This is a genomic window from Allobosea sp. BK604 (assembly GCF_004341515.1).
Classification (GTDB): Bacteria; Pseudomonadota; Alphaproteobacteria; order Rhizobiales; family Beijerinckiaceae; genus Allobosea.
Window position 1 is genome coordinate 1 of the sequence record NZ_SLZF01000007.1, and the last position, 110,948, is coordinate 110,948.

108 protein-coding genes and 1 tRNA gene (1 of these 109 running past the window's edge) are annotated in these 110,948 nt (G+C 66.6%); 53 read left to right on the top strand and 56 right to left on the bottom strand.

The genetic code is table 11. From position 1 onward, the window contains the following. Positions 1-677: 677 nt before the first annotated feature. Positions 678-1,856: a fumarylacetoacetate hydrolase family protein gene (locus EV560_RS21105; protein WP_131857793.1), complete on the top strand. Its 1,179-nt coding sequence runs from the start codon at positions 678-680 to the stop codon at positions 1,854-1,856. Positions 1,857-1,915: 59 nt separating this feature from the next. Next, entirely contained in the window at positions 1,916-2,935 is a 1,020-nt protein-coding gene (locus EV560_RS21110) for a proline racemase family protein (protein WP_131857794.1), read from the top strand. Between the two features lie 4 nt (positions 2,936-2,939). Here EV560_RS21110 and EV560_RS21115 read toward each other — a convergent pair whose 3' ends face one another. Further along, complete coding sequence (locus EV560_RS21115) at positions 2,940-3,350, bottom strand: hypothetical protein (protein WP_131857795.1); 411 nt, start codon at positions 3,348-3,350, stop codon at positions 2,940-2,942. 156 nt (positions 3,351-3,506) lie between these two features. Between EV560_RS21115 and EV560_RS21120 the strand changes: the two genes are divergently transcribed. Continuing rightward, entirely contained in the window at positions 3,507-5,210 is a 1,704-nt protein-coding gene (locus tag EV560_RS21120) for a hypothetical protein (RefSeq protein ID WP_131857796.1), read from the top strand. A gap of 123 nt (positions 5,211-5,333) precedes the next feature. On the opposite strand, the gene EV560_RS21125 is transcribed toward EV560_RS21120, so the two are convergent. Further along, positions 5,334-6,008, bottom strand: a complete 675-nt coding sequence (locus EV560_RS21125; RefSeq protein ID WP_131857797.1) for a GntR family transcriptional regulator — start codon at positions 6,006-6,008, stop codon at positions 5,334-5,336. A gap of 248 nt (positions 6,009-6,256) precedes the next feature. On the opposite strand from EV560_RS21125, the gene EV560_RS21130 reads away from it, so the two are divergent. Together EV560_RS21130 and EV560_RS21135 are read left to right on the top strand one after the other, a co-directional pair. Beyond that, positions 6,257-7,132, top strand: a complete 876-nt coding sequence (locus EV560_RS21130) for an SMP-30/gluconolactonase/LRE family protein (protein ID WP_131857798.1) — start codon at positions 6,257-6,259, stop codon at positions 7,130-7,132. Between the two features lie 180 nt (positions 7,133-7,312). Beyond that, complete coding sequence (locus EV560_RS21135; protein ID WP_131857799.1) at positions 7,313-8,491, top strand: Gfo/Idh/MocA family protein; 1,179 nt, start codon at positions 7,313-7,315, stop codon at positions 8,489-8,491. 54 nt (positions 8,492-8,545) lie between these two features. Here EV560_RS21135 and EV560_RS21140 read toward each other — a convergent pair whose 3' ends face one another. From EV560_RS21140 to EV560_RS21195, 12 genes are all read right to left on the bottom strand, one after another. Then, positions 8,546-8,905, bottom strand: a complete 360-nt coding sequence (locus tag EV560_RS21140) for an SPW repeat protein (protein WP_248312151.1) — start codon at positions 8,903-8,905, stop codon at positions 8,546-8,548. A 191-nt stretch (positions 8,906-9,096) separates the two neighbouring features. Then, on the bottom strand, positions 9,097-10,452 hold the full coding sequence (locus EV560_RS21145) for an esterase-like activity of phytase family protein (RefSeq protein ID WP_131857801.1): 1,356 nt from the start codon (positions 10,450-10,452) through the stop codon (positions 9,097-9,099). A 105-nt stretch (positions 10,453-10,557) separates the two neighbouring features. Then, positions 10,558-11,502, bottom strand: coding sequence for a 2-hydroxyacid dehydrogenase (locus tag EV560_RS21150; protein ID WP_131857802.1), 945 nt, complete (start codon positions 11,500-11,502; stop codon positions 10,558-10,560). Beyond that, entirely contained in the window at positions 11,499-12,827 is a 1,329-nt protein-coding gene (gene deoA, locus EV560_RS21155) for a thymidine phosphorylase (protein ID WP_131857803.1), read from the bottom strand. The genes EV560_RS21150 and deoA overlap by 4 nt, the downstream gene beginning before the upstream one ends. After that, the gene (deoC, locus tag EV560_RS21160) at positions 12,827-13,588 is read right to left on the bottom strand and encodes a deoxyribose-phosphate aldolase (RefSeq protein WP_131857804.1); all 762 of its coding nucleotides are present in this window, start codon (positions 13,586-13,588) and stop codon (positions 12,827-12,829) included. The genes deoA and deoC overlap by 1 nt, the downstream gene beginning before the upstream one ends. 4 nt (positions 13,589-13,592) lie before the next feature. Further along, a complete protein-coding gene (locus EV560_RS21165) occupies positions 13,593-14,405 on the bottom strand; it encodes a purine-nucleoside phosphorylase (RefSeq protein ID WP_131857805.1) in 813 nt (270 codons plus the stop codon). Between the two features lie 59 nt (positions 14,406-14,464). Further along, positions 14,465-14,869 carry a cytidine deaminase gene (locus EV560_RS21170; protein ID WP_207908083.1) on the bottom strand — a complete coding sequence of 135 codons (405 nt, stop codon included), beginning with the start codon at positions 14,867-14,869 and terminating at the stop codon, positions 14,465-14,467. A gap of 1 nt (position 14,870) precedes the next feature. After that, complete coding sequence (locus EV560_RS21175) at positions 14,871-15,842, bottom strand: ABC transporter permease (RefSeq protein ID WP_131857806.1); 972 nt, start codon at positions 15,840-15,842, stop codon at positions 14,871-14,873. A 2-nt stretch (positions 15,843-15,844) separates the two neighbouring features. Further along, positions 15,845-16,945 (bottom strand): ABC transporter permease, encoded by a 1,101-nt coding sequence (locus tag EV560_RS21180; RefSeq protein WP_131857807.1) that lies wholly within the window; start codon positions 16,943-16,945, stop codon positions 15,845-15,847. Between the two features lie 112 nt (positions 16,946-17,057). Then, on the bottom strand, positions 17,058-18,590 hold the full coding sequence (locus EV560_RS21185; protein ID WP_131857808.1) for an ABC transporter ATP-binding protein: 1,533 nt from the start codon (positions 18,588-18,590) through the stop codon (positions 17,058-17,060). Continuing rightward, a complete protein-coding gene (locus EV560_RS21190; protein ID WP_131857809.1) occupies positions 18,587-19,324 on the bottom strand; it encodes an MBL fold metallo-hydrolase in 738 nt (245 codons plus the stop codon). Before EV560_RS21190 ends, EV560_RS21185 begins: the two co-directional genes overlap by 4 nt. 21 nt (positions 19,325-19,345) lie before the next feature. After that, a complete protein-coding gene (locus EV560_RS21195) occupies positions 19,346-20,344 on the bottom strand; it encodes a BMP family lipoprotein (RefSeq protein ID WP_131857810.1) in 999 nt (332 codons plus the stop codon). 196 nt (positions 20,345-20,540) lie between these two features. Between EV560_RS21195 and EV560_RS21200 the strand changes: the two genes are divergently transcribed. Together EV560_RS21200 and EV560_RS21205 are read left to right on the top strand one after the other, a co-directional pair. Next, on the top strand, positions 20,541-21,332 hold the full coding sequence (locus EV560_RS21200; protein WP_131857811.1) for a HesA/MoeB/ThiF family protein: 792 nt from the start codon (positions 20,541-20,543) through the stop codon (positions 21,330-21,332). Positions 21,333-21,391: 59 nt separating this feature from the next. Beyond that, a complete protein-coding gene (locus EV560_RS21205; protein ID WP_131857812.1) occupies positions 21,392-23,155 on the top strand; it encodes a hypothetical protein in 1,764 nt (587 codons plus the stop codon). A 19-nt stretch (positions 23,156-23,174) separates the two neighbouring features. Here EV560_RS21205 and gshB read toward each other — a convergent pair whose 3' ends face one another. From gshB to rsmI, 3 genes are all read right to left on the bottom strand, one after another. After that, complete coding sequence (gshB, locus tag EV560_RS21210; RefSeq protein ID WP_131857813.1) at positions 23,175-24,119, bottom strand: glutathione synthase; 945 nt, start codon at positions 24,117-24,119, stop codon at positions 23,175-23,177. Positions 24,120-24,189: 70 nt separating this feature from the next. Next, complete coding sequence (locus tag EV560_RS21215) at positions 24,190-24,564, bottom strand: YraN family protein (protein WP_465247031.1); 375 nt, start codon at positions 24,562-24,564, stop codon at positions 24,190-24,192. Between the two features lie 2 nt (positions 24,565-24,566). Next, the gene (rsmI, locus tag EV560_RS21220; protein ID WP_131857815.1) at positions 24,567-25,478 is read right to left on the bottom strand and encodes a 16S rRNA (cytidine(1402)-2'-O)-methyltransferase; all 912 of its coding nucleotides are present in this window, start codon (positions 25,476-25,478) and stop codon (positions 24,567-24,569) included. Positions 25,479-25,671: 193 nt separating this feature from the next. Here rsmI and EV560_RS21225 point away from each other — a divergent pair, with 193 nt between their 5' ends. Continuing rightward, positions 25,672-26,886: a penicillin-binding protein activator gene (locus EV560_RS21225; RefSeq protein ID WP_131857816.1), complete on the top strand. Its 1,215-nt coding sequence runs from the start codon at positions 25,672-25,674 to the stop codon at positions 26,884-26,886. Between the two features lie 118 nt (positions 26,887-27,004). Here EV560_RS21225 and hemW read toward each other — a convergent pair whose 3' ends face one another. From hemW to rph, 3 genes are read right to left on the bottom strand one after another with little or no spacing between them, the layout of a single operon-like run. Further along, a complete protein-coding gene (gene hemW / locus EV560_RS21230) occupies positions 27,005-28,192 on the bottom strand; it encodes a radical SAM family heme chaperone HemW (RefSeq protein WP_131858186.1) in 1,188 nt (395 codons plus the stop codon). Between the two features lie 14 nt (positions 28,193-28,206). Then, positions 28,207-28,857: an RdgB/HAM1 family non-canonical purine NTP pyrophosphatase gene (gene rdgB / locus EV560_RS21235; protein ID WP_131857817.1), complete on the bottom strand. Its 651-nt coding sequence runs from the start codon at positions 28,855-28,857 to the stop codon at positions 28,207-28,209. A 1-nt stretch (position 28,858) separates the two neighbouring features. Then, positions 28,859-29,575, bottom strand: coding sequence for a ribonuclease PH (gene rph / locus EV560_RS21240; RefSeq protein ID WP_131857818.1), 717 nt, complete (start codon positions 29,573-29,575; stop codon positions 28,859-28,861). A 158-nt stretch (positions 29,576-29,733) separates the two neighbouring features. On the opposite strand from rph, the gene hrcA reads away from it, so the two are divergent. From hrcA to EV560_RS21255, 3 genes are all read left to right on the top strand, one after another. Beyond that, positions 29,734-30,816: a heat-inducible transcriptional repressor HrcA gene (gene hrcA, locus EV560_RS21245; RefSeq protein WP_131857819.1), complete on the top strand. Its 1,083-nt coding sequence runs from the start codon at positions 29,734-29,736 to the stop codon at positions 30,814-30,816. Positions 30,817-30,863: 47 nt separating this feature from the next. Beyond that, the gene (locus EV560_RS21250) at positions 30,864-31,475 is read left to right on the top strand and encodes an ankyrin repeat domain-containing protein (RefSeq protein ID WP_207908084.1); all 612 of its coding nucleotides are present in this window, start codon (positions 30,864-30,866) and stop codon (positions 31,473-31,475) included. Between the two features lie 92 nt (positions 31,476-31,567). Next, complete coding sequence (locus tag EV560_RS21255; RefSeq protein WP_131857820.1) at positions 31,568-31,810, top strand: DUF3297 family protein; 243 nt, start codon at positions 31,568-31,570, stop codon at positions 31,808-31,810. On the opposite strand, the gene EV560_RS21260 is transcribed toward EV560_RS21255, so the two are convergent. Next, complete coding sequence (locus tag EV560_RS21260; RefSeq protein WP_131857821.1) at positions 31,789-32,448, bottom strand: TetR/AcrR family transcriptional regulator; 660 nt, start codon at positions 32,446-32,448, stop codon at positions 31,789-31,791. The two genes, EV560_RS21255 and EV560_RS21260, sit on opposite strands and share 22 nt — an antisense overlap. 128 nt (positions 32,449-32,576) lie before the next feature. On the opposite strand from EV560_RS21260, the gene EV560_RS21265 reads away from it, so the two are divergent. Beyond that, complete coding sequence (locus EV560_RS21265) at positions 32,577-33,413, top strand: oxidoreductase (protein WP_131858188.1); 837 nt, start codon at positions 32,577-32,579, stop codon at positions 33,411-33,413. Between the two features lie 81 nt (positions 33,414-33,494). On the opposite strand, the gene EV560_RS21270 is transcribed toward EV560_RS21265, so the two are convergent. Together EV560_RS21270 and EV560_RS21275 are read right to left on the bottom strand one after the other, a co-directional pair. Continuing rightward, entirely contained in the window at positions 33,495-34,034 is a 540-nt protein-coding gene (locus tag EV560_RS21270) for a GNAT family N-acetyltransferase (RefSeq protein ID WP_131857822.1), read from the bottom strand. A 14-nt stretch (positions 34,035-34,048) separates the two neighbouring features. After that, positions 34,049-34,627, bottom strand: coding sequence for a helix-turn-helix domain-containing protein (locus EV560_RS21275; RefSeq protein WP_131857823.1), 579 nt, complete (start codon positions 34,625-34,627; stop codon positions 34,049-34,051). A gap of 103 nt (positions 34,628-34,730) precedes the next feature. Between EV560_RS21275 and lepA the strand changes: the two genes are divergently transcribed. Together lepA and EV560_RS21285 are read left to right on the top strand one after the other, a co-directional pair. Next, on the top strand, positions 34,731-36,536 hold the full coding sequence (gene lepA, locus EV560_RS21280) for a translation elongation factor 4 (RefSeq protein ID WP_131857824.1): 1,806 nt from the start codon (positions 34,731-34,733) through the stop codon (positions 36,534-36,536). A 75-nt stretch (positions 36,537-36,611) separates the two neighbouring features. After that, a complete protein-coding gene (locus EV560_RS21285) occupies positions 36,612-37,766 on the top strand; it encodes a GGDEF domain-containing protein (protein ID WP_131857825.1) in 1,155 nt (384 codons plus the stop codon). A 2-nt stretch (positions 37,767-37,768) separates the two neighbouring features. Here EV560_RS21285 and EV560_RS21290 read toward each other — a convergent pair whose 3' ends face one another. Both EV560_RS21290 and EV560_RS21295 read right to left on the bottom strand, forming a co-directional pair. Beyond that, positions 37,769-39,079: an MFS transporter gene (locus EV560_RS21290; RefSeq protein ID WP_131857826.1), complete on the bottom strand. Its 1,311-nt coding sequence runs from the start codon at positions 39,077-39,079 to the stop codon at positions 37,769-37,771. A 38-nt stretch (positions 39,080-39,117) separates the two neighbouring features. After that, the gene (locus tag EV560_RS21295) at positions 39,118-39,732 is read right to left on the bottom strand and encodes an HAD family hydrolase (RefSeq protein WP_131857827.1); all 615 of its coding nucleotides are present in this window, start codon (positions 39,730-39,732) and stop codon (positions 39,118-39,120) included. 176 nt (positions 39,733-39,908) lie between these two features. Between EV560_RS21295 and EV560_RS21300 the strand changes: the two genes are divergently transcribed. Together EV560_RS21300 and EV560_RS21305 are read left to right on the top strand one after the other, a co-directional pair. Then, positions 39,909-40,796 (top strand): protein-methionine-sulfoxide reductase heme-binding subunit MsrQ, encoded by an 888-nt coding sequence (locus EV560_RS21300; protein ID WP_131857828.1) that lies wholly within the window; start codon positions 39,909-39,911, stop codon positions 40,794-40,796. 82 nt (positions 40,797-40,878) lie between these two features. After that, a complete protein-coding gene (locus EV560_RS21305; protein WP_131857829.1) occupies positions 40,879-42,609 on the top strand; it encodes an MFS transporter in 1,731 nt (576 codons plus the stop codon). Between the two features lie 109 nt (positions 42,610-42,718). On the opposite strand, the gene EV560_RS21310 is transcribed toward EV560_RS21305, so the two are convergent. The 5 genes from EV560_RS21310 to EV560_RS21330 are packed head-to-tail and all read right to left on the bottom strand — an operon-like array spanning position 42,719 to position 46,775. Continuing rightward, positions 42,719-43,054 carry a hypothetical protein gene (locus EV560_RS21310; protein ID WP_131857830.1) on the bottom strand — a complete coding sequence of 112 codons (336 nt, stop codon included), beginning with the start codon at positions 43,052-43,054 and terminating at the stop codon, positions 42,719-42,721. Then, positions 43,054-43,941 (bottom strand): DUF6772 family protein, encoded by an 888-nt coding sequence (locus tag EV560_RS21315; RefSeq protein WP_348982255.1) that lies wholly within the window; start codon positions 43,939-43,941, stop codon positions 43,054-43,056. Before EV560_RS21315 ends, EV560_RS21310 begins: the two co-directional genes overlap by 1 nt. A gap of 3 nt (positions 43,942-43,944) precedes the next feature. Continuing rightward, entirely contained in the window at positions 43,945-44,778 is an 834-nt protein-coding gene (locus tag EV560_RS21320; RefSeq protein ID WP_131857831.1) for a carbohydrate ABC transporter permease, read from the bottom strand. After that, complete coding sequence (locus EV560_RS21325; protein ID WP_131857832.1) at positions 44,771-45,646, bottom strand: carbohydrate ABC transporter permease; 876 nt, start codon at positions 45,644-45,646, stop codon at positions 44,771-44,773. Before EV560_RS21325 ends, EV560_RS21320 begins: the two co-directional genes overlap by 8 nt. Before the next feature lie 4 nt (positions 45,647-45,650). Further along, positions 45,651-46,775 (bottom strand): mandelate racemase/muconate lactonizing enzyme family protein, encoded by a 1,125-nt coding sequence (locus EV560_RS21330; RefSeq protein WP_131857833.1) that lies wholly within the window; start codon positions 46,773-46,775, stop codon positions 45,651-45,653. Positions 46,776-46,871: 96 nt separating this feature from the next. On the opposite strand from EV560_RS21330, the gene EV560_RS21335 reads away from it, so the two are divergent. The 6 genes from EV560_RS21335 to EV560_RS21360 all read left to right on the top strand — a co-directional run bounded on the left by EV560_RS21335 (position 46,872) and on the right by EV560_RS21360 (position 53,405). Continuing rightward, positions 46,872-47,663: a FadR/GntR family transcriptional regulator gene (locus tag EV560_RS21335; protein WP_131857834.1), complete on the top strand. Its 792-nt coding sequence runs from the start codon at positions 46,872-46,874 to the stop codon at positions 47,661-47,663. Then, on the top strand, positions 47,635-48,933 hold the full coding sequence (locus EV560_RS21340; protein WP_131857835.1) for an ABC transporter substrate-binding protein: 1,299 nt from the start codon (positions 47,635-47,637) through the stop codon (positions 48,931-48,933). Before EV560_RS21335 ends, EV560_RS21340 begins: the two co-directional genes overlap by 29 nt. A gap of 10 nt (positions 48,934-48,943) precedes the next feature. Beyond that, positions 48,944-50,245, top strand: coding sequence for an extracellular solute-binding protein (locus EV560_RS21345; RefSeq protein WP_131857836.1), 1,302 nt, complete (start codon positions 48,944-48,946; stop codon positions 50,243-50,245). Then, positions 50,245-51,174, top strand: a complete 930-nt coding sequence (locus tag EV560_RS21350; RefSeq protein WP_131857837.1) for an NAD(P)-dependent oxidoreductase — start codon at positions 50,245-50,247, stop codon at positions 51,172-51,174. Before EV560_RS21345 ends, EV560_RS21350 begins: the two co-directional genes overlap by 1 nt. Positions 51,175-51,199: 25 nt before the next feature. Continuing rightward, positions 51,200-52,477, top strand: a complete 1,278-nt coding sequence (locus tag EV560_RS21355) for an ABC transporter substrate-binding protein (protein ID WP_131857838.1) — start codon at positions 51,200-51,202, stop codon at positions 52,475-52,477. 178 nt (positions 52,478-52,655) lie between these two features. Beyond that, the gene (locus tag EV560_RS21360) at positions 52,656-53,405 is read left to right on the top strand and encodes an SDR family NAD(P)-dependent oxidoreductase (protein WP_131857839.1); all 750 of its coding nucleotides are present in this window, start codon (positions 52,656-52,658) and stop codon (positions 53,403-53,405) included. Positions 53,406-53,539: 134 nt separating this feature from the next. Here EV560_RS21360 and EV560_RS21365 read toward each other — a convergent pair whose 3' ends face one another. Continuing rightward, a complete protein-coding gene (locus EV560_RS21365; protein ID WP_131857840.1) occupies positions 53,540-54,337 on the bottom strand; it encodes an undecaprenyl-diphosphate phosphatase in 798 nt (265 codons plus the stop codon). 246 nt (positions 54,338-54,583) lie between these two features. On the opposite strand from EV560_RS21365, the gene EV560_RS21370 reads away from it, so the two are divergent. The 3 genes from EV560_RS21370 (at position 54,584) to EV560_RS21380 (ending at position 57,413) form a co-directional block, all read left to right on the top strand. Then, positions 54,584-55,276, top strand: a complete 693-nt coding sequence (locus EV560_RS21370; RefSeq protein ID WP_131857841.1) for a glutathione S-transferase family protein — start codon at positions 54,584-54,586, stop codon at positions 55,274-55,276. A gap of 134 nt (positions 55,277-55,410) precedes the next feature. Then, the gene (queG, locus tag EV560_RS21375) at positions 55,411-56,550 is read left to right on the top strand and encodes a tRNA epoxyqueuosine(34) reductase QueG (protein ID WP_348982256.1); all 1,140 of its coding nucleotides are present in this window, start codon (positions 55,411-55,413) and stop codon (positions 56,548-56,550) included. After that, positions 56,547-57,413: an SDR family oxidoreductase gene (locus EV560_RS21380; RefSeq protein WP_131857843.1), complete on the top strand. Its 867-nt coding sequence runs from the start codon at positions 56,547-56,549 to the stop codon at positions 57,411-57,413. Before queG ends, EV560_RS21380 begins: the two co-directional genes overlap by 4 nt. Positions 57,414-57,522: 109 nt before the next feature. Here the strand turns inward: EV560_RS21380 and olsB are convergent, their stop codons facing one another. The 3 genes from olsB to EV560_RS21395 form a co-directional block, all read right to left on the bottom strand. Continuing rightward, a complete protein-coding gene (olsB, locus tag EV560_RS21385) occupies positions 57,523-58,464 on the bottom strand; it encodes a l-ornithine N(alpha)-acyltransferase (protein ID WP_207908085.1) in 942 nt (313 codons plus the stop codon). A 103-nt stretch (positions 58,465-58,567) separates the two neighbouring features. After that, positions 58,568-60,673: an ATP-binding protein gene (locus EV560_RS21390; protein WP_131857845.1), complete on the bottom strand. Its 2,106-nt coding sequence runs from the start codon at positions 60,671-60,673 to the stop codon at positions 58,568-58,570. A gap of 104 nt (positions 60,674-60,777) precedes the next feature. After that, entirely contained in the window at positions 60,778-62,316 is a 1,539-nt protein-coding gene (locus EV560_RS21395) for a YifB family Mg chelatase-like AAA ATPase (protein ID WP_131857846.1), read from the bottom strand. A gap of 494 nt (positions 62,317-62,810) precedes the next feature. Here EV560_RS21395 and EV560_RS21400 point away from each other — a divergent pair, with 494 nt between their 5' ends. Next, the gene (locus tag EV560_RS21400; protein ID WP_248312152.1) at positions 62,811-64,406 is read left to right on the top strand and encodes a peroxidase family protein; all 1,596 of its coding nucleotides are present in this window, start codon (positions 62,811-62,813) and stop codon (positions 64,404-64,406) included. Positions 64,407-64,501: 95 nt separating this feature from the next. Here the strand turns inward: EV560_RS21400 and EV560_RS21405 are convergent, their stop codons facing one another. Continuing rightward, the gene (locus EV560_RS21405; RefSeq protein WP_131857847.1) at positions 64,502-64,825 is read right to left on the bottom strand and encodes a hypothetical protein; all 324 of its coding nucleotides are present in this window, start codon (positions 64,823-64,825) and stop codon (positions 64,502-64,504) included. Between the two features lie 320 nt (positions 64,826-65,145). Here EV560_RS21405 and EV560_RS21410 point away from each other — a divergent pair. From EV560_RS21410 to EV560_RS21425, 4 genes are all read left to right on the top strand, one after another. Next, positions 65,146-65,235, top strand: a tRNA-Ser gene (locus EV560_RS21410). Between the two features lie 492 nt (positions 65,236-65,727). After that, positions 65,728-66,486, top strand: a complete 759-nt coding sequence (locus EV560_RS21415; protein WP_131857848.1) for an acetoacetate decarboxylase — start codon at positions 65,728-65,730, stop codon at positions 66,484-66,486. A 30-nt stretch (positions 66,487-66,516) separates the two neighbouring features. Continuing rightward, on the top strand, positions 66,517-67,590 hold the full coding sequence (locus EV560_RS21420; protein ID WP_207908086.1) for a class I SAM-dependent methyltransferase: 1,074 nt from the start codon (positions 66,517-66,519) through the stop codon (positions 67,588-67,590). Positions 67,591-67,645: 55 nt separating this feature from the next. Then, on the top strand, positions 67,646-68,170 hold the full coding sequence (locus EV560_RS21425) for a DedA family protein (RefSeq protein WP_131857849.1): 525 nt from the start codon (positions 67,646-67,648) through the stop codon (positions 68,168-68,170). 165 nt (positions 68,171-68,335) lie between these two features. Here the strand turns inward: EV560_RS21425 and EV560_RS21430 are convergent, their stop codons facing one another. Further along, positions 68,336-68,575, bottom strand: a complete 240-nt coding sequence (locus EV560_RS21430) for a tautomerase family protein (protein ID WP_131857850.1) — start codon at positions 68,573-68,575, stop codon at positions 68,336-68,338. A gap of 59 nt (positions 68,576-68,634) precedes the next feature. Continuing rightward, positions 68,635-69,345, bottom strand: a complete 711-nt coding sequence (locus tag EV560_RS21435; protein ID WP_131857851.1) for an SDR family NAD(P)-dependent oxidoreductase — start codon at positions 69,343-69,345, stop codon at positions 68,635-68,637. 130 nt (positions 69,346-69,475) lie between these two features. Between EV560_RS21435 and EV560_RS21440 the strand changes: the two genes are divergently transcribed. The 11 genes from EV560_RS21440 (at position 69,476) to EV560_RS21490 (ending at position 79,905) form a co-directional block, all read left to right on the top strand. After that, positions 69,476-70,372 (top strand): LysR family transcriptional regulator, encoded by an 897-nt coding sequence (locus tag EV560_RS21440; RefSeq protein ID WP_131857852.1) that lies wholly within the window; start codon positions 69,476-69,478, stop codon positions 70,370-70,372. Positions 70,373-70,890: 518 nt separating this feature from the next. Further along, entirely contained in the window at positions 70,891-71,682 is a 792-nt protein-coding gene (locus EV560_RS21445) for an ABC transporter ATP-binding protein (protein ID WP_248312153.1), read from the top strand. Next, positions 71,679-72,389, top strand: a complete 711-nt coding sequence (locus tag EV560_RS21450) for an ABC transporter ATP-binding protein (RefSeq protein ID WP_248312154.1) — start codon at positions 71,679-71,681, stop codon at positions 72,387-72,389. Before EV560_RS21445 ends, EV560_RS21450 begins: the two co-directional genes overlap by 4 nt. 37 nt (positions 72,390-72,426) lie before the next feature. Continuing rightward, on the top strand, positions 72,427-73,638 hold the full coding sequence (locus tag EV560_RS21455; protein WP_131857853.1) for an ABC transporter substrate-binding protein: 1,212 nt from the start codon (positions 72,427-72,429) through the stop codon (positions 73,636-73,638). Between the two features lie 135 nt (positions 73,639-73,773). After that, complete coding sequence (locus EV560_RS21460) at positions 73,774-74,640, top strand: branched-chain amino acid ABC transporter permease (RefSeq protein WP_131857854.1); 867 nt, start codon at positions 73,774-73,776, stop codon at positions 74,638-74,640. 10 nt (positions 74,641-74,650) lie between these two features. Then, positions 74,651-75,589, top strand: coding sequence for a branched-chain amino acid ABC transporter permease (locus EV560_RS21465; RefSeq protein ID WP_131857855.1), 939 nt, complete (start codon positions 74,651-74,653; stop codon positions 75,587-75,589). Between the two features lie 55 nt (positions 75,590-75,644). After that, on the top strand, positions 75,645-76,424 hold the full coding sequence (locus EV560_RS21470) for an alpha/beta fold hydrolase (RefSeq protein WP_131857856.1): 780 nt from the start codon (positions 75,645-75,647) through the stop codon (positions 76,422-76,424). Positions 76,425-76,440: 16 nt separating this feature from the next. Continuing rightward, positions 76,441-77,019, top strand: coding sequence for a DUF4286 family protein (locus EV560_RS21475; RefSeq protein WP_131857857.1), 579 nt, complete (start codon positions 76,441-76,443; stop codon positions 77,017-77,019). 212 nt (positions 77,020-77,231) lie between these two features. Continuing rightward, complete coding sequence (locus EV560_RS21480; RefSeq protein ID WP_165923561.1) at positions 77,232-78,293, top strand: aminopeptidase; 1,062 nt, start codon at positions 77,232-77,234, stop codon at positions 78,291-78,293. A 13-nt stretch (positions 78,294-78,306) separates the two neighbouring features. Then, positions 78,307-79,089 (top strand): alpha/beta fold hydrolase, encoded by a 783-nt coding sequence (locus EV560_RS21485; protein WP_131857859.1) that lies wholly within the window; start codon positions 78,307-78,309, stop codon positions 79,087-79,089. Between the two features lie 87 nt (positions 79,090-79,176). Continuing rightward, positions 79,177-79,905, top strand: coding sequence for a GntR family transcriptional regulator (locus EV560_RS21490; protein ID WP_131857860.1), 729 nt, complete (start codon positions 79,177-79,179; stop codon positions 79,903-79,905). Positions 79,906-79,916: 11 nt separating this feature from the next. Here the strand turns inward: EV560_RS21490 and EV560_RS21495 are convergent, their stop codons facing one another. The 4 genes from EV560_RS21495 to EV560_RS21510 form a co-directional block, all read right to left on the bottom strand. Continuing rightward, entirely contained in the window at positions 79,917-80,342 is a 426-nt protein-coding gene (locus tag EV560_RS21495) for a nuclear transport factor 2 family protein (RefSeq protein ID WP_165923562.1), read from the bottom strand. Between the two features lie 90 nt (positions 80,343-80,432). Then, positions 80,433-81,479, bottom strand: coding sequence for a TRAP transporter substrate-binding protein (locus tag EV560_RS21500; protein WP_165923563.1), 1,047 nt, complete (start codon positions 81,477-81,479; stop codon positions 80,433-80,435). 95 nt (positions 81,480-81,574) lie between these two features. Beyond that, entirely contained in the window at positions 81,575-82,861 is a 1,287-nt protein-coding gene (locus EV560_RS21505; protein ID WP_131857863.1) for a TRAP transporter large permease, read from the bottom strand. Further along, positions 82,858-83,448, bottom strand: coding sequence for a TRAP transporter small permease (locus EV560_RS21510; protein ID WP_165923564.1), 591 nt, complete (start codon positions 83,446-83,448; stop codon positions 82,858-82,860). The genes EV560_RS21505 and EV560_RS21510 overlap by 4 nt, the downstream gene beginning before the upstream one ends. Before the next feature lie 646 nt (positions 83,449-84,094). On the opposite strand from EV560_RS21510, the gene EV560_RS21515 reads away from it, so the two are divergent. The 5 genes from EV560_RS21515 to EV560_RS21535 all read left to right on the top strand — a co-directional run bounded on the left by EV560_RS21515 (position 84,095) and on the right by EV560_RS21535 (position 87,595). Further along, entirely contained in the window at positions 84,095-84,886 is a 792-nt protein-coding gene (locus tag EV560_RS21515; RefSeq protein ID WP_131857865.1) for an HpcH/HpaI aldolase family protein, read from the top strand. 21 nt (positions 84,887-84,907) lie between these two features. Then, complete coding sequence (locus tag EV560_RS21520) at positions 84,908-85,297, top strand: nuclear transport factor 2 family protein (protein ID WP_131857866.1); 390 nt, start codon at positions 84,908-84,910, stop codon at positions 85,295-85,297. 205 nt (positions 85,298-85,502) lie between these two features. Further along, positions 85,503-85,841 (top strand): DUF4286 family protein, encoded by a 339-nt coding sequence (locus EV560_RS21525; RefSeq protein ID WP_131857867.1) that lies wholly within the window; start codon positions 85,503-85,505, stop codon positions 85,839-85,841. Between the two features lie 51 nt (positions 85,842-85,892). Continuing rightward, the gene (locus EV560_RS21530) at positions 85,893-86,759 is read left to right on the top strand and encodes an amidohydrolase family protein (RefSeq protein WP_131857868.1); all 867 of its coding nucleotides are present in this window, start codon (positions 85,893-85,895) and stop codon (positions 86,757-86,759) included. Positions 86,760-86,875: 116 nt separating this feature from the next. Beyond that, on the top strand, positions 86,876-87,595 hold the full coding sequence (locus tag EV560_RS21535; protein WP_165923565.1) for a TetR/AcrR family transcriptional regulator: 720 nt from the start codon (positions 86,876-86,878) through the stop codon (positions 87,593-87,595). Between the two features lie 47 nt (positions 87,596-87,642). Here EV560_RS21535 and EV560_RS21540 read toward each other — a convergent pair whose 3' ends face one another. Next, positions 87,643-88,314 carry a class I SAM-dependent methyltransferase gene (locus EV560_RS21540; RefSeq protein WP_131857870.1) on the bottom strand — a complete coding sequence of 224 codons (672 nt, stop codon included), beginning with the start codon at positions 88,312-88,314 and terminating at the stop codon, positions 87,643-87,645. A 108-nt stretch (positions 88,315-88,422) separates the two neighbouring features. After that, positions 88,423-89,727 (bottom strand): ABC transporter substrate-binding protein, encoded by a 1,305-nt coding sequence (locus tag EV560_RS21545; RefSeq protein WP_165923566.1) that lies wholly within the window; start codon positions 89,725-89,727, stop codon positions 88,423-88,425. A gap of 137 nt (positions 89,728-89,864) precedes the next feature. On the opposite strand from EV560_RS21545, the gene EV560_RS21550 reads away from it, so the two are divergent. After that, on the top strand, positions 89,865-90,899 hold the full coding sequence (locus EV560_RS21550; protein WP_131857872.1) for a LacI family DNA-binding transcriptional regulator: 1,035 nt from the start codon (positions 89,865-89,867) through the stop codon (positions 90,897-90,899). A 99-nt stretch (positions 90,900-90,998) separates the two neighbouring features. On the opposite strand, the gene EV560_RS21555 is transcribed toward EV560_RS21550, so the two are convergent. The 8 genes from EV560_RS21555 to EV560_RS21590 form a co-directional block, all read right to left on the bottom strand. Continuing rightward, entirely contained in the window at positions 90,999-92,024 is a 1,026-nt protein-coding gene (locus EV560_RS21555) for an Ldh family oxidoreductase (RefSeq protein WP_131857873.1), read from the bottom strand. Then, positions 92,024-92,776, bottom strand: a complete 753-nt coding sequence (locus tag EV560_RS21560) for an MBL fold metallo-hydrolase (protein ID WP_131857874.1) — start codon at positions 92,774-92,776, stop codon at positions 92,024-92,026. The genes EV560_RS21555 and EV560_RS21560 overlap by 1 nt, the downstream gene beginning before the upstream one ends. A 13-nt stretch (positions 92,777-92,789) precedes the next feature. Beyond that, on the bottom strand, positions 92,790-93,767 hold the full coding sequence (locus EV560_RS21565; RefSeq protein WP_131857875.1) for a Bug family tripartite tricarboxylate transporter substrate binding protein: 978 nt from the start codon (positions 93,765-93,767) through the stop codon (positions 92,790-92,792). A gap of 145 nt (positions 93,768-93,912) precedes the next feature. Then, entirely contained in the window at positions 93,913-94,839 is a 927-nt protein-coding gene (locus tag EV560_RS21570) for a GntR family transcriptional regulator (protein WP_131857876.1), read from the bottom strand. A gap of 243 nt (positions 94,840-95,082) precedes the next feature. Further along, the gene (locus tag EV560_RS21575) at positions 95,083-96,369 is read right to left on the bottom strand and encodes an ABC transporter substrate-binding protein (protein ID WP_131857877.1); all 1,287 of its coding nucleotides are present in this window, start codon (positions 96,367-96,369) and stop codon (positions 95,083-95,085) included. A 55-nt stretch (positions 96,370-96,424) separates the two neighbouring features. Beyond that, positions 96,425-97,258 carry a carbohydrate ABC transporter permease gene (locus EV560_RS21580; protein WP_248312155.1) on the bottom strand — a complete coding sequence of 278 codons (834 nt, stop codon included), beginning with the start codon at positions 97,256-97,258 and terminating at the stop codon, positions 96,425-96,427. Continuing rightward, positions 97,255-98,151: a carbohydrate ABC transporter permease gene (locus EV560_RS21585; RefSeq protein WP_131857878.1), complete on the bottom strand. Its 897-nt coding sequence runs from the start codon at positions 98,149-98,151 to the stop codon at positions 97,255-97,257. The genes EV560_RS21580 and EV560_RS21585 overlap by 4 nt, the downstream gene beginning before the upstream one ends. After that, entirely contained in the window at positions 98,148-99,173 is a 1,026-nt protein-coding gene (locus EV560_RS21590) for an aldo/keto reductase (protein WP_131857879.1), read from the bottom strand. The genes EV560_RS21585 and EV560_RS21590 overlap by 4 nt, the downstream gene beginning before the upstream one ends. Before the next feature lie 501 nt (positions 99,174-99,674). Between EV560_RS21590 and EV560_RS21595 the strand changes: the two genes are divergently transcribed. Further along, positions 99,675-100,817, top strand: a complete 1,143-nt coding sequence (locus tag EV560_RS21595) for an MFS transporter (RefSeq protein WP_131857880.1) — start codon at positions 99,675-99,677, stop codon at positions 100,815-100,817. 329 nt (positions 100,818-101,146) lie between these two features. Here EV560_RS21595 and EV560_RS21600 read toward each other — a convergent pair whose 3' ends face one another. Both EV560_RS21600 and EV560_RS21605 read right to left on the bottom strand, forming a co-directional pair. Further along, positions 101,147-101,692, bottom strand: coding sequence for a carboxymuconolactone decarboxylase family protein (locus tag EV560_RS21600; RefSeq protein WP_131857881.1), 546 nt, complete (start codon positions 101,690-101,692; stop codon positions 101,147-101,149). Positions 101,693-101,732: 40 nt separating this feature from the next. Then, a complete protein-coding gene (locus tag EV560_RS21605; RefSeq protein WP_131857882.1) occupies positions 101,733-102,350 on the bottom strand; it encodes a nitroreductase family protein in 618 nt (205 codons plus the stop codon). Positions 102,351-102,570: 220 nt separating this feature from the next. Here EV560_RS21605 and EV560_RS21610 point away from each other — a divergent pair, with 220 nt between their 5' ends. Then, complete coding sequence (locus EV560_RS21610; protein WP_131857883.1) at positions 102,571-103,155, top strand: TetR/AcrR family transcriptional regulator; 585 nt, start codon at positions 102,571-102,573, stop codon at positions 103,153-103,155. Between the two features lie 78 nt (positions 103,156-103,233). Here EV560_RS21610 and ggt read toward each other — a convergent pair whose 3' ends face one another. Further along, the gene (gene ggt / locus EV560_RS21615; protein ID WP_131857884.1) at positions 103,234-104,841 is read right to left on the bottom strand and encodes a gamma-glutamyltransferase; all 1,608 of its coding nucleotides are present in this window, start codon (positions 104,839-104,841) and stop codon (positions 103,234-103,236) included. Between the two features lie 371 nt (positions 104,842-105,212). On the opposite strand from ggt, the gene EV560_RS21620 reads away from it, so the two are divergent. The 4 genes from EV560_RS21620 to EV560_RS21635 all read left to right on the top strand — a co-directional run bounded on the left by EV560_RS21620 (position 105,213) and on the right by EV560_RS21635 (position 110,250). Further along, positions 105,213-105,914 carry a GntR family transcriptional regulator gene (locus tag EV560_RS21620; RefSeq protein WP_131857885.1) on the top strand — a complete coding sequence of 234 codons (702 nt, stop codon included), beginning with the start codon at positions 105,213-105,215 and terminating at the stop codon, positions 105,912-105,914. Positions 105,915-105,951: 37 nt separating this feature from the next. After that, the gene (locus EV560_RS21625; protein WP_131857886.1) at positions 105,952-107,163 is read left to right on the top strand and encodes a M24 family metallopeptidase; all 1,212 of its coding nucleotides are present in this window, start codon (positions 105,952-105,954) and stop codon (positions 107,161-107,163) included. A gap of 164 nt (positions 107,164-107,327) precedes the next feature. Then, positions 107,328-108,260: a dihydrodipicolinate synthase family protein gene (locus EV560_RS21630; protein ID WP_131857887.1), complete on the top strand. Its 933-nt coding sequence runs from the start codon at positions 107,328-107,330 to the stop codon at positions 108,258-108,260. A 262-nt stretch (positions 108,261-108,522) separates the two neighbouring features. Then, positions 108,523-110,250 (top strand): glycosyltransferase family 2 protein, encoded by a 1,728-nt coding sequence (locus tag EV560_RS21635; protein ID WP_207908087.1) that lies wholly within the window; start codon positions 108,523-108,525, stop codon positions 110,248-110,250. A gap of 20 nt (positions 110,251-110,270) precedes the next feature. On the opposite strand, the gene EV560_RS21640 is transcribed toward EV560_RS21635, so the two are convergent. Both EV560_RS21640 and EV560_RS21645 read right to left on the bottom strand, forming a co-directional pair. After that, a complete protein-coding gene (locus tag EV560_RS21640) occupies positions 110,271-110,636 on the bottom strand; it encodes an excinuclease ABC subunit A (protein WP_131857889.1) in 366 nt (121 codons plus the stop codon). 97 nt (positions 110,637-110,733) lie between these two features. Further along, positions 110,734-110,948, bottom strand: partial view of a beta-ketoacyl-ACP synthase gene (locus EV560_RS21645; RefSeq protein WP_165923567.1) — the 3' portion only. It continues 1,009 nt past the right edge of the window; only the last 215 of its 1,224 coding nucleotides appear in the window; the start codon falls outside the window, past its right edge — the gene reads right to left on this strand; the stop codon is at positions 110,734-110,736.

Genomic DNA, 110,948 nt, shown 5'->3' on the forward strand with positions numbered 1-110,948 from the left:
AGTCTCTACTCGACTTAGCCCTAAGACCAAGTCCGCAAGAACTCCGCCGTCCACGTTTCTCTTTCTGTCTTCAGTTGTCAAACAGCAAGGCTTCAACCATTCAAGACAGCTAGCCGGCCCGGATGAACTCTCCGGACCAAACGCCCTGCCAGTCAGTGAAGCGCGTCGGCGGCCCCGCTCAGCGGCGGCGCCGTCTCGATGGGTGGCTTATAGGACCCCTCCATAAGCCGTGTCAACAGGCCGATTCGAAAATTTTGATGACGATGTTCAAAACGCCTGTAAGGCCCCTGCGAGGGGCAGGGGCCGCCAGCCGACTCACTATGGGGAATGAATAGCAGATATCGGCCGTGCGGGCGCGGAAAACGCGTGTCCACCGACACGCATCGCGGCCGGCCCGCGCCGATCTCGAACGCATCGGCGTGCCTGGATTGCTGCTCGCGACGGTGAGACCGACCGAAGCCGGGCGCTGCCCTTGCATCCGGCAGGACGCGCGGACGCTACAGGGACAATCGAGATCAAGGCCGGAGCCGCGACCGCGCTCCGACGATACGGTTGCAAGATGCTCGCGAGTGCCTACTGATTTCAGCGATCTGAATGTCTTTCCCATTGAGTTGCCGACCAAAAGCGGCTGTTCTCCTCGCCCACGCCCGAAGCTCTCCAGACAACGGATGCCGATGATGCCGCAGTTTGCCCTGACGCCTGAGAACACCTTGCCGGTCGATGCCGCGACGGCGACGCTTGCCGGGCGCGTCTGGCTGCCCGCGGTCGGCGGTCCGGCCGTGGTCACCCTGCGCGGTGCCGAGCTCATCGATGTCACCGCCAGCTTCGCCACGATGCGCGACCTCTGCGAGCAGGCCGATCCGGCCGCCGCCCTGCATGCGGCCAAGGGCGAGACGCTTGGCTCGCTTGCGCAGATCCTGGCGAACACGCCTGTGGATAAGCGCGACCCCAACAAGCCCTGGCTGCTCTCGCCGCTCGACCTTCAGGCCGTGAAAGCCGCCGGCGTCACCTTCGCGATCTCCATGCTGGAGCGCGTCATCGAGGAGAAGGCGCGTGGCAATCCGGGCGCTGCAGCCGCGATCCGCGAGGAGATCGGCAAGCTCATCGGCGATGACCTCTCCAAGCTCAAGCCCGGCTCGCCCGAGGCGATGAAGCTCAAGGAGGTGCTGATCGCGCAGGGGGCCTGGAGCCAGTATCTCGAGGTCGGCATCGGCCCCGATGCCGAGATCTTCACCAAGGCCCCGCCAATGTCCTCGGTCGGTACCGGCTTCGATGCCGGCCTGCATCCGATCTCGACCTGGAACAATCCCGAGCCTGAAGTCGTCATCATCGTCGCCTCCTCGGGCGCGGTGGTCGGTGCGACGCTCGGGAACGACGTCAACCTGCGCGATGTCGAGGGCCGCTCGGCCCTGCTGCTCGCCAAGGCCAAGGACAACAATGCCGCCGCGACGGTCGGCCCGTTCATCCGCCTGTTCGACGGCAAGTTCAGCCTTGACCATATCCGCAAGGCCACGGTGACGCTGACAGTCGAGGGCGAGGACGGCTTCAAGCTCGAAGGCTCGTCCTCGATCGCCAAGATCAGTCGCGATCCGGCCGATCTCGCCGCCCAGATGCTCAACAAGAACCATCAATACCCGGATGGCGCCGGGCTCTATCTCGGCACGATGTTCGCCCCGATCGAGGATCGCGACACGCCCGGCGGCGGCTTCACCCATAAATACGGGGACATCGTCACCATCGCCGCGCCCGAGCTCGGCGCGCTGATCAACCGGATGCGCCGTTCCGACGAATGCGAGCCCTGGACCTTCGGCACCTCGCACCTGATGCGCAGCCTGGCCAGGCGCGGTCTTCTCTGAGCCCGCAGCGCGCATTCCGGTCGCGCCGCCTCCGATCCGCCAGCAAGTGAGGGCAAGCCATGCGCCTGGGCTATCTCGACTACCACACTTGCGGCGAGCCGGTCCGCATCGTCACCGCCGGCTATCCGGTGCTGACCGGCGCGACCATTCTCGACAAGCGCCGGCAGGCGCGCGACCAGCACGATCGTCTCCGCCGGGCGATGATGCTGGAGCCGCGCGGCCATGCCGGCATGTATGGTGTCATCCCGGTGAAGGCCTCGCTTCCCGAGGCCGCTTTCGGCGTGCTCTTCACGCATAACGAGGGCTACTCGACCATGTGCGGCCACGCCACCATCGCGCTTGGCCGCTACGCGATCGAGCATGGGCTGGTGCCGGCGGTGGAGCCTGTCACCCGTTTCGCCATCGAGGCGCCCTGCGGCCTGCTGCGGCTCGAGTGCAATGTCGCGGGCGGCAAGGTCGGCCAGGTCCGCTTCGAGAGCGTCCCGGCCTTTGCCTTCGCGCGGGATCTCGTCCTCGACGTGCCGGGCTTCGGCAAGGTCACCACGGACATCGCCTATGGCGGCGCCTTCTACTGCATCCTGCCGGCTTCGCAGTTCGGGCTCGACCTTTTCCGCACTCCTGTCGGCAAGCTGACCGATGCCGCCGCGGCGCTGACCGACGTGGTGCGCGCCACGATGAAGATTTCGCATCCGACCGAGCCCGATCTCGGCTTCCTCTATGGCACGATCGTCACCGACGAGGCCGGGCCGGAGGAGACGAGCTTTAACCTCTGCATCTTCGCCGAGCGTCAGATCGACCGATCGCCGACCGGCTCGGGCGTCACCGCACGCATGGCGCTCGACCATGCCAAGGGGCTCGTCCAGACGGGGAAGGGGCGGTTGTTCCGCAGCATCACCGGCGGAACCTTTTCCGGGCGTGTTGCCGGTCCGGCGGATTATCCGGCCGAAGGCGCGGTCACGGTCGAGGTCGGCGGCACCGGCTATTTCGCCGGCGAGGGAAGTTTCGTCATCGAGGAGGACGACCCACTCGGCTTCGGCTTCACGCTGCCGGAGCGCTTCGCCGATATCGCCAGGGATTAGCGTGTCAGTCGGGCTTCGGTCGCTGGAAGTTGAGTGTCACGAGGCGCCAGCGCTCGTAGAGCTCGGGATAACGGGTGAGTTCGGGATAGGGCGCGCAGCGGTTGACCGCCCGCAGGGTGCTCTCGGCCAGCGCCTTGAAGGTCGGATCGGGTTTCGGATTGAGCAGCGTCGGCGCCTGCGCCAGTGAACCGTCGCTGTTGAAGGCGAGCTGGAGTTTCACGGTCTCGGCTCGCGCTCCCTTCTGGATGGGAGCGTTCCAGCAGGCAGTGATCCGTTCATGCAGCAGGCGCGCGATCGCCTGGAGCCGCTCCTGCCGGCTCGCGTCCTGCGACCGGGCGGGCGCCGGGGCCAACGCACCCAGCGATAGCGCGAATAGGACTGCCGGATAGATCCGGGTTCGCAGCTGCCTTGCCATGCGCATCGACTCCAGGGATCCGCTCAAACAAGCCGAAGCGGGCCTGCACGGCAAGCCGCGACCGCGCGGGCGGCCGGACATTCCGAGACGAAAACAGGAACCCGGTAAGGTTTCTCTGTCAGCCTGCGCCGCTGCGGAAGGAGGCGGGTCGTGGTGATGGACGGAGTTGAACCCAAGCGGGCAGGGACCGGCTCCGGCCTTCTTGCGGGCATCCGGCGCCTGCTCGGCATGCCCGCCTTCTGGTTCATCGCCTTTGTCGCCCTCGTGTTCGCCGGTCTCTCGCTGCGCCTGCGTCTGCCGCTCGGTCCGAATTATTGGGACACGGCCGTCTATCTCGACGCCATCCAGCGCATTCGCATCGGCCAGATCCCGAACGTCGATTTCTTCGCGCCGGTCGGCCCGCTCGGCTACTATCTCGCCGCCGGTCTGGAAGAGTTCTTCGCACAGGCGCAGCCGATGCTGCTGGTCAACTGGGCCGTGCTGCCGGTCGCGCTGCCGCTGCTGGCGCTGCTGGTCGCCCATGTCGGACGCCGCTCGCGCGCGCAGGCCCTGCTCCTGCTCCTGCCCTTCCTGCTTTTCGCCTCGCTGCCGGTCAATCTGCATGGGCTCTACCCGATGCCCGGCTTCGACGGCTACGGCCATTACAACCGCCATGTCAGCCTGCTGCTTTACCTGCTGATCGCGACGCTGCTCTTCGTCGAGAGCCGGCGCCTGCTGCTCGGCCTGGTCGCGGCGCTGATGCTCACGCTCTTCCTGGTCAAGATCACCGGCGCCGTCACCGGCACCATCCTCGTCGGCTATGCGATGCTGGCCGGGCGCATGCGCTTTCGCGATCTCGCCGTCGCCGCCGGGCTCGTCGTCGCGGCGCTTGCCCTGCTGGAGCTGGGCACCGGCATCGTGAGCGCCTATCTCGCGGATATCCTGACCCTGCTCGGCCTCAATACCGGCGCGCTGCTGCCGCGCTTCCTCACAGTCGCCTCGGTCAAGTTCAATGTCGTCGGCCCCGGCCTGCTTCTGCTGGCAGTGCTCGCTTTCGCCGCCTGGCGCGAGCGGGCGCCGTTCTCGCTGGAAGGCCTGCGCGCGCTCCTTGCCTCGCCGCTCGGCTGGTTCGCGGTCGCGCTCGTCGCCCTGACCTTCTTCGAAACGCAGAATACCGGCTCGCTCGAATTCATCGGGCTCTGGCCGATCGTGCTGCTCGTGCTCGGCGACTGCTGGGGTCGGCGCGACCGGCTGAGCCAGATCGTGCTGGTCCTCGCCCTGGCGGTGTCGCTGCCGACAGCGCTGATCTTCACCCAGCGCGCCGCCCGCGCCATGGTCGGCGGGCTGAGCTATACCGGACTGAACATTCCGGATCTCGGCCCGCTCGGCCGCGTCAGCCTCAAGCCCGATATTGCCGAGCGCGCCGCCGGCATGCTCGATCACTATGCCGCCCGGCAGGAAACCTATCGCGACCTCGTCCGCCGCAATCTCCTGCCCTCCTATATTCTCTATTCCGAGACCGACTATCAGGCGACATGGCTGCTCGAGGTGCAGCAGGGCATCACCGCGCTGCGCGACTGGGAGACCCGGAACAAGCGCCGGCTGGGCAGCCTGTTCACGCTCGATTTCGTCGATCCGTTCAACGACCTGCTCGATCGCAATCCGACGCCGAACACACCGATCGGCATCGACCCGGGCCGCAGCACGCCCGCGATCGATCAGAAGACATTGGAAGGCCTCGCCGAGGCCGATGCGATCCTCCAGCCGAAATGCCCGCCGACGACGGCGCGCGCCGCCATCGCCGAGCATTTCGCCGAGGCACTGAAGGGCCGCCGGCTGGTTGCGCTGGCGCCCTGCTGGGACATGTACCTGAAGGATTGAATGGCGGGACCCGAGGCTCGCCGTCTTTGCGGGGAGCGCGGCGAGGAGACAATCCAGAGACAGCCCGACGGCCTCCGGATTGCTTCGCCACGCTCGCGCTGACGCTGCAGCTCGACCGTGCCCCTACATGCCGAAACGACGGCGATAGCTTTCCAGATAGGCATCCTTGGACGGGATGATGTGCTCGACCGCGAGCCGGACCAGATTGGCCCGGTCAGCGGTCTCGAGATAGTGCACGATCTGCGCATGCTCCTCGACGGCGCGCTTCAGGAGCTTGGGATCGCCGACCGTCAGGGAGCGCGCGATATGCGCCTTCAGCGCGAAATGCTGGATCGCATCGGCCAGATGCGGATTGCCGCAGGCCGCGAAGAAGGTCTTGTGGAACAGCAGGTTGAGCCGGAAGACATTGGTCAGTTCGCCGGCCTCGGCCGCCTTGGCGTGCCGCTCCTGGATGTCCTTGAGGCGCGCCACCACCTCCGGCTTGGGCGGCAGCTCGATCAGCTCGGCCGCCTTGCCTTCGAGCAGCTCACGCACGGCGTAGATATTGGTCACGTCCTCGGGCAGGAGGTCGCGGACGGTGGCGCCCTTGTTCTTCTGCCGGGCGATCAGCCCGATCGTCTCGAGCTCCATCAGCACCTGGCGAATGACGTGCCGGTTCACACCGAAGCGAAGCGCCAGCTCCTCCTCGATCAGCCTCTCGCGCGGCAGGATGCGCCCAAGCGCGATGTCCTCTTCGAGCTTGTTGGTGATCACGCTCGGATCGATAGCTGCCGTCACCTTCGCCTTAGCTACAGCCATGCCCCTCTCGCCATGATTCTTGCCGGCATTCTCCAGAGCACGATGCCAGCAAGAGCGCGCTGATGCGAATTTACACTGCGCCAGAACCGACTTTAGCACAGGAAACTCACCAATCAAGATGGTCTACAAGATCATCGACGTCATTGTTGACAATATTCCAATGCAAAGCCACCTTGCCGTCATGGTCGCCGGCCGGCCAGCGGCATGATAGGCCGGCACGCCATGCCGGCGCCGGAGGAAACAGCCTGATGACTCTCACTGCGGAACTGGTTCTCGACGCGCGCGACGAAACCGGCGAGGGGCCGGTCTGGGATCGCGGCGCGCAATGCCTGTGGTGGACCGATATCCCCGGCAAGCGCCTGCATCGGCTCGATCCATCGAGCGGGGCCCACAAGACCTACGACATGCCCGGCCGCGTCGGCTGCTTCGCCCTGCGCGAGGCCGGCGGGCTGGTGCTCGCGATGGAGCAGGGTTTTGCGACCTTCGATCCGGCGAACGGCAAGATCGAGATCCTGTCCGAGCCGGAAGCCGGGCTCGCCGATCACCGCTTCAACGATGGCCGCTGCGATCCGGCCGGGCGCTTCCTCGCAGGCTCGATGAACATGGCGCGCAGCTCGGTTTCGGGCCAGCTCTGGCGCATGACCCGGGACAAGGAGGTCACCCGCATTGCCGGCGACGTCACCATCGCCAACGGCCTCGCCTTCAGCCCGGATGGCAAGCTGATGTACTGGGCCGACAGCCCGGCCGAGAAGGTTTATCTCTTCGATTATGATCTCGACACCGGCACGCCGAGCAACCGGCGCGTCTTCCTGGAGAAGGGTCCGGCGCCCGGAAGGCCCGATGGCGCCGCGGTCGATGCCGATGGCTGCTACTGGAGCGCGCGCTGGCTCGGCGGTGCGGTCGTGCGCTTCACACCTGCGGGTGCGATCGACCGCATGATCAAGCTGCCCGTCAGCCGGGTGACGATGTGCGCCTTCGGCGGCCCCGACCTGCGCACGCTCTACATCACCACGGCGCGCGAGGGCATGACGCCGGAGGAACTCGCGGCCGAACCGCTGGCCGGCGGCCTGTTCGTCGCCGAGCCCGGCGTCCAGGGCCTGCCCGAGCCGTCCTTCAAGGGCTAGCGCGTCGGCCCGAAAACTGGATTGCGGCTTTCGGAAATACCGATGCGAAAACCCAGCGCATCGGCCCGAAAAGTGGATCGCGGTTTTCGGAAAAGCCGATGCGAAAACAAGAAACCAGATCATCGCAGCGGATGCGACATCCGGCCCGATGATCTGAACCTCTACGCGAAAGGGATCGCCATGCATGCCGCTGTCACCGGGCTTCTCGGCCGCCGCGTCCGTCTCGGCCTCGTCGGGGGCGGCGGCGCCTCGCTGATCGGCCCGGTCCATCGCGTGGCCGCACGTTTCGACGATTGCTTCGAGATCGTCGCCGGTATGCTCTCCTCGAAGCCGGAAAAGGCGTTGGCCGAGGCGCAGGCGCTCGGCCTGCCGCGCGGCTATGCCGACATGGCGACGATGCTGGCGGAAGAAGCGAAGCGTCCTGATGGCATCGACGCCGTCGCGATCATGACCCCGAATGACAGCCACGAGCACCATGCCGAGATGGCGCTCGCAGCCGGGCTCGACGTGATCTGCGACAAACCGCTGACCAATGACCTGCCGAGCGCGCTCAAGCTGGTCGAGAACGCCCGCTCGCGCGGCCTCGTCTTCTGCCTGACGCATAATTATTCCGGCTATCCGATGATCCGCGAGGCGCGCTGCGCCGTCGCCGAGAACGAGCTGGGCCCGCTGAGGGTCGCGACCGTCTCCTATGTCCAGGGCTCGCTCGGCACCCGTGTCGAGGACAAGCCGGAGGCGATGCTGGAGCGCACGCGCTGGCGGCTCGATCCGGCGCGCGGCGGCCTCAGCCACGTCATGGGCGATATCGGGACCCATGCGCATCAGCTCCTGTCATTTGTCACCGGCCGCAAGGTCGAGGCGGTCCTTGCCGATGTCGGCGCGGCGATGCCGGGGCGTGAGACGCATGACACCGCCTCGGTCATCCTGCGGCTCGAAGGCGGGGTGCGCGGCATGATGTTCGCGACCAAGGCCGCCACCGGTGCCGAGAACGCGATGTCGCTGGAGGTCTATGGCGAAGCCGGCGGCCTGCATTGGGCCCAGGTCGCGGCGAACGAGCTCAGGGTAATGCGCAATGCCCGCCCGGCCGAGATCCGCACCCGTGGCCTGCCGACCCTGCACGAATACAGCCGTCGCGCGGCGCGCATTCCGCCCGGCCATCCAGAGGCCTTTTTCGAGGCCTTCGCCAATATCTATTCGGATTTCGCCGTGCTGGTCGCCGCGCGCCGGGCCGGCAAGGCGCCCGATCCCTTTGCCGCACTGGCTCCAACCGCCGCTGACGGAGCAGAGGGCCTCGCCTTCATCGACGCCTGCCTGGAATCGACGGCAAGCGGCACCTGGGCAAAGGTTCGCCAGCTCTAGGAACTGCGAAGCCCGCCGCCTCGCAGCGGCGGGCAGCCTCGCATCGGAGCCCGGTCAGGCCGTGGCATGCGGTTCGTGGCGATAGTCCCAGACTGCCCAGGCCGATACCGCAGCCGTCAGCGCGCCGAGGACCACATGGGTCCAGAACGCGTTGTAGTTGCCGGTGAAGCCGAGCATCCAGGGTGCGATCATCAGCCAGATGCCGAGCACCACGTTCACCCATTCCTCCCATTCGGCGAAAGCCGACAGTGCCGCGAGCGCCACGATGGCGAGCACGGCGCCGACGATCCAGGCATTGCGCGTCGGCATGACGTCGCCGACGAAGCCGAGGACCCAAGGAGAGATGAACAGGAGCACGGCAATCATCAGGTTGCAGATGTCCTGAGGTCGCCTGCCTTCAGTCGCGGTCAACATGATCACCTCCATGAGTGTCGATCATCTAACCACCGCGCCTCGCGCCCGAGGCGCTTGGTATTCCCTATTTTACGCCTCGCAGCGCGCATGTTCAAGAAAAGCAAAAGGCCGGCGATGAGCCGGCCTCCGCACGAAATCGTGTCCGTGAAAGCTTGGAGACCACATGAAACTCGTGGCCGCTGCTTTTCCGCTTACTTGGCGTCGAGCAGTTCCTTGACCGAGAGCAGCACCAGCTCGTCGTCATCCGCCTTCTTCGGGTCGCGCGACGAGGAGAAGGGCAGGTTGTTGTCGTTGCCGACGACGATCATGCCATTGGCGCGGTCGACTACGTCGACATTCTCGATGGTGAAGAAGGGGAAGGGCAGCACGCCGTCAATGGCGCCCTGCTTGGCCTTCTTGTCCGGGTCCTGGATCTTGAGCAGATCGATAAAGCCGATCTTGCGCACCGGCTTGCCGGCATTGGCGTCGGTCATCTCGATCTTCCACACGCGCTTGAACTTGGCGATGTCGTGGAAGCAGTCCGGGCCGCGCTGGCCGGCGGGGCAGGCCTTGTCGGCGGTGCCTTCGCCATCGTCGCGCTCGATGATCAGGCCGGTCGTGGCATCGATCATGTTGAAGTCGCCGATGGCGTTGCCCTTGGCTTCCAGCGGGAAGAACCAGGAGCGGCCGGTCCATTTCTCGTTCTTGACGTCGAACTCGAGGATGCGCAGCACGGCCTTGCCGTCGACTTCCTCGAAGCCCTTGGTCTCGGCGTTCCAGAGCGGGCCTTCGAGCAGCGGGTAGAGGAAGGCGCCGTCCGGCGACTGGGCCATGCCCTCATAGCCCTTCGAGCGGCGCACGTTGAACTCGACCGGACCGCCCGGCATGGCCGGGGTGGTGACGGCGAAGTGGTCGGGCGAGCGGGCGGGCTTGCCGTCGACCGTGGTCTCGAACACGGCCTCGACCTTGCCGTTGCGGTCGGTGCGGATCAGGTAGGGGCCGAACTCCTCGCCGAACCAGATCTTGTCGCCGATCGGCTGGATCGACTCCGGATCGAAATCCGAGCCGGTCAGGTAGCGCTTCTCGGTGCCCTCGTTGGCGATGCGGAACGGCACCTTCTTGTCGGGATCGTGCAGGAAGGTGGTCTCGGTGCGCTCGATCTTGCCGCCGGCAAAGTCGGTCTTGAGCTTGTGGAAGAACAGCATCGCGTCCGGCGAGTTCGCCTTGGCGCCGAAGCCGTTATCGGTCAGCACGATGAACTCGTTGTTCCCCAGCGAGCGGATGCCGGAGAAGCCCTGCACCGGCTGGCCGGCGAAGGGGGTGGAGAGGCCGGTCGGGCGGCCGCCCGAGACGCCCATCACGGTGCCGACAGCTTCCACGCGCTTGCCGGGCGTGGTGAACTTGCCGGAGACCTTGAGGTCGGCCGGGGCGTCGGTCGGAGCCGGGACGAGGGTGTTGGCGGGCAGCAGGGCATGGCCGAGCAGCTTGGCCGGGAATTCCTTGGCCTCCTGCGCGGCGGCGAGGATGGTCGAGGAGAGCAGCAAGGCAGCAGCGAGGTGCAGACGCATAGGAGAGACCTCCGGGTTGAAGATGGGAACCCGGCGGGCTTCGCCTCGCAGCATTTCAGTCGCGCGACATCCTCATGACGGCGCCATGACGCGCGCGGATGTCTGTCAATAACCCTTAGCCGGATCGACGACATGCTCCAGCGGCTCGCCGGCCTGGAGCCGCCTGATCTGCGCCGCGATCAGCCCGGCGACGGCCTCGGGCTCGGACATCGCCGCGTTGTGCGGCGTCACCGTCACCGCCGGATGGTTCCAGAGCGGCGAATCCGAGGGTAGGGGCTCGGTCTCGAACACATCGAGCGTCGCGCCCTTCAGGGTGCCGGCCGCCAGCGCGGCGAGGATATCGGCCTCGACCTGAAGCCCACCGCGGCCGGCATTGATCAGGAACGCGCCGCCCAGCCGGCCATCCTGCGCCAGGCCCGAGAACAGCCAGGCATTGAGCACGCCGCGCGTATCGGTCGTCAGCGGCAGCAGGCAGACCAGGATATCGGTTCGCGCCAGAAAGGTGACGAGCCCGTCTTCGCCGGCAAAACTCTGCAGGCCGTCGACATCCTTGGGCGACCGGCTCCAGCCGGCGACGTCGAAGCCCACCATCTGCAGCTTGCGGGCCGCGTCGAGCCCGAGCTCGCCGAGCCCCATGATGCCGATCCTGACCGAGCGCGCCGCCGGCTGGTGGCGATCATCGTCCCAGACAGCCTCGCGCTGCTGGCGGTCGTAGCGGCGCTGCTGGCGCAGATGCATCAGGCAATGCAGCACGATATATTCGCTCATGCGGTTGGTCAGGTCGGGATCGACCACGCGGGCGATCGGCACGTCCGGCAGCCTGCTATCGGCGAAGAGATGGTCGACGCCGGCGCCGAGCGAGAAGATGGCGTCGAGATTGGGCAGACCGGCGAGGCTGCCCTCCGGATGCTTCCAGCTCGCGACGTAATGCACCGCACGTCGGTCGAAGGGCTCGCCCAGCACCACGACGGGCAGCTCCGGCAGGAGCGCCTGGAAACGCTGGCGCCAGTCCTCGACATGCCAGCCGGTCATCGCGATCAGCAGCGTCATCGTCCCGCACTCTCCGTGATCCGCTCCGCGATCAGCGGGCCACGGCCGACTGTCGCCTCTCCGATTGAATAGGCTTGCCGCAAGCGCGCCTGCGCCCGCTCGAACGCCGCCGCATTGCGTGCGTGCACGATGCCGAGCGGTCGCTCCGGCCCCACGTCATCGCCGAGCCCGGCAAGCTCAACCAGTCCGACCGCGTGGTCGATCGGGTCCTGTGGCCGCGTGCGCCCGCCGCCGAGCGCGACGACCGTGAGCCCGACGCCGCGTGTGTCGACCGCCTGGACGATGCCGGCGGCGGCCGGGTAGACCGGCCCCACATGCGTCGCGGCCGCGAGGTGCTTCGCCGGCTTGTCCAGCAGATCGTGCGGGCCGCCCAGCGCCGCCACCATAGTGGCGAAGCGTTCTGCCGCCGCTCCACTCGCGAAGGCCCGCTCGACCTTGCCCCGCGCCTCCTCGATCGTGCCGGCGAGCTTGCCCAGCACGAGCATGTCCGCGGCGAGCGCCACCGTCACGTCATGGAAGCGCGTCTCGCGCTTGCGGCCGGAAAGATGGTCGAGCGCGTAGGCGACTTCGAGCGCGTTGCCGGCGACGGAGGCGAGAGGCTCGCCCATATCGGTCAGCAGCGCCGTCGTCGGCAGCCCGGCGCCGTTGGCGACGCTGACCAGCGCATCGGCCAGCGCCCGCGCCTTCTCATAATCCGGCAGGAAGGCGCCGGAGCCGAACTTCACGTCCATGACGAGCCCGTGCAGCCCGGCCGCGAGCTTCTTCGACAGGATCGAGGAGGTCAGCAGCGGGATGGTCTCGACCGTCGCGGTGACGTCGCGGATGGCGTAGAGGCGCTTGTCGGCCGGGGCGAGGTCTTCGGTCTGGCCGATGATTGCGCAGCCCACGTCCCGCACGACCTTGCGGAAAAGGCCAATGCCCGGCTGCGTCACATAGCCGGGCACGGCATCGAGCTTGTCGAGCGTGCCGCCGGTATGGCCGAGGCCGCGGCCGGAGATCATCGGCACATAGCCGCCGCAGGCCGCGACAACCGCCGCCAGCGGCAGGCTCACCGTGTCGCCGACACCGCCCGTGGAATGCTTGTCGAGGGCCGGGCCGGGCAGGTCGTTCCAATCCAGCACCGTGCCGGAATCGCGCATGGCCAGTGTCAGCGCGACGCGCTCCCCGGCATTCATGTCGCGGAAGAAGATCGCCATCGCGAAGGCGGCGGCCTGGCCCTCGGTGAGGGAGCCGTCGGTCAGCCCGGCGACCATCTGGCGGATATCCGCCGCCTCTAGCGCGGCCCCGTCGCGCTTGGCGGCGATGATCTCCTGCGGCAGCTTCATCAATAGGCCCCGTCGACGCGCTCGCCGGCGACCTTGCCTTCGATGATGTCGACCAAGGCCTGATGCAGCCCGCTGGCGCCGAAGCGGAAGCTCGTCGGCTTGGCCCAATCGGGCCCCATGATCTGGTCGGCCAACGCGAGATAGGCGTTGGCGTCGGCGAGGGTGCGGATTCCGCCGGAGGGCTTGATCCCGACCGGCCGCTTCGCCGCCTTGATCGCGCCGAGCATGGTCTCGACCGCCGGCAGGCTTGCCGAATGCGCCGTCTTGCCGGTCGAGGTCTTGATGAAATCGGCCCCGGCCGCGATCGCGAGCTCCGAGGCCGCCTTCACCTTGGCGAGATTGGGATATTCGCCGGTCTCCAGGATGACCTTGAGCAGCTTGTCGCCACATTGATCCTTGGACGCGGCCACCATCTCGCGGGCGATGTCGCGGTCACCCTCGAGAAAGGCCCGCCAGGGCAGGACGAGATCGATCTCGTCGGCGCCGTCAGACAGCGCCTCGGCGATATCGCCTGCGACCAGCGAGCATTTGCTGCCGCCGGCCGGGAAATTGACCACGGTCGCGATCTGCACCGACGAATCCCGCAAGGTCTGGCGGGCGACGCCGACGAAGCGCGGCCAGATGCAGATCGCCGCGACCGGACCGGGCGCGGCGACGGCGCGCGCGCAGAGCTGCAACGTACCTGCCTCGCTGGCCTGGTCCGAGAGATCGGTCAGGTCGAGCAGGGCGAGGGCTCGGGCGGCGGCCTGTTTCTCGCTCATGGCATCAAAGCTCCGACAGGAAGGTGCGGAAGAGCCGGCGCAGACCCGTCGTCGCCGCCATCGCGACGTCGCGCGTCTCGCCATGGTTCGGCGCGCCGCCATGCAGCCCGGCACCCATATTGGTGATGATCGAGATGCCGGCGACACGGATGCCGTAGCGCCGCGCCAGGATGACTTCGGGGACGGTCGACATGCCCACAAGATCGGCACCGAGTGTCTTGGCCATGCGGATCTCGGCCGGTGTCTCGAAGCTCGGCCCCGAGAACCACATATAGATGCCCTCCGCCAGATTCGCGCCGGAGGATGCTGCCGCCCGCTTGAGCCGATTCCGCAGATGCTGGTCATAGGCATCGACCATCGGCACGAAGCGCCCGTCGCCGGTATCGCCGATCAGCGGGTTGAGGCCGTTGAGGTTGATGTGATCGGTGATCAGCACAAGCCCGCCCGGTCTGACATCCGGCCTGAGCGAGCCGGCGGCATTGGTCAGGATCAGCGGTGGCGAGCCGAAGGCGGTCAGCATGCCCAGCGGCACGCGCATCACCGCCGGATCGCCGCTCTCGTAATAATGAGCCCGGCCCTGGAAGATCAGCACCTTCTTGCCGTGTAGCGTGCCATAGCTCAGCGCACGGGCATGGCCGGAGACCTCGCCGTCCGGGAAGCCTGGAATCTCGGCAAAAGGGATGGTGACAGGGTCGACCATGTCCTCGACGATGCGGCCGAGACCGGTGCCGAGCACGATGGCGCAGTCGATCGGTCCGTCGACGCCGCGGTCGATCAGCGCTTCCGCCGCCTTGTCGAAGCTTGGATCAGCAGCCATCGGGACGTCTCGGCCATCAGGTTCTGCGGCTGCGGGCAGGGGCACGCGACCGACGCAAATCAGCTCCGCAAATTGGCCGGTCCGAAGGAGGCTGGCAACAGCTCGGCCAGCGAAAGCCGGGCGCGGATGCCGCCGGGCCCGGCAATGGCGACGGGGGTCTCGGGTGCGGCAAATTCGCGGATGCGCTGCCGGCAGGCGCCGCAGGGCGTGACCAGCTCCTCGCCATCGCCGAGCACGAGAACGGCGTGGATCGCGCGCCCTCCGCCCGCGATCATCGCGGAGATCGCGCCCGCCTCGGCACAAACGCCGACCGGATAGGCCGCGTTCTCGACATTGCAGCCGGGATAGATCGCGCCGTCATCGCCGAGCACGGCGGCGCCGACCTTGAAGCGCGAATAGGGCGCATAGGCGCGCGCCTGGGCAGCCCTGGCTGCGGCAAAAAGCCCTTCGAAATCCACGGCCAACTCAACGCTCCTTCACATAGGGCAGGCCCGAGGCCCTGGGTGGCACCGCCTTGCCGATGAAGCCGGCGAGCAGGATCACCGTCAGCACATAGGGCAGCGCCTGGATTGCCTGCACCGGCACCTGGCCGAGGCCGGGCACGATGACGCCCTGCAGGCGGATGGCGACCGCGTCGAATACGCCGAAGAGCAGGCAGGCGCCGAGCACCGGCCAGGGCCGCCAATTGGCGAAGATCACAGCTGCCAATGCGATGAAGCCCTTGCCCGCGATCATATGCGGCAGGAATCCGGCCGATTGCGACACGGCGAGATAGGTGCCGCCCAGCCCGCACAGCGCTCCGCAGATGATTACCGCGCCATAGCGCAGCCACGCCACGGAGATACCGGCGGTATCGACCGCGGCCGGGTTCTCGCCGACGGCGCGCAGGCGCAAACCGAAGCGCGTGTGCTTCAGCACATAGGCGGTGACGAGCACGGCGAGGAAGGCGAGATAGGCCGGCGCGGCATGGCCGGAGATCGCCTCCTCGTAGAGGCGCCCGAGCACCGGCACGTCGCGCAGCGTCGCTGCCAGCGGCAAGGTGAGATCGGGGAAGCGCGCCGCGCCTTCGAGCGGTGGCGTGCGCCCGCCCTGGCCGTACCAGGCATTGCCGAGGATGACGGTGAGCCCGGCCGCCAGCATGTTGATGGCAACGCCGGAGACGATCTGGTTGCCACGCCAGGTGATCGCGGCAAAGCCATGGACGAGGGCGAGCAGGACGGAAGCGAGGATGCCCGCGCCGAGGCCGGCCCAGGCCGATCCGGTCGAGAAGGCCACGACCGCGGAGGCGAAGGCGGCGATCAGCATCTTGCCCTCGAGCCCGATATCGACGACGCCCGCCCGCTCCGACCAGAGCCCGGCCATCGCGGCGCAAAGCAGCGGGACCGAGAGCCGGATCGCGGAATCGAGGATGACGGCGATGGTCTGCACCCACTCCATCGCTAGCCCTTCCGCGCCAGCGCGAGTCCGGCCGCGGTGAAGCGGCGGAACAGCCCCTCCAGCGCTCCGGCGAAGAGGATGATCACGCCGCCGATGACCACGACCATGTCGCGCGTGATCTTCGGCTGGTCGAAGGAGAGTTCTGTCCCGCCCTGGTAGAGCACGCCGAAGAGCAGGGCGGCGAGGCCGACGCCGGCGGGATGCCCGCGCCCCATCAGTGCGACCGCGATGCCGACGAAGCCGTATCCCGCCGTGAAATCGAGCGTCAGCCGGTGCTGCACGCCCATCACTTCGTTGACAGCGAGCCCGCCGGCAAGCGCGCCCGAGATCGCCATCGCGATCATGGTGATCTGGGCGGGCGAGATCCCGGCATAGGCCGCCGCGCGCGGATTGGCGCCGACCGTGCGGATCTCGTAGCCGAGCCGCGAGCGATAGATCAGGAGCCAGACCGCGAAGAGCGCGGCCAGCGCGAGCAGGAAGGCGCTGTTCAGCGGCGTATCCGGCAGCTTCAGGCCGAGCGGCGCCAGCAGAATATGCATCGGCGTCAGGATGGCGTGCCGCGCGAATTCGGCGGATTCCGGCTGCATCGAGCCCGGCTTCCGCATCACCTCGACCAGCAGATAGACGCTGAGATTGGCCGCGATGAAGTTGAACATGATCGTGGTGATCACGACATGGCTGCCGCGTGTCGCCTGGAGCCAGCCCGGCACGAAGGCATAGAGCGCCCCGCCTGCTGCCGCCGCCAGGATGGCGAGCGGGACGAGCAGGAAGCCGGGCAGTGGCGCCAGCCCGAGACAGGCGAACGTCAGGACGATGCCCGCGACCGAGGCCTGCCCCTCGCCGCCGATATTGAACAGCCCGGCATGGAAGGCGACGGCGACGGCCAGGCCCGTGAAGATGAAATTCGTCGCGTAGTAGAGCGTGAAGCTCAGGCCCTCGACGCTGCCGAGCGCGCCCTTGAGCAGAAGCGTCGTCGCCAGCAGCGGGTTCTCGCCGATGCCGATCACGACGAGCCCGGCCACCAGCAGCGACGCCGCGACGCTGATCAGCGGCACGAGCGCGATATCGGCCCAGCGCGGCAACTCGATCGGCGCGGCGCTCAAGCGCGCACCGTCATGCCGGGTCCTGCACCAGGCATCGACGTCCCGGACATTGTCCTCGACGAAGGACTACAGGGCCGACCATCACGAGGAGGGGCATCGCTCAGCCGGCTCATCACGCCGCCTCGCCGACGCCGGCCATGAGCAGGCCGATATCCTTCTCGTCCGCTGTCTCGGCCTGGCGCTCGCCGGTGATCCGCCCGCCGCACATCGCGAGGATGCGATCGGACAGCGCCATCACCTCGTCGAGCTCGACCGAGACGAGCAGGATCGCGACGCCCGCGTCGCGCAGCGCGATCAGCCGGCGATGGATGAACTCGATCGCGCCGATATCGACGCCGCGCGTCGGCTGGCCGACCAGCAGCACCTTCGGCGCCCGTTCGATCTCGCGGGCCAGCACGAGCTTCTGCTGGTTGCCGCCGGAGAATTTCGCCGTCTTCAGGGTCGGGTCGGCCGGGCGCACGTCATAGGCTTCGATGCCGGCAAGCGCATGCGCCACGATCCGCGACGGCGAAAGGAGCGGCCCCCGCCCGAAGCTCGGATCGCGGTGATAGCCGAGGATCGTGTTCTCGGCCGCAGGGAAGGCGGTGACCAGCCCCATCCTCTGCCGATCTTCAGGAATATGCATCAGCCCCAGCCGGCGCAGCCTGGACGGCGTCCGGTCGCCGGCGTTCAGGATCGCGCCGCCGAGCCGGATGACGCCGCGCGACGGCTGCATGAGCCCGGCCAGCACCTCGAGCAATTCGCTCTGGCCATTGCCGGCGACCCCGGCGATGCCGACGATCTCGCCTTCATGCAGCGTCAGGCTCGCCTCGCTCAGCCGCTCGACACCCCGTTCGTCGCGGACGCTCAGTCCGGCCACCTCGAGCACCGGCCTGCCGCGCTGGCGCGGCGCCTTCTCGACGCGCAGCAGCACGCGCCGCCCGACCATCGCCTCGGCAAGTGCCGCGGGCGAGGTCTCCGCCGTGCGGACATGGGCGATCATCTCGCCGCGCCGCATCACCGAGACCGTGTCGGTCGCGTCCATGATCTCGCGCAGCTTGTGGGTGATCAGGATCACCGTCTTGCCCTGCGCCTTCAGCGCGCGCAGCAGGGCAAAGAGCTGGTCGGCCTCGGGCGGTGTCAGCACCGCGGTCGGCTCGTCGAGGATCAGGATCTCGGCGCCACGATAGAGCGCCTTCAGGATTTCGACGCGCTGCTGCAGGCCGACGGAGAGCTCGCCGACGATCGCGTCCGGATCGATGACGAGGCCATAATCCTGCGCGAGCCGGGCGAGCTCGGTCCGTGCCTGGCTGATGCCGGCTTTGAGCCGCGCCCCGCCTTCGGCGCCGAGCACCACGTTCTCGACGACGCTGAGCGGTTCGACCAGCATGAAATGCTGATGCACCATGCCGATCCCGGCCGCGATCGCATCGGCCGAGGAGCGGATCGAGACTGGCTTGCCGCCGACCCTGATCTCGCCGGAATCGGCCTCGTAGAAGCCGTAGAGGATCGACATCAGCGTCGATTTGCCGGCGCCGTTCTCGCCGACGATGCCGTGGATCGAGCCCGCGGCGACGCTGAGCGAGACATCCTTGTTGGCCTGGACCGGACCAAAGCTCTTGCTGATCGCGACGAGCTCGATGGCGGGTGCGGGCGCGTCGCTCATGGCTCGAGCACCATGCCGTCATGCGCCCGCTCCTCGGGCAGCGCCGCCTGATGCGCCAGCATCCCCGGCCCCATATGGGTCAGCACGATCCGCGGCGTCCTGAGGTCGGCCCGGCGTGCCCTGAGCGTCAGGTAGTCGAGATGGTTCACCAGCGGCTTGTCGAAATTATAGCACTCGACAAGCAGGAGATCGGCGCCGTCGGCGAGCGGGATCAGCGACTCGCTCCAGGCCGTGTCGCCGGAGAAGGCGAAGATCTTGCCGTCCCGCGCCAGCCGATAGCCCTGGCATGGCCCGGCGCGCTCGTCATGGACCATCGCGAAGGCCGTGACCGCGAAGCCGGCGACCGTCGCCGGCTGTTCCGGCGTCACCTCGACGAAGCTGATCGGGAAGCGCCAGGGATTGCTCGACGCTCCCGAAAAATCGGTTTCGAGCGCGTGCAGCGTGCGCTGCTCGATGCCGGCTGGCCCGGCGATGGTCAGGGGCTCCTTGCGGCGCGAGACGAATTGCGCGTCGAGCAGGAAGGCGGGCAGGGCGCCGAAATGGTCGCCGTGGAAATGCGTGAACAGCAGGGTCGAGAGCCTGTTGCGCGCGATCTCGGCGCGGTTGAGCGCGACCATGCTGGAGGAGCCGCAATCGAGCAGCATCCGGTCGGCGCCGGCCTCGACATGCAGGCAGGTATTGAAGCGACCGCCCGAGCCGAACGCGTCGCCGGAGCCGAGAATGGTGATCTTCATGGGGCAGCGATGCGCATCACCTCACATCGTGCATTTCGAATCGGTCATGTAGTCATGCACTTTGATGGTGCCGGCGATGATATCGGCCTTGGCCTTGTCGGCCGCGGCTTTCATCTCTGGCGTGATCAGCGCCTTGTTATTGTCGTCGAGCGCCCAGGCGATGCCGTCCTCCTTCAGCCCGAGCACCTGGACGCCGGGCTGCCAGGTGCCGTCGCGGGCGGCCTTGAAGGAATTATAGGCGGCGACGTCGACGCGCTTCAGCATCGAGGTCAGCACCTTGCCGGGCTGCAGCCCGTTCTGGTTGGAATCGACGCCGATGCCGAGCTTGCCCGCATCGGCGGCGGCGCGCAGGACGCCGATGCCGGTGCCGCCGGCGGCGTGGTAGATCACGTCGGCGCCGCGGTCGATCTGCGACTTGGCGAGCTCGCCGCCCTTGACCGGGTCGTTCCAGGCCGAGGGGGTCGAGCCGGTCATGTTCTGGAAGATCTCGGCATCGGGCTTCGCCGCCTTGACGCCCTGGATATAGCCGCAGGCGAACTTCCGGATCAGCGGCACGTCCATGCCGCCGACGAAGCCGACCTTGCCGGTCTTCGAGGCCATCGCGGCGAGGAGCCCGACGAGATAGGAACCCTCGTGTTCCTTGAACACGATCGACTGCACGTTCGGCAGCTCGACCACCATGTCGATGATGGTGAACTTCAGATCGGGGAACTCGGCCGCGACCTTCTGCAGCGCAGTCGCCTGCGAGAAGCCCACCGCGATGATCGGCGAATTGCCGTCGCGGGCGAAACGGCGCAGCGCCTGCTCGATCTGCGCGTCGTTGTTCGGCTCGAAATCGCGGAACTCGACGCCGGTCTCCTGCTTGAACTTCTCCGCGCCGATAAAGGCCGCCTCGTTGAAGGATTTGTCGAACTTGCCGCCCTTGTCATAGACCACGGCCGGCTTGATCGCGGTCTGCGCCATGGCGACAGCCGAGAAGGCGACGCCGGCCAGCGCCAGCGCGAGAGCTTTCAGACGCATGAACTATTCCCCTGTTCCGCGCGCGGAGCGTTCGTCACCCCCTGCTTGTCGATACGATGACATGGCTTGCCGGCATGGCCAAGCCGCCCCCAACCAAAGAGTCAGGGGCGCGGTGTCGCCTGAAAATCGCCGCGCATTCTCCCCGTTCATGGCGCGGACGATTGCCCACGGGCCATCGCGCGCTTAACTCTTGTGCATGGGCCTGAACGACGACGAGATCGAACGCTATGCGCGCCACCTGGTGCTGCCGGAGATCGGCGGCCCGGGCCAGGCCAAGCTGAAACGCGCCAGCGTGCTCGTCATCGGCGCCGGAGGGCTCGGCGCCCCGCTGATCCAGTATCTCGCGGCGGCCGGCGTCGGCATGATCGGCATCGTCGATGACGACCATGTCTCGCTCTCCAACCTCCAGCGCCAGACCATTTTCTCCACCGCCGATGTCGGCGCCAACAAGGCGGTCGCCGCCGCCGCCTTCGTCAAGCGCCTCAATCCGCATGTCGCGGTCGAGGAGCATGTCCACCGCATCGACGCGCATAATGCCCGTGCCATGATCGCCTTCTACGATGTGGTCGCTGACGGCTCCGACAATTTCGAGACGCGCTATGCGGTCTCCGATGCCTGCTTCCACGAGAAAAAGCCGCTCGTCACCGCCGCGCTCGGCCGCTTTGACGGCTCGCTGACGACCCTGCGCCCGCACGAGAAGGGGCCGGACGGAAAGCCGAACCCGACCTATCGCTGCATCTTCCCCGATCCGCCTCCGCCTGGCACGATCCCGACCTGCGCCGAAGTCGGCGTGCTCGGCGCGCTTGCCGGCATGATGGGCTCGCTGATGGCGCTCGAGGTCATCCGCGCCATTACCGGCTTCGGCGATCCGCTGGTCGGCCGGTTCCTGCTGATTGACGCGCTGACCATGCGCTTCGATATGATGCGCTATGGCTGGGATCCGGCCAACCCGCTCAATGGAACCGCCGTTGCCAACCCCACATCCTGACGTCAGCCATCCCTTAACCTCTGCCACCTAGGGTTTTAGCCGGTTTCTCAGGGCAGGGCATGACCGACAGATCGCTGGAGACAAGGCAAGTCCAGGCTGCGTCGCGCTGGTCGGTCGGGTCTTGGCTGAAGCGGCTGCGCTGGCCCTCGCCCCTGCTTTTGCTCGCTTTCGCGATCCTGGCCTGCATCGGATTGCTGACCCAGCCGCTCGTACTGCCGCTCGGCCCGATGTACTGGGACCTGACGGTCTATCTCGACGGGGCCAGGCGCATCGCCGATGGCCAGCAGCCGCTGATCGATTTCTTTACCCCGGTCGGCCCGCTCGGCTATTGGCTCTTCGCCTGGCTCGACGGGCTGTTCCCACAAGGCCAGCCGCTGCTGATCGCGCAATGGTCGCTGCTGCTCGTCACCGCGCCGCCGCTGGCGCTGGTCCTGCGCGATCTCGACAAGCGGTCCCGCGCCACCGCCTTCGCGCTGCTCGGACCCTATCTCGTCTTCCAGCTCCTGCCGGTGAATGTCGAGCACTACTCGTTCTTCCCCGGTTTCGACGGCTACGGCATCTATAACCGCCAGGTCAGCATCACGCTCTATGTCCTGGTCGCCGCACTGGTCTTTCTGCGCGACCGGCGCCTGCTCACAGGCGTGCTGGTCTGGACCATGCTCGCCCTGCTGCTGATCAAGATCACCGGCTTCCTCGCCGGCGGCCTGATCTGCGCCTTCGCACTGCTGGCGGGGCGCATCGATGCGAGGCAGGCCGGCATTGCCGCGGCCCTGGCCTGCCTGCCGCTGCTCGTGCTCGAAATCGCCAGCGGCATGGTCAGCGCCTACCTCGCAAGCATCGTCGAGCTCATCTCGATGAATGCTGGCGGCATCCTGCCGCGCTTCCTTCAGGCAGGCTCGCTGCATCTCGACATTGTCGGCGCGGCGGCGTTGCTGATCGCGGCGCTGCTGATCCTGACCCGAAGGCAGCTTCGGGCGGCGATCGTCGGATTCGCGAGAGCGCCCGGCTTCGCCGCATCGCGCGGCCTGCTCGATCGCGAGTCCTTCTGGCTTGCGGTCACCTTGTTCGCCGGCCTGTTCTTCGAGACGCAGAATACGGGCGGCCAGGCCTTCATCTTCATCTGGCCGGTGCTGCTGCTGATCCTGACGAACTGGCTCGGCGGCGGCCGCCGCGGCGCTGTGCTGGTCCTCGCCCTGGTCGCCGCGACCGCGATTCCGCCGCTCGAAACCGTGCTCCAGCGCGCTGCCCGCACCATGCTGGCGCAGACCGGCTATAGCGACCTCCCGCATTCCGCGCTTGGCAAGCTCGGCCAGGTTTCGCAGCATCGCGATGTCATCGCCCGCGCCCAGGCGATGCAGGCGATCTACGCCTCCGACCGGCCCACCTTCGAGGCCATCGCCGCCAAGGGCATGCTGCCGAGCCAATCGCTTTATTCAGAGCTCGATTTCCAGGCCGGCTGGCTGCTGGCGATCGATGCGGGCATTGCCGCGATACGCGCCTATGAGGCGCAGCACGGCGTCCGCTTCGAGACCATCGTCAACCTGAACTTCGCCAATGCGTTTCCCTACCTGATGGAGCGCAGCGCCGTACGCCATATCGCGATCGGCGCCGATCCGTTCCGGGCGGTGCCGGAGCTAGACGGCGAGACCATGGCGGCGGTCGCCGATGCCGACCTGATCCTCTATCCGCTCTGCCCGGTCACCGTCGCGAACGAGGCGCTGCGCGAGCGCTACGCACCGGCCATGGTCGGCCGGCGCTGGATCGATCTCGGCCCGTGCTGGCAGGGTTCGGTGAAGGCGGACGCCAGCGTTCTCTATCGATAGTCTAGAGACGGATCCGGCTCTAGCGGCCGAGCTTCGCTTCGATCACGTCCCAGACCTGCGCCGCGATATCCGGGCCGCCGAGCTTCTTGATCGCGCGGATGCCGGTCGGCGCGGTGACGTTGATCTCGGTCAGGTTGCCGCCGATCACGTCGATGCCGACGAGCAGCAGGCCGCGCTCCTTCAGGGTCGGACCGATCGCCTCGCAAATCTCGAGCTCGCGCTTGGAAAGATCTGTCGGCTTGGCCGCGCCGCCGCGCACCATATTGGCGCGCAGGTCGCCATCGGCCGGCACGCGGTTGACCGCGCCCGCCGCCTTGCCGTCGACCAGGATGATGCGCTTGTCGCCGGCGCTGACCTCCTTCATGAAGCGCTGGACGACCCAGGCTTCCTTGAAGATCCCCGAGAACAGGTCGAACAGCGAGCCGAAATTCGGATCGCCCTTGCCGGTCTTGAACACCGTCGCGCCGCCATGGCCATAGAGCGGCTTCATCACGATCTCGCCGAACTCCTCGCGAAAAGCCTCTATCTCGGCCTTGTCGCGCGTGATCAGCGTCGGCGGCATCAGCTCGGGGAAATGCGTCACCAGGATCTTCTCGGGCGCATTGCGCACCTGGCTGGGATCGTTGACCACCAGCGTCTTCGGATGGATGCGCTCGAGCATATGGGTCGAGGTGATATAGGCGAGGTCGAAGGGTGGATCCTGGCGCAGCAGCACCACGTCGAGCGTCGAGAGATCGGTGCGTTCCTCGGCGCCCAGCGTGAAATGGTCGCCCTCGATGTCGCGCACCTCGACCGGGCGGATCGGCGCGGTCACCTTGCCGTCGCGCAGCGAGAGCTTGTCGGGCGTGTAGGTGTAGAGCGTGTGCCCGCGCGCCTGCGTTTCCAGCATCAGCGCGAAGCCTGAATCCCCGGCAATCCGGATGCGCTCGATCGGGTCCATCTGGATGGCGACTTTGAGGGTCATGGGCAAAGGCTCCTGTTCGCGGCCTCATATCGGCGCCCCGCCCCCGGGAAGGCAAGAGGGGCGCCGCGCGTCAGAGGAGAAGCTCGAAGGCGCCCGGCACATGGCGCGGCCGCCGCCAGGGCGCCAGGAAGACCGCGTCGGCGCGCAGGTTGTGGTCCATCGCCCATGGATTGCGGGCCAGCCATTGCCGTACTCGCATCTCGATCAGCCGGCGCTTCTGCGGCGTGATCGCGGTCAGCGCGTCGTCGAGCGTGCCGCGCGCCTTGACCTCGACAAAGGCGACGGTGCGCCCGCGCTTGACGATCAGGTCGATCTCGCCGCCCTTGCCGCCGAAGCGCCGCGTGAGCAGCCGGTAGCCCTTGGCGCTGAGCCAGAGGATCGCCAGTGTTTCGCCGCGCCGGCCGGTCGCGCCGGAGCGCTTCGCCCGTTCGCTGCGTGCTTCGATGCTCACGGCTCGCGCGTCAGTTCGAGCGCCCGCGCATAGACTTTTCGGCGCGGCTGCCCGGTTTCGGCTGTCACCTGCGCTACCGCCTCCTTGAGCGAGAGCCGCCCGAGTGCCTCGCGCAGCCGCGCGTCGATCACGTCTTCCGCCGGCAGCAGCGCGTCCGTGCCGGGTGGGCCGATGATCACGACGATCTCGCCGCGCGCCTCTTCTTCGCCGCCGTAATGCGCCGCCAGTTCAGCGAGCGAGCCGCGCCGCACGGTCTCGTGGAACTTGGTTAGCTCACGCGCCACGGCTGCGGATCGTGCTCCCAGGGTCGCCGCCGCATCCTCAAGCATCTCGGCGAGCCGGCGCGGTGATTCGAAGAAGACGAGCGTGCCGGGAATGGCGGCGAGCTCGGTCAGCCGCCCGCGCCGCGCCGCCGATTTCGGCGGCAGGAAGCCCTCGAAGAAGAAGCGGTCGGTCGGGAGACCGGCCAGGACCAGGGCGGCGAGCACGGCCGAGGCGCCGGGAATGCCGGTCACCGGCAGCCCCTCGGCGACGACATCGGCGACGAGCTTGTAGCCGGGATCGGAGACCAGCGGTGTGCCGGCATCCGAGATCAGCGCCAGCTTTCCGCCCTCGCGCAGCTTCGCCAGGATTTTCGGGCGCATCTGCGCGGCATTATGCTCGTGATAGGGCAGGAGCGGGGTCGAGATGCCGTAATGCGCCAGCAGCGTCTTGCTGGTGCGGGTGTCCTCGGCCAGCACGACATCGGCTGCCGCCAGCGTCGCCAGCGCGCGGAAGGAGATGTCGCGCAGATTGCCGATCGGTGTCGCGACGATATGGAGTCCGGGCGCCAGCGGCTCGGCCTCGGCCCTGAGCCCGAAGGCGGTGTAGCTTGCTGCACGCTGGGGATTGCTGGACGGCGTCGACATGGCCGGCACGCTGCCACAAGCGTTCGGCTCGCGCCATGGTGGGGCGAAGGTTTACGCGTCTTCACGCAATCGCAACACGCAGTTAACAACTTGAAAATACCATTGCGGGCTGGCAGGACTGCTCGCGACCGCGGCTCGTCCTTGCCGGGCGCGGCCGCTTGGCCGCCCTCTGCTGGCGTCTGGAGATGAAACCGTGCGGCTTCAACGGCTCCCATTCTCGTTCAAGAAGCTGCGCTGGCCGGCTCTGGCCGCCGGTGCACTGCTCGGCTTGTCGGCCTGCGTCGGCGGCCCGTCCGGCTTTCCTGGCCTCGACAGCGGCTCGCCCCCGGCCGGGACGACGGCCCAGGCCCCGGCCGGCCAGACGCTCGGCACCGGCAAGGTCCGCGTCGGCCTCATCCTGCCGCTCACCGCCGAGGGCGCCGGCGCGACTGTCGGCAATTCCTTGAAGAACGCTGCCGAAATGGCGCTCGCCGAATTTCCCGGCGCCGATCTCACCGTGCTGGTCAAGGATGATCGTGGCACGCCGGAAGGCGCGCGCGCCGCGGCCCAGGAGGCGATCGGCGAGGGCGCCGAACTGATCATCGGCCCGCTTTTCGCCCCCTCCGTCCAGGCGGCGGGACAGGTCGCCCGCTCGGCCAACCGGCCGGTCATGGCCTTCTCCAGCGACACCAATGTCGCAGGCCGTGGCATCTATCTGCTCTCCTTCCCGCCGGAGAACGACGTCAACCGCGTCATCGCCTACGCCTCCCAGCAGGGCCGCAGGTCCTTCGCCGCCCTGATTCCGGACTCGGCCTATGGCAAGGTCGTCGAAGCCGCCTTCCAGCAGGCCGTCGCCAGCCAGGGCGCGCGCGTCGTGGTGATCGAGCGCTTCAGCAGCGACCAGAACAACATGCGCGCCGCGGCGCAGCGGCTGGTGCCGGCCCTGCAGCAGGCCGACGCGCTCTTCGTTCCGGCGGCGGCGGATACGATGCCCTCGCTCGGCCTCATCCTGCAGCAGGCTGGCTACGACCCCGCCAAGGTCAAGCCGCTCGGCACCGGCGTCTGGAACGATGCCAGCGTCGCGCGCGTCCCGGCGATCCAGGGCGGCTGGTTCGCCTCGCCGGATACGGCCGGCTTCAACGCCTTCGCCGGCCGCTATCAGGCCCGCTTCAACAGCGCCCCGACCCGTACAGCGACGCTGTCCTACGATGCCGTCTCGCTCGCCGCTGCTCTGGCGCGCACGCAGGGCAGCCAGCGCTTTTCCGAGCAGGTGTTGACCAATCCGCAGGGCTTTGCCGGCGCCGACGGCGTCTTCCGCTTCCGCCCCGACGGCCAGATCGACCGCGGCCTCGCCGTGCTCGAATTGCGCAACGGCCAGATCGTCACGGTCAACGCCGCGCCGCGCGATCTCGGGCCGCGGACGCAGTAAACCTGCGCCGACCTCTTCGTCATGGTCGGGCTTGTCCCGACCGTACACGTCTGCGTTGATCGAGTGCGGTATTCAAGGCGTGGATGCTCGCCACAAGGACGAACATGACGGCGTGACCCTACGCCGCCAGATCCGCCACCACCGCGTCCAGCACCAGCGCGCCATCCGGCGTCGCCGCTAGCTTGCCGCCGAGCTTGTAGGTCAGCAGGCCCTGGTCGACGAGGCTGTTGACGCGCGAGGTCTTCAACGTCCGGCCGGCCAGCGTCGCGAACTTGGCCGGGTCGATGCCCTCGACCAGCCTGAGCCCCATCAGCAAATATTCGTCGCCTTGCGCCTCGGCATTGAGCAATTCGTCCTCGATCAGCGCCTGGCCCTCGGCCTCGACGCGTTCGAGCCAGAGTTCCGGCGCCTTCTCGGTCGACTGCGCCATGCGGCCGGCCTCCGTCACCAGGCGGCCGTGAGCGCCGGGCCCGACACCGGCATATTCGCCATAGCGCCAGTAGACGAGATTATGCCGGCATTCGGCGCCGGGACGGGCATGGTTCGAGATCTCGTAGACGGGCAAGCCGTGCTTCGCCGTGATCTCCTGGGTGATCTCGTAGAGAGCGGCGCCGGCCTCGTGATCGGGGATGCTCAGCTTCCCGGCGCGGTAGAGACGCTCGAACATCGTGTCGGGCTCGATCGTGAGCTGGTAGAGCGAAAGATGCTCTGCCGCATGGCTGATCGCCAGCTCCAGCTCTGCACGCCACAGCTCCGGCGTCTGCCCGGCCGAGCGGGCATAGATCAGGTCGAAGGAATAGCGTTCGAAATAGCGCCGGGCGATCGCGACGGCGTCGAGCGCTTCCTGCGTCGAATGCATCCGGCCGAGCGCCTTGAGATCGGCATCGTTCAGCGCCTGCACGCCGAGCGAGACGCGGTTGACGCCCGCTGCCCGGAAATCCTGGAAACGTCCGGCCTCGACGCTGGTCGGATTGGCCTCCAGCGAGACCTCGCATTTGGGATCGACAGCCCAATGCTCGCCGATCGCATCGAGGATGGCGCCGACGGTGCGGCCCTCCATCAGCGAGGGCGTGCCGCCGCCGAAGAAGATCGAGGACACCGTGCGGCCAGGCGCAAGCGCGGCGCGATGCGCGATCTCGCGGCGGAAGGCCGCGATATAGCGGGCCTGATCGGGCGGGGAATGGCGGACATGCGAGTTGAAGTCGCAATAGGGGCATTTGGCCAGGCAGAACGGCCAATGCACATAGACCGCGAAGCCGGCATCTCCCGTCGGATGCTGCGGCACCCGCGGCTCGCGTTCGGCCATCGCGGTGAGCGCGCTCACGCCGGCTTCCTCAGGCAGGCCGAGGCGAGCAGCTGGAAGGCGCGGGCGCGGTGCGAAAGGCTCGCCTCGCGATTGCCCCAGTCGATGCCGTGCTTCTCCTGGCTGCTCATCTCGCCGAAGGTCCGCTCATGGCCATCGGGCTTGAAGATCGGATCGTAGCCGAAGCCGGCCATGCCACGGGGGGCGTGCACGATCTCGCCGAAGACCCGGCCCTCGAACAGCTCCTGATGTCCGTCCGGCCAGGCGATCACCAGCGCCGAGACGAAATGCGCCCGGCGCTTGTCCGATGTCGTCGCGCCCCGTTTGGCGAGCTCTACCTGCACCCTCGCCAGCGCCGGCGCGAAATCCTTGCCCGGGCCGGCCCAATTGGCCGAGAACAGCCCGGGCGCGCCGTCCAGCGCGTCGATGCAGATGCCGGAATCATCGGAGAGCGCCGGCAGGCCGCTCGCATTCGCCGCCGCCACGGCCTTGATCGCGGCGTTCTCCGCGAACATGTGGCCGTTCTCCTCGGGCTCGGGCAGGCCGAGTTCGCCGGCCGAGACCAGCGCGACGCCATAGGGCGCCATCAGCTCGCGCATCTCGCGCAGCTTGCCCTGGTTATGGGTCGCGATCACGACTTTGCCTTCGAGGTGGCGGTGTCCGCTCATCTCAGGCGACCGCCGCCTTCTGCAGCTCGACCAGCTTGGTCACGCCGCCCTTGGCGAGCTTCAGCAGCGCCAGCAGCTCCTCCTCGGAGAAGGGCGCGCCTTCGGCCGTGCCCTGGATCTCGACCAGGCCGCCCGAGCCGGTGATGACGAAATTGGCATCGGTCTGGGCGCCTGAATCCTCGACATAGTCGAGATCGATCACCGGGTTGCCGGCGACGATGCCGCAGGAGATCGCGGCGACATTGTCCTTGAGCGGGTTGGCGCCCTTGAGCAGACCGCGGCCTTCCATCCATTTCAGCGCGTCGTGCAGGGCAACCCAGGCGCCGGTGATCGAAGCCGTGCGGGTGCCGCCATCAGCCTGGAGTACGTCGCAATCGACCACGATCTGCCGCTCGCCGATCGCGGTGAGGTCGACCACGGCGCGCAAGCTGCGCCCGACCAGGCGCTGGATCTCCTGCGTACGGCCCGACGGCTTGCCGGAGGTGACCTCGCGGCGGGTGCGCTCATGGGTCGCGCGCGGCAGCATCGAATATTCGGCGGTGACCCAGCCCTTGCCGGTACCGCGCAGCCAGGGCGGACCCTTCTCCTCGACAGTGGCGGCACAGAGCACCTTGGTCTCGCCGAAGGTCACCATGCAGGAGCCTTCGGCATAGCGGACCACGCCGCGTTCCAGCGTGACCTTGCGCATCTCGTCGGCCGCGCGTTTGGAGGGTCGCATCGTCTTTTCCTGATGTCTGAGGTTGGCGGCTTGTAGGCCCTTCCCCCAAGGGCGGCAAGGTAAAGCTCCCCTGCTTCGGCAAGGTGAGAAGGAAGCTCTTGATCCGCCGCGACGTGGCAGGGACAATAGCGCATGCGCAAGCTGGACCTGTTATCGCGATGAGCGCGCATTCGAAGCCGGAGACGATCGGAGGCCTGGTCGATATCGACCAGCGCTCGCGCGAGATCTTCCGCCAGATCGTCGACGGCTATCTCGCCACCGGCGAGCCTGTCGGCTCGCGCAATATCTCGCGCCTGCTGCCGATGGCGCTCTCGCCGGCGACGGTGCGCAACGTCATGACCGACCTCGAATTGGCCGGGCTGATCTACGCGCCACATACCTCGGCCGGGCGCCTGCCGACCGAGCGCGGCCTGCGCTTCTTCGTCGACGCGATGATGGAGGTCGGCAACCTCACCTCGGACGAGCGCACGCAGATCGAGGCGCAGATGCGTGCCGCCGCCAGCGGCCGCACCTTCGACAATACGCTGACCGAGGCCTCGACGCTGCTCTCCGGCCTCTCGCGGGGCGCTGGCGTCGTCGTCACCACCAAGGCCAATGCGCGGCTGAAGCATATCGAGTTCGTCCGGCTCGATCCTGCCCGCGCACTCGTCGTGCTGGTGGCGGAGGACGGCACGGTCGAGAACCGCCTGCTGGCGCTGCCGCCCGGCCTACCGGCTTCGGCTCTGACCGAAGCGGCGAATTTCCTCAACGCCCGCATCGTCGGCAAGACGCTGGCCGAGCTCCGCCAGGAGGTTGCCGGCTATCGCAACGCGATGCAGCATGAGCTCGACGAGCTTACTGCGAAGCTGGTCGAGAGCGGCATCGCGACCTCGTCCGGTCCGACCAGCGACCGTCACCTGATCGTTCGCGGCCAGGCCAACCTGCTCGAGGATCTCAAGGCACAGGACGATCTCGAGCGCATCCGCCTGCTCTTCGGCGACCTGGAAACCCAGACCGATGTCATCGATCTGCTAACCCGGGCCGAGGAGGGCGACGGGGTGCGCATCTTCATCGGCTCCGAGAACAAGCTCTTCTCGATGTCTGGCTCCTCGATGATCGCCGCGCCTTTTCGCGATGGCGAGCAACGCATCGTCGGCGTCGTCGGCATCATCGGCCCGACGCGGCTGAACTATGCCCGCATCGTGCCGATGGTGGACTACACCGCGAAGGTGGTCGGGCGGCTGCTGGAAAGCGGGCGGTGAGTGGCCCGCCACGCCGCATGTTCGCGGCGATTCTCGGAGCATGGCTGATGGCAGGTTCGGCAAGTGCGGCCGATGGCGAACTTCTGGCGGCTGCCAAGGCTGGCCATAGCGCCGAGGTTTCGCGCCTGATCGCTGCGGGCACGGATCTCAATGCACGCGATGCCCAGGGACAGACGCCGCTTCTGCTCGCCGTCGCCGGCAATCACGTGGCCGTTGCCAAGGCGCTGCTCGCAGCCGGCGCCGATCTCAACGCCCAGGCGGCCAATCGCGATACGCCCTGGCTGCTCGCCGGCGCCTCCGGCCGCAGCGAGATCATCGCGGCGATGCTGCCGCTGAAACCCGATCTCTCGATCCGCAATCGCTATGGTGGCAACGCGCTGATCCCTGCCTGCGAGCGCGCCCATGTCGAGACGGTCAGGCTGCTGCTGACCAGCGGCATCGATCTCGACCATGTCAATGATCTCGGCTGGACCTGCCTGCTGGAGATCGTGATCCTCGGCGATGGCGGTCCGCGCCATCAGGAGGTGGCGAAGTTGGTGCTCGATGCCGGCGCCAACCCCAATCTCGCCGACAAGGACGGGGTCACGCCGCTCGCCCATGCCCGCCAGCGCGGCCAGCGCGCCGTCGCGGCCCTGATCGAGAAGGCCGGCGGCCGCTGATCGCGGGAGCCGATTTGGCATTGGCGCGCCGAGGCGTTACCTGTGCGGCAAAGGTGGCTCGCGCCGCTGCCAGACCAAGGCTCCGAAAGACCATGACCGACACGCTTCCCGACCGTCTCTCCGTCAATCCCGACAGCCCCTATTACGACGCCGAGGTGCTGTCGAAGGATGTCGGCATTCGCTTCAAGGGCGTCGATAAGACCAATGTCGAGGAATATTGCGTCAGCGAGGGCTGGATCAAGGTTGCGGCCGGCGCCGCAAAGGACCGCTTCGGCCGTCCGATGACGATCACGCTGAAGGGGCCGGTGGAGCCTTACTTCCGCAAGGCGGAGTGAGGCTTTTCCATCTGTTCCAGCAGATAGGGCCTGCGCTCCGGCGCAGCGAAGCCGAGCAGGATCGCGCTGGCGCCGATGGCGAAGGAATCTGCGAGCTCGTGATTGTCGAGCTCGCCTGCGATCCAGAATGAGACACAGCCGCGGAAGCTGAACGCCAATTGCTCGGCAAGCACCCTCTGCCCAAGCTCGAGGGATGCGGCCTCAATGCCGCTGAAATCGCCCAGCGCCAGCGCCCATAGCCGCTGCGAATGCGCTCTGACTGCGCTTGGGACCGGGCTGACCACGCCGAGCGATCCGACCACCGCCTTGTAGACGTCCGGTCGCTCGAGCAGTAGCGCGACGCTGATGCGGCCCATGGCCAGCACCCGGTCGATCGCGTCGCCAATCGGCGCCTCCTCGGCAAAGTGCGAGGCCATCCGCTCGATCAGCCGCGCCGACAGCGCCTGCATGATCGCGTTCTTGCTGCCGAAATGATTGAACGGCGTGGCGAAGCCGACTCCGGCCTCGGCCGCGAGTTGCCGCATCGAGAAATCCGCGGTCTCGCCCCCGCGAAGCAGACGCTCGGCCGCGTCCAGCACGGCATCGCGCGCGGCTTTCCTGTTTCTCTCCCGCAGCGATTCCCGTTCCTTGCCCGTCATGCTCCGTCCGATCCCGCGTCTGCCGCGACTTGAAAAATCAATATCACGATATAAAATCAATATCACGATATAGATTTCGTGCGCGCCGCTCCGTGGGGCCGGCGCGCCATAACGTCGTGAGGACCGACATGCGTGATATCAAGACTTTCCTGATTACGGGCGTCAGCTCAGGTTTGGGCAGAGCCTTCGCGGAGGGGGCGCTGGCTGCCGGTCATCGCGTGATCGGAACGGTGCGTACCAGCGAGGCGGCGACCGAGCACCGCGCGCTGGCTCCGGGGCAGGCTCACCCCATCATGCTGGATGTGACCGAGTTCGACGCCATTCCGGCCGCAATCGCCATGGCCGAGCGCGAAATCGGGCCGATCGACGTGCTCGTCAACAATGCCGGCTACGGCCATGAGGGCATTCTGGAGGAATCCTCCCTCGACGACCTGCGGCGGCAATTCGACGCGAACGTGTTCGGCGCGGTCGCGATGATCAAGGCGGTGCTGCCCGGGATGCGGGCGCGACGCTCCGGCCATATCGTCAACGTCACCTCGATGGGTGGTTTCATCACCATGCCCGGTATCACCTATTATTGCGGCAGCAAGTTCGCGCTGGAGGGCATTTCCGAGGCGCTGGGCAAGGAGGTGGCGCATCTCGGCATCCATGTGACCGCGCTCGCTCCGGGACAGTTCCGAACCGATTGGGCCGGCCGTTCAATGGATCGGACCGCGCGCAGCATTGCCGATTATGATGTCGTCATGGACCCGATCCGGGCCGCGAGGCAGGCAAAGAGCGGCAATCAGCCCGGGGATCCGGCCATGGCGGCGCAGGCATTGCTTGCCGTGGTCGCGTCCGAGGATCCGCCGGTGCGCCTTTATCTCGGGACCGACGCCCTGAAATTCGTCGGGGACAAGCTACGGTCCATGACGGCCGAGATCGCGGCCTGGGAGCCGTTGTCCCGCTCGACGGACTTCGCCTGAATGGCCGGAGCATTTTCGAGCGAAGTGGACACCGGCTCGCGTGAAGAAAATGCTCTATCCCGCCGGCGCGTCGATCCGGCCTCATTCCAGGCTCTTGTAGAAGAAGGTCGAGCCGCAATCGCTGCCATCCGGCATCAGCGCGTAGCGCGGGATCGTGCCGATCTCGGTCCAGCCCAGGCGGTTGTAGAGCCGCCGCGCCGCGCCGAACTCGTCGGTGTCGAGGCAGAGCAAGGTGCGGCCCGCCTTGAGCGCAACATCCTCGGCCACCCGCATCAGCGCCTCGCCGATGCCGCGCCGCTGCGCCGAGGAATGCACCAGAACCTTGGCGACATCGGCCCGGTGCGGCTGGTTCGGCTTGCCGGCCGGATGCACCTGTGCCGTGCCGACGATCCGCCCGTCGAGCCGCGCTACCAGCAGCAGGATCTGCCCAGCTGCGACGCCCTCGGTGATGCCGGCCCAGAAACGCTGGTAATCCTCGCGTTGGTTGAAAGCCATGAAGCCGACCGAGGCGCCATTCGCAACGACGTCCTGCAGGATATCGCTGAGCGCGGGCAGCGCCTCGCGCGCGCCCTCGGCGTCAAGGAGCTCGATCGAGAGCGGCTGGGCCAGTTGGGTCGTCATGGTTCGTCCTGGGGTCAGCTATCGGCCATGGTCAGCACGACGGCATAGCGGGCCGGCTCCGTGCCGGGATTGTGATAGGTAATCGGCCCGTCGAGCAGCATGTGCAGGCAGTCGCCGGCGGCGAGCCTGTGGGTCTGGCCGCCGACGGTAAGCTCGATCGCGCCTTCTAGGACCCAGACCTGCTGGTCGAGCCGGCTCGCGGCGCGGGCCGAGTCGAGCAGCACGCGCGCCGCGGCGGGAATGGTCACGTCGACGATCTCGATCTTCGAGCCCGTGCCCGGCGGCGAGACGTTGCGCCGGACATAGCCGCTGCCGGGATCGGTCCAGACCGGCTGGTCGGCGAGCCGCGCCACCGGCCCGGCATGGCGTTCTTCATGGAAGAGCGCCGACAGCGTCACGCCGAGCCCCGCGCAGAGTCGGTCGAGCAGGGCGGCGGTCGGGCTCGATTCGCCGCGCTCGATTCGCGAGATCATCGCCCGGCTGACCCCGGCGCGCTCGGCCAGCGCGTCCAGCGTCAGCTCCCGCCGCTGCCGTGCCGCCTTCAGCCGCGCGGCCAGGCGCCTGTCGAGGTCGGTCGCATTGGTCTGGTCCATCTTAGTAGAAAAATTCTTATATCATGGAATGTCAAGGCGACACTCTCCACCGATCTCTCCGCAAACGCTTGGCCCGGCACAGCTTCGCTGCTATTGCGCGGCCATGAGCACGCGCAGTTTCGACAACATCCGCAATTTCTCGATCGTGGCCCATATCGACCACGGCAAATCGACCCTCGCCGACCGGCTGATCCAGCAGACCGGCACGGTCGCGGCGCGCGACATGAGCGAGCAGATTCTCGATTCGATGGATATCGAGAAGGAGCGCGGCATCACCATCAAGGCCCAGACCGTCCGGCTCGATTACCGCGCCCAGGATGGCAAGGACTACATCCTGAACCTGATGGATACGCCAGGCCATGTCGACTTCGCTTACGAGGTCTCGCGCTCGCTCGCGGCCTGCGAGGGCTCGCTGCTGGTCGTCGACGCCTCGCAGGGTGTCGAGGCGCAGACGCTGGCGAATGTCTATCAGGCGCTCGATGCCAACCACGAGATCGTCACCGTCCTCAACAAGATCGACCTGCCGGCGGCGGAGCCTGAGCGGATCAAGCAGCAGATCGAGGACGTGATCGGCCTCGACGCCTCCGAGGCCGTGCCGATCTCGGCCAAGACCGGCCTCAACATCGAGGGCGTGCTCGAGGCAATCGTCCAGAAGCTGCCGGCCCCGAAGGGCGATCTCGAAGCGCCGCTCAAGGCGCTGCTGGTCGATTCCTGGTACGACGCCTATCTCGGCGTCGTCGTGCTCGTGCGCATCATCGACGGCGTGCTCAAGAAGAACATGACCATCCGCATGATGCGCGCCAACGCCTCCTATGGCGTCGACCGCGTCGGCGTGTTCAAGCCAAAAATGCTCGAAGTGAAGGAACTCGGCCCGGGCGAGGTCGGCTTCTTCACCGCCTCGATCAAGGAAGTCGCCGACACCGCCGTCGGCGACACGATCACCGACGACCGCCGTCCGATCGCCGAGCCGCTGCCGGGCTTCAAGCCGGTGCAGCCCGTGGTGTTCTGCGGCATCTTCCCGGTCGATGCCGCCGATTTCGAGGTGCTGCGTAGCGCCATGTCGAAGCTGCGCCTGAACGATGCCTCCTTCAGCTACGAGATGGAGACCTCGGCGGCGCTCGGCTTCGGCTTCCGCTGCGGCTTCCTCGGCCTGCTGCATCTGGAGATCATCCAGGAACGGCTCGAGCGCGAGTTCAACCTCGACCTGATCTCGACCGCGCCCTCGGTCGTCTACCATCTCAAGCTGCGCGACGGCGCGACTCTTGAGCTGCACAACCCGGCCGACATGCCGGATGTGATGAAGATCGAGGCGATCGAGGAGCCCTGGATCCGCGCCACGATCTTCACCCCGGACGAATATCTCGGCTCGGTGCTGAAGCTCTGCCAGGACCGGCGCGGCCTGCAGATCGATCTCGGCTATGTCGGCTCGCGGGCCAAGGTCGTCTACGACCTGCCGCTGAACGAGGTGGTGTTCGATTTCTACGACCGGCTGAAATCGATCTCGAAGGGCTACGCCTCCTTCGACTACCAGATCACCGACTATCGCGAGGGCGACCTCGTGCGCATGTCGATCCTGGTCAATGCCGAGCCCGTCGATGCGCTCTCGATGCTGGTCCACCGCACCCGCGCAGAGGCGCGTGGCCGCGCCATGTGCGAGAAGCTCAAGGAGCTGATCCCGCCGCACATGTTCCAGATCCCGGTCCAGGCCGCGATCGGCGGCAAGATCATCGCGCGCGAGACCATCCGCGCCCTGCGCAAGGACGTCACCGCCAAGTGCTATGGCGGCGACGCCACCCGAAAGCGCAAGCTTCTCGAGAAGCAGAAGGAAGGCAAGAAGAAGATGCGGCAGTTCGGCAAGGTCGAAATCCCGCAGGAGGCCTTCATCGCCGCGCTCAAGATGGATTCGTGATCGCGGAGCGAGGGCCATGTTGATAACCCGCCGTCGCGCCACGACACGTTAGCGCAGGCCGCGTAGCGTCCCGAAATGGCCTCGCGCTCCCTCACGCTCTATCGTCCGCTGCACCCGAGCGTGCATCGCGAGCTCGTCGAGCTGCTCTACACCTCGTTGCCGCAGGTCTGCGCCAGTGCGGGCACGGCCTTCATCGGAGCCTTCGCCCTCGCGCTCCAGAGCGGCGATCGCGGCTATGCCGTCATCACCGTGCTGATCGGCCTCGCCGCCCTGCTCCGGCTCTACTGGCTCCTCGGCTATCCTCGGACGCGCGCGCTCGACCAGGCCGAGGTGCTGAAATGGGAGCGTCGCTACGGCATTGGCGGCTCGGCCTTCGCCTTCGCGCTCGGCCTGCTCTCGCTGCGGGCGCTCGACCTCGACGATGCTCCCGGCGCCTGGATCGCCTTCGGCCTGGCCCTGGCCTTTGCTGCCGGCATGGTCTCGCGCGCGGCGGTGCGGCCCTGGATCGTGCTGGTCGCCGGCGCCTTCCTGCTGGCTCCGATCATCCTGGGCGGGCTGATGCGGCCGGAAATGCCCTACAGGCTCGGCGCGATCATGCTCTTCCTGTTCTGGGCGACGATGCGCGAGGCGTCGCGGCATCTCAGCACGGCCTTCGTCGAGCGATTGGAGGCCAAGCGCGAGCTCGCCCATCAGGCGAACCACGATGCCCTGACCGGCCTGCCGAACCGCCTGGCCTTCTCGTCGGCCTTCAAGCCGGCGGTCGAGGGCGCTGATCGCAGGGCCTTCGCGGTGATCGCGCTCGATCTCGACGGCTTCAAGCCGGTGAATGACCGCTTTGGCCATCCCGCCGGCGATGCGCTGCTGCGTGCGGTCGCGGGCCGCTTGCGTCTTTGCGCCGATGCTGGCGCGCTCGTCGCGCGCGTGGGCGGAGACGAGTTCATGGTCCTGCATCGCTTCGACGGACTGGCGGCCGATGATGCGGCTGCCCTGCAGCTGGCGCGGAAGATGGTCCAGGCGCTCGGCCAGCCCTTCGAGATCGACGGCACCCGTCTTTCTATTGGCGCCAGCGCCGGCATCCTGCTGTCTTCGCCCGAGATGGCGCGGCAGGATTGGGAAAGCCTGCTCGAGCGTGCCGACGAGGCGCTCTACGGCGCCAAGCGGGCGGGCGGGGCGCGCTGCCATTGGGCCGCGCCGCGGCATGCGGCCGATGGCGAGATGACGGCGGCCTGAGCTCAGGCCAGCGCGACCCGCTTGGTCTCGGCCTTGATCAGGAAAGCAGCCAGCGCGCCAACGAGCAGCAGCGCCGCGAACATGCCGACCGCCGCGGTGAAGCTCTGCGCGATCACCAGCGCCACCGCCGACGGCGCCAGCAACCCGCCGAGCCGCGCCATCGCGCCAGCTGCGCCCATGCCGGTGCCGCGCAGCTCGGTCGGGTAAAGCTCGGGAGTATAGGCATAGAGCGCGCCCCAGGTGCCGAGCAGGGCGAAGCTCATCAGCAGGATCGAGCCTCCGATCAGATAGGCGTCGGATGCCGCCACGAAGAGCGCGCAGCCGGCGGCGCTGAGCAGCAGGAAGCCGATCAGCGTCGGCCTTCGGCCCCATTGCTCGACACCATAGGCCGCCAGCGCATAGCCGGGGATCTGCGCCAGCGCGACCACGACCAGGAAGCCGTAGCCGCGCACGAAGCCGAAGCCTTCGCCCGCGAGCCTCGCCGGCATCCAGGTGAAGACGCCGTAATAGGACACCGAGACCAGGAACCAGATCGCGAGGATCGAGACGGTCCGGCGCAGGAGCATGGGCGAGAACAGGCTGGCATGTGCCCCGCCTTGCGGCACCGCGATCGTCGCGCCGGACGGCAATTCAGCTTGCCCATTCGCCCGCAGCATCTGGTTGAGCACGCCGCGTGCCTCCTCGGCTCGGCCCTCCTTGAGCAGGTAAAGCGGCGATTCCGGCACCCAGAAGCGTAGCCAGATGCCGATCAGCGCCGGGAAGGCGGTCACGGCGAAGATCCAGCGCCAGGCGTCGGCGACGCCGGCGGCGCTCGCCGCCCAGGCCGCAAGCGCGACGATGATCGTGCCGATGGCCCAGAAGCCCTCGAGCATGACGAGCCAGCGCCCGCGATTCTTCGGCGGCAGGAACTCGGCCATCATCGCGTAATCGACCGGCAAGGTGCCGCCGACCGCCATGCCGGTGAGGAAACGCAGGGCAAGCAACGTTGCGAAGGAGGGCGCGAACACCGAAAGCAGCCCGAATACTGCGTCGCAGGCCACCGTGACGAGCAGCACGCGTCGCCGTCCATAGCGATCGGCCAGGCGGCCGAACAGCGCTGCGCCGATCAGCATGCCCAGGAAGAACAGCGTGCCGGTCTGCAGCGCTTCCGGCACGGTGAGTTTGAACGTCGCCGCAATCGAGGCCGCGGTGAAGCCGACGGCGAGGACCTGCATCGCATCCGCGGCCCAGACCAGCCCGAATATGCCGAGCAGCTTGCGCTGGAACGGGCCGGTGCCGGCGGTGGACAGGACGCTCTCGACGGGGATGCTCATGCTGTTCAACGCCTCTTCGGATAGCCTCGGCAATCGCCTCAGAGCGGGACGCCGAGCTCTTTCAGCTCCGCCCGCAGATCGATCGGCTCGACGAAATGGATCGCCTGCATGCCGACGGCGCGCGCGCCTTTGATGTTCTTCTCGCTGTCATCGACGAAGATGCAGTTGGCGGCGCTGAGCCCGTAGCGCGTGAACAATGTCTGGTAGATCGCCGGATCCGGCTTGATCAGCTGCTCATGCGCGGAGACGATGACGCCATCGAACGTGCCGAGGAAGGGGAAGCGGATCAGGCTCTCCGCCCATTTCTCCCGCGAGAAATTGGTGATGGCATAGACCTTCTCGCCCTTGTCCTTCAGTTCCGCGAGGATCGCGACGCTGTCTTCGATCACGCCGTCCACGGTCTCGTGCCAGCGCTCGTCATAGGCGCGGATCTCGGTCTCCCATTCCGGATGCTGCTTCACCAGCAGCGCCACCGCATCGGCCCAGGGCCGGCCACGATCCTGCTCGATATTCCAGGCGGAGGTGCAAATGTTCTGCATGAACCAGTGCATCTTCTCCTGGTCCGGGATCAGCTGGCGGTAGAGATGGCGCGGGTCCCAGCGGAGCAGGACATTGCCGACGTCGAAGACGACTGTGGGGGTGGTCGTAACCATGGCGTTCCCGTCTACGAATTCTGGTTGGCTGGCAGAGGGCTCACGCCCTTGTGTGCAGAGCGGCGAGACAGACGCAAGCCGCTTCGCGTATCACCAGCAAAGCATTTTTGGGCAGGCCGGACACCGACCTGCGCATGGAGAATGCATCGGAGTCGCATCCGAAGACGGAGACGGGCATGAACGACTGGCTGCCATGGCTTGACCGGAAGGGTCGTTTCTCCGGGTTGCGCGCCGGCACTTTCGCGCTGATGCTGGTTCCGGCCCTTTGGCTCGCCTATGACGCCTGGATGGGCCAGCTCGGCTCGAAGCCCTGGACGCAGGCCGTGCACGATACCGGCACCTGGGCGGTGCGCATCCTCGTCCTGACGCTGGCGATCACGCCCTTCCGCCGCATCCTCGATTGGCCGAAACTCGTCGGCGTGCGCCGGATGGTCGGCCTCTTCGTGATGTTCTACGCCCTGGCGCACCTGACGCTCTATTGCATCGACCTCGCCTTCGACTGGGGGCTGATCGTCTCCGAGATCGTCAAGCGCTTCTATCTGGTCGTCGGCTTCACCGCGCTCACCGGCCTCGTCGCGCTCGGCATCACCTCGACCGACGCGATGATCCGCCGGCTCGGCTCGGCCAATTGGCAGCGCCTGCATAATCTCGTCTATGTCATCGCGGCGCTCGGCCTGCTGCATTTTGCCCTGCAATCGAAGCTCGACGTCACCCAGCCTGTCCTGGTCACCGGGCTCTTCGCGCTGCTGATGGTCTACCGGCTGATGCAGCGCTTCGGCATTCCCTATGACACGCCCCGGCTCATCGCCGCGGCGATCGTCACCGGCCTCTTGACCGCGCTTTGCGAAACCGCCTGGTACGCACTCACCACCGGCGTCTCGGCCTGGCTCGTCTTCCAGGCCAATTTCGACGCTTTCACCTATGGCGACATCAGCTTCCTCAGGCCCGGCCATTGGGTCCTGCTGGCGGGGCTCGTCGTCGCGGCTGCCCATGCCTGGCGCGCGCCCGCTCCGCGCAAGCCGCGGCGGGAGCGCAATGCCGTGCCGGCGCAGGCGCGGTCATAATCTTTCAAGCAAAGCAGGCTTTCGAAGAAGAATAGTCTCAAGCTGGTTGGCAGCCCGGCATTGAGTGTCTAACCCTTGTTCTATGCCTGACGACGCAAGAGCACAGCCCACCGCCGACGTCGCCGCCGCCGAGGTGGCGGCCGAGGGGCTGGCTCCGCCGGGCGGCGGCTCTGTCTCGCCTTTCCTGCCGCTGCGCCAGCCGATTTTCCGCGCCGTCTGGTTCGCGAGCCTGGCCTCCTATTTCGGCGGCATGATCCAGAATGTCGGCGCCGCCTGGCTGATGACCTCGATCGCCACCTCGGCCGACATCATCGCGCTGGTCCAGGCCTCGACCACCTTGCCGGTGATGCTGTTCTCGCTCGCAGCCGGCGCGATCTCCGACAATTACGACCGGCGCAAGGTGATGCTCACCGCCCAGAGCTTCATGTTCGCGGTCTCGATCGGGCTCGCCGTCTGCGCCTGGCTCGACGTGATGACGCCCTGGCTGCTGCTCGCCTTCACCTTCCTGATCGGTTGCGGTACGGCGCTCAACGGCCCGGCCTGGCAATCCTCCGTCGGCGAGATGGTGCCGCGCTCCGACCTGCCGGCGGCGATCACCTTGAACAGCGTCGGCTTCAACATCGCCCGCAGCGTCGGCCCGGCGCTCGGCGGCATCATCGTCGCGGCGGCCGGCGCCGTCATCGCCTTTGCCGTCAATGCCGTCAGCTATATCGGGCTCATCGTCGTGCTCTCGCGCTGGCGCCCGCCGGTGGTCGAGCGGCTGCTGCCGCGCGAGACGCTCGGTATCGCGATGAGTGCCGGCATCCGCTATGTCGCGATGTCCCCGAATATCCGCTCCGTCCTGCTGCGCGGCTTCGCCTTCGGCTTCGGCGCCATTGCGGCGCAGGCGCTGCTGCCGCTGGTGGCGCGCGACCTGGTCCAGGGCGGGCCGCTGACCTTCGGCCTGCTGCTCGGCGCCTTCGGCATCGGCGCAATCGCCGGCGCCTTCCTGAGCGCCCGCCTGCGCGCCGCCTACTCAACCGAGGCGCTGGTACGCGGCTCCTTCATCGCCTTTGCCGTCGCGGTCGCCGTCACCGGCTACAGCACCGTGACCGTGATCAGCATGGCGGCGATGGTGATCGCCGGCGCGAGCTGGGTTCTGGCGCTCTCGACCTTCAACGCCACCGTCCAGCTCTCGGCTCCGCGCTGGGTCGTCGGCCGGGCGCTGGCGCTTTACCAGATGGCAACCTTCGGCGGCATGGCGCTGGGCAGTTGGGTCTGGGGCACGGCCTCGGCCGCGTATGGCACCGAATGGGCGCTGCTCTTCGCCGCCATCGCGCTCGTCGTGGGGGCGGCGCTGGGCCTGCGCTATACGCTGCCGCCGCTCGAACAGCTCAATCTCGATCCGCTCAGCCGCTGGCAGGAGCCGAAGGTAGCGGTCGATATCGAGCCGCGCAGCGGGCCGATCATCGTCACCATCGAGTACATTATCCGCGAGGAGGACGTGGTTCCGTTCCTCAATGTGATGGCCGAGCGCCGCCGCATCCGCCGCCGCGACGGTGCGCGCCACTGGGCGCTGCTGCGCGACCTGACCGACCCCAAGCTCTGGATCGAGCGCTATGACAGCCCGACCTGGGTCGAATATGTCCGCCAGAACCAGCGCGTCACCCAGGCCGACGCCGCCATCGGCGAGCGTGTCCGCGCCCTGCACCAAGGCCCGGAGCCGCCGCGCGTCCATCGCGTCATCGAGCGCCAGACCGACTCGCTGCCCTTCGCCCCGGCCAGGCCGACGCAGGACATGGCGAGCCCGATGACGGATCCGCGCTCGGCCTGAACGAATCTCGCGGTCATTGCGAGCGCAGCGAAGCAATCCAGGTGGACTGTGCTCAACGCCCTTGGATTGCTTCGTCGCTACGCTCCTCGCAATGACGGCGGAGCTTCTCTCAAGCCTTCAGATGCAGCGTCACCAGCAGGGTGATCTCGACCCCCTCCGGCAGATCCGTTGCGACGCGCAGGAAGTTGCCGAAATGGGCGACGCGCTGGAAGGTCACGGCGTCGGTCGCGGCCGGCAGGTCGAAGCTCGAGCCTTCCGGCACCCAGTGCATGCCGTCGCCGGAGATCTCGATGCGTGCCTTCGGCAGCTTGCCCTTGGGGGGCTTGAGGGCGCGGACGAAGACGATCGCCTCCTTGGCCCAGCCGCCCTCATAGGGCTCGGTGGCGGATGCGCCTGTCCAGGTCTCGTTGCGGGCGATGATGGCGGTGAGGTTCTCAGGCAGCATCAGAAGTCCCCCGAAAGGCAGACCGAGTCGAGATAGGCGAAAGTGCGCTTGTCGGTGTCCGTCTCCGCGAAGAAGCAGAGATTGAGCATGCACCAGAGATTCTTCATCGCGGGGATGCGGATGCAGTCGAAGCCCGCCATGTCGAACTGGCGGTCGTTCACCTGGAAGCCGGTCGCCTGCATCGTCGACAGGTCGAAGTCGAAGCGCAGGTAGTGCCAGTTAATCTTGGTCGGGATCTCGTTGTAGCAGAGCTTCTGCTCCCCGCCGGGAAGGTCCTCCCAGTCGGAATCGGCGAGGTGGTAATGCGAGATCGTCTTGCCGACATCGCCGATCGGCTTGATCTCGGTGGTCTTGCGCTTGAACTGCCATTTCTGCAGGTGCTTGCCGTCGCGCGCATTGAGGAAGCGCAGATGCGGCATCACGCGCTCGCCGCCGGTCCCGAACTGGTCACCGACCTGGAGGTCGTAGAGGAAGCCGAAGGAGCGCACGTCGGTCTCCATCAGCTGCAGTTCCGTCGCCTCCGGCTTGAAGGTGAAATAGCACTCCATGCGGATCGGCCCGGCCTTTCGGAAGGTGAGCCGCTTCAGCGTGACGTTCTGCGCGCCACGCTTCGGCCGCGTCGCGAGCTTCAGCGCATAGGAACCGTCGACGCCGCCATGCGAGCCGAAATCCCAGTTCGGCAGGGTCGAGAGCATGGCATGGGTGTGCTGGGCATAACCCGGCAGCATCTGGTCGAGCGTGATCTCGTAATTGCCGACGAGCTGCGTGTAGCCGCACATGCCGCGGTCGAAATCGTCGAGGCAGATGATGCGTGGCAGCGGGTCGAAGCGGCTGAGCTGCGGATCGGCCTCGCGGATGGCGCGGCGCATGTCGTCTAGCTGGGTCATGACCTATCCTTTCACCGCGCCGGCCGTCAGGCCCGCCACGAGATGCTTCTGCATGAGGATGACGAAGGCGAGCACGGGCAGGAGCTGGATGGCGGAGGCCGCGAACAGCACTCCCCATTCGACGCCCTCGACCGCGCCGATCATCTCCGCCACGACCAGAGGCGCGGTCTTGGCCTTGGTGGTGGTGAAGATGAAAGCGAAGAGGAACTCGTTCCAGGCGTAGACGATGACGAAGACCGCGACCGCGAGCATGCCTTGCGCCGCCAGCGGGAAGATCACGCGCCGGATGATCTGGAAGCGCGAGGCGCCGTCGATCATCGCGGATTCGTCGAGCTCGCGCGGGATCTGGTCGATGAAGGTCCGCATCACGATCGTGCCGAGCGAGACGAAGAAGGTCGCGTAGAGCAGGATCAGGATGAAATGCGTGTCGTTGAGCTTCAGCCAGTTCACCACCGGGAAGAGCGGCAGCGTGATCACGATCGGCGGGATCAGCCGGATGAAGATCAGGAAGAAGGCGCTGGCCTGAAGCGCCTTGCTGGCATGGCGCGAATAGGCGTAGCCGGCGAGCAGCGAGACGGAGACGGCAAGTACGGTCGCCCCCGTCGTCACCAGGAAGCTGTTCCATAGGCCGGTGAAGAAGTCGCCCCAGCGGCTCCAGAGCTGGATGTAGTTCACCAGCGTCGGCTCGAACTTGAAGCGTGAGGCGACGGAGAAGATGTCGCGGTCGGCCTTGAAGGACGACATCACGATCAGGACGATCGGCACCAGCGACCAGGCGGCGATGACGAGGACGCCGAGGAGCTTGAGCAGGGCGAGGGGGAGCGAGCGCTTACGCATGCTTGCCGAACATCTCCCTGTAGAGGCCGCGCAGGTAGACGACGGCGAGGAGGAGCGAGGCGAGCACGAGCAGCCAGCCTGTGGCGGCTGCTGCGCCGAAGGAATTGTATCGGAAGGCCTCGAGATAGAGATAGACCGCCATCACCTCGGTCGTGCGCGCCGGCCCGCCGCCCGTCATCAGCCAGACCTCGGAGAACAGGCGGAAGGCGAAGATGTAGCGGAACAGGGCCGCGATCAGCAGCGCCGGCATCAGCAGCGGCAAGGTGATGCGCCGGAAGGCGCGCCAGCCGGTGGCGCCGTCCATCGAGCCGGCCTCGTAGAGCTCACCGGGAATGGCGAGGCGGGCGGCATAGAGGATGACGAAGCTGAAGGGCAGGTGCAGCCAGATCGAGAGCAGGCAGACCATCAGCAGGCCGTGGCTGGGGTTCACCGACCATTCGATCGGCGGCAGGCCGATCGTGGCGAGAAGCTGGCTCATCATCCCGACTTCGGGCTCGAACAGGTAGCGCCACATCACCACCGCCGAGACCTCGGAGACGGCGTAGGGGGCGAGCACGACCGCCAGCATCAGCGCGCGGAAGGGGATGCCCGAGGCGAAGAACAGCGCCATCAGCAGGCCGAGCAGCAACTCGACATGCACGACGACCGCGACGACGATCACCGTGTTGACGAGCGCGCGCCAGAAATAGGGATCGCTCAGGACCTTGGCGTAGTTGGCGAGCCCGACATAGGTCGCCGCCTGGCCGAACGAAGACTGGTTCAGGCTGAGCCAGAATACGTAGATCGCCGGCAGGAAGATGATGCCGCCGACCATGAGCTGCACCGGCGAGACCAGCGCGAAAGCAGGAAGGGCCGAGCGTTGGCTCATGCTCTCACGCGATCCGGTGGCGCATGAGCATGTCGCGGTCGATCTCGATGCCGAGCCCCGGCCCCTGCGGCACGACGAGCTGTCCGTCGACCAGCTGGCTGCCTTCGCCGACGACCGGATGCGTGAAGGAATCCCGCAGCGGGTTGGCGTAGACCATGCACTCGAAGGTGCGCAGCGTTTCCGCCGCGGCCGCCAGCTGAAGGCTGGCGGCGACGCAGATCGCGCCCGACCAGCCGACATGCGGCGCGTAGGCCGTGTTGAAGCTCGCCGCGAGCTCGGCGATGCGCCAGGTCTCGGTGATGCCGCCCGCGCGCGAGACGTCAGGCTGGATCAGCCCGAGCGAGCGCTCCTGCAGCATGGCCAGCGCCTCGGAGGCGACATAGTCGCTCTCGCCGGCCGCGAGCCGGATCGGCAGATGCTGGGCGAGGCGCTTGTAGCCGGCGCGGTCATTGGGCGCGATCGGCTCCTCGAAGAAGCCGTAGCCGAGATCGGCCAGCGCCCGGCCGACGACCAGCGCATCGTCGACATCATAGGCCCAGTTGGCATCGACATAGAGCGCGATGTCGTCGCCCGCGAGTTTGCGGATGAATTTGGCCCGGGCGATCGCGTCCTTGAGCGGATGGCCGAGCTTAACCTTGATCTCGCGGAAGCCGGCCTTCAGCGCGGCCGCCACCTCGGCCTCGACCGTGGCGTCGTCGAGCCAGTTGATCGAGGAGGCATAGGCCGGAACGCGCGTCCGCCCCATGCCGCCGAGCAGCTTGTGGATCGGCTCGCCGGCCGCCTTGCCGGCAATGTCCCAGAGCGCGATGTCGATCGCCGAGATCGCCTCGACGATCTGCCCGCCCGGATGGCCGGAGAGCGCGCCGCGCATCGCCTTCCACAGCGCCCGCCGGTCGGCCGGGTCCTTGCCGATCAGCCGCGGGATCAGCGCGTCCTCGATGAAGCGCGCATAACCGGCGGCGCCGCGCCGGCACAGCCCCTCGCCATAGCCGATGATGCCGTCGCTGGTGGTGACCTCGACGACCACGATCTCGATGGCCGGATAATCGCCCTGCGAAGTGCGCTGGGCCTTGGCCAGCACGGCGCGCAGCGGATAGGCAACGATCTGCTGGATGTTGCGAGCCGGCATAGCGATGGCGCCCTCCCCAGGACGGTAACTTATCTGATAGGTTGAACAGTTGCCAACTTGCCTGGCTTCTGTCAATCATGTCGTTGGAGCTTGTGAATGACCGAAGCCGCTGCCGCCCTGATCGAGGACGACCCGTTCGCCGATGCGGATGTGGTGCCGACGCGGCTGGGCGACGCCCTGATCCAGCGCATCACGCAGGCGATCCATGATGGCCGCCTCAAGCCTGGTGACGTGTTGCCTTCCGAGGCGCGCATGGCGGCCTCCTTCGGTGTCAGCAAGCCGATTGCGCGCGAGGCCATCCGCCAGCTCGCGGCCATGGGTGTCGTCCATATCCAGCAGGGCAAGCCGACGCGCGTGCGCGCGCTCGACGCCGCCCCGCTCGACCGCTTCTTCCGTTTCGCCGTCCGCGGCAGCAAGACCGGCCTCACCGAGGCGGTGGAGCTGCGCCGCATCCTCGAGCCGCCGATCGCGCGCTACAGCGCCGAGCGCCGCTCCGAGGCCGATGTCGCCAGGCTCACCGAAATCCTGAAACGCCTCGAGGTCTCCTGGACCGACGTGCCGCGCTGGATCGAGGCCGATCTCGATTTCCACGAGGCGATCGCGGCCTCGGCCGGCAACACCTTGCTCGATCTGCAGATCCGGGCCCTGCGCCCGTTGAACCGGGAGATCATGGAGCTCTTCAACTCACGCAGCACCCGCAATACCGGCGATTGGCGCAAGACCTACGAGCGCCATGTCGAGGTGGTCGAGGCCATTCGCGCCGGCGATCCCGATTGGGCCGAGCGGGCCATGCGCAAGCATTTCGAAGCGGCAGAAGTCGCCATCGCGGAACTCGCGACATCACGGGAGGAAAACAACAATGACGTCAGGGAAGGAACCGGACCGTAGGCAGGTCCTCGGGGGTTTTGTCGGCCTGAGCCTTGCGGGATTGGGTGCGCCGTCCGCCTTTGCGCAGACGGCCCCGCTCAACCTCTTCGCCCATCGCGTCATGCAGACGGTCGCGACCGGCGCGCAAGGCGGCGACATCACCAAGCCGTGGTGCGAGAAGAACGGCACCACGGTGCAATGGACCACCTTTGACACCGGCCCGCTGCAGGAGCGCCTGTTCCGCGAGGCGAGCCTGGGCGAGACCTCGGTCGATGTCGGATTCCTGCTCAATACCCAAGCCGTGCCGCGCGCCGCCAGCCTGTTCGAGCCGCTCGACGAGTTCATGAAGCGCGATCCGCTCGATGACGCGGCGGACATCTTCCCCGGCCTGATGGACGGCATGAAGGTCGGCGGCAAGCAGGTCGCTATCCCCTTCCGCCACGCCTCTTCCGGCCTGCACTACAACGAGGAACTGCTGGCCGAGAAAGGCTTCAGCAAGCCGCCGGCGACCATCGAGGAAATGGTCGAGATGGCCCGCGCCTGCACCTACCGCCGGGCCGACGGCACCGCTGTCACCGGCCTGTGCATGCCCGGCGTCACTTATCCGAACGTGATCGACATCGCCCGCGCCTGGGATGGCGACTTCATCACGCCGGACTACAAATGCGTCGCCGACCAGCCGCCGATGCTGAACGCCATCAAGCTGCTGCGCGAGCTCTTCCAGGCCGGCGCCTTCCCGCGCAATTTCGCGACGCTCTCGACCGAGGACGTCAATGTCTGGATGCAGACCGGCCGTGCCGCGATCAGCCTGCAGAGCATGGGCCGCAACCGCATCTACAACGACCCGCAGAAGTCGAAATTCGCGGGCAAGATCAAGACCATTGCCGTCCCCGCGTCGAAGACGCTCGCGAGCAAGTACAGCGCGGCCCCGGCCAAGGTCGAGTTCTGGGGCCTGTGCATCCCGAAGAATTCCAAGCGCAAGGACCTCGCCTGGAGCTTTATCAAGGCGATGGCCTCGAAGCCGGCGACGCTGGGCGCCGCGCTCAACGGCAATGGACCGGTCCGCGCGTCGACCTATGCCGATGCCAGCTTCGCCGCGACCGTGCCTTATGCGGCGGAAGAGCTGAAAGTGCTCAAGGTCGCGCGCATCCCGCTGCCGGCTTTCGACGAGGCTGCGCGCGCCGGCGACCTCTTCAAGGAGGAGGCCGAGGCCGCCGTGCTCGGCATGAAGACGCCGGAGGAGGCGATGGCCTCCCTGGTCAAGCGCGTCCAGCCGCTGCTTCCGGCATGAGGAGGACGACATGGACAAGCTCCATCAGCCGTCGCGCCGCGCTCTGCTCACGGGTACCGCGCTTGCACTGCCCGTTCTTGCCATGCCCGCCATCGTGCGGGCGCAAGCCAAGTCGCTCAACATCATCAGCCACCGCGTCCACCGCAACGTCCTGACCGGCGAGGGCGGCGGCAAGGGCGGCGACATCATCGGTGATTGGTCGAAGGCGACAGGCACCGGCGTCAACTGGTCGACCTTCGACGTCGCGCCCCTCCATGAGCGCCTGCTGCGCGAGGCCAGTCTCGCCGAGACGAGCTTCGATCTCGGTTTCGTCGTCAATACCCTCGCCGTGCCCCGCGTGCTCACGTTGATGGAGCCGCTCGACGCGCTCCAGAAGAGCGACCCGATCGAGGATTTCGCCGGGGTCGCGCCGGGCATGGTCAAGGCGCTTAATGCTGGCGGCGCGCTCAGGGGCGTTCCCTTCCGCCATGCCACGACCGGGCTGCACATCAACGACGCCATCCTGGCCGAGCGGAAGATCGCGGCGGCGCCGAAGACGATCGAGGAGATGATCGAGGTCGCCAAGGCCGCGACTTTCACCAACGCCGCCGGCGTGCCGGTCAGCGGCTTCGCCATGGAAGGCGTCAGCTATGTCAACATGGTGACGCTGTCGCTCGCCTGGGACGCGCCCTTCATCAGCGAGGACCTCAAGGTCCTGCCCAACGAGGCAGGCATGCTGCGGACCTTCGAGGTCTTCCGCGATCTCTATGCCGCGCGCGCCCTGCCGCGCAATTTCGCGACGCTGAAGCAGGACGAGGTCATCACGCAGATGCAGACCGGCCGGGCGGCGATGTGCCATTTCGCCTTCGGCCGCTACTTCGCCTTCAACGATCCGCAGAAGAGCCAGTTTCCCGGCAAGATCAGCGCCGTGCCGCCGCCAGCCTCGCGCTCGCTCGGCGACGGCGCCATCGTCGGCACGACGGAGTTCTGGTCCTTCGTCATACCCCGGAACTCGCGCAACAAGGAACTCGCCTGGTCGCTGGTCAAGGCGATGACCGCGAAGGAGGCGGTGATCCGCGCCGCGCTCAACGGCAACGGTCCCGTGCGGGCTTCGGCCTATGACGACCAGCGCGTCAAGGACGCGGTGCCCTATGCCGCCGCAGAGGCGAAAGTCCTTGCCGTCGCACGCCCGCCGCTGCCCGCCTTCGACCGCGCCGTCGAGGCCGGTGATGCGCTCGCCCAGGCCGTCCAGGCGGTGGCCCTCGGCCAGGTCACGCCCGAGCAGGGCCTCGCCGATCTCAAGCGCCGCGTCGAACCCATGGTGAAATCCTGATGGCTACAACCTTGTCTCCCACCGCCCGCATCGGCTTCATCGGCATCGGCACGATGGGCCTGCCGATGGCGCTCAACGTGCTGCGCGGCGGCTATCCGCTGACGGTCTATGATCTCAGCGAAGCCGCCCTCGCGGAGGCGCAGAAAAGCGGTGCCAAGCGCGCCGCGAGCATCGCCGAGCTGGTGCGGGACAGCGACGTGGTCATCACCATGCTGCCCGATGCGCCTGACGTCGAAGCCGCGGCGCTCGGTCCGGATGGTACCGAGGCGAATGCCAGGCCCGGCTTGATCTATGTCGACATGAGCACGATCGATCCGGTCACCAGCCGCCGCGTTGGTGCACGGCTGGCGGCGCGGGGTATCAGGATGATCGACAGCCCGGTCGCGCGCGGGGTCGAGAATGCCCGGGCCGGCACGCTGGCGCTGATGATCGGCGGCGATCTCGCGACCTTCCAGGAGGTCGAGCCGCTGCTGCGCCGGATGGCCGACACGATCACGCATTGCGGCGAGCTCGGCAACGGCACCGCGATGAAGCTCGTCAACAACTTCCTCTCGGCCGGCATCGTCAGCGCCATCGCCGAGGCCATGACCATCGGCCTGAAAGCCGGCCTGCCGCTCGACCTCATGGTCAGGATCAGCGGCGGCACGGGCACCAACAACGCCTGGCTGCACAAGCTGATGCCCGGCAAGGCCTTCCTCGGCGATTTCTCGCCCGGCTTCATGTCGCGCCTGGCGCGCAAGGACCAGCGCCTTGCGACCACGCTTGCCGCCGAGATCGGCGTGCCGCTCACACTCGGCGCCGCCGTGCTCCAGCTGCTCGACGAGACGACCGAGAAATATCCGCGCGACGATTTCACCAGCATCCTGCGGCTGGTCGGCGAGCGCGCGGGCGTCGAGATCCGCCTGAGCGAACAGAACGCTGCAGCCTGAAACGAACCAGTCGGAGTCCGGCACCATGCACGCAATCACCCGACGTTCCCTTCTTGCCGGCAGCGCTGGCGTCGCCGCGTTTTCGGCCTTGCCCGCCTTCGCCCAGGGCAAGACGCTGACCGCGCTCGGCCACCGCGTCCACCAGACCTGCGCCACGACCGGCCCGGGCGGCGACGCCACCGAGGCCTGGCGCAAGCAGTCCGGCGCCAGCATCAACTGGGTCACCTTCGGCGACAACAACGCCATCCATGAGCGGCTGCTCCGCGAGGTCGCGCTCGGCGAGACCTCGATCGATGTCGGCTACCTGCTCAATGGCCGCGCCGTGCCGCGCAACCTCAAGCTCTTCGAACCGCTCGACGGGCTGATGAAAGAGGCGGCGCTGGAGGCACCGGAGGATTTCGCGCCGGGCCTGATCGAGCCGCTGAAGCTCGATGGCGCCCTGCACGGCATTCCCGTCCGCCACGCCACCAACGCGCTGATCTACAACGAGGCGCTGCTCGAGGAGCGTGGCGTCAAGCTGCCGACGAGCTTCGAGGAGCTGGTCGAGGCTGCCCGCAAGCTCACCTTCAAGCGTGACGACGGCACGCAGGTCTACGGTCTCGCCTTCACCGCCGTCTTCGCCTCGAACTTCCTGACGCTCGCCCGCTGCCTCGGCGGCGACTACATGACGCCGGACGGCAAGCTCGTCGCGGCCGAGCCCGGCATGGTCAAGGCACTGACGGTGCTGGCCGAGCTCTACAAGGCCGGCGTGCTGCCGCGGAACTTTGCCACGGTGAACAACGAGGAGATCACCACCTGGATGCAGCAGGGCAGGGCGGCGCTGACCATCAATCCCTTCGCCCGGCTGGTGACCTATAACGACCCGAGCAAGGGCAAATATGGCGGTCGCTTCAAGTCGCTGCTGCCGCCGATGGCGGCCGATCTCGCCGGCAAGATGGCCTTCGCGCCAACGGTCGAATATTGGTCGCTGGTCATCCCGAAGAACGCCAAGCAGAAGCCGCTGAGCTGGGATCTGATCCGCACGCTCTCCTCCAAGGCCGGCACCAAGGCGATGGCGCTGAACGGCAATGGCCCGACCCGCATCTCGACCTATGCCGACCCGGCCCTGATCGCGGCCATGCCCTATGCCGCCGACGAGGCGGCGGCGCTGAAGGCGAGCCGCATCCATCTTCCGGCCTTCGACGAGCAGGCCCGCGCCCATGACATCTTCATCGAGGAGACGCAGGCCGCCGTGCTTGGTATCAAGCCGGTGCAGCAGGCGATGGACGATGCCGTCAGGCGCGTGAAGCCGCTGCTGGGCTAGGATGGTTCAACCCGTCATTGCGTGGAGCCGAGCGACGAAGCGACCCAGGGGACGTAGGGCGAGACCCCCCTGATTGCTTCGCGGAGCCTGCGCTCGGTTTGCCCAAGGCAAAAACTCGGGTGCTCGCAATGACGGCTTTTGCGGGCGGCTTCATCTCCACAGAAGGCACTTTGGCAATATGGCTTCACTTCACGGGCGCACCGCGCTGGTCACCGGCGCGGCGCGGGGCATCGGGCTCGCCATCGGCGAAAGCCTCGCACAGGCCGGCGCGCATCTCGTCCTGCACGATCGGGACGCGCCGGCGGCCGAGCAGGCGCTGGAGCAGCTCAAGGCCGCCGGCCTCTCCGCCAGCCCGCTGATTGCCGATCTCGCCGAGCCGGCCGCGCCCGCTCGCATGCGCGAGGCCCTGGAGGCGGAAGGGCATCGGCCCGATATCCTTGTCCTCTGCGCCTCCGTCGAGACCCGCGAGACCTGGGACAAGCTCTCCGAGGAAGCGATGGCGGCGCAGACCGCGATCAACCTCCACGCCACGGTCCGCCTGATCCAGGCCTTCCTGCCGGGCATGATCGCCAGGGGCTTCGGGCGGATCATCGCCATCGGCAGCGTGCAGGAGGCGCGGCCGAACCCGACGCACTTCTATTACGCCGCCACCAAGGCGGCGCAGACCAACATGATCCTCAACCTGGCGCGGACGCTGCGCGAGCCGGACATCACCTGCAACATCATCCAGCCCGGCGCGATCCTGACCGACCGCAACCGCGCGGTGCTGACCGAGCCGGCCAATGAATCGGCCGTGCTCGCCCGCATTCCGCTGGCGCGGCTCGGCAAGGCTGGCGACTGCGCCGGGGCGGCGCTGCTGCTCTGCTCCGAGGAGGGCGCCTATATCAACGGCGCCGAGATCGCCGTCGATGGCGGGTTGCGGTTGTAGCCAGGGTTGGGCGGGATTCTCTCGTCATTGTCGGGCTTGTCCCGACCATCCAGGTCTTCGCCGATCGCGGGTCGCGTTCAGGACGTGGATGCTCGCCACAAGGGCGAGCATGACGGCGGAGGGGAAGGCCTCGCTCAGCCGAACACCCAGAGTCCCGCCAGACCCGCCGCACCCACGATGATCCGCCACCAGGCGAAGAGCCCGAAGCCGCGGCGCGAGACATAGTCGAGGAAGGTCTTGACCACGACGAGCGCCGCAAAGAACGCCGCGATGAACCCGACTGCGATCAGCGTCATGTCGTCGCCGCTGAGGTTCTTGTAGTTCTTCAGGAGGTCGTAGGTGAAGGCACCGGCCATGGTCGGCATTGCCAGGAAGAAGGAGAATTCGGCCGCCGCGCGCTTGTCGGCCCCGAGCAGCATCGCGCCGACGATGGTCGAACCCGAGCGCGAGACGCCGGGGATCATCGCCAGGCACTGGATCACGCCGATCTTGAAATACATTGGCAGCGGGAATTTCGTGGCGTCGTCATGCTTCACCTCGAGCTCGAGCTCGTCGACGACCAGAAGTACCAGTCCGCCAGCGATCAGCGCGCAGCAGACCAGGAACGGATTGAACAGAACCCCCTTGATGAAGCCGCTCGCCAAGGCGCCGATCACCGCCGCCGGCAGGAAGGCTATCAGCACGCCCAGTACGAAGCGCCGGGCGCTCGGATCGGTCGGCAAGCGCAGCGCGATATCGAGCAGGCGCCTGAAATAGACCAGCAGGATCGCGAGGATCGCGCCGAGCTGGATCAGGATCTCGAAGGTCTTGCCGTTCGACTCGAAGCCGAGGAAATGCCCCAGCAGCAGCAGGTGCCCCGTGGATGAGACCGGCAGGAACTCGGTGAGCCCCTCCACGATGCCGAGAACGATGGCTTCGATCAGGTTTTGCATGGGCCGGATTCCTACTGGCGACTCAGCGCCGCGCTGGCACTGGTAAACCGCTCTGCTCTATGGAACCAAGCCCTTTGCAAATTGGTTACCACTCTCCCAACGCAACCCTGTCTAATCGCCGCAATAGTATTTCCGCGGGTTGTGACGCCTCTTAGCCGGGATTATAGGAAGCGCCAACGCTGAGCCCCGACGCCTACCTTCCCTCCGGCCCTGCTTCAGCCCCATCCTTCTGCTCCAAGACCGGCAATGGCGATTCTTCATCACTATCCCTTGTGCCCGCACTCGCGCTTCATCCGCCTCGTGCTCGCCGAATACGGCTTCGATGCCGAGTTGATCGAGGAGCGCGTCTGGGAGCGGCGTCGCGAGTTCCTCGAGATGAACCCGGCCGGCACGACGCCGGTCTTCCGGGAAGATAGTGGCTTCACTGTGCCGGGTGCGGGGCCGATCGCCGAATATCTCGACGAGACCCGTGGCCTCGGGCTTGGCGACCGCCGGCTGCTGCCGGAGGGACCGGCGGAACGTGTCGAGGTTCGCCGGCTGCTCGACTGGTTCAACCTGAAATTCGATGGCGAGATCACCAGCCCGCTCGTGCTGGAGAAGGTGATGAAGCGCTTCATGAGCCGGGACGAGGGCGGCGGCCCGCCGGAAATGAGCGCGATCCGCGCCGCACGCAGCAATGTGCGCTATCATCTGCGCTATATCGCGTGGCTCACCGCCAAGCGGAACTGGCTCGCCGGCAATGAGCTGAGCTATGCCGATCTCGCCGCCGCGGCGCATGTTTCCTGCGTCGACTATCTCGGCGACGTGCCCTGGGAAGAGGATGAGGCCGCGCGCGCATGGTACGCGAGGATCAAATCCCGGCCGAGCTTCCGGCCGCTGCTGAGCGACCGGGTGCCGGGCATGGCCCCGAGCGCGCATTACGACAATCTGGACTTCTGAAAGACCGGGCCATTACCCATCGCCCTCATCCGGAGGAGCCGACACCTCCCGGTCTTCGCGAGGAGCGCAGCGACGAAGCAATCCAGGGGGGCTGCGCGGGCCCTTCTGGATTGCTTCGCTCCGCTCGCGATGACGTGCGCGCTGAGCGCCTGAAGCAGGCCGTGGTCGAGCGTGCCCGTGCCGAGGGCTTCGTCGTCGCCCGCGTCGCCTCCGCCGATGCCATTCCTGACGCCCCGCAACGCCTGCAGGCCTGGCTCGATGCCGGCTATCAGGGCGATATGAGCTGGCTGGAGGAGCGCATCGCCGAGCGCTCCGATCCACGGGCACTCTGGAGCGAGGTCAGGAGCGTCGTCATGCTCGGCATGAACTATGCCGGCGAGGGCGACCCGCTCGCCATCCTCGCCGAGCCCGGCAAGGCGGCGATCTCGCTCTATGCCCGCCGCCGGGACTATCACGACGTCATCAAGGGCAAACTGAAGAGCGTTGCCGGCTTGCTCGCCGCCCGCGCCGGCGCCGACGTGAAGGTCTTCGTCGACACCGCCCCGGTCATGGAGAAACCGCTCGCGGAGGCGGCAGGGCTCGGCTGGCAAGGCAAGCACACGGTGCTGGTCTCGCGCGAGCACGGCTCCTGGCTCTTCCTCGGCGCGATCTACACCTCGGCCGAACTGCCGCCCGACGCGCCCGAGAGCGACCATTGCGGCTCCTGCCGACGTTGCCTCGAGATTTGCCCGACCGACGCTTTCCCCGCGCCCTATCAGCTCGATGCCCGCCGCTGCATCGCCTATCTTACCATCGAGCATCAGGGCCATATCGACGCGGAGCTGCGCCCCGGGATTGGCAACCGGGTCTTCGGCTGCGACGACTGCCTCGCCGTCTGCCCCTGGAACAAGTTCGCGGCGGCCGCGCAGGAAACGCGCCTCGCCCTCAAGGACGAGCTCGACGCCCTGCCGCTGACGGATCTGGCCAGGCTCGACGATCCGGCTTTCCGCGCGCTCTTCGCCGGCACGCCGGTCAAGCGCACCGGCCGCGACCGCTTCATCCGCAATGTCCTGATCGCGATCGGCAATAGCGCTCGGCCGGAGCTGGCGGGGAGCGCCGCGGCGCTCGTCGCTGATCCCTCGCCGCTGGTGCGTGCAATGGCCGCCTGGGCGCTGATCAGGCTCGCGCCCGAGGAGGCGCGTCGCCGTGCCGCTGCTGCGCTCGCCGCCGAATCGGATGAAGACGTGCGTCGCGAGTGGCTCGCTCTCGATGCAGAACCGGAAATTGCCGCATGAAGCTCGTCATCTTCGGCCTTGGCTATAGCGCCGGCTTTTTCGCGCGCGCCGCGATGGCGCAGGGCTGGGACGTCACCGGCACGGTGCGCTCGGCCGAGAAGGCGGGCGCCCTGAGCCGCGAGGGTATCCGCACCCTCGTCTTCGGCGGCTTCGCCGTCTCCCGCCCGCTCTCGCTCGCCGTCGCGGAGGCCGATGCCGTGCTCGTCTCGATCCAGCCGGACGAGGAGGGCGATCCCGTCCTGCGCACGCTCGCGAACGAGCTTGCGGCCGCCCCGAACCTGCGCTGGATCGGCTATCTCTCGACCATCGGCGTCTATGGCGACCATGGCGGCGCCTGGATCGACGAGACCGCCGAATGCCGCCCGACAAGTGCCCGCTCGAAGCTCCGGCTCGAAACCGACGAGGCCTGGCTCGATTTCGGCGCGCGCAGCGGCAAGCCGGTGCAGATCTTCCGGCTCTCGGGCATTTATGGCCCCGGTCGCAACGCCATCACCAAGCTGCGGAACGGCACCGCTAACCGGCTGATCAAGCCCGGCCAGGTCTTCAACCGCATCCATGTCGACGACATCGCCGGCATCCTGCTGGCCTCGCTCACCAGGCCGCGCAACGGGGCGGTCTACAACACCACCGATGATGAGCCGGCGCCGCCGCAGGACGTGGTCAGCCTTGCCGCCGAACTGGCCGGCCTCACGCCCCCACCGGAGACGCCCTTCGACCGGGCCAAGCTCTCGCCGATGGCGGCGAGCTTCTATGGCGAGAACAAGCGCGTCTCGAATGCGCTGGTGAAGCGCGAGCTGGATTATGTGCTGCGCTATCCGACCTACCGCGAGGCGCTGCGGGTGCTGGTGGGAACGGAGAGGTGACTTGGTTCCCGTCGTTGCGAGGAGCAGAGCGACGAAGCAATCCAGGGAACCTCGAGCGAGGCAGCTGGATTCATTTACGCCGGCAATGACGGACGCGGGATAGCGCCGCTCAAGCCGCGAAGCGCTGGCCCTCGTCGCCGAGATAGGTGAGGTAGCGCTGGTCGATCGCGGCGGTCGGCAGGATGACCAGCACGTCGGTGGTGCCGAACTGCCTGTCGACCACGGCGCCGGTGCCGAAGCGCGCGCCGAGCCTGAGATAGCCCTTGATCAAGGGCGGCATCTGCTTCAGCGCCATCTTGCTGTCGATCATCTCGGCCGGCAGCCGGTCCATCGCGACGAGGCGCTCGGGCCGGGCCTGGGCCAGCCATTCGCCCTGCGAACGGGCATGATGGTGCAGGAAGCTCAGCGGCAGGGCGAGCGCATCCGGGTCGGTGCCGTCGAAACTGGCGCAGCCGAACATCGCGTCGATCCGGTGATGCCGGACATAGGCCCAGATGCCCTTCCAGAGCAGCTCCACCGTCTTCTTGGTACGGTAGGGCTTCAGAACGCAGGAGCGACCAAGCTCGAGGAAGCGCAGCTCGGGATGGCGGGCGGTCAGCGCCGAAAGCTCGAATTCCGACTGGGTGTAGAAGCCGCCGAGCTTCGCGGCCGCCCCCTCGCGCATGAGGCGGTAGGTGCCGACGACCCTGGGCTTTATGCCGCCGAAACGGCCGCGCGCCGCATGGTCGATGACGAGGAGATGGTCGCAGGCGGCGTCGTAACGGTCGGCATCGCGGCGGAACATCCGCGAGACGACGTCCGGCTTGGCCGACATTTCCTGGTAGAACACTCGGTAGCGCAGGCGCTGCGCCCGCCAGATCTCGCGCGGGCCGCGCGCCAGCCTGACCTCGAGCGAGCCGAGACGGCCGAGCGAGCCATCGAGCCCTTCCTGGTTCCGGCCGAAGCGGCGCACCGTATCGCTGGTGATCCTGGCGAGCGGCGACAGCCAAGGATGTCCGGCCGGCAACTGCTTTGCCGGCTGCCGCAATCCGCGGAAGACATCGAACGCCATAGCCCGTTTCGTCCCTGTGCCGTCGATTCTTGCCATTGGGAACGCTAGCGCCGCCGATCTTACAGGATCGCGACAGAACTACGTCAGAGTTATGACGTTTCGGTCAGGCACTCAAGGCCCGGGTGGTGCTGCCCACAATTTGCTCGATCCAGCGCCGCAGCGCCTCGCGCTCCAGCGGCTTAGCCAGGCAATCATCCATCCCGGCCGCGAGGGCGGCGCGGCGGTCGGCTTCCGCGGCGTTCGCGGTGACGGCGAGAATGGGCAGGCGTTGCGCCGCGCCGCGCCCGGCTTCGGCCGCGCGGATCGCGCGGGCGGCGGCGAGACCGTCGAGTTCGGGCATGCGGATGTCCAGCAGAATCAGGTCGAAACCCGGGCCCGCACCGGCGAGCGCGGCCTCGGCGCGTTGCACGGCCTCGCGCCCGTCGCGCGCCCAGATCGCGGCGCAGCCGAGCCGCTCCAGCGTTCGCGTCGCCAGCAGGGCGTTGATCTCGTTATCCTCGGCCACCAGCACGGTGAGGCGCGGCGCGGCGGCCTCGACGGCCCGCGCGGCGGGCGCTGCCATGGCCGGAGCATCCGGCCGGTACGGCCTGACGACGGGAGAGAGGCGCTCGTAGAGCGAGCGGGCCCGCACCGGCTTGACCAGGAAGCCGGTGAAACCCGCTGCCAGCGGCGAGCCAAATTGCCGGCGCTCGAATGGCGACAGCACGATCAGGCAATCGGCGACGCCGGCCTCGCGTGCCGCTGACGCAAGCATGCGCGCATCCTCGCTGCCGACCTCCTGATCGATCAGCGCTGCCTCAAAGCGTTGATCGCTCATCAGCGCGTCGCGCGCCGCTTCCGCGCTCTCGGCATGCGTGACCGTCGCGCCGGCATTCTCGATCGTCTCGGCGAGATAGCGCGCCCCGAACGGGGCGGCCGAGACGAGGAGGACGCGCCTGCCGCGCCAATCCGGGGGTGCGGAGGCAGGCTCGCTACCCGCGGCCGCCAGCAGCGGCAGGACGACCCGGAAAATGGCGCCGTTGCCGGGCGTGCTCGCGACAGAGACCTCGCCGCCCATCAGCGTCACCAGCCGGCGCACGATCGCGAGGCCGAGCCCGGTTCCGTCATGCCGGCGCGCGGCTGAATGGTCGGCCTGCTCGAATTCCTCGAAGATCGCCTGGATGCGATCGGGCGGAATCCCGGGGCCGGTATCGGCGACCGTGATCTCGATCGCTTGCCCGGCGCGGCCGACGCGAAGGCCGACGCCGCCGCGCTCGGTGAATTTCACGGCGTTGCCGACAAGGTTGAGCAGGACCTGGCGCAGCCGGTCGCGATCCCCGATCAGATGCGAGGGCAGGTCGGGCGCGAGGAAGCTCGCGATCTCGATGCCCTTGGCCTGGGCGCGCGGCGCCATCAATTCGCTGACGGTCTCGATCAGCAGGCTGAGATCGAAGCGCTCCTCGACGAGCTCGAGCTTGCCGGCCTCGACCTTGGCGAAGTCGAGGATGTCGTCGACGAGCGAGAGCAGCGCCTCGCCCGAAGTCCGGAGCGCCCGCACATAGGTGGTCTGTTCGGGATCGAGCCGCGTGTCGTTGAGGAGATCGGCCATGCCGAGAATGCCGTTGAGCGGCGTGCGGAACTCGTGGCTGACGGTGGCGAGGAAGCGCGATTTCGCCTCGCTCGCGCCTTCCGCCCGGCTGCGCGCTTCCATCAGCGCCTGCTCACCGGCGATGCGCGCCGAGATATCGCGCCCGACACGCTGCAGCACGGTCTTGCCGAGTGCGACCGGCACCACCGTCTCGACCCAGGAGATCCAGCGTTCACCACCATCCGGCGAGGCGATGCACTCGTCGAAGACACGCGATCCGTCATCGAGCGCCTGGGCCGGCCGCGAGGCTATGAGGCGCGGCTCGATGCGGCTGCCGACGATCTCGGTCTCCGTGGCGCCGAGCAGCGTGGCATAGGCCGCATTGGCATAGATGATCCGCCCTTCGTTCCGTCGCACGATCAGGTCGCCTTGCGCCTCGATCAGGCTGCGATAGCGCTCCTCGCTATCGGCGAGCGCCCAGAGCCGGTCGTTGAGCTTGTCGAGATCCTCGGTCAGTTCGGCGGCCTGCAGCAGGACGCGGTCGCGGGCGCGCACCAGCAGGAAGGCGGCGGTCCCAGCCAGCACGGCGGCGGCACTCGCAAGAATGGCCCAAAGCAACGGCAGGACGGAGGCGGGTTCCATGAGCCATGGTCTTAGCAGCCGCGAGTTGAGGAACCCTTGGGAACAACGCCAAACTTTCCGGTTTCCGGGTGGGCTTGCTTAACCATGCCGCGTGGGCCGGGCAGTCACGCTGCCTGCGCCACCTGGTCGATGCGCGAGCGATAGGACAGCGCCTCCGCCAGATGGATGCGGCCGACCTTGGCCTCGCCGTCGAGATCGGCGAGCGTGCGCGCCACCTTGAGCACGCGATGATAGCCGCGCGCCGTCAGCCGCATCGCCTCGGCGGCATCGCGCAGCAGGTTCAATCCGGCGCCGTCCGGCCGCGCGATCTGGTCGAGCACCGGTGCGGGGCAGGCGGCATTGGTCGTGACATTCGGCAGGTTCAGCGCCTCGAACCGTGCCGTTTGCGCCTGCCGCGCCACGGCGACCCGCGCCGCGACCTCGGCCGAGCCTTCGCCCGCGGCCGGCAGCAGCAGATCGGCGGCGGTCACCGCCGGCACGTCGATGACGATGTCGATCCGGTCCAGCATCGGGCCGGAGATCCGGGTTTGATATTGCGCCATGCAGCGCTCGTTCGGCTGGCGCCGGCAGGCATAGCCCGGCTCGGTCGCCTTGCCGCAGCGGCACGGGTTCATCGCGGCGACGAGCTGGAAACGTGCCGGATAGACAGCGCGGTGGTTGGCGCGCGAGATCAGCACGTCGCCGGTTTCCATCGGCTGGCGCAGCGCATCGAGCGCCTGCGCCTGGAATTCGGGCAGCTCGTCGAGGAAGAGCACGCCGTGGTGCGCCAGTGAGACCTCGCCCGGTTTCGCTTGCAGGCCGCCCCCGACCAGCGCCGCCATCGAAGCGGAATGATGTGGCGCGCGAAACGGCCGCCGGTCGGTCAGCGCGCCTTCAGCGAGATGGCCGGCGACCGAATGCACCATCGAGACTTCCAGCAATTCGCGCGGCGACAGCGGCGGCAGGATCGAGGGCAGGCGGCTCGCCAGCATCGATTTGCCCGCGCCTGGAGGCCCGTTCATCAGCAGGTTATGGCCACCGGCAGCCGCGATCTCGAGCACGCGCTTGGCGCTTTCCTGGCCGCGGATATCGCCGAGATCGGGCAGGGGGCCGGCCTGCCGCGCGACGGAGGGCTGCGGCCGTGCCAGCACCTGCGTGCCCTTGAAATGGTTGGCGAGCTGGATCAGCGAACGCGGCGCGAGGATGTCGATATCGGCCGCGGCCCAGGCGGCCTCCGGCCCGCAGGCCGCGGGGCAGATCAGCCCCTGGCCGCGGGCATAGGCTGCGATCGCGGCCGGCAGCACGCCGGCGACGGCGGTGAGCGAGCCGTCGAGCGCGAGTTCCCCCAGCACCGCATAGCCGGCGAGCGCGTCCGGCGGTATCGCGCCGATCGCGGCCATGACACCGAGCGCGATCGGCAGGTCGTAATGGCTGCCTTCCTTCGGCAGGTCGGCCGGCGCGAGGTTGACGGTGATGCGCTTGGCCGGCAGCGCCAGGCCGGAGGCGATCAGTGCGGCGCGCACCCGCTCGCGGCTTTCCGCGACGGCCTTGTCGGGCAGGCCGACGAGAATGAAATTGACGTTGCCCGAGGTGACCTGGACCTGCACGTCGACGCTGCGCGCCTCGATGCCCTCGAACGCAACCGTCGCGACCCGCGTCACCATCAGCGCCACCCCTGCCCATGCGGAAGCTAGCGAAAGCTCGGCTCCAAAGCAAGAACATATAGGGAACTTAATGCGCCCGCCTCGCCGTTTACCATCCACCGTCTGTGACGCAGCTCATGGAGATGGACCTCGGAAGACAGCTAGGGCTGTATCGCCCGGGCCAGTTTCCATCGTTCGGCCGACGAGGGGCGCGACAAGACTGTTTTTTCAGCAATCGCCCAATTCGGCGTTTGTTCAAAAGGGTTTATCGCAAGTTCTTAATAGTGTTGGCTCAAATTGAAGTTGGTAGTGTCTTGCCGAACTTGCGTATTGATATTAGAGAAATTCGATGATGCCGCGTTGAAGAACGTATTAGTAAGATTTGTCGATATTTTTCGATAATCACCATGGTGCCGATCATGGTGAGGCGCGGCTCATGCGAAGGCAACGGGGATTTTGGGGGACAATCTTTCACGTCAAAGGCGTCGAGGCGCCCAAAGCGACAGGAGATTTCCATGCCTGATACGATGACTTTGCCTCCAGTGACCAAGGCCGGCACCAGCCTGCCGGTCGAATTGCTCAAGGCCACCACCGCCAAGGCCAATGCGGTCAAGGTCACGCCCGGCCATGGTGTCGCCGGCCGGCATCCGACCCGCGAATTGCTCGATGCGCTTTCGGGCAACAAGGACCCCGGCATGTTCGGGCGCATGTTCCCGAAGCTGCCGCCGCTCCAGGTCGCCGATGCCAAGCTCAAGGCGCTGGCGGAGGCGATGCTCGATGCGACGCCGGCTGACGCCAGCAAGGACAATCCCAACGTCCCGGCCGGCTTCACCTATCTCGGCCAGTTCGTCGACCATGACATCACGCTCGACCTGACCTCGCTCGGCGACAAGCAGAAGGACCCGCTCGGTGTGGAGAACTTCCGCACGCCGAGCCTCGATCTGGATTGCCTCTATGGGCTGGGGCCCGATGGCTCGCCGCATCTCTATTCGCGCAACGGGCCGGATTTCAAAACCCGCGGCCCGAAATTCGTCATCGGCAAGAACATCAATGTCGGCTTCGGCGGCGTCACCGGCAATTTCAGCAATGATCTGCCGCGCTCGCCCGAGGGCATGGCGCTGATCGGCGACCATCGCAACGACGAGAACCTGCTGGTCGCGCAGACCCATCTCGCCTTCCTGAAGTTCCACAACAAGGTCTGCGACATCCTCGCGAACGGGGCGAAGCCTCCGGCCGATCTCTTCGCCGAGGCGCGCCGCGTCGTCACCTGGCACTATCAATGGATGGTGCTGCACGATTTCGTCGAGCGGCTGACCGAACCCGGCATCGTCGCCAAGATCCTGCATGACGGGCGCAAGTTCTATCGCTTCAAGCGCACGCCCTATATGCCGGTCGAGTTCTCGGTGGCGGCCTATCGGCTCGGCCACAGCATGGTCCGGCAGACCTACAGCCATAACCGCGTCTTCCCGGATATCGGCTTCGACCTGCTCTTCGGCTTCACCGGCCTCTCCGGACAGATCGCCGGCGATCTCGCCCCCAATCCGCCGACCGGGCCGCTGCCGGTCTCGGTGCTGCCGAGCAACTGGATCATCGACTGGCGCCGCTTCCATGATCTCGGCACGCCGGCGGGCACGCCGGGCTTCACCTTCAACCATGCCAGGCGGCTCGATCCGCTCCTGGTCAAGGAACTGCACGAGCTGCCGGGCGGCGGCGGCAATCTCGCCTTCCGCAATCTCAAGCGCGGCGTCATGCTCGGCCTGCCCTCGGGCCAGGACGTGGCGGCCCATATGAAGGTCAAGAAGCCGCTGACCCCGGCCGAGATCGCCAGCGGGCCGGACGGCGTCGTCGCCAAGCAGCAGGGCCTCGATAAGGCGACCCCGCTCTGGTACTACATCCTCAAGGAAGCGCAGGTTCGCCATAACGGCGAGCGCCTCGGCCCGGTCGGCTCGACCATCGTCTCCGAGGTCTTCGTCGGCCTCGTCCATGGCGATCCGCAATCCTACATCTGGCAGGTGAAGGACTGGAAGCCGACCTTGCCCTCGGCCAAGCCGAACGACTTCACCATGGCCGATCTGCTCAGGCTGGTGAACGATATCAACCCGATCGGCTGATCGCGCACAAAGGAAAGGGCGGCCGAAGCCGCCCTTTCCGTCCTGGACCAGGTTCTTTGGACCAAGCTCGTGAGATTACGCGGCGACCCCGGCTTTCACCGTCTTGTGACGATGCCGATCTTCGGCTTCGGCCTGGCGCCGAGCCAGAGCAGCAGGAAGCCGAGCACGAAGCAGGCGAGCGCCGTCGGCGCCTTCAGCAGGTTGATCAGGACCGGGTCCCAGAGCAGCGGGTGGATATTGCGCGCGACCATGGGCTGGATCAGCGCATAGCGCTCGCGCAGCAGGGTCGTCAGCGTCTCGCTCAGCGGCGTGAACAGCAGCGTCGAATTGGCGATCGAGCGCGCGCCGTCGAGCACGAGCACGACGAAGCCGGCGGCGACGCTCAGATAACCCAGCAACCGCACCAGAAATCTCAGCATCGCATCCCGTCCCGCGCCGCCGGCGTCCGCACACCGACGGCCGCCGCAAGCCGGCTCGCACCGGCCTGTTCCACCAGCCCCCGCGCCGATGTGCCCATTCGGCCGCCGGATTGCAACATCGCTTCCGGCACGCCAGGCGCGCCTCCTTCATTCGCAGGAGAGGCCCGGCATTCGCAGGGGAGGCCCGGGCCGCGCTCCCGCTCTCGCCGCCATGCGCGAACATGTCGCGAGCATGCCGGGACGAGAGATGGTGAGGAATTGCACCTCGACGCGTTTCAGCCCTTGAAAGAAGCCGGCTCGGCGGTCATAAGCAGCGCGCCGGACAGGTGGCCGAGTGGTTGAAGGCGCACGCCTGGAAAGTGTGTATACGGGAAACCGTATCGCGGGTTCGAATCCCGCCCTGTCCGCCAGCTGATTTCAGTCGTCGCTCATGAGCGGGTTTCCGCGCTCAGTCCTCGGGCCGTCGTCGTCACGGCGCGGTACAGCCACGGCATCCTCACCGATTTCAAGACGGGTTCGGGCTTCTGGTCGGCCCGTCGCGACTTCCATTTGCTGCGAAGCCGCCTTCCGGCTTGCGCTTGCCTCTCGATCAGAACCTCACGGCGAGGTTGGCGTTGAAGGCCTCGTCCTGCGCATTCCCGGCGCCATCTGTCCGACGTCGAAGCGATGGCCGAGTTCGCCGAAGACCTGGGTTGTGCCTGCACCCGATGATGCTCGCATAGCGCCGCCGCGGCATCGCGGACTTGACCGCTTGTTGGCTTGAGGCTTCGCTGCGCGTGGCTGCCGTTCGACTGTCGTTTCCCGATACCGCGAGGCTGATCCTGACCAACCCGGCAAGACCGGCCCGGACTCGTCCGGCCCGACTTCAACGCGCGATCAGCCCTCGCAACCTGGAGAAAGCCATGAAGATCTCCGACGTGCGTGCAAAAGCCTTCGCCATGCCGCTCAACGATCCGGCCTATCCGAGGCCGCCCTATCGCTTCTACAACCGCGAATTCGTCGTCATCACCTATCGGACGGATCCCGAGGCGCTGCGCGCCGTCGTGCCCGAGCCACTCGAGGTGATCGGCGACACCGTCGCCTATGAATTCATCCGCATGCCCGACTCGACGGGCTTCGGCGACTACACCGAGACCGGCCAGGTCATCCCCGTTCGCTTCACCGCGCCCACGGGCGAGGTGCAGGAGGGCGGCTATGTCCATGCCATGTATCTCGACGACAACTCCCCGATCGCGGGCGGGCGGGAAATCTGGGGCTTTCCGAAGAAGCTGGCGACGCCGAAGCTGGCGCATGAGCAGGAGACGCTCGTCGGAACCCTGCATTACGGTTCGGTGCTCTGCGTCACCGCCACGATGGGCTACAAGCATCGCGAGATCGATCTCGAACCGATCGCCAAGGCGATGGCCAAGCCCGCCTTCATGATCAAGATCATCCCGCATGTCGATTGCACGCCGCGGATCTGCGAGCTCGTCCGCTACTATCTCGAGGATGTGACGTTGAAAGGCGCCTGGAGCGGCCCGGCCGCGCTGCAGCTTTTCGCGCATGCGATGTGCGACGTCGCCCGCCTGCCGGTTCGCGAGGTTGTCTCGGCCAGCCATTATGTTGCCGACCTGACGCTGGGCCTCGGCGAGGTCGTCTTCGACTATCTCGACGAAAAGTAAGTACAGGCAAGTTCGAACGGAGATGCAGGAATGAGCCATTCGCCAATGCCTTCATCTCCGGCGGCCATGGAGCGCGGCGCCTATAACCGGAACTCCTCGGTCCAGGAGAGCGGCTCGGCGCCGGCGCTTCCCTTGTTCGAGAGTGCTGCGCGGGCGGTGGACCTGCCGGCACCGCCGGCGCCGATCGTCATTGCCGATTACGGCGCCTCGCAGGGCCACAATTCCTTCGGCCCGATGGCCGCGGCCATTCGCGCGCTCCGCGAACGGACCGCTCCCGAACAGGCGATCTCGATCGTCCACACCGATTTGCCGGGCAATGATTTCAGCGCCCTGTTCCAGGCCCTGGCGTCCGATCCGCAGAGCTATCTCCGCGCCGATCCCTACACCTTCGCCTCCGCCGTCGGGCGAAGCTTCTACGAGCAGTTGCTCCCGGCAGCGAGCGTGACGCTTGGCTGGAGTTCCTGGGCCGTCCAGTGGCTGAGCCGCGCGCCGGCCGCGATCCCGGACCATGTCCAGGTCGCCTGCAGCCGCGACGCCGCTGTCAAGGAGCAATACCTCCGGCAGGCAGCCGAGGACTGGCGGATGTTCCTGCGCCAGCGTGGGCGCGAGCTGCGCTCGGGCGGGCGTCTCGTCATTCTCACGATGGCGCTCACGGATCAGGGAGATTTCGGCTACCGACCCGTGCTTGCGGCATTGTACGGGGCTCTCCAAACCCTTGTCGATGCCGGCTTCCTGAAGGCGGAAGAGCTGCACCGGATGGCCGTTCCCACGGTCGGCCGCGGCAAATCGCAACTGCTGGCGCCGTTCCAGGACGGGCGCTTCGAAGGGCTGGAGATCGAGCAGGCGGAGGTCTTCCTCGAACCGGACGCGATCTGGGAGCGCTATGAGCGCGACGGCGACGCCAGCGCTTTCGCCGCTCGCTGGGCCGGCTTCTGCCGCGCCTCGGTGATGCCTACCCTGGCGCTCGCCCTCGACGGCGCGTCCGGCGCTGGCAGGGAAGCCGAGTTCCTCGACAGGGTCGAACACGGGATGGCCCGCATTCTCGCCGAGAAGCCGGAGAAAAGCGTCATTCCGCTGGCTTCGATCTCGCTGCGCAAGCGATGACAAGAAGGCTGGGGCGATGGTCCCTGACAGCAGGCATTGAGCCGGGGTGAGCCGCATGGAAGAAGCTGTTGGCCTTATCCAACCCTATCTCGCGTCCTACGGCGTCGCGGCGCTGTTCGTCCTGGTCTTCCTGGAAGCGCTGGGAGCGCCGGTGCCCGGCGAGACCGCGATCATCGCGGCTTCGTCCCTCGCGGCCGAGGGGCAGCTGAGCCTGCCGCACGCTCTCATCGCGATCTTCTGTGGGGCCGTTCTTGGCGATTGCACGGGATATGTGATCGGCCGGACCGGCGGCCATGCCCTGCTGACGCGCTATGGTCCGCGCTTCAAGCTGACGCCCGAGCGCCTGAAGCAGCTCGAGGATCTCTTCCGCAGTCGCGGGATCTACATCGTCATGACCGCCCGCTTCGTCGTGATCCTGCGACAGCTCAACGGCATCATCGCCGGCTCGGTGCGGATGCCCTGGCAGCATTTTCTGCCCGCCAACATGGTCGGCGCGCTGCTGTGGACGCTGGTCTGGGGCGTCGGCCCCTATGTCACGCTCCACGTGATCCAGCCATTCGTGACGCGTTGGTGGGGTTGAGCCTTGGCTTTCTGGCCGTGATACGGTCGGCTACGCGACAGGTTTGCCGGCAGGGTCAGGGATAGCCGGCCCTGCCGGATTGTCTTCAATAAGATCTCGGCTTCCGCAAGGGCGGTGCCGGCTTTGTCGGACGCAATGGGCGCAGGGCGGCACGCCGCCGCTCGTTCACCTCGTGTCGCCGGCTCTGAGCTGCCGGCGATATTCCGGTACGGTGACGCCGCCGACGCCCCAGCTTTCCAGCTCGACCTCGTCGATGACGACGAAGGTCGAGTTCAGCGGCTTGCTGAGCACGTCGAGCAGCAACTCGCTGACGCCTTTGATTAGCGCGGCCTTTTGCTCGGGCGTCGTGCTGGAGGCGCCGGGCGCCGTCCCTTCGCGCGTCACCTTGATGTTCACGTAGGGCATGATCGGTTCCTCCGGTTCTAAACGATTGATAGTGACGTGCGATCAGATCGGCGCGTGCTCTAGCGACCGGCGTGCTGGCCGCCATCGACATGGATCGTTTCGCCGGTCACGAAGCCGGCGCGCTCGAGATACAGGACGGCGTCGACGATCTCCTCGATCTCGCCCAGCCGGCCCATCGGGTGCTGCCCGGCGAGAAATTCATGGGTCGCCGGCGCATGCATCGGCGTCCTGATGATGCCGGGAGCCACGGCGTTCACGCGGATGCCCGTCTTGGCGTATTCGATCGCCAGCCCGCGCGTGACCGCATCGAGCCCGCCCTTGGTCAGCGCCGCCAGGCCCGATGGAATGTCGGAAAGCGGCTGGTCCACCAGCGCGGTGGTGATCTGGACGATGTGGCCGCGTCCCTGCTTCAGCATCTGGCCGAGGGCGAGCTGCGTGACATGGAAGAAGCCGGCGACATTGACGTCGAGGACGCTGTTGAAATCCTCCTGCGTGTAGTCGGTGAAGGGCTTGCCGATGAAGATGCCGGCATTGTTGATCAGCGTGTCGATCCGGCCAAAACGCTCAATCGCCGTGTTCACGACCTGCTCGGCGATCCGGCGGTCGCCGATATTGCCGGGCACCGTTACGACGCCCTCGTCCGAAGACGGCTTGATGCCGCGCGAATTGGCGACGACCGCGTAGCCGTTCTCGCGATAGGCCTGGACGAGGCCGGCGCCGATGCCCTGCGAGGCGCCGGTGACGATGGCGACCTTCTGTTCCTTGCTCATGGTGGTGGTTCTCTCTTTGGTGGTCGCGATGGTCAGGCGCGCTTGCGCAGTTCGGCGGCCACCCCGTCCATTCGAAGTGCGTACTGGTTAGCTCCATTCCCAACTGTGGAAAATTCGCTAGTATCGCTCAATGGCTGATAAAAAACGCACAGAGCCCGACTGGCAGGACCTTCGCGTCTTCCTCGCGCTGGGACGGCACGGCAGCCTCTCGGCTGCGGCCCGGGCGCTTTCAGTCAATCACGCGACGATCGCGCGCCGGATCCATTCGCTCGAGGCGACATTGGGCGAAAAGCTCGTCGAACGGCGCGCCGAAGGCTATGTCCTGACGCCGGCCGGAACCCGCGCGCTTGCGGCGGCGAGCGACATGGAAACCGCCATCCAGACGCTCGGCCGGGCCGGCGCAGACGATACGCCGCGAGGCCTCGTGCGCGTGAACGCGCCGCCTGCCCTCGTGCATGGCTTCCTGGTCGCGCGCCTGGCGCAGGTGCCGGCGCAGCATCGCGGTCTCGATATCGATCTCGCCACCGATTTCCGCTCGGTCAGCCTCGAGCGCCACAAGACCGACATCGCGATCCGGCTCAGCCGGCCGGAGGATGGCGACATCATCGCCAGGCCGTTGGTGACGGTGGGCTACGGCTTCTACGGCACGCCCGATCTCTGCGCGCGCATCGAGGCCGGCGGCGAGCCTGTCTTCGTCAGCTTCGACGAGGTGAATGCCTATGTGCCGGAGGCGGCCTGGTTCGCGCGCCAGTTCCCCAAGGCGCGCCGCTCGTTCCGGACGAGCAATCAGTTCGCCCAGGCGATCGCTGCCAGGGCCGGGACAGGGTTGGCGCTGCTGCCGCACTATATCGGCCGCACGGATCCTGGCCTGCGCCACTGGCGGCCCGATCTCGCCCCGCCGCCCCGCGAGCTCTGGCTGCTCACACGCCGCCATGACCGCAAGGACCTGCCGATCCGCACGGTCGTCGAGCATCTGACTGAGGTCTTCGCTGGGGAGAGGGCCCTGTTCGAGTCAGCCGCCGCATGAGCGGGCCCACTTTCCTGCGTGAGAGCGAGCGGGCGGGCTCGGTGGAAGGTCCATGACGCTCTCTATTTGTCGACACTTTTGAATGCGGGTGAGTGCGGCAGTCTCGCTATCGGGCGCGTCGACTGCCTCGGTCGGATGCGTTCGCCGGGGCGGGAGTGCGTCCGGACATTGCCGTCGGCAAATCAATCGGTGCGGCTTGTTGGCGCACCGGCGCCCCGATGAGACGCCTTCATGAGGGCGGGCTTGCCCTTCTGGAATTCGGAGGTTTCGGGCCTCCCTGCATGATCGCGCGTAGTTTGTGCTGAAGCTACGGCAACTTCGAGGCCGCTCCGGCTGTCGCTCGCATCCCGCCGGAATGCCCGCGTCATCCGGCGCGAGCCGACTGGGACCAATTGCGCGTTGACTCGTCCCGTTGCGCTCAATAATGTCGACACATTGAGTGAAACCAGAACAGACCGCATGGTCCGCAGCCTCCTGGCGAGCGCCGGACCGCAAGCGTGCATGGCGAGAGTGGAAACGTGCTAAGCAAGCAGGCGATTGCGCCCGCCGAGACCATCCTGCAGGTCAGCGACGTTCATCGCCGTTTCGGCGGAGTCGCGGCCGTTGCCGGTGCCGATTTCGCCGTTCGGCGTGGTTCGATCACCGGCCTGCTCGGGCCGAACGGAGCCGGCAAGACGACGCTGTTCAACATCGTCGCCGGATCGATCCCGCCATCGAGCGGCAGCATCCTTCTCGAAGGTCGCGACGTCACCGGTCGGCGGCCCGACGAGCTCGCGCATCTCGGCCTGACCCGGACCTTCCAGCTGGCGCGCGGCCTGTCCGATCTCACGGTGCTGGAGAATTTCGCGCTCTACGCCAAGGCGCATCCGGGCGAGACGCTCTGGCGCGTCTTCCTCGATGCCGGCTCCGTCAAGCAGCGCGAGGAGGCGGTGCTGGAGGGGGCCTGGGAGCTGGTGCGGCAGCTCAACCTCGCCCATGTCGCGAATAACCGCACCACCGACCTTTCCGGCGGCCAGAAGAAGCTGGTCGAGCTCGGCCGCGCCCTGCTCGGCCACCCGAAGCTGCTCCTGCTCGACGAGCCCATGGCCGGCGTCAACCCGGCGCTCGCGGTCGAGATCGGCAACTACCTCCTGTCCATTCGCGATCGTGGCGTCACGATCCTGGTCATCGAACACAACATGAGCTTCATCCGTCAGATCTGCGACCATGTCATCGTGCTCGCCGCCGGCAAGGTCATCGCCGAAGGCAGCTTCGAGGAGGTCCGCGCCAACGAGACCGTGCAGGCCGCCTATTTCGGGAGCTCGCTGTGAGCTTCCTCAAGGTCGACCAGGTCGTCGCCGGCTATGGCGCGCATGACGAGATCCTGAAAAAGGTCGACATGGTGGTCGAGCCGGGCGAGATCGTCTCGATCCTCGGCCCCAACGGCGCCGGCAAATCCACGCTACTCAAGACGGTGGCCGGGCTGGTCGCGCCGCGCTCCGGCACCGTCGAATTCGTCGGGGCGGATATCGCCGGGCTGCGGCCGCGCGATGTCAGCCGCCGCGGCATCGTCTTCGTGCCGCAGGAGCACAACATCTTCGCCTCGCTGTCGATCGAGGAGAATCTCGAGATCGCCAGCTACCTCGACAAGGCTGAATACCGGACCCGCCTCGCGCAGGTCTATGCGCGCATGCCGGAATTGGCCGATCGCCGCCGGCTCACCGCGGGCGCCCTCTCCGGCGGCCAGCGCCAGTCGCTGGCCATGGCGATGGCGCTGATGGTCGGGCCCCGGCTGATGCTGCTCGACGAGCCGACGGCAGGGCTCTCGCCCGCGGCCGCGGAAAAGCTCTTCGCGCTCGTCCGCGCCATTCGCGACGACGGCGTGACCATTGCCATGGTCGAGCAGAACGCCTTGCGCTCGCTGATGGTCTCGGACCGCGCCTACATCCTGGTCGATGGCCGCAATGCCCGCAGCGGTTCGGCTCAGGAACTGATCAACGACGCCGAGATCCGCCAGATCTTTCTCGGCGAAAAGTGACCGAACGGCCCGGAAGGCCATACGAGGGGAGGAGATCATGACCATGACAGGTTCGAGCATTTCACGGCGCAGCTTGCTCAAGACCGCAGCCGGTGCGGGAGCGGTGGCGTTGTTTGCTCCCGGCATCGCGCGGGCGCAGCTCACCGAGCCGGTCCGGATCGGCGCGCTGATGTCGCTGACCGGCGCCGGCGGCACCTGGGGGCCGATCATGGCCAAGATTCAGCAGCAGATCGTCGCCCAGGTGAACGATGCCGGCGGCGTCCTTGGCCAGAAGGTCGAGTATTTCGTCGAGGACGACCAGACCAATCCCGATGCCGGCGTCCTGGCCGCGCGCAAGCTGATCGATGTCAACAAGGTCTGTGCCATCACCGGCGTCTGGTCCTCGGCCGTGGCGATGCCGACCTTGCCGATCTGCTGGCAGAACAAGGTCGCGATGCTCGGCATCGCTGCCTCGGATACGCTCGCGGAGCTGCCGCACCAGGGTTATTTCCTGCGCACCTATGTTCCCGTCTCGCTTCAGGGCAAGGCGATCGGCCAGTTCGGGCTGGCGCGCGGCGCCAAGAACTTCTTCGTCATGCTGGCGCAGAACCCGTTCAGCCAGGCCATGCTCAAGGGCCTGAAGGACGAGGTCGAGCCGAAGGGCGCCAAGGTCAACCACGTCATCTATGACGGCACCAAGACCTCGTTCCGCTCCGAGGTCGACCAGGCGCTGAAGGCCAAGCCCGATTTCATCATGCTCGGCGGCTATCCGCAGGATAGCGGCGCGATCATGAAGGACCTCTACCGCAACAGCTATAGCGGTACGATCTGCGGCTTCGGCACCGCGATCACCGGCGAGTTCATCGCCGCCGCGGGCAAGGATGTCGCCAACGGCGTCTACACGGTCTTCCCCTCGGTCGCCGAGAACTCGCCCGCCTATAAGAGCCTGCAGAAGCTCGTCGGCTCGACTGATGTGCTCGATACCAATCGCTGCCAGGCCTATGACCAGATCAACCTGGCGATCCTGGCCGTCGCCGCCGGCAAGCAGGCCAGCGGCGAGTCGATCCAGAAGACCATCCGCTCGACGATCGGCGGTCCGGATGGCGAGCCCGTCGGCGACGTCCTGACCGGCCTCAAGCTCCTCTCCGAGGGCAAGCGGATCAATTACGAGGGCGCCTCGAGCAATTGCGAGTTCCTGCCGAACGGCAACCTGCCCAACGCCTATTTCAAGACGATGCAGGTCAAGGACGGCGTCCTCACGACCGTCTGACGACAACCGGCCCGGCCGCCACGGCCGGGCCTTGCTTCAGCCAAGATAGATCTTGCCGGCACCCGAGCTGAGCGTCCCGTGCGGATTTTTCGCCGGGATGCACCGCCTCCCGGCCGTGCGACATTGGGAACGAGTATGGAATTGCTGACGGAGATCATGCAGCTGGTGGTGAACGGCCTGATGGCCGGCGCCATCCTGGCCGTGCCCGCAATCGCCTTCAGCCTGATCTTCGCTGTGCTCCAGATCAGCAATTTCTCGGTGGCGGCCCATATCGCGATCGGCGCCTACACGACCTATGTGGTGAACGCGCTGTTCGGCCTGCCCGAGGCCGCCGCCGTCGTCTGCGCCTTCCTCGTCAGCGGCTCGGTCGGTGTCGTCAGCGACCATCTCGCCCTCAAGCCGCTACGCACTTACGGACCGCTGACCGTCGCGATCGCCTCCATGGCGCTCAACCTCGTGCTCGAGAACCTGATCCGCTTCGGTTTCGGCAATGCCGTGCAGGCGCTCGACCTGCCGGTCTATCGCAACTGGGTCTTCGCCGGCGTTCACGTCGCACCGCAGCAGTTCTTCAACTTCCTGATCGCAGCCGGCGCCATGGTCGCGCTGTTCTGCCTGCTCACCTTCACCTCGATCGGCAAGCAGATGCGGGCGGTCGCCGACAATCCGACGCTCGCCGACATCAAGGGCATCAGCCCCGAGCAGATCTCGCGTCTGGCGGTGTTCATCGGCATGGGCCTTGCCGGCGTCGGCGGCGTGCTGATCGCGCTCGAAGCCGCGATCGAGCCGAATATGGGCTTCCGCGTCATCCTGCCGGTCTTCGCCGCCGCGGTGCTCGGCGGACTCGGCAATATCCCCGGCGCCGTCGCCGGCGCCCTGATCATCGGCGTCGCCGAGGAATTGTCGCTGCTGGCGCTGCCGGTCGCCTATCGCTCGGCGGTCGGCTTCATCGCCATCATCGTCGCGCTGCTGTTCTTCCCGCGCGGCATCCTGGGCAAGCGGTAAGGAGCCGGCCATGACGACCTATGTCCTCAGCGTCCTGACCTTCGGCAGCATCTACGCGCTGCTCGCGCTCGGCCTCAACCTGATGTGGGGCATGACCGGAATGGTCAATCTCGGCATCCTCGGCTACTACGCCATCGGCGGCTATGTCTCGGCCCTGCTGACGGTGAAGCTCGGCCTGCCGGTCTTCGCCGGCATGCTGGTCGGCACGCTCGCCGCCGCCCTGCTGGGCGCCGCGACCTGCGTCGGCCTCGTCAAGCTGCGCGACGACTATCTCGCCATCGCCACGCTCGGCTTTGCCCAGGTCATGGCGCTCATCGCCCAGAACGAGATCTGGCTGACCAACGGCACCGACGGCATCGGCCAGGTGCCCCGGCTCGGAGATGAGCTCCAGGGCCAGAGCTTCGGCATCCTCTACCTGCTGATCTGCCTGCTCATCGTCGCGCTCGTCTTCGTCGGCACGGAAGTGCTGCGTCGCTCGCCCTTCGGGCGCGTCCTGCGCGCCGTCCGCGACGATTCCATGGTGGCAGCCACAGCCGGCAAATACGTCTTCGGCTACCAGATGAAGGCGCTCGCGGTCGGCGGCGGCATCATGGGCCTCGCCGGTGCCTCCTATGTCCATTATATCGGCTTCATCTCGCCCGAGGTCTTCCAGCCGCAGCTGCTGATTTACATCTTCCTGGCGCTGATCCTCGGCGGTCGCGGCAATAATCTCGGAGCCGTGGCCGGCGCCTTCTTCGTCGTCATCATCGTCGAGGGCACGCGCTTCATCGCCGAGATCGTCCCGTCGCTCTCGGCCGTGCAGATCGGTGCGATCCGCCAGCTCATCATCGGCATCGGCTTCATCGTCGTCCTGCAGAACTGGCCGCGCGGCCTGATCCCCGAGCCGCTGCGGCGCTACCGGCCGCCCGCGGACCCGGCAGCGGGACAGGGCAGCGAGCGGGCCGGCTGAGCATGCGCCGCTTTCCATCGAGACGCGTCGGCGCGCCGGCCTGACGGAGATTTTCATGCGCAAGCAGCTCTTCCATCGCATCCAGGGGCAGGGATCGCCGCTCGTCCTGCTCCACCCTGTCGGGCTCGACCACAGCTTCTGGGGCCCGCTCGTCGAGCAGGCGGCGAGCCTGCATACGGTCGTCAGCGTCGACCTCATGGGTCATGGCGCCTCGCCCTCCGCCTCGCCCGATCGCGGCATTGCGGCCTTTGCCGCCGATGTCGCCGCGCTTCTCGACGATCTCGGATTCGCCCGCGCCGGCCTGCTCGGCCTTTCCTTCGGCGGGATGATCACGCAGGAATTCGCCCTCGGCTTTCGTGAGCGGCTCGCCTTCATGATCGTCGGGGCCTGCGGCCCGCGCATTCCGCCCGAGGCGCGCGAGGCCGTCCGCGCCCGCGGCGTCACCGATCCCGCGACCGGCATGGCCGGGATCGTCGATGCGACGCTGCAGCGCTGGTTCACCGCACCGTTCCTCGGCACCGAGCCGACACGGCGCGTGGCAGCTCGACTGCTCGCCAATGACCCCATCGGCTGGGCCGCCGGCTGGAACGCGATTTCCGGCTTCGACGCCCTCGACCGCCTCGGCACGATCAAGGCCCCGGCGCTGGTCATTGCCGCAGAGCACGATGCCGGCACGCCGGTCGCCGCGACCAGGATGATCGCGGACGCGATCCCCGGCGCCGAATTCGCCCTGCTGCCCGGCGCGCCGCACATGATGCAGATCGAACATGCCAAGGCCTTCACGGCGCGCGTGATGACCTTCCTGCGCGCACGCGCCGCTGCCGGACAGGCCTGAGCAGAGGGAACCGAACATGCCGCAACTGGGACTTCTGTTCGTCATCAACGAGCCCCCCGCCGCGATGGAGGAGGAGCTCAACGCCTGGTACGACACCGAGCATATTCCCGAACGGCTCGCCATCGACGGCTTCCTGTCGGGCGAGCGCTATGTCTCGGCGGTGCGGCAACGCCGCTACCTCGCGCTCTACGACCTGACCGATGTCGAGGTCCTGCGCAGCCCGGGCTACATGGCCTTCGTCGGCGACCGCTTCACGCCTTGGACCAAGCGCATCCTCTCGCGGACCAGGGTGACGCGCTACGAGGCGGTGCAGCTCTACCCCGGCGATGCCGTGGCCATCCCCGCGCCCGGCCACCTCATCCTGCGCTGCACCGGCATCGCCGCGCCAGGCGAGATCGAGGAGCGGGCGAAGCGCTGCTTCCTCGGCAAGCCGGGCGTGGCCCAGTTGCGCATCTACGCCGGCAGCGGCGCTAATGCCGGCTCCGCCTTCATCCATGTCGCCGGAACGGGCGATCTCGCCGCGCTTGCCGATCCGCAGGTCCTTGCGGGCATGCAGGGCCGTCTGGAGTTGATCGAGACCTACCTTCCGTATTAAGCGCGCTCATTAAAGTGGCGACATTTTAAATCGGAGAGAAAGACTCCGCTCTGTTGCCGTTCCATATATTATTGAATTCACTAGGAAATGAAGAGATCAGCTTTCAGGCGGAATGTCGACATCGCTTGACGGCTTAAAAAATGTCGACATTATTGCCGTTAACACGATGGGCGCCCTTCATGCGAGCGGTGTCCCGAAAAAGGAGAAAAGACATGAACAGGGGCAGCTTCATCGCTGGGACGCTCGACTATCTGCGCCGCCCGCTGGTCGCCAACATCACCAAGGGCAAGCGCGTCCTCGTGCTGTCCGACTTCGATCACGACCCGCGCGTCTGGCAGGCCGTGATGACGATCCTGGCCGATATCGGCGCGGACGCGACGCTGTCGCTGTTCGAGCGTCGCCCGGCCGATTATTACGATCCGCCATCGGCCGTGGTCGAAGCGATGATGAACTCAGATTTCAACATCCTGCTCGCCTCGACCGGCATGTTGCACTCCTCGGCGAGCTTCAACGCCATGGCGGCCGGCATCCCGTCGATCTGCATGGATGGTGGCATGACGCTGGAGATGTTCCAGTCGGGCGCCGTCACCGACGACATGAAGATGATCGCGCTGCGCAAGCATTACGTCTCGAAGAACGTGTTCGGGCCGGATCCGAAGATGTGCCGCGTCACCTCCGATTACGGCACCGACTTCACCTATAGCGTCGATGGCCGCATCACCTGCCCGCCGCTGCCGGGCCCGGATTTCGATCCCTACAAGATCATCAACTTCGCCAAGGACGAGAACCGTCCGGGCAACAACCTGCTCTACTACCTGTTCCCGACCGGCGAGTTCAACGTCGCCCCGGTCGAGGGCAGCGCCAATGGCAAGCTCGTCATCGACCTCACCATGCACCATATCGGCCGCGTGCTGACGCCGATCGAGCTGACGGTGAAGGACGGGCGCGTGATCGATATCGACGGCGGCCCGGAAGCGCGCATCCTGCGCGACTATCTCGAAGTCTATGGCGACGAGAACGCCTATATGTGCCCGGCCGAGGCCTCGGTCGGCGTCAACGCCAAGGCGGTCGTGCGCGGCATCCAGCGCGAGGACAAGAACATCTGGGGCACGCTGCATTTCGGCCTCGGCACCAATGTCGATGTCGGCGGCTCGGTGAAGTCGAAGATCCATATGGACGGCGTCATCCTGCATCCGACCCTCGAGGTCGACGGCGTCACCAAGATCAAGCGCGGCAAGTTCCTGGTGCCGATCGAGAAGGATATCGGCGCGTAAGAAGGGAACGACGATGATCCTGGCGCATCGCGTCGAAGGTCCGGCCGGCGGCTTGCCCCTGTTCCTGATCCATCCGCTCGGGGCGGATCAGGGCTTCTGGGACGAGTGCCGCCGTCATGTCGGGCCGGATGTCCTGACCGTGAGTTGCGACCTGCGCGGCAGCGGTGCCTCGCCCGATCTCGGCGAGCCGCTGACGTTCGCGACCACGGTCGCTGATATCGAGGCGCTGCGCCTTCATCTCGGGCTCGATCGCATCGTGCTCGCCGGCTGCGCCGTCGGCGCCATGGCTGCTACGGCTTACGCCGCGCGCCATGGCGCGCATGTCGCCGGCCTCGTGATGTCCAATCCCGGCATCCGCATCATGCCCGCCGGCGTGGAGAACCTGCGCCAGCGGGCCGAGGCGGTGCGCCGCTCGGGCATGGCGAGCCTGCTGCCTGGCGCGATCGAGAATGCCTTCATCGGCTATGGCGATACGCCGGCTCGCAAAAGCTACGAGGCGAAGTTCGTGGCGCAGAAAGCCGAGAACTACGCCTTCGCCTGCGAGGGCGCCGCGCTCTCCGATATCACCGGGGATTGCGCCTGGATTGCCTGCCCGGTCCTGCTCGTGCCCGGCCGCAACGACCGCCTGTTCCCACGCGAGCATACCGACGCGATCGCCGCGATCCTGCCGCGCGCGAAGGTCGACGAGTTCGAATCGGGCGCGCATTTCATCCCCTATCAACAGCCGCGTGAATTCGGCGCGGCGCTGCTGAATTTCGTCACCCAGGCCGGATTACTGCCGCGCCAATCGGCCTGAACATGGCCGAATGGCGGATTTGAACACGCCCTGGAATCCACGTAGGCATGAACGCATAACCGAGGAACACGTTTGCCCGATCATGCGATGATGACCGCCGAGGAAAGCTTGTCGCGGGCGCAAGGTGTCATCCGTGGCATCATCGCCGCACGTGACGATCGCAACTCGCTGGTGACGCAGATCGCGATCGAGGTCGGCGCCGAGATCATCGAGGGTGTGATCCTGCCCGGGCACGATCTCAACTCGGTCGAGCTCGCCCGCCGCTACAAGACCAGCCGCACCCCGATCCGCGAGGCGCTGATGCTCCTCGAGAAGGAGGGGCTGGTCGATATCCCGCCGCGGCGGCGTCCGCGTGTCCTCGTCATGGATACCGGCACGATCCGCGAGATCTACCGGATCCGCGCGGCCATCCTCGAGCTCGTGGCCGGCGACGTGACCAAGAACGCCACGGACGATGAGCTGGCCGAGCTTGCCGGCACGGTCGCCGACATGGCGGCGGCCTGTGGCAATGACGACCGCCGCGCCTATGTCTGGGCGAATATCGCCTTCCACGACATGAATCTCGCGGTCTCCAAGAACATGACGGCCAAGCGCCTGGTCGAGGCGCTGCTCCTGCGCACCTTCCCGCTGCGGCGTGTCTCGCTATCCCAGCCGGGGCGGCTGGCGGCTTCGCTCGACGACCATCAGCGCCTGATCAAGGCCTATCGCGACCGCGACGCCAATCTCGCCGCCGCGCTGATCCGCTCCAACCATTTCAACGCGCTGCGCAATATCGAGCAGTCGGCAACATGGCGCGACCGCGCTGACCGCGACTGACAACTTGCCGGCTACATATGGACGTCGAAGGACTTGTCCATGATCACGACGCGGCTGTCGAACAGCCAGCGTCCGTCGACGCGGGTGAGGTCGCAGACATATTCGCCGGGCGAGAGCAGTTCCGTCACGCCTTCGCAGGTATAGAAGTCGAGCAGGTAGCAACGCGCCTTGGCCTTGTCGCCCTCGACCTCGGCCGTGACATTGCTGACCACATGACGGAACTGCGCCTTGCGCTCGCGCGTGACGCGCTCGGTCCGTTCGGCGAAATCGCGGATGCCGGCATGCCCCTCGAAGCGCCCGAGCACCGGGCTCTCGATGAAGGCGTTTTCGCTGAAGCAGCCGACGACGGCCTCGACATCGCAATGGTCGAGGCTCGTCGCATAGCGAATGAACAGGCTGTTGATCTCGAACCAGTCCTGAAGGGACGCTTGCTTCATCGAGGGTCTTCCGCGTTTGGCCGGGCGTAGTCGGGTCGGCATGGCGAGGGCGCCGGAAGCATGGCTTCCGACGCCCGCTCTTTCAGCTGATCAGGCGCCCTGGAGCGCGGCGGCGCATTTGTCGAGCCAGGCCTTGCCGATCTTGCCCTCGAACTGGGCGCGGACCGGCTCGGTCGCCTGGACGAAAAGCTTCTTGTTCTCAGGCGTGATCTCGTTGACCTTGGCGACCTTCTCCAGCGTCGCACGCGCGCGCTCGATATCCTTGGGCTGCGCCTCCCATTGCCAGTCCATCGCCTTCTTCATGGCCTGGTTGATCATGGCCTGCTCTTCCGGCGCGAATTTCTTCCAGGTCGCCGGGCTGGTGGCGTTGAGGAAGAAGTCCATCGTATGCGCGTCGAGCGAGACATATTGCGCGACCTCGTACATCTTCTGGTCGACGACATCCGGCAGCGGATATTCGAAGCCGTCGACGACGCCCTGCTGCAGGGCGAGGTAGAGCTCGGACGGGTCCATCGCCACCGGGCTCGCGCCGAGCGCCTTGAAGGTCGCCATATAGACCTCGCTGTTGATGACGCGCAGCTTCAGGCCCACCGTATCGGCCGGTTTCTGCACCGGGCGTGTGCGGTTGACGATGTGACGCGGCCCGAGCAGCCAGTAGCCGAAGACCTTGAGGCCGACGGCCTCGGTCATCTTCGAGATGTCGGAGCCGATCTCGCCCTCGAGCGCAGTGCGCAGCTTGGTCGGCGAGTCGATCATGTAGGGCAGCGTGAAGACGTCCATCGGCTTCACGAAGTTCGAATACCAGGCCGGCACGGCCATGCTGAAGTCGAGCGAGCCGGCCTGGACCGATTGCAGCATCTCCGAGATCGGGCCGAGCTGCGAGCTCGGGAAGATCTGCAGCCTGTACTTGTTCGAGGAGAGTGCCGCGAGCTCATCGCCGAAGCGCTGGATCGCCTGATGGTAGACGGTGTTGGCCGGGACCATATGGCCGAAGCGCAGGCGCACCGGCGACTGGCCGATGGCAGGTGAGGTGATGCCGAGCGCGCCGGCTGCTCCGGCCGCGCCTGCGGCCGCGGCGAGCTTCAGCGCGTCGCGCCGGCGGATACCCTTGGTCCGAGGCGTGGTCTTCTGAGTCATGGTTTCCTCCCAGGTTTTTGAGCCATTCATGACCGGAGGTCTGGAGCGGTCCGTTCCAGGCCTCCGGTGCGTCGTTCCCGGTTGCCCCGGGTTGTTCAGAATTTCAGCACGGCCGGCAGCCAGGTCGTCAGCGGCGGGAACAGGATCATCAGGACGACGACCAGGATCAGCCAGAAGACGAAGGGCAGGATCTCGAGCGAGAGCTTTTCGACCGAGATGTTCATCAGGCTCGAGGTCATGAACAGGATGACGCCGGCCGGTGGGTGGACGATGCCGACCATGCAGGCGATCACGAAGATGATGCCGAATTGCACGTCCGGCACGCCGTACTGGGCGGCGATCGGCGCCAGCAGCGGCGCGACCGCGACCATGATCGGCACTGCGTCCATGACCATGCCGAGCACCAGCAGCGCGATCATGACCAGGAACAGGAACACGGTCGGGCTGTCCGTGACCGAGGTCAGGAAATCGGCGAGCTGCTGGGTGACGCCGTCGAAGGCGAAGAGCCAGGAGATCAGCGCGCCGGTGGCGAGCAGCATGCCGACGACCGAGCTGATGATAGCGCTGTAGATGATCGCGTCGTAGATGTCCTTCAGCTTCAGCCGCGGCCGCGACAGGAAGCCGATGATCAGCGTGTAGACGACGCCGATGCCGGCCGACTCGGTCACGGTGAAGATGCCGCCGACGATGCCGCCGACGATCACGACCGGCAGGAACAGCAGCGGAATGACGGCGATCGTCTGCTTGACCAGTTCGCGGAAGGGCGGCCGCTCCAGCACCTTGCCGTAGTTGTGCTTCCGCGTCGTGTAGAAGGTCATGACCAGGAAGCCGGCGGTGAAGAGCAGGCCGGGGATGATGGCTGCGATGAACAGCGCGCCCACCGAGACGTTGCCGACCGACATGGCGTAGATGATCATCGCCAGGCTGGGCGGGATGATCGGGCCGATGACGGCGGTCGCGGCGGTCAGCGCGGCGCTGTACATCACCGGATAGCCGGCGCGCACCATCAGCTGGATCTGGACCCGGCCGGTCGAGGCGATGTCCGAGACCGCCGTGCCGCCGGCGCCGGCGAAGACCAGCGATTGCAGCACGTTGAGATAGGCCATGCCGCCGCGCCAGCGGCCGAGCAGCATCTGCAGCCAGACGACCATGCGTGGCAGCATATGCGCCCGGTCGGCCAGGATGCCGAGCATCGTGAAGAGCGGGATGGCGAGCAGCGGGAACGAGCCGAGCGACGAATAGAAGCGCCGCGTCAGGATGGTCGGCTCCATGTTCTCGAAGAAGAGCATGAAGGTCGAGGTCGCGAAGCCCATGCCGAACGCGACCGGCATGCCGATCAGGATGGTGAGCAGGAAGAGGATGCCGACGACGGGCAGCATCATAGCGCGGCACTCCCGGTTGCGGGCATCGCGCGCCGGTCGAGCAGCATGAGCACGAGCTGGTGGTAGATCAGCAGCGCGAAGCCGACCGGGATCGCCAGGAAGCCCCAGACCAGGCTGAGATTGAGGGCAGGGTCCATCTGGCCGGCGGCCGGCCCGAGCGAGACGATGCCGCTCCACAACATCTCGGCGAAGAAGCCGAGCGCCAGGAACTGCCCGATGATGCGCACGGCCTTGCCGATGCCCGTCGGCAGGCTCTTCACCAGCAGCTCGAAGCCGACATGGCCGCCCTGGCGTAGCGCGAGCCCCGCGCCGAGCAGGAAGAACCAGAGCAGCAGGAATTTCGCCCCCGCGCTGACGAAGAACGAGGATGAGCCGAAGACGTAGCGCGAGACCACGTCATAGGCGATGAAGAAGGTGAACAGCACCCCGGCCGCGACCAGGATCCACTCGGTCGCCTTGATGATGATGAAGTCGATCCGGTAGAGCGCCGCGGGCAGGGCCGCGAATTGCTCGCCGATATGCATTTCCCAGGTCTTCTCGTCCGAGTCCCATGACTCGGCGTCGTCGTTTCTTGCGACGTCCGGCATGCTTCCTCCCAAAGCTCTTCTGATTCTTGTCGTTGCCAGGCTGCGGCCTGCGGTTGGAGCATCCGCTCCTGCCATCTCCCTTCGTCGCGCTTCTTTTTGAGGCGTCGCCGCCATGTCGCGAGTGCACCAATTCAGGCGCCTTGGCCTCGACGACTAACCCAAACAAGCAGGGCGCACAACGCTTTTTATTGATCTATAATTAGGAAGTGAGGGGGCTGAGGGTTTTTCCTATCATCTTGATAGGCATAAGTTTTTATGGCGCCTTCATTTGCGTTTCCCCGACGCTCGGCGGTTGACACGGTCTTCTGACGGCTCTTATTTATATATCTAAAATTAAGAGACGAAACCCGTCGAAAGCCGACCGATGGACCGAGCCTGGGCCGAGCGCCGCGGCGGTCTCACAGCCGGCTGAGGCGAGGTTCGCTCGGGAGGAATGTCTTGGCCCTTGCCGCAACGATATGCGGAACGGTCGTTGCCGGTGACGGCCGCGATCGTCTGCCGCTCGACCATTTCAGAAACCTGCGCCGCCGAAGGGGCCGGGACCGCGCCTCGTCGCCTTCACGCCAGGCTGTCGGTGCCGCGCGCCGCGCTCCTGCCGTCCAGCTCGACCCGCAAACCTGATCCGCTCGCAACAGAGGCCAACAGAATGCCCGGAATCTTCCCTCGCAATAACGTCAAGGACAAGCTCGCCAGGGACGAGGTCGTCACGTCGATGACTGTCCGGCTGGTCGACCGGCCGGCCATCGCGACGCTGGCGGCCGCCGCCGGCTATGACACGATCTATGTCGATCTCGAGCACAGCCCGCTGTCGCTGCAGGCGACGAGTGATATCTGCATCGCCGCGATGGCTGCGGGCATCACGCCATTCGTGCGGGTGCCGAACGTCTCCTCCGTGGTGTCGCGGATTCTCGACGGTGGCGCGCTCGGCATCATCGCCCCGCATGTCGAGAGCGCGGCCGCGGCGCAGGAGGTCGTCGATCTCGTGAAGTTCGCGCCCTGCGGTCATCGTTCCGAGGGCGGGCCGATGCCGCATTTCGGTTATCGCAACCCCTCCGTCGCCGAGACGCGCAGCATTTTCAACGAGACGACCAGTGTCGTGATCATGGTCGAATCCGGGGCGGCGCTGGAGCGGCTCGACGAGATCGCCGCGGTTCCCGGTGTCGACCTGCTCTTCATCGGCAGCAACGACCTGTGCAGCGATCTCGGTATTGCCGGTGATTTTGATCACCCGCGCCTGCGCGAGGCGTTCGAGCACACGATCTCCGTCAGTCGCAAGCATGGCAAACATGCCGGCATCGGCGGTCTCGCCGGCCGGCACGATCTTATCGCCGATTTCGTCGCCAAGGGCGCGCGCTACGTCTCGGTCGGTGCCGATCTCTCCTTCCTCGCGGCCGAGGCAAAGCGCTCGGCCGAATTCGTCCAGGGCCTTGCCCGCTGACCATCCCGGAGACCAGCAGACATGTCGCAGAACAGCAGCGAGGTAGGCGCCGTCAGGGCCGCGGAAAGAGCGCTTTACGACGCGATGATCGCGGTCGATCTCGGCGCGCTCGAAGAGATTCTCAGCGCCGATCTCAGCTATATCCACTCCACCGCCGTGGCTGAGGGCAAGGCCGAGTATCTCGAGCGCGTGAAGGCGCGGCATTACGATTACAGCTCCATCGAAAGCCGGGACGTCACCATCCGCATCCGTGACGATCTGGCCGTGATGGACGGTACGCTCGACATGGGCGTGGCCACCGCCGGTGGCCCGGACCTGATGATGAAGCTGCTCTTCGTGCTGATCTGGACGAAGCAGGACGGACGCTGGCGCCTGTCGCTCAGGCAATCGACCAATGCCGGTGCGGTCTGAGCGGGGAGGGCGCCGCGCTGTCCCGCACAGCGCGGCGGCCCGCGAGGGCCTGCTTGACATGGTCGATTTATTTGTAGATCAATAAATAAGTGATTTCCCTATTTTGATCAGCTACTTGCGATCAATTTCGGCCGCGCGTGCCGCTGCCTGGCGGAAACGATCAGCAAGGACCTGGCCTGAAGGCCATGGCATGGGAGGATGAGCCGTGAGCACGCCGAATGGACGTGGCTTGATGATCGCGATGATCGATGTCGAGCCGGAATGGGAGGAGGAGTTCAACCGCTGGTATGACGAGGAGCATTTTCCCGATCGGGTGAATTGCCCCGGCTTCCTCAGCGGCCGGCGCTTCGTCGCTGTCGACGGCTCGCCGAAATATCTCGCGGTCTACGAACTCGAGAGCCCCGAGGTGATGCAGTCCGAAGCCTACAAGAAGATTTCGCAACAATCGCCCTGGACCAAGCGCATCCACGAGCACCTGACCAGCGTCAAGCGCAACGTCTATGTCGAGATCACGCCGAAACCGAAGACCGCCAAGGCTGAGTGAGCCGAAGAGCGCTCGCCACAGACCTTGCGGCACAAGATCGGAACTCCAGCCATGAATCTCTGCCAGCCACCGCGTGCCGTCACGCGGCGTCCGACCCTCATTGCCCCGGCCGGGACCTGCGACAGCCACTGCCACATCATCGGGCCGGCGACGCGCTATCCCGTTTCGCCCAACCGCAGCTTCACGGCGCCCGACGCCCTGGTCGACGACTATCTGCGCATGGCCGGAACGCTCGGCATCGAGCGCATGATCATCGTCCAGCCGAGCTTCTACGGCGCCGATAATTGCTGCACGGTCGACGCTATCGCCGCGCTCGGGCAGCACAGGGCGCGTGGCGTCGCCATGGTCGAGCCCACCATCTCCGAGAACGCGCTCGCGGCGCTCGATGCGGGGGGCATCCGCGCCGCCCGCTTCATCACCACCGCCGGCGGCGGCGCCTCGATCGCCGATCTCGAGACCGTTGCCCGCAAGATCAAGCCCTTCGGTTGGCATGTCGAACTCTATGTGCCGCCGGCCTCCTGGCCCGAGATTCTGCCCGTGCTCGACCGGCTGCCGGTCCCGGCCGTGCTCGACCATATGGCCGCGCTCAGCGCCGATCCGGCCCGGAACGACCCGGCCGTGGTCAAGGCGATCCTGCGCCTGCTCGACGCCGAGAAGGCCTGGGTCAAGCTCTGCGGCTACCGCGCATCAGTCGCCGGTCACCCCTATGCCGACGTCGTCGGCCTGGCGAAATCGCTGATTGCTCATGCGCCGAGCCGCTGCGTCTGGGGCACCGACTGGCCGCATACCAACATCACCGGCCACATGCCGGATGATGGCGACCTGCTCGACCTGATGCTCGATTGGGAGCCGGGTGAGGCGGTCCGCAAGGCGATCCTGGCGGATAATCCTGCTCGGCTCTACGGCTTCGAGGACTGAACCGAAGCGGCCGAGCGAAACCCCTTCCGGCAAGCATTCCGTGTCCGGATTTGCTTGACTCGCGGATGGGGATACTCAATTCCGGCGGATCGTCGCGGCAGGCTGAAAGAGGCTGGATGGTCATCGTCAAGGACAAGCGCCGTCGCGGAAGGACCTCGCCGGAAGGCGAGGCGCCACCGCCGCGCCGTCGGCGCATGGTGCCGGCTGACCGCGAACAGATGATCGTCGCCGCGGCGCGGCGCTATTTCGCCGACCATGGCCTCACCGGCAGCACGACGGAGCTCGCCCGGCGCCTGGAGATCACCCAGCCGCTGCTCTATCGCTATTTCCCGACCAAGGACGCGCTGATCGCGCGCGTCTTCGACAGCCTCTTCCCACAGGACAAGTCGCTGGAATGGGAGCAACTGCTCGACGATGCGGCGATTCCCCTGCGCGAGCGGCTGAAGCGCTTCTACCAGGAATTCTCCCACCACGTGTTCACCTACGAGCACGTCAGGCTGTTCCTGTTCAGCGGCCTCGCCAAATACGAGTACAACGCGCAGTACTATGAGCTCCTGACGAAGCGGCTGTTTCACCGCATCGCGCTCGGCCTGCGCCAGCACTTCGCCATAGATGGCGCCCGCGACGACCTGCTGCCGGTCAGCGCGGCCGAGCTGGAACTGGTCCAGAGCCTCCATGCCGCGATCTACCATGTCAGCTTCCGCCGCTGGGTCCACACGCCCGGCTTGACCGGCGATATCGACCGGTTGATCGATTTCAAGGTCGACAGTTTTCTCGACGGCGCGGCGGCGACGCAGAGCCGGCTGTCCAATGATTGGCCGGCGGGCACCATTTAAGCGCCTCGCTACGCGGGAGCAGAGCGGCTTGCGAGCGCCCTCCGGAATCAGGCGCGGGCGACCCATCCACGGAAGGTGAAACCCACATAGAACAGCGTGACCTCGTCGAAGCCGGCGTCGCGCAGAAGCTTTTCGTCCTCTTCAGGCGAGAGGATCGACAATCTCGTCGCGATCATGCCTTGCGCGTCCTTGGCCTTCGCCGGTTCGACGCCTGAAGCGGCGGCATACGCGGCATAACGCGCGAGCCACCGCTCGCGCTCCCCTGCGTCCTGCGGAAAACTATGGTGGGCAACGACGAAGGGGGCGTCAGGCTTCAGGCGCCGCCGAATTTCCTTGAGCGTCCAAAGGCGCTCTTCGGGCTCGACGAAATGCAAGGTGAGGATGCATGTCGCCGCGTCGAAGGGTCCATCGGGCGCGACATCGATCAGCCCCTGGTGCAAGCTCGTGCGCGAGGCGAGCGGGCCGAGCGTGATCGCGGCGAGGCGCAGCATCTCGCCGGAGGGATCGACCCCGTCGAAGCGCCAGCCGGGCTGGGCCTCGGCGAACGCCTTGATCTCCAGGCCGCCGCCGGCGCCGAGAACCAGCACCCGCGCATCGTCAGGGGCCTGCTCCGCGAGGAGCAGCATCGCCATCTTCTGCAGGCTGGCGAAGCCTGGGACGAGACGTGGCGGCGCTTCGGCATAGCGGGCTACGGCCTGCGGATCGGAGAATGCATCCATAGAGCTCCGCTAGCACGTCTGAAACAGTGTTGCAGTGGCCCACGCGGTCGCGGCGCCGGACAAGGCCTGTCCGACGCCGCGACCGCGGATCGCAAATGCGCCCTGCTATCAGCCTCTGGCCAGGACGCGCTCGGCTTCCGTGACGAGTTCGTCGGCGGCCTGTTTCGGCGTCAGTTGCTTGAAGCCGGTCTTTTCCGCCGCCTGCCGGATCAGGTTCGTGACCTCGCCCGCGCCCTTCGGCGGCGCCGGCGGCAGGGGGGCGGGGCCGCGCTTGCTGAGCGCGGAAAGGTGATCGACCTGGATCCTGCCGGTCTCGTCGAGCTCGCCCGTCAGGAGGTCGCGGATCTTCGCCGAGGGCGAGACGCCACGCTCGACACCGAGCAGCTTGGCGCCTTCGGGCTTGAGGACCATGAAGTCGATAAGCGCGGCGGCCATTTTCGGATCGGCGGCCTTCGCCGAGACGCACAGCATCATCGAGGGCTTGAGGTATTCGCCGGGCTTCTCTCCCTTCGGATGGAAGGCCATGCCCAGCTTGCCCTTGTTCGCCGACTGGTAGCCGACGATCTGGTTACTGTTGGTGAAGGTGATCGCGGCGTGCCCGGTCGTCAGCAGGTCGGTGTCAATGGTGATCTTGTCGGTGGCGGCAATGTCGGAGGGCGCGATCGCCCCCTTGGCCCGCATCTCCGAGCAAAGCGTCAACCAGGATTCCGCGTCGTCGCGGTTGAAGCCGAGGCGGCCTGATGCGTCGTAGAGCGTGCGCCCGCGCGTCAGCACCCAGTATTCGAGCTCGGGCTCCATCACGCTCGGATCGGCGGCTCCGTAATAGCCGCGCCGATTGGCCTTCTTGGTGATGCTTTCGCCGAGCGCGGTGAACTCGGCCCAGCTCATCTCCGGCGTCGGCGCCGGCAGGCCGAGCTTGTCGAGCATCGTCTTGTCATAGAGCAGGACGTCGCTGTTCATGCCCATCGGGATGCCATACTGCTTCCCATCGATCTTGCCGGCCTCGATGACCGACGGAACATAGTCGCTGGGATCGATCACCGACGGGATGAGGTCGTCGAGCGGCCGCAAGGCGCCGCGGCGCGCATATTCCGGCAGGTAGCGATAATCCATCTGGATGATGTCGGGGGCGCTGCCACCGGCGACCTGGGTCGCAAGCTTGGTCCAGTAGGCATCCCAGCCCACGGTCTCGTAGGCGACCTCGACACCGCTATTGGCGCGCTTGAAGGCGTCGATGGCAGCCTGGGTCCGCTTGGCACGGTCGGCCCCGCCCCACCAGGACATCCTGAGGCGGCCCTCCTGCGCTGCGGCGGGGGACGAAAGGATGTCGGCGCCCGCCAGCTTCAGCACGGCCGGTGCCGCGATCAATGAGCCGAAGCGCAACAGATCGCGCCGTGAAACCTTGTTCGCCATTGCTGATCTCCTTGGAACCCTTGCTCGCCGTCCCTGCGACCGGGCATCTTGTTGATAAGAAGTGCCCATCTGGCGCGAACCTTTCACAATTCCCGCTTTAGTGCAACGATATACCGGAGGTTAACAGGGCATCTTCCATGGCGACGATCCTCGATGTGGCCCGCGCCGCCGGCGTGTCGGCGTCCAGCGTTTCCAACTTCCTGAACGACCGGCGCGGCAAGATGGCTCCGGCCACGCGCGAGCGGATCGAGACGGCGATCACGGAGCTGCGCTACCGGCCGAGCCGGGTGGCGCTGCAGCTGAAGACGGGCAAGACGGCGACGATCGGCCTGCTCGTCCCGGCCGTGGCGAACCCGTTCTTCGGAGCGGTCGCGATGGCGATCCAGCGGGCCGCGCAGGCGCGGGGCTACCAGGTGATCCTGTGCAACACCTTCCGCGATCCGAAGCGGGAGCGGGAATTCGCGGAGGATCTCGTGGCGCTCGGGGTGCGCGGCATCATCACCGGCGCGTCCCTGCTCAACCCGGGACATCTCTCCGAGCTCGCGTCGAAGGGGCTCTCCGTCGTCGCGTTCGAGGGGGATGCCGGCGCCGCGGTGCCGGGCATTCATGTCGTGTCGGTCGACAATGCCATGGCGACGACGCTCGCCGTCGACCACCTCGTGACGCTCGGCCATCGCCGCATCGCCTATGTCACCGGCCCGGCCCAGACGGCCGCCCGCGTCGCCCGGCTGAAAGGCTTCAGGACGGCGGCCGAGAGGCACGGCCTCGGCGAGGACGCCTCTGTCCATGAGATCTCGCTGCCGCCGAATGACTATGGCGACGATATGATCGCGGAACTTGGCGTCGGCGCCGCTCTGGCGCTCGCGAAGGCGCCCCGGCGCCCCACGGCGCTGATCGCGATGAACGATCTGCTGGCCATCGGTCTTGCCGCCGGGCTGCGCGAGCACGGCATCACGATCCCGGACGATATCGCGATGGTCGGCATCGACGATCTGTTCCTGGCGCGCCTGATGAACCCGCCGATGACGAGCCTCAGACAGCCTCTCGCGGCGATGGCCGAGGCGGCCATCGCCTGCCTGGTCGGCGATGCCGGGGAGGCCGCGCCGACGACGGCATTGATCTTCCCGCCGGAACTGATCGTCAGGCAGTCGACGGTTCCGGCCGCAATCTGAGCGGAAGCCCGGTGGTTTTCGCGTTCAGCCCGCCGCCGGCACGCAGCTCGCAACGCCCAGGCAACAAGGTTGAGCCAAGGCGGCCTCGCCCCCGCAGCCCTAGGCCAGCATCGCCTTGAGCGCGGCCAGATCGGCCTCGGCGACGGCGACGCCTTCGTTCTTCTGACGGGCATAGATCGTCAGCTCGCGCTCTCCCGGCGCCAGCACGGGCGCGGCCGGGTCGGCCGGCGGGGTGCTGTTCAGGATTTCGCGGAAATCATCCATGCGTTCGTGCAGCCAGGCCTGCGAGCCGAGCTTCTGCGTGTCGATCAGGATGAAGACATGGCCAAGGTTCTGGGCGAGGCCCGGATTCTTGTCCCAGGCCTCGACCTGGGTCAGGTAGGCCGCGCCGGATAGCAGGCCGGCGAGCAGGTCGACCATCACCGCCAGCCCATAGCCCTTGTGGCCGCCGACCGGCAGCAGGAAGCCGTCCAGCGCCGCGCGGGCATCGGTCGTCGGCTTGCCGTCCTTGTCGGCCGCCCAGCCCTCCGGGATGCTCTCGCCCTTCTGCAGCAGGCTGCGGATCTTGGCGCGCGCTGCGACGCTCATCGCCATGTCCAGGATGATCGGCTCGCCGCCCGGATTGGGCATGCCGATGCCGAGCGGATTGTTGCCGACCCGGGTTTCCTTGCCGCCCCAGGGCGCGATCGTCGTCGTCGCGTTGCTGGCGATGATCGAGGCGTAGCCCTCCTGCGCCGCCAGGAAGGCATAGGGCATGATCGGCCCGAAATGATTGCTGCCCCGTGCGAAGGCGGCGCCGATGCCGACCGCGGCAGCGCCTTCCTTTGCCGCCTGGAGCGCGCGGGCGCCGACCAGCGGCCCCATGCCGTTCCGGCCGTCGACGCTGGCGAGGCCCGGCGCGACGCGGGTGACCGCGACCTCCGCGGCGATGTCGATGCCGCCGACGCGCACCCGCTCGGCATATTGCATGACGCGGCTGATGCCATGCGTGCGCAGGCCGAACATGTCGGCGAGCACCAGGATCTCGGCCGTCGCAGCCGCATCGTCTGGCCGCAGGCCGGCAGCGGCGAGGGCGCCGGTCGCGAGCGTGAGCAGTTGCTGGTGCGGGATGATTGCGTCGGACATCAGGCCTTGCCGTTCAGGTTGATCAGGGAGGTGTCCTCGAGCGTCTCCGAGAACCAGGCGCGGATGCCGGCTTCGCGCTCGCCGACATAGACGGGCCGGCCGGCCTCATCGAGCAACATGCTGAGATCATGGCCGGGGATGAGCAGCGTGCCGGGAACCGCTTTCCACAGTGCCCAGATCGCTTCGATCGAGGCCGTGCTGGCGGCGTCGTCCTCGCTCGCATCGACCGCGCGGGACAGGAGCTCGGCGCGGTTCTTGGCGGCGTCGCCGGTGAAGATCACCGGCGTCTCATTGGCCGTCAGATGGAAGATCAGCGAGCCCGGCGTATGGCCGGGCGCCGCGATGGCGGTGATGCCCGGCAGGAATTCCTCGCCGGAGGCGACGCGCCTTACGCGGCTCTCCGACGCGAGCGCGTCGACATAGAGCTCGGGGAGCGGATTGAAGCCGGGCGGCTGCGCGCTCGCCCAGTCCAGCTCCTCGCGCCCGATCCAGACCGTCGCCTTGTCGAACAGCACGAAATTGACCGAGTGGTCGTAATGCGCGTGCGTCAGCACGACATCGGTCACGTCGCCCGGCGCGACACCATGTGCCTTGAGCTGCTTCTCCAGCGGCTTGCGCATGCCGAACGAGCCGACGTCGACCAGGATCGTCCGATCGGCCGAGCGCAGCAGCGCGATCGTGCTCCAGCCGAGCCCGCCATGGCAGACGGCCTTGCCGGGAAAGCCCTGGATCAGGATGTCGATACGATACATGGCCGGATCGCCCTCAATTGCCGAGCGTGATGTTGGCGTCCTGGATGATCTTGGCGAACTTGTCCGATTCCGAGCGCACGAAGGCGCGCAGCTCGGCATCGCTCATGTTGCGCGAGACGATGCCCTGGATCGCCAGCTGCTCCTTGATGTCGGGCCGCTGCATGATCTTCGGCATCACATCGGTCAGGCGGGCGAGGATCGGCTGCGGCGTCGCGGCAGGCGCGAACATCGCGAACCAGTTGAGCAACTCGTAGCCGGGTAGCGCATCGCTCAGCGGCGCGACATCCGGCAGTTGCGGCATGCGCTCGCGCGAGGTGACCGCGACCGGACGGATCTTGCCGGCCTGGATCAGCGGCAGCGCCGCGCCGAGGCTGCTGAAGCTCATCGTGACCGCGCCCGCGGCGATATCCGTCACCGCCGGGGTCGAGCCGCGATAGGGCACGTGCTGGACATCGGTGCCGGCCATCTTGTTCATCAGCTCGCCGGCGAGATGCTGCGGGTTGCCGACGCCGGAGGACGAATAGGTCAGCTTGCCCTTGTTGGCCCTGGCATAGGCGATCAGATCGGCCGGCGTGCGCACCGGCGAGGTGTCGGCCACGACGACGAGGCAGGGCACGATCCCGGCGAGCGCGATCGGCACCAGCTCGGTCTCGGGCTGATAGGTCATCTTCTCCTTGTAGAGATGCTTGTTGACCGCGATCTCTCCCGCTGCCGCCATCAGCAGCGTATGGCCGTCACTGCCGGCCTTGGCGACAGCCTGCGCCGCGATCATGGCAGCGGCCCCGGCGCGGTTCTCGACGATCACGGGCTGGCCGAGCGCGTCCCGCATCGGGTCGATGACGAGCCGCGCGACGATATCGACGCCGCCGCCCGCGGGATAGCCGACGACGAGGCGCATGTTGTGGTCGGGATAGCCCGATTGGGCCAGTGCCGCCTGGCCTGAGGTCAGCGTGGCTGCACCGGCCGCGAGGAACATGCGCCGTGAAATCATCGTCGTCTCTCCCAATCGCTCGCTCTTCCGGGCGAATTTCCGCAGCCCTTAGCCGCATCCGATGCAGCAAGTCTCTTCATTGCATGTTTCATCCAAAACATGCAATACAGATCGAGCCCGAGAAGCGTGACGCCGGGTCCGGGCGTCAGCGCTTGAACAGTTCCGGGCTCTCCCGATGCGTCAGCGTCACCGACAAGAGATGTGTGCGCAGGGCCTCGGCGGCCTCCTGCTGGCGGCCCTGGTCCAGCAGGTCGAGAATCTGCAGATGCTCCTGCGCCTGGCGATAATAGCGGGCCCTGTCGATCATCGAGCGATAGACCAGAAGGCGCCTGATGCGGTTCACCCGCCTGAGAGCATCGAGCAGGAAGGGATTCTGCGACGCGCCCACGATCGCTTCATGGAAGCGCACGCCGCGGTCGTAGAGTTCGGCCGGCGGGATCGTCTCGATCGCCCCGGCGAGGAGGCGCGTCTCGGTCGCGCGCAATTGCCGGCTGGTCTCGGCATTCCAGCTGAAGCCGGGATCGAGAATGGCGGCGGGCTCGATCGCGATGCGCAGGTGATAGGTCTGTTCCAGCGCTTCGGGCGTGGCCAATACCGGCGAGAAGATCCAGCCATAGCCGGTGCGCCGCTCGACCCAGCCCTCCTGGGCGATCCGGCTCATCAGCTCGGAGAGGGATGTCCGCGACAGCCCGTAGGTCTTCTGCAGATAGGTCTCCGAGACCTGGTCGGGCAAGGCGCCGTCGAGCCGGTCCTCGGCGATCTTGAAATAGGCCGCCGAGAGGTGGTCCAGCGTGGTCAGGCCGGCATCCTCGGCCCGCCGGATCGAGGAGGAGGCGACGAAATAGCCCTGGTTGGCACGATGCTCGACCAGCCCCTTGTCGAGCAGGAGTTTTAGCGCGCCATTGATCGGCCAGCGCGACACGGTGAAGCGCTCGGCGAGGTCCTGGGCGACAAGATGCGTCCCGGCGGCGAGATTCTCCGAGGCGATATGCTCGACGATGCGCGCGGCCAGGGTCGCTGACGCATCCCGGCGGCGATGGGTCCCCGCTCTCTCATCCAGCGTGGCGGTCATTGGCATTCGCCAGCATAGGGGCGAACGCGCATTTGTCCGACCTTCGCTCTGCAATGAAACAAGACGGTTTTCCTGGGCTCGCCGACGATCGATAAGCCCAACCTAGACCAGGATTCGGCACGTGAGGACCCCGTGCCGGACAGTTGCGCTGGCTTGACATCCACCAGGCATGCGGCCGCCGCTTGCGCGAGCGACCGCCTATCATCATCAGCTCGACTTTTCGCCCGAGAGCTCGAGCGCGACCTATTTGATGTAGCCACGCCGGCGCATGAACTGCGTCGCCTTGGCCTGAAGGTCGGCGGCGGCCTTTTCCGGTGTCTTGGTCTTGGCGCAGGCGGCATTGGCCTCGTCGGCGACCATCAGCAGGATCTGCTCGGCCTCCTTGACCGGGATGTAGCCGAAGGTCTCGCCGGTGAAGGCCGCGCGCACGGCCGGGTAGTGCGGGTATTTCTTGACGAGGTCGGGATCGTCGAGGAGCGAGAGCCGGGCCGGCGACAGGCCGTTCTCGGCATTGCGCTTGGCGATCGCCTTCGAGGTCATCCAGGCGACATAGAGCCTGGCCGCTTCCGGATTCTTGGCCTTGCCGTTGACGCCGATCGAGGTGCCGCCGAGCAGCGCGCCCGACGGCGGGGAGGCGGCGGCGAATTTGCCGGCCACCTGCGATTTGGCGGGGTCGGCGAGCGCGGCGAGGCCGCCCGCCCACATGATCGCGTGTGCCGACTTGCCGGTCGAGAAGCTGTTGAGCACCTCGTTATAGTCCCAGGTCAGGTTGCCGGGCGGGCTGCTCGGCTGCAACTGCTCGGCCATGAACTTGAGCGCCTTGACGCTGGCCTCGCCGCCGAGATCCGGCACGCCGTTGGCGTCGACATAGGTGCCGCCGAAGGCGTGGTAGAGCAGCGACCACATCACGTAGCATTGTGGCGTCTTGCCCGCGGGCAGGGCGTAGCCGTAATTGCCGTCCCCGGTCAGCGCCTTGCTGCGCGTGGCGACCTCGTCCCAACTCGTCGGGGCCTTGGCCTCGATGCCCTTCGTCGCATAGGCGGCAGTGTTGTAGAGCAGGAAGGCGACGTCGCCGAGGATCGGCAGGCCGACCAGCTTGCCCTCGTGCCGGCCGTAGATGTCGAGCACCTTCGGCGCGTAATCGTCGAGATCGAGCGCGGGAGCGCCCGGCACGGCCGTGGCCAGCGAGGAGAGATCGGCGAGATAGGGCGCCAGGTCGTTCTTCCACTGGTAGACGAACAGGCTCAGATCATAGGAATTGGTGCCGCTCGACCAGTCGAGCATCAGCTTGGCGTAATGGTCGCTCGGCGCGATGCGGGTGACCTGGAGCTTGATCCCGGTCGCCTCGGTGAATTCCTCGCCGATCTTGATCGTGGGATCGAAGGGCGGGCTGGTGCGCGAGAGCACGTTCAGCGTGGTGCCCGCATAGGTCTTGGGCAGCGCGTCGGCGGCGAAGGCCGGGCCGGAGGCTGCGAGCGTGCCGGCGGCGAGGCTGCCGGCGACGAATTGACGTCGATCGATGCCGTTCATGGTTGGTCCCTCCCTGGAACAGGTTCTTGTCGGAAGGCCATGCGGCGCTCCCGTCTCATCCCTTGACCGCGCCCATGGTGAGACCCCGGACAAGGTATTTCTGCATGACGACGGCGAAGGCGACGACCGGCGTCGAGATCATCACGGCGGCGGCGCCGATCGCGCCCCATTGCACGCCGTATTCGTTGCGGAAGCCGATGACGGCGAGCGGCGCCGTCGCGGCGTTGGACTGGGTCAGCGCCAGCGCGAACAGGAACTCGTTCCAGGCGCCGATGAAGACGAAGACGCTGGTCGCGACCAGCCCGCCGCCGACGAGCGGCACCATGATCTTCCAGAAGACCTGGAATTCGGAGCAGCCATCGACGATCGCGGCCTCGCGCAGCTCGTTCGGGATCTCGCGGAAGAAGCCGCGCAGCAGCCAGACGGCGAAGGGCAGGTTGAAGGCGCAATAGACCACGATCAGCGTCATGCGCCGGTCGAGCAGCCCGGCCCGAGAGGCAGCGAGGTAGAGCGGGATCAGGATGGCGATGCCGGGCACCATGCGCGCCACCAGGACCGAGCCGAGGAAGAGCTTGCTGCGCTTGTTCAGGTGGGCGAGCGAGTAGGCGGCCGGCGCCGCGAGCAGCAGCACGAGGATCGTCGTCGGGATCGCCGTCAGCAGGCTGTTCTGCAGGTAGAGCTGGAAATTGCTGTCGATGAAGATGGTGCGGAAACCGTCGAGCGTCGGCGTGAAGACGAAGCGCATCGCCAGCGTGTCAACCGGCTGGCGGAAGGCGGTCAGCACCATCCAGGTGTAGGGGAAGAGATAGACGAGCGCGATGATGGTCCAGAGCGCCGTCATCGCCGCCATGCGGGCCTTGCCCGTCTGCTGGGGATCGCCGCTGCTCATCCGCGATCCTCCAGAGCACTGCGGAACAGACGGATCAGCAGCGGCGAGCTTGCGACCAGCACGATCACGACGAAGATGCAGGCGATCGTGGTGGTGCGGCCGATATCGAAGGCCGAGAAGCCGGTCTTGTAGGCGAAGATCGTGATCGTCGTCGTCTTGTCGCCGGGGCCGCCGCCGGTCAGCAGCCAGATCTTGTCGAAATCGCCCATCGCCGCGATGGCGCGGAACGAGGTCGCGATCAGCATGTAAGGCACGAGATGCGGCAAGGTGATGTAGCGGAAGAGTTGCAGCGCGGTGGCGCCGTCGACCTTGGCCGCATCGACCGTGTTGCGGTCGAGCGCCTGCAGTCCGGCGAGGATCACCAGCATGAAGAAGGGCGTCGTCTGCCAGACATCCATCAGGATGATCGAGGGCAGGGCCATGGCGAGGTCTAGCCAGGAGAAGCCGGGCAGGCCGAGCCCGCGCAGCGCCGTGTTGAAGACGCCGGAATCCTCCTCGTAGAGCAGCTTCCAGAAGATGCCGATCACCGAGGGCGTGATCACCATCGGAATGATCATGATCGAGCGGAAGAAGGAGCGGGCATAGAACTGCGTGTCGAGCAGCAGCGCGAAGATCGTGCCGAGCGTCAGCCCGCAGCAGATCGAGGCGAAGGCGTAGATCAGCGTGACCTGCACCGCCGACCACAGCTCCGGGCTGGTCAGCACGTCGCTGTAATTCTCCAGCCCGACATAGATGTTTTCGCTGCCGGGGCTGGTGAAGATCCAGGCCGTGAAGCTCGCCCGTAAGGCAAAGAGCATCGGCCCGAGATAGATCAGGATCAGCACGCAGGCCGCCGGCGCCAGGAAGAACAAGGCGTTGCGGCGCTGGCGGCGCGCCGAGGCGGAGACATTCATGCGGCGGCTCGGCCAGGGCCGGTCCCGCGTCCGGTTACCGGATAGAGCGGGTCGGTATAGCCAGGCGTCGAGGCATGGCCGGGCGGCACCAGAGTGTCGAGAAAGGCGTCGTCCTCGGCGCCGAAAGGCTCGTCGAGCGCGACGATATAATCGGCCCATTGCGCATCGGTCTTCGGCCCGGCGATCACGGCGGGAACGGCCGGGTTGGCCAGGACCCAGTTGAGCGCGAAGCCGATCATGCTGCCGCCGCGTGCCTCGACATGGGCCCGGATACGCTCGGCGATGGCGAGCGATTCCGGCCGGAACTCGGTCTGGAGCAGGCGCGGATCGTTGCGGCCGGCGCGCGTGTCGGCGCCCGGCGCAACGCCCGGCCGGTACTTGCCGGTCAGGACGCCACGCGCCAGCGGGCTATAGGGCACGACGCCGATGCCGTAATTGACGCAGGCCGGGATGTACTCGACCTCGGCCATGCGGGTCATGGCGTTATAGGGCGGCTGGCCGGCGACAGGCTTCGGCGTGCCGACGAGGCCGCAAAGCCTGACCAGCTCGGCGATGCGCCAGCTCGCGAAATTGCTAACGCCCCAGTGCCGGATCTTGCCCTGGCGGATCAGGTCGCCGAGCGTCTCGACGATCTCCTCGCTGGCGACGGCGCGGTCGTCCATATGCAGGTAGTAGAGGTCGATATGGTCGGTGCCGAGCCGCTTCAGGCTCTCCTCGACGCCCTGCATCAGCCAGCGCCGGCCGAGACCGCCGCGGTTCGGCCGGGACAGATCGATGGTCGCGCCGATCTTGGTGGCGAGGATCCAGTCGTTGCGGTCGGCCTTGATGGCGCGGCCGACGAGCTCCTCGGAGCGCCCCCTGGTGTAGCTGTCGGCGGTGTCGATGAAATTGACCCCGGCCTCGCGGGCGCGGGCGACGATGCGCTGCGCCTCGTCCTCCGCGGTCTGGTCGCCGAACATCATCGCGCCGAGGCACAGGCGCGAGACCCGCATTCCGCTGGAACCGAGACGCCGATAGTTCACGAGAGCTCTCCTTGGTCGAGATAGGATGTCGGGCTCAGTCCGGATCGGACTGGCGGCCGAGTGCCTGAAGGGCGGATCGAAGGTTGAGCGATGATTGCGGCAAGGCCGATCGACGGAGGTCGCACCTCGCAAGCGCTCTCGGCGGCGAAGGCGCACGGCGCGAGCTAGCCACCCGAGCATCCCGTCATCGTCAATCCTCCCCGATCGTTCTTGTTGGGAGGCAAGGACAACAGACCGTGGCCTTGCTCAATCGGCTTGTGCGCGGCGTTGAGTAAGAATGGGTAAGCGGGCGCGCGGCGGAGCCGAAGCAGTCATTCATTGCCACGCGCGCGACGTTGGGCTGCCGCTCGCGCGTGGCGCCGGGACAAGGCCGTGAGGTTCGAAGGATCGGATTGACAGCGACCTGTGGATTGCTCATCAGGTCCGCGAGGCAACGTCCTCGATCCCCGCACGGGATTGCAATGTCCGGGAACGGCCCGGCCCATTCTTCAGGGCTGGTGCATGGCGACGTCGGCAATCAGGACATCAAGCGCAGCCTTGCTGTATCGCTGGTTCATTTCGTCCGCGATGTTTACGGTTCCGCAGGCGGCCGGACCGGTTGCCTTTGCGTTGGTCGCCCTGGCGCTTACCGGTGACACCAATGGCGGCGCGGCGATGATCCTGGCCATGACCCTCGCCCAGGTCATCGGAGCGGTTCCGATCACGCGGGCCGGGCGAGGCTTGCCGCCGACGGCGTTCCTGCGCGGCCTCGTGGCCTTCCGGTCTGTCGCCCTCGGCGCTGTCGGCTTATTCGCCTATCTCTCGCTGCCTTTTGCCTGGCTGGTCGCATTTTCGGCCTTGGCGGGGGCGGTCAACGGCGCGGCATTCGGCTATCTGCGGACGGTGCTGAACCAACTGGCGCCGGCCGCCAAGTTGCCAAGGGCGCTGGGCATCGCGGCCACGCTCAACGAGTTGACCTTCGTTCTGGCTCCGGTCGCTGCGTCCGGGCTCGGCACCATCTCGCCTGTATTTGCCGTGCTTGCCCTTGCGGGCCTCGGTGCCCTTCCCGTCCTGTTGATCCCAACCGTGGCATCGGCGCCGATGGAAGACGTGCATCAGCCCGACGCATCGATCATCAGGCCAGCGATCCTGCTCTGGTTGATGTGCGCGGCGGCGGGTAGCGCGACTGTTGCCGCCATCGAGATCGGTGCCGTGGCCTTGGCCTTGCACTTCGGATATGCCCCCGCCCTGGCTATCCTGTTCACGGTCCCGCTCTGCAGCGCGTCTGTGGCGGGCGGCATCTGGGTCAGCGTACGGAACCGGATGGCGAGCCGGCGCGCTGTTCTCATCCAGTTGGCCATCATGGCGGTCGGAGCCGTTCTCGCCGCGCTCCAGATTTCATTGGCGGTCACGGTGGCTGGCGCCGTCCTGATCGGCGCAGTCCTTGCGCCTCTGGGCACCTATTATTCGCTCGTGCTCGATTCGCTTGCCCCTTCGCAGAAGCGTCCGGAGGTCTTCGCGCTTCTCCGAACCGCGAACGCGACCGGCATCATCATCGCCAGCGCGGTGATGTCTGCCGTCTCGTTGTCCACCGCGCTCGTCGTCGTCAGCTGCCTGATGCTGACCGTCGTCATCGTGGTCAGCATCGCCTCGCACCGCACGTGAGCTGAGTCGGAACGGGCGGTACGGCATATCCATGAGGGCGTGTCGTATCGGGACGTTGTCTATCTTCACGGGATGCGTTTGCTTCACGCCTGTTTCGATAGCCGGCCACAGAGCGTGTCGACTGGATGAGTGCCAGCAGGATCGGCGGTGCCAGTGGAGAGGCTGCGTTACCCGAAATCGAGATGTGCTCCCCTTTCAGGGTCTGACCCGGCACGCGGACGAAAGCCCAGACAGGTTCCCAAGGTCCAGGGGCATCTGGGCTTTCGCGTTACGCACCCATCACATGAAACGTCTCGCGGTCGGAGACAGTCCATGTGATCGAATATCGCTCAGATCGTGCCGGCCGGCGCGACGGCGGGGAAGTCCTTCTCGGGATCGAACACGTTGTTGAAGAAGTTCGTCAGCGAGTACATCGCCACCAGCGCGACGATCTCCATCACGTTCGCATCGGTGTGCCCGGCAGCGCGGACCGCATTCAGGTCGGCCTCGCTGACCTGCCCTCGGGTCTCGATGACTTTGCGGGCAAACTGGACGGCGGCATGACGTTTCGGGTCGGTCGCACGACCCTTCCGGGCGAGGAGGACCTCATCGGCGGGCAGCTTGGCCATGTGCTCGGCTGTAAAGCTGTGAACCGTCAGGCAGTAATCGCAGCCATTCACTTCGGAAACGGCGAGGCCGATGCTGTCCCGCGTCCGCACGTCGAGTGCCTTGCTCAGGGAGCCGAGAAGGTTGGCCCATGCGTTGAATGCGATGGGGCTCTTCGCGAAGGCCGCCATCATGTTGGGAGTGAAACCGATGGTCTTGGTGAACGCATCGAGCGTCGGCTTCGACTCGGCCGGTACCTGGTCCGGCGTCGGCAATACGGTTCTTGTCATCTCAACCTGCATAAATCGCTGATTTCACGGAAGGTCCGAATTAGACGAGGTGCAGCACCTCGGAGACCGGACGGCGCGGCTTCTGCGCCCAGTTTCCCGGCCGCTCCGGCCCGACCGACAGGAGCAGGACCGGCACTTCGTCCTTGGCCAACCCGAACTCGCGATGCACCGCTACGTCATCGAAGCCGATCATCGGCGTCGAACCCAGGCCCCAGGAGCGGGCGACATAGATCATCGCCGCTGCGCCAAACGTCGCGGTGCGCACGGCCTCGTCGCGCTGGCGCTGCGGGTAATCCTGATAGAGACCACGTGCCGGGATTTCCCATTCCGGCACCATCTTCGCCGGCATGATGCCCGCTTCCACCAGCGGAGCCAGGCGCGCCGGCACGACGCTGGAATCGGCCAGCTGGCCAACCACGATAAAGGTAACGGCAGCTTCTGTGATCGGCGGCTGGTTCCAGGCGATCGGGCTCAGCCGGGCCTTTGCCTCAGGCGTGCGCACCGCGATGAAGCGCCAGTTCTGCAAATGGAACGAGGTCGGCGCTGTGGTGCCGATCCGCACCAGCTCGTGGATCTGCTCGTCGCTCAAGGCAGCGGCAGGGTCGTAGTACTTGGCGGCGGTCCGGCTCAGAATGCAATCGATGACGGCGTTGGTCATTGCGGCTCCTAGGTGTAAGGGCAGAATTAGGGACCGATTGGTACATTATCACGCGCGACAGCATTCGCGCCGACGCGTCACGCTCGGTTCCATCTCTGCTTTGTGCGAACGCCGGCTCTGGCACCGGCGCGGCGTTATGTACCAACTGGTCCCAAACGAGTAAAGTTGGAATCGGGACCAACTGGTCTATAATCGCGGGACGAGCGTATGAGGGAGCACGATGGCCCGTCCCCGGGAGTTTGATGAAGACGAGGTTTTGCAGGCAGCCCTTCGGCTGTTCTGGGAGAAGGGCTATGAGGGCACGTCGTTGAGCGACCTGATGGACGCGACGCGGCTGACGAAATCAAGCCTCTACAAGGCCTTCGGCAACAAGGAGACCCTGTTCTGGCGCGTCGTCGAACGCTATCAGCGCGACTTTCTGGATTTTCGACATGGTGCGCTCGCGGAGCCAACGCCACGCCGGATCGCGGAACGGCTGCTCGATGGAATCGTCGAGCTGCATGGCGGTCGGGTGAATCCCGTAGGCTGCCTCGAGCTCAACACCGCGCTGGCCGGTTCCACGGATTCCGAGCCGATCAGGCAGGAGCTCATCCGTGGCCGCGAGCTCTTCAGGCAGCGGCTGCGTGATCGATTTGAAGAGACGATGGCAGCTGCCCCGCTCCCGTCGGGCATGACCAGCGACGACGCGGCCTCTTTCGTCATCTCGCTCATCCAGGGCCTGGCGGTGCAGGCCAAAGGCGGCGTCCCGCCGGAAACGGCCCGCCGGGTCGTTCATGCTGCCTTACTGTCCTGGCCCGAAGCCTGACAGTGCCTTTGCATGGCGCGCGTTTCCTTCCGGGCGGATCGATGGCGCCGGGGGCGCCGATATCGGCCATGCGCCCGATCAAACTCCGATGGCCATGCCGTCCCGCTGCGGATCGGCCCCGCCGGTCCAGCCATCGCCCTCGATCTTGACGCCATGGGGCGCACCGAAGGCGAAAGACTGGTACGAGCGCGCGACGGCATAGCCCTGCGCCTGGAGCGTGTCCGTCACCCGACGCTCGACGCGGTTTGAGACGTCGATCGTGTCGCTCAGGCAGACGATGCGCGGCGCCGCCACCGCCTCGGCCATGCTCATCCCGAAATCGATGACGTTGCTCAGCGCCTGCGCCAGCGCCGGCACGATGAAGGTGCCGCCGGGCGCGCCGATTGCCAGCATCGGCTTGTCGTCCTTGAAGACGATGGTCGGCGCCATCGCGCTGCCGCGCGCCTTGCCCGGAGCAATCGAGCCCGCCCGGCCGGGGCGCGGGTCGAAGCCGCTCATCGAGCCGTTATACATGAAGCCGAGCCCGGAGGTGATGCCCCCCGAGGGCTGGCCGAGCGTATGCGTGATCGTCACCGCATTGCCCTGCTCGTCCATCACGCAGGTGACGGTCGTGTCCGGCGGGTCCTTGGCCAGCTCGGAGCGCGGGACCCGGGCTTTCACTCCCGCCTTGATCTTCGCTGCGTGCGCGGCGGCATGAGCCTGCGAGAGCAGCATCTCGACGGGCACATCGACGAAATCCGGATCGCCGATATGGGCGTCGCGATCGATCGTCATCCATTTCATCGCCTCGGCGAGGATGGTGAGATGCTCGGCCGAGTTATGGGCCAGACTGCCGAGCTCGAACTCCTGCAGGATATGCAGCAATTCGATCAGCGAGACGCCGCCCGCCGCTGGCGGATTGCCGGCTATGCCGAGGCCACGATAGGAGCCCCAGACCGGCGCCTTCTCGCGCACGCGATATTCGGCGAGGTCGCGCCTGGTGATCAGCCCACCATGGGCTGCCATGTCGGCGGCGATCTCATCGGCGATCTCGCCGGTATAGAAGATCTCGGGGCCCGCCGCGGCGATGCGCTCGAGTGTGCGGGCGAGATCGGGATTGGCGACGATGTCGCCGGGCCGCTTGAGCGTGCCGTCGGGGCGGAAATAGATCGCCCGGCCTGTCTCGCTATGGCGCAGCTTGTCCTCGGTATTGATCTGGCCTGCGCCGCGCTGGTCGATCGTCCAGTAATAATGGACATAGGGGCGCACCATGAAGCCAGCGCGCGCCTGCCGGATCGCCGGCGCCATCACGTCCTTGAGCTCCATCGTGCCGAAGCGCGCCAGCGCCTCGGTATAGCCCTTGACGTTGCCCGGCGTGCCGGCGGCCAGATGGCCGAGCTCATTGGCATGGTCGCTGAGCAGGAAGACGAAGCCGTCCCGCGTCTGGCCGACGAAACGGTCGGCCCACATCTCCGCGTTCGCCGCGAAGGGCGCCAGCGCCAGGAATTCCAGCACGGTATGCACGCCGCGCTTCGGCATGCTGATCTGCATCGCTCCGAAGCCGCCAATGCCGCACATTTGCGGGTCGACCACACCCTGGCTGAAGGCGCAGGCGATCGCGGCATCGACCGCATTGCCGCCCCGGCGCAGGATATCGGCCCCCGCTTCGGCGGCTTCCGGCTGTGCCGCGACGATCATTCCGCGCATGACGTGGTCTCCGGGCGCCGGCAGCCGGCGCGAGCTGGTCGAGATGCGGGAGGTTAGGCGAGCGCAATGGCCGCTGGTCCCCTCGCCAGTGCAGGGCGCCCCTGTGCCAGGCTCAGTGCGGCTGGGGGGCGAAGAAGCTTCCGGTACGAAAAAGCGTCATCCTGCAGTCACTTGCAGGTATTCAGCCGGCACCATGGCTCGTTTGTTTCACGGCTCGCGCCGATCCGTAATTGCATAATGGCGATTTTATCCAATTGACAGACCGGCCTCGCTTCCGCTTTTCTTCGGCGGATTTTTGGGGGCTAGCTTGGCGGTCACGAGCGTCCGGCCTCCTGGTGCAGCGCCGCCAGGCGCAGTGAGGTTCCGTGCCCATGACCGATGTTCAGCCATCGCGCTCGCGGCTTCCGCAGTTCCGCCACACCATCGCCGGTGCTGCGGTGGCCGAGCTGCGGCGGCGTATCCTGAGCGGAACGGTCTCGGCTGGCGAGGCGCTGCGGCAGGATGCTCTCGCCAAGGAATTCGGCATCAGCCGGATTCCGATCCGCGAGGCCTTTCGTCAGCTTGCCGCCGAGGGGCTCGTCACCATCCATCCGCATCGCGGCGCCGTCGTCACCGCGCTCTCCGCCGCCGATATCGCGGAGCTCTTCGACCTGCGCGCCATGCTGGAGCCGGATCTGATCCGGCGCGCGGTTCCCCATCTGAAGCTGGGCGATTTCGCCGCTGCCGAGAGCATCCTCGCCGACTATGCGACCGCGATCAGCAATGGCGATGTCGATGCCTGGGGCGAACTCAACACCGAATATCACCTCTCGCTCTACGGCCCGGCCGGGCGCTCGCAGACGCTCGAGCTCGTGCGCATGCTGCTCGTCAACACCGACCGCTACACCCGCGTCCAGCTTGCCATGTCGGCGGGGGCGACGGCGCGCGCCAAGCAGGAGCATGCCGCCTTGCTCGACTTTTGCCGCAAGGGCGACGCCGAGGGTGCCGCCCGCCTGACGCTTGAGCATGTGCTCGCGGTCAAGCAGGACCTGCTTCTCCTTCTGCCGTCCGACGACGCGGACGAAACCCTTTGACCACTTGGCCATCACTGCAGCTGCGAGGACTAGGAACATGACGATCGGCGTGGGCGGATCGAGCTTTGCGGAAGAGCTCGACAAGTTGAAACCGATGACCGACGGCATCGAGCCGATCGCGGTCAGCGAATTCAAGGCGCGCATCGCCAAGGCCCAGGCGCTGCTGCGCGAGCAGGGCCTTCAGGCGCTCTATCTCGATACCTCGACCAGCCTCGCCTATTACACCGGCATCGCACTGAACCTGACGGAGCGCCTGCATGGCGCGATCATCCCGGTCGAGGGCGAGATCGTCTATCTCAGCCCGGCCTTCGAGGAGCCGAAGACGCGCGAGTATATGAAGTTCGGCGACGACGTGCGCTGCTGGGAGGAGCATGAGGATCCGACCGCGCTCGTCGTCGAGACCATCCGCAGCATGGGTTATGAGAGCGGCCAGGTCGCGCTCGATCCGCATACGCCCTTCTTCATCGTCGATGGCCTGCGCAAGGCCGGCAACCGCTACAGCTTCACCAGCGGCAGCCCGATCACCGCGACCTGCCGGCAGCTCAAGTCTTCGGCCGAGATCGCGCTGATCCAGCGCGCCATGGACATCACCATGGAAGTACACCGGGCCGCGGCCCGCGCGCTCCAGGTCGGCGTGACCACCACCGAGACGATCGACTTCCTCGGCCGCGCCCATCGCAAGCTCGGCATGAGCTGGACCAGCGGCACCGCCCAGTTCGGCGAGGCGACCGCCTATCCTCATGGCGTGCCCTACCCGCAGACGCTTGCCGATGGCGACATGGTGCTGATCGACATGGGCACCAAGGTTGGCGGCTACCGCTCCGACATCACCCGCACCTACATCTTCGGCGAGGCCAATGCGCGCCAGCGCGAGATCTGGGAGCTGGAGAAGAAGGCGCAGCTCGGCGGCTTCGCTGCCGCCAAGCTCGGCGCGCCCTGCGAGGCGGTCGATTACGGCGCGCGCGGCGTCATCGAGGCGGCGGGCTTCGGCCCCGGCTACAAGGTGCCCGGCCTGCCGCACCGCACCGGCCATGGGCTCGGCCTCGACGTCCACGAGGAATCCTTCATGGTCAAGGGCAACATGACGCCGCTCCAGGTTGGCATGTGCTTCTCGATCGAGCCGATGATCTGCATCTACGGCGAGTTCGGCGTGCGCCTCGAGGATATCGCCTACATGGCTGAGGACGGCGTGCACTGGTTCACCGAGCCCGCCCATTCTGTCGACGACCCATTCGCCTACGAGGCCTGATGACGAGCAGCGCCCTCTGCTTCCCGGGCTTGCGCGGGAGGCAGGGGTGCTGCAGTGACTGGCCTGACTTGCAGATACACGAAACGCTCCGGCGGATGTCCCGTCGGAGCGGGCCGAACCAACTTCCCGATCACTCGAGCTTCCTGGAAACGAAAGAAATTCTCATGGCTTCGGATGTTTTTACCGGCACTATCCCGGCTCTCATGACGCCGTGCAGGGCGGACCGGAGCCCGGACTTCGATGCGCTCGTCCGCAAGGGCAAGGAGCTGATCGCGGCCGGCATGTCGGCCGTGGTCTATTGCGGCTCGATGGGCGACTGGCCGCTGCTGACCGATGAAGAGCGTCAGGAAGGCGTCGCGCGCCTCGCCGCCGCCGGCGTGCCGGTGATCGTCGGCACCGGCGCCCAGAACACGCAGCGCGCGGCGGCTTTCGCCCGCCATGCCAGCGAGGTCGGCGCGAAAGGCCTGATGGTCATTCCCCGCGTGCTCTCGCGTGGCCCCTCGGCCTCGGCCCAGCAGGCGCATTTCATGGCGATCCTGGAGGCTGCCAACGGCCTGCCGGCCGTGATCTACAACAGCCCCTATTACGGCTTCGAAACCCGCGCCGAGCTGTTCTTCCAGCTGCGCGACAAGTTCCCGAACCTGATCGGCTTCAAGGAGTTCGGCGGCGCCGCGAGCCTGACCTATGCCGCCGAGAACATCACCGGCCAGTCCGACGACATCACGCTGATGGTCGGCGTCGATACCCAGGTCTTCCATGGCTTCGTGAATTGCGGCGCCAGCGGCGCGATCACCGGCATCGGCAACGTGCTGCCCAAGCCCGTCCTCAAGCTCGTCTCCCTGTGCGAGCAGGCCGCGAAGGGTGATGTCACCGCGCGCCAGAAGGCGCTCGAGCTCGACAGCGCGCTCGCGGTCCTGTCGAGCTTCGACGAGGGGCCGGACCTCGTGCTGTTCTACAAGTACCTGATGGTCCTCGAAGGCAACCCCGAATACGAGCTGCATTTCAATGCCTCGGACGCGCTCAGCCGCGGCCAGATGCATTACGCCAAGACCCAGCTGGAGCTCTTCAAGACCTGGTACGCCGCCTGGTCGGCCTGAAGTCACGCCAGATCATCGGACCATCATATCCGGTCCGATGATCCAGCGTCCCGTTTTCGCATCGGTTTTTCCGAAGAACCGCAATCCACGTTTCGGGCCGATGCGGTAAACTGGGACTCTTGCATTCAGCGGCGCCGATCGTCGAAGAGACGGTTGGCGCCGTTTGTCGTTGCTCCCTGCCAATGCAAAACTGTCGTTCTTTTCGAATACGGGTTCAACATCCGCGCCGGCCGCTCCGGCGCGATGGTCGATGAAAGATCTTATGCGCCCAACCGTCGATGAATTTCGGCTCTGCGCCATCATACCGAGCCGCAATCATTATCGGGTCCTGGGCAGCATCGTCGATGTTCTGGTGGCGCGGCGCATTCCGGTCTTCATCGTCGACGACGGCAGCGAGCCGGATGCCGCGCAGGCCATCGCCTCGCTGCAGGATCCGGCGAAGAACGTTGAGGTCATCCGCTTGCCTGAGAACCGGGGCAAGGGCGGGGCGCTCAGCGTGGCCATGAAGGCCGCAGCCGCCGCGGGCTATAGCCATGCGGTGCAGGTCGACGCCGATGGCCAGCACGATCTGAACAGCCTGGATGCGTTGATCGCGACAGCGCGGGCGAGGCCGGAGGCGCTGATATCAGGCATTCCGGTCTACGATCACTCCATTCCGCGAGGCCGCGCCATAGGCCGCTGGCTGACCCATGTCTGGGTCTGGATCGAGACCCTGTCGCTGCAGATCAAGGACAGCATGTGCGGCTTCCGGGTCTATCCGCTCGCCCTCGCCTTGAGCGTGATCGAGGAGGAGCGGGTCGGCCATTACATGGATTTCGACACCGAGATCATGGTGCGGATGTTCTGGCGCGGCGCGCCTGTCGTGCATCTCCCGGTTCGCGTCACCTACCCGGATGGCAACGTGTCGAATTTCCGGTTGTTCAAGGACAACTGGCTCATCACCTGCATGCACACCCGCCTGTTCTTCGGCATGCTCTGGCGGCTGCCGGCGCTGCTACGGCGACGCCTTTCCGCAAAGGGGCAAGCCAGCCATTGGGCGGGAATGGCGGAGCGCGGCACCTATTGGGGCATGCGCAGCCTGCTCGCCATCTACAGCTTTTGCGGCCGGCGCGCCTGCCTTCTCGCGATGCGGCCCGTCGTCTTCTATTTCTTTCTCGTCGGGGCAGAGCGCCGCAAGGCGTCCCTGGACTACCTCGTGCGTGTCCGCGCGCTCAAGGGTGAGCCCCCACCGACCTGGCGCGACGGCTTCCGCCATTATTTCGATTTCGCCACCAAGGCGCTCGATACGATCATCGGTTGGGCGCGCCCGAGCGATATCGGCCCGGTCGAGATCGTCGGCGGCGAGGCTGCGCTCGCGCCCATCGCCGATCGGCGCGGCGCCCTGCTCATCGTCTCGCATCTCGGCAATGCCGAAATCGCCCGCGCCGCCCTCGCCAGCCATGTCGGCCGGCCTGTGCATGTGCTGATGCACACGGTCCAGGCGCGGCGCTACAATACGATCCTGCGCTCGCTCATGCCGGGCGTCGGCTCCAATGTCATCGAAGTCACGGATATCGGCGTCGATACGGCGATCGCCTTGTCGGAGCGGATCGAGCGCGGGGAATGGCTGGTGATCGCCGGGGACCGCATTCCGATCATGAGCCAGAACAGGGTGAGCGAGTGCCCGTTCCTCGGGCAGGCCGCGCCCTTCTCGCAGGGGCCGTACATCCTCGCCGCACTGCTGGATTGCCCAGTTCTCACCCTGTTCTGCCTGCGCGAGGGCAACGGGCATCGCGCCTATTTCGAGGCCTTTGCCGACAGGATCCTTCTTCCGCGAAAGGAACGGGCGGAGGCCCTGGCCGGCTACGCCGGTCGCTATGCCGAGCGGCTCGAGCATTATTGCCTGCGGCAGCCGCTGCAATGGTACAATTTCTTTGATTTCTGGGCGGTGCCAGCGTCTGCAGAGCCCGCCAAGGAAAAGCCAGCCACGCCGCGGGGCATGACTGGCTGAAAGGCCGGATTGGACCTTGCCTATCGTCCGATCGTGACCACCGTGCCGGTCAGGCGAACCGCGGTTTTGACGTTGCCGATGCCGCACAGATACTGGCTGGTGCTCTTCAACGGCACGTCGCCATGCACGCTGTAGATATTGATCACGGCATTGCCGCCCTCTTTGAGCGCTCGCTTCTGCAACTGCTCCAGGGCCTCGGCAAAGGCGTAGTGGCAGCCGCTCCGCGTCTCCGCGGCGTCACGGCCGGCGCTGCCCCTGCGCTGGCTGCTCCATTCGCCGATTGTCTGGCTGACGCGCGGATGCCTCTGGTTGCCGAAATAGACCCGCACGTCGCTGTTCAGGGCCGCGACCTGCGGCGAGCTCATCGCCTCGTCGAGCGGCTGCACAGAGCGGTCATTGCGCGCCATGGCGGAAGCGGAAGCGAAGCAGACCGCGCCTGCCAGGAGAATGCGGCATAAGACTTTCATGGTACCCCCCAAATGTTCAGGCCAGTTGAAATACTAAGGACGTGTTGATCCCGCCGAAGGCGAAATTATTGCTCATCAGGTAGTTCGTCTCGATCTTGCGCGCGTCCTTCATCAGATAATCCAGAGGCGCGCAGCGCGGATCGACAGATGTGAGATTGGCCGTCGGCACGAAGCTTTTCTCGCGCATCATCTCGATACCGAGCCAGGCCTCCAGCGCTCCGCAAGCGCCCA

What these genes read in the sequence shown, in the direction of transcription:
- EV560_RS21300 (WP_131857828.1), top strand. Translation starts at nt 39,909, where the DNA reads ATGAACGACTGGCTGCCATGGCTTGACCGGAAGGGTCGTTTCTCCGGG.
- EV560_RS21635 (WP_207908087.1), top strand. Translation starts at nt 108,523, where the DNA reads ATGCGCCCAACCGTCGATGAATTTCGGCTCTGCGCCATCATACCGAGC.
- EV560_RS21125 (WP_131857797.1), bottom strand. Translation starts at nt 6,008, where the DNA reads ATGGCTGTAGCTAAGGCGAAGGTGACGGCAGCTATCGATCCGAGCGTG.
- EV560_RS21115 (WP_131857795.1), bottom strand. Translation starts at nt 3,350, where the DNA reads ATGGCAAGGCAGCTGCGAACCCGGATCTATCCGGCAGTCCTATTCGCG.
- EV560_RS21600 (WP_131857881.1), bottom strand. Translation starts at nt 101,692, where the DNA reads ATGACAAGAACCGTATTGCCGACGCCGGACCAGGTACCGGCCGAGTCG.
- EV560_RS21140 (WP_248312151.1), bottom strand. Translation starts at nt 8,905, where the DNA reads ATGTTGACCGCGACTGAAGGCAGGCGACCTCAGGACATCTGCAACCTG.
- hemW (WP_131858186.1), bottom strand. Translation starts at nt 28,192, where the DNA reads ATGGCCGAACGCGAGCCGCGGGTGCCGCAGCATCCGACGGGAGATGCC.
- EV560_RS21460 (WP_131857854.1), top strand. Translation starts at nt 73,774, where the DNA reads ATGGAATTGCTGACGGAGATCATGCAGCTGGTGGTGAACGGCCTGATG.
- EV560_RS21260 (WP_131857821.1), bottom strand. Translation starts at nt 32,448, where the DNA reads ATGACGGGCAAGGAACGGGAATCGCTGCGGGAGAGAAACAGGAAAGCC.
- EV560_RS21530 (WP_131857868.1), top strand. Translation starts at nt 85,893, where the DNA reads ATGAATCTCTGCCAGCCACCGCGTGCCGTCACGCGGCGTCCGACCCTC.
- rph (WP_131857818.1), bottom strand. Translation starts at nt 29,575, where the DNA reads ATGCGACCCTCCAAACGCGCGGCCGACGAGATGCGCAAGGTCACGCTG.
- EV560_RS21545 (WP_165923566.1), bottom strand. Translation starts at nt 89,727, where the DNA reads ATGGCGAACAAGGTTTCACGGCGCGATCTGTTGCGCTTCGGCTCATTG.
- EV560_RS21470 (WP_131857856.1), top strand. Translation starts at nt 75,645, where the DNA reads ATGCGCAAGCAGCTCTTCCATCGCATCCAGGGGCAGGGATCGCCGCTC.
- EV560_RS21295 (WP_131857827.1), bottom strand. Translation starts at nt 39,732, where the DNA reads ATGGTTACGACCACCCCCACAGTCGTCTTCGACGTCGGCAATGTCCTG.
- EV560_RS21190 (WP_131857809.1), bottom strand. Translation starts at nt 19,324, where the DNA reads ATGAAGATCACCATTCTCGGCTCCGGCGACGCGTTCGGCTCGGGCGGT.
- EV560_RS21175 (WP_131857806.1), bottom strand. Translation starts at nt 15,842, where the DNA reads ATGGAGTGGGTGCAGACCATCGCCGTCATCCTCGATTCCGCGATCCGG.
- EV560_RS21350 (WP_131857837.1), top strand. Translation starts at nt 50,245, where the DNA reads ATGGCTACAACCTTGTCTCCCACCGCCCGCATCGGCTTCATCGGCATC.
- EV560_RS21110 (WP_131857794.1), top strand. Translation starts at nt 1,916, where the DNA reads ATGCGCCTGGGCTATCTCGACTACCACACTTGCGGCGAGCCGGTCCGC.
- EV560_RS21500 (WP_165923563.1), bottom strand. Translation starts at nt 81,479, where the DNA reads ATGACTCAGAAGACCACGCCTCGGACCAAGGGTATCCGCCGGCGCGAC.
- EV560_RS21345 (WP_131857836.1), top strand. Translation starts at nt 48,944, where the DNA reads ATGGACAAGCTCCATCAGCCGTCGCGCCGCGCTCTGCTCACGGGTACC.
- EV560_RS21575 (WP_131857877.1), bottom strand. Translation starts at nt 96,369, where the DNA reads ATGAACGGCATCGATCGACGTCAATTCGTCGCCGGCAGCCTCGCCGCC.
- EV560_RS21320 (WP_131857831.1), bottom strand. Translation starts at nt 44,778, where the DNA reads ATGCGTAAGCGCTCGCTCCCCCTCGCCCTGCTCAAGCTCCTCGGCGTC.
- EV560_RS21200 (WP_131857811.1), top strand. Translation starts at nt 20,541, where the DNA reads ATGGGCCTGAACGACGACGAGATCGAACGCTATGCGCGCCACCTGGTG.
- EV560_RS21370 (WP_131857841.1), top strand. Translation starts at nt 54,584, where the DNA reads ATGGCGATTCTTCATCACTATCCCTTGTGCCCGCACTCGCGCTTCATC.
- EV560_RS21495 (WP_165923562.1), bottom strand. Translation starts at nt 80,342, where the DNA reads ATGAAGCAAGCGTCCCTTCAGGACTGGTTCGAGATCAACAGCCTGTTC.
- gshB (WP_131857813.1), bottom strand. Translation starts at nt 24,119, where the DNA reads ATGACCCTCAAAGTCGCCATCCAGATGGACCCGATCGAGCGCATCCGG.
- EV560_RS21420 (WP_207908086.1), top strand. Translation starts at nt 66,517, where the DNA reads ATGAGCCATTCGCCAATGCCTTCATCTCCGGCGGCCATGGAGCGCGGC.
- EV560_RS21485 (WP_131857859.1), top strand. Translation starts at nt 78,307, where the DNA reads ATGATCCTGGCGCATCGCGTCGAAGGTCCGGCCGGCGGCTTGCCCCTG.
- EV560_RS21395 (WP_131857846.1), bottom strand. Translation starts at nt 62,316, where the DNA reads ATGGTGACGCGGGTCGCGACGGTTGCGTTCGAGGGCATCGAGGCGCGC.
- rdgB (WP_131857817.1), bottom strand. Translation starts at nt 28,857, where the DNA reads ATGAGCGGACACCGCCACCTCGAAGGCAAAGTCGTGATCGCGACCCAT.
- EV560_RS21145 (WP_131857801.1), bottom strand. Translation starts at nt 10,452, where the DNA reads ATGCGTCTGCACCTCGCTGCTGCCTTGCTGCTCTCCTCGACCATCCTC.
- EV560_RS21340 (WP_131857835.1), top strand. Translation starts at nt 47,635, where the DNA reads ATGACGTCAGGGAAGGAACCGGACCGTAGGCAGGTCCTCGGGGGTTTT.
- EV560_RS21630 (WP_131857887.1), top strand. Translation starts at nt 107,328, where the DNA reads ATGGCTTCGGATGTTTTTACCGGCACTATCCCGGCTCTCATGACGCCG.
- EV560_RS21310 (WP_131857830.1), bottom strand. Translation starts at nt 43,054, where the DNA reads ATGCTGCCTGAGAACCTCACCGCCATCATCGCCCGCAACGAGACCTGG.
- EV560_RS21185 (WP_131857808.1), bottom strand. Translation starts at nt 18,590, where the DNA reads ATGAGCGACGCGCCCGCACCCGCCATCGAGCTCGTCGCGATCAGCAAG.
- EV560_RS21560 (WP_131857874.1), bottom strand. Translation starts at nt 92,776, where the DNA reads ATGTATCGTATCGACATCCTGATCCAGGGCTTTCCCGGCAAGGCCGTC.
- EV560_RS21335 (WP_131857834.1), top strand. Translation starts at nt 46,872, where the DNA reads ATGACCGAAGCCGCTGCCGCCCTGATCGAGGACGACCCGTTCGCCGAT.
- EV560_RS21130 (WP_131857798.1), top strand. Translation starts at nt 6,257, where the DNA reads ATGACTCTCACTGCGGAACTGGTTCTCGACGCGCGCGACGAAACCGGC.
- EV560_RS21555 (WP_131857873.1), bottom strand. Translation starts at nt 92,024, where the DNA reads ATGTCCGACGCAATCATCCCGCACCAGCAACTGCTCACGCTCGCGACC.
- EV560_RS21195 (WP_131857810.1), bottom strand. Translation starts at nt 20,344, where the DNA reads ATGCGTCTGAAAGCTCTCGCGCTGGCGCTGGCCGGCGTCGCCTTCTCG.
- EV560_RS21425 (WP_131857849.1), top strand. Translation starts at nt 67,646, where the DNA reads ATGGAAGAAGCTGTTGGCCTTATCCAACCCTATCTCGCGTCCTACGGC.
- EV560_RS21455 (WP_131857853.1), top strand. Translation starts at nt 72,427, where the DNA reads ATGACCATGACAGGTTCGAGCATTTCACGGCGCAGCTTGCTCAAGACC.
- EV560_RS21475 (WP_131857857.1), top strand. Translation starts at nt 76,441, where the DNA reads ATGCCGCAACTGGGACTTCTGTTCGTCATCAACGAGCCCCCCGCCGCG.
- EV560_RS21365 (WP_131857840.1), bottom strand. Translation starts at nt 54,337, where the DNA reads ATGCAAAACCTGATCGAAGCCATCGTTCTCGGCATCGTGGAGGGGCTC.
- EV560_RS21400 (WP_248312152.1), top strand. Translation starts at nt 62,811, where the DNA reads ATGCCTGATACGATGACTTTGCCTCCAGTGACCAAGGCCGGCACCAGC.
- EV560_RS21570 (WP_131857876.1), bottom strand. Translation starts at nt 94,839, where the DNA reads ATGACCGCCACGCTGGATGAGAGAGCGGGGACCCATCGCCGCCGGGAT.
- EV560_RS21105 (WP_131857793.1), top strand. Translation starts at nt 678, where the DNA reads ATGCCGCAGTTTGCCCTGACGCCTGAGAACACCTTGCCGGTCGATGCC.
- EV560_RS21580 (WP_248312155.1), bottom strand. Translation starts at nt 97,258, where the DNA reads ATGAGCAGCGGCGATCCCCAGCAGACGGGCAAGGCCCGCATGGCGGCG.
- EV560_RS21360 (WP_131857839.1), top strand. Translation starts at nt 52,656, where the DNA reads ATGGCTTCACTTCACGGGCGCACCGCGCTGGTCACCGGCGCGGCGCGG.
- EV560_RS21390 (WP_131857845.1), bottom strand. Translation starts at nt 60,673, where the DNA reads ATGGAACCCGCCTCCGTCCTGCCGTTGCTTTGGGCCATTCTTGCGAGT.
- EV560_RS21135 (WP_131857799.1), top strand. Translation starts at nt 7,313, where the DNA reads ATGCATGCCGCTGTCACCGGGCTTCTCGGCCGCCGCGTCCGTCTCGGC.
- EV560_RS21275 (WP_131857823.1), bottom strand. Translation starts at nt 34,627, where the DNA reads ATGGACCAGACCAATGCGACCGACCTCGACAGGCGCCTGGCCGCGCGG.
- EV560_RS21535 (WP_165923565.1), top strand. Translation starts at nt 86,876, where the DNA reads ATGGTCATCGTCAAGGACAAGCGCCGTCGCGGAAGGACCTCGCCGGAA.
- EV560_RS21505 (WP_131857863.1), bottom strand. Translation starts at nt 82,861, where the DNA reads ATGATGCTGCCCGTCGTCGGCATCCTCTTCCTGCTCACCATCCTGATC.
- EV560_RS21290 (WP_131857826.1), bottom strand. Translation starts at nt 39,079, where the DNA reads ATGAGCATCCCCGTCGAGAGCGTCCTGTCCACCGCCGGCACCGGCCCG.
- EV560_RS21305 (WP_131857829.1), top strand. Translation starts at nt 40,879, where the DNA reads ATGCCTGACGACGCAAGAGCACAGCCCACCGCCGACGTCGCCGCCGCC.
- EV560_RS21605 (WP_131857882.1), bottom strand. Translation starts at nt 102,350, where the DNA reads ATGACCAACGCCGTCATCGATTGCATTCTGAGCCGGACCGCCGCCAAG.
- EV560_RS21330 (WP_131857833.1), bottom strand. Translation starts at nt 46,775, where the DNA reads ATGCCGGCTCGCAACATCCAGCAGATCGTTGCCTATCCGCTGCGCGCC.
- EV560_RS21565 (WP_131857875.1), bottom strand. Translation starts at nt 93,767, where the DNA reads ATGATTTCACGGCGCATGTTCCTCGCGGCCGGTGCAGCCACGCTGACC.
- EV560_RS21520 (WP_131857866.1), top strand. Translation starts at nt 84,908, where the DNA reads ATGTCGCAGAACAGCAGCGAGGTAGGCGCCGTCAGGGCCGCGGAAAGA.
- olsB (WP_207908085.1), bottom strand. Translation starts at nt 58,464, where the DNA reads ATGGCGTTCGATGTCTTCCGCGGATTGCGGCAGCCGGCAAAGCAGTTG.
- EV560_RS21150 (WP_131857802.1), bottom strand. Translation starts at nt 11,502, where the DNA reads ATGACGCTGCTGATCGCGATGACCGGCTGGCATGTCGAGGACTGGCGC.
- deoC (WP_131857804.1), bottom strand. Translation starts at nt 13,588, where the DNA reads ATGAGCGAGAAACAGGCCGCCGCCCGAGCCCTCGCCCTGCTCGACCTG.
- deoA (WP_131857803.1), bottom strand. Translation starts at nt 12,827, where the DNA reads ATGAAGCTGCCGCAGGAGATCATCGCCGCCAAGCGCGACGGGGCCGCG.
- EV560_RS21430 (WP_131857850.1), bottom strand. Translation starts at nt 68,575, where the DNA reads ATGCCCTACGTGAACATCAAGGTGACGCGCGAAGGGACGGCGCCCGGC.
- EV560_RS21435 (WP_131857851.1), bottom strand. Translation starts at nt 69,345, where the DNA reads ATGAGCAAGGAACAGAAGGTCGCCATCGTCACCGGCGCCTCGCAGGGC.
- EV560_RS21490 (WP_131857860.1), top strand. Translation starts at nt 79,177, where the DNA reads ATGATGACCGCCGAGGAAAGCTTGTCGCGGGCGCAAGGTGTCATCCGT.
- EV560_RS21405 (WP_131857847.1), bottom strand. Translation starts at nt 64,825, where the DNA reads ATGCTGAGATTTCTGGTGCGGTTGCTGGGTTATCTGAGCGTCGCCGCC.
- EV560_RS21620 (WP_131857885.1), top strand. Translation starts at nt 105,213, where the DNA reads ATGACCGATGTTCAGCCATCGCGCTCGCGGCTTCCGCAGTTCCGCCAC.
- EV560_RS21625 (WP_131857886.1), top strand. Translation starts at nt 105,952, where the DNA reads ATGACGATCGGCGTGGGCGGATCGAGCTTTGCGGAAGAGCTCGACAAG.
- EV560_RS21440 (WP_131857852.1), top strand. Translation starts at nt 69,476, where the DNA reads ATGGCTGATAAAAAACGCACAGAGCCCGACTGGCAGGACCTTCGCGTC.
- EV560_RS21550 (WP_131857872.1), top strand. Translation starts at nt 89,865, where the DNA reads ATGGCGACGATCCTCGATGTGGCCCGCGCCGCCGGCGTGTCGGCGTCC.
- EV560_RS21315 (WP_348982255.1), bottom strand. Translation starts at nt 43,941, where the DNA reads ATGACCCAGCTAGACGACATGCGCCGCGCCATCCGCGAGGCCGATCCG.
- EV560_RS21355 (WP_131857838.1), top strand. Translation starts at nt 51,200, where the DNA reads ATGCACGCAATCACCCGACGTTCCCTTCTTGCCGGCAGCGCTGGCGTC.
- EV560_RS21250 (WP_207908084.1), top strand. Translation starts at nt 30,864, where the DNA reads ATGGCAGGTTCGGCAAGTGCGGCCGATGGCGAACTTCTGGCGGCTGCC.
- hrcA (WP_131857819.1), top strand. Translation starts at nt 29,734, where the DNA reads ATGAGCGCGCATTCGAAGCCGGAGACGATCGGAGGCCTGGTCGATATC.
- EV560_RS21595 (WP_131857880.1), top strand. Translation starts at nt 99,675, where the DNA reads ATGGCGACGTCGGCAATCAGGACATCAAGCGCAGCCTTGCTGTATCGC.
- EV560_RS21165 (WP_131857805.1), bottom strand. Translation starts at nt 14,405, where the DNA reads ATGGCTGCTGATCCAAGCTTCGACAAGGCGGCGGAAGCGCTGATCGAC.
- EV560_RS21270 (WP_131857822.1), bottom strand. Translation starts at nt 34,034, where the DNA reads ATGACGACCCAACTGGCCCAGCCGCTCTCGATCGAGCTCCTTGACGCC.
- ggt (WP_131857884.1), bottom strand. Translation starts at nt 104,841, where the DNA reads ATGCGCGGAATGATCGTCGCGGCACAGCCGGAAGCCGCCGAAGCGGGG.
- rsmI (WP_131857815.1), bottom strand. Translation starts at nt 25,478, where the DNA reads ATGTCGACGCCGTCCAGCAATCCCCAGCGTGCAGCAAGCTACACCGCC.
- EV560_RS21205 (WP_131857812.1), top strand. Translation starts at nt 21,392, where the DNA reads ATGACCGACAGATCGCTGGAGACAAGGCAAGTCCAGGCTGCGTCGCGC.
- EV560_RS21515 (WP_131857865.1), top strand. Translation starts at nt 84,095, where the DNA reads ATGCCCGGAATCTTCCCTCGCAATAACGTCAAGGACAAGCTCGCCAGG.
- EV560_RS21285 (WP_131857825.1), top strand. Translation starts at nt 36,612, where the DNA reads ATGGCCTCGCGCTCCCTCACGCTCTATCGTCCGCTGCACCCGAGCGTG.
- EV560_RS21380 (WP_131857843.1), top strand. Translation starts at nt 56,547, where the DNA reads ATGAAGCTCGTCATCTTCGGCCTTGGCTATAGCGCCGGCTTTTTCGCG.
- EV560_RS21540 (WP_131857870.1), bottom strand. Translation starts at nt 88,314, where the DNA reads ATGGATGCATTCTCCGATCCGCAGGCCGTAGCCCGCTATGCCGAAGCG.
- EV560_RS21325 (WP_131857832.1), bottom strand. Translation starts at nt 45,646, where the DNA reads ATGAGCCAACGCTCGGCCCTTCCTGCTTTCGCGCTGGTCTCGCCGGTG.
- EV560_RS21265 (WP_131858188.1), top strand. Translation starts at nt 32,577, where the DNA reads ATGCGTGATATCAAGACTTTCCTGATTACGGGCGTCAGCTCAGGTTTG.
- EV560_RS21510 (WP_165923564.1), bottom strand. Translation starts at nt 83,448, where the DNA reads ATGCCGGACGTCGCAAGAAACGACGACGCCGAGTCATGGGACTCGGAC.
- EV560_RS21480 (WP_165923561.1), top strand. Translation starts at nt 77,232, where the DNA reads ATGAACAGGGGCAGCTTCATCGCTGGGACGCTCGACTATCTGCGCCGC.
- EV560_RS21465 (WP_131857855.1), top strand. Translation starts at nt 74,651, where the DNA reads ATGACGACCTATGTCCTCAGCGTCCTGACCTTCGGCAGCATCTACGCG.
- lepA (WP_131857824.1), top strand. Translation starts at nt 34,731, where the DNA reads ATGAGCACGCGCAGTTTCGACAACATCCGCAATTTCTCGATCGTGGCC.
- EV560_RS21255 (WP_131857820.1), top strand. Translation starts at nt 31,568, where the DNA reads ATGACCGACACGCTTCCCGACCGTCTCTCCGTCAATCCCGACAGCCCC.
- EV560_RS21610 (WP_131857883.1), top strand. Translation starts at nt 102,571, where the DNA reads ATGGCCCGTCCCCGGGAGTTTGATGAAGACGAGGTTTTGCAGGCAGCC.
- EV560_RS21415 (WP_131857848.1), top strand. Translation starts at nt 65,728, where the DNA reads ATGAAGATCTCCGACGTGCGTGCAAAAGCCTTCGCCATGCCGCTCAAC.
- EV560_RS21585 (WP_131857878.1), bottom strand. Translation starts at nt 98,151, where the DNA reads ATGAATGTCTCCGCCTCGGCGCGCCGCCAGCGCCGCAACGCCTTGTTC.
- EV560_RS21120 (WP_131857796.1), top strand. Translation starts at nt 3,507, where the DNA reads ATGGACGGAGTTGAACCCAAGCGGGCAGGGACCGGCTCCGGCCTTCTT.